Annotated in this window: 114 protein-coding genes (2 of these 114 running past the window's edge); 64 read left to right on the plus strand and 50 right to left on the minus strand. The window is 61.7% G+C overall.

From position 1 onward, the window contains the following. Window positions 1–241, plus strand: the 3' portion of a protein-coding gene (locus tag NGJ21_RS23065) for a BCCT family transporter (protein WP_115274773.1). It extends 1,508 nt beyond the left edge of the window; the window shows 241 of its 1,749 coding nt (coding positions 1,509–1,749); its start codon lies off the left edge, out of view; it ends in the stop codon at window positions 239–241. 23 nt (window positions 242–264) lie between these two features. Here the strand turns inward: NGJ21_RS23065 and NGJ21_RS23070 are convergent, their stop codons facing one another. The 3 genes from NGJ21_RS23070 to NGJ21_RS23080 all read right to left on the minus strand — a co-directional run bounded on the left by NGJ21_RS23070 (window position 265) and on the right by NGJ21_RS23080 (window position 2,880). Further along, a complete protein-coding gene (locus NGJ21_RS23070; RefSeq protein ID WP_251962725.1) occupies window positions 265–1,215 on the minus strand; it encodes an ornithine cyclodeaminase family protein in 951 nt (316 codons plus the stop codon). Further along, window positions 1,212–2,189 (minus strand): threonine/serine dehydratase, encoded by a 978-nt coding sequence (locus NGJ21_RS23075; RefSeq protein ID WP_204920615.1) that lies wholly within the window; start codon window positions 2,187–2,189, stop codon window positions 1,212–1,214. Before NGJ21_RS23075 ends, NGJ21_RS23070 begins: the two co-directional genes overlap by 4 nt. Before the next feature lie 76 nt (window positions 2,190–2,265). Next, the gene (locus tag NGJ21_RS23080; protein ID WP_251962726.1) at window positions 2,266–2,880 is read right to left on the minus strand and encodes a helix-turn-helix transcriptional regulator; all 615 of its coding nucleotides are present in this window, start codon (window positions 2,878–2,880) and stop codon (window positions 2,266–2,268) included. Between the two features lie 279 nt (window positions 2,881–3,159). On the opposite strand from NGJ21_RS23080, the gene NGJ21_RS23085 reads away from it, so the two are divergent. Further along, entirely contained in the window at window positions 3,160–4,140 is a 981-nt protein-coding gene (locus tag NGJ21_RS23085) for a DNA-binding protein (RefSeq protein ID WP_046786186.1), read from the plus strand. Between the two features lie 78 nt (window positions 4,141–4,218). Here the strand turns inward: NGJ21_RS23085 and NGJ21_RS23090 are convergent, their stop codons facing one another. Continuing rightward, the gene (locus NGJ21_RS23090; protein WP_046786187.1) at window positions 4,219–4,470 is read right to left on the minus strand and encodes a hypothetical protein; all 252 of its coding nucleotides are present in this window, start codon (window positions 4,468–4,470) and stop codon (window positions 4,219–4,221) included. Between the two features lie 13 nt (window positions 4,471–4,483). After that, window positions 4,484–4,984: a DUF4142 domain-containing protein gene (locus tag NGJ21_RS23095; protein ID WP_115274776.1), complete on the minus strand. Its 501-nt coding sequence runs from the start codon at window positions 4,982–4,984 to the stop codon at window positions 4,484–4,486. A 183-nt stretch (window positions 4,985–5,167) separates the two neighbouring features. Between NGJ21_RS23095 and NGJ21_RS23100 the strand changes: the two genes are divergently transcribed. From NGJ21_RS23100 to NGJ21_RS23110, 3 genes are read left to right on the plus strand one after another with little or no spacing between them, the layout of a single operon-like run. Further along, complete coding sequence (locus tag NGJ21_RS23100) at window positions 5,168–5,410, plus strand: hypothetical protein (RefSeq protein ID WP_115274777.1); 243 nt, start codon at window positions 5,168–5,170, stop codon at window positions 5,408–5,410. Then, window positions 5,407–6,201: an exodeoxyribonuclease III gene (gene xth, locus NGJ21_RS23105; RefSeq protein WP_251962727.1), complete on the plus strand. Its 795-nt coding sequence runs from the start codon at window positions 5,407–5,409 to the stop codon at window positions 6,199–6,201. Before NGJ21_RS23100 ends, xth begins: the two co-directional genes overlap by 4 nt. A 42-nt stretch (window positions 6,202–6,243) precedes the next feature. After that, complete coding sequence (locus tag NGJ21_RS23110) at window positions 6,244–7,812, plus strand: sensor domain-containing diguanylate cyclase (RefSeq protein ID WP_251962728.1); 1,569 nt, start codon at window positions 6,244–6,246, stop codon at window positions 7,810–7,812. A 12-nt stretch (window positions 7,813–7,824) separates the two neighbouring features. Here NGJ21_RS23110 and NGJ21_RS23115 read toward each other — a convergent pair whose 3' ends face one another. Continuing rightward, on the minus strand, window positions 7,825–8,538 hold the full coding sequence (locus NGJ21_RS23115; RefSeq protein WP_119687037.1) for an MgtC/SapB family protein: 714 nt from the start codon (window positions 8,536–8,538) through the stop codon (window positions 7,825–7,827). A gap of 406 nt (window positions 8,539–8,944) precedes the next feature. Here NGJ21_RS23115 and NGJ21_RS23120 point away from each other — a divergent pair, with 406 nt between their 5' ends. Continuing rightward, a complete protein-coding gene (locus NGJ21_RS23120) occupies window positions 8,945–9,412 on the plus strand; it encodes a sterol desaturase family protein (protein ID WP_115274780.1) in 468 nt (155 codons plus the stop codon). A gap of 5 nt (window positions 9,413–9,417) precedes the next feature. Here NGJ21_RS23120 and NGJ21_RS23125 read toward each other — a convergent pair whose 3' ends face one another. After that, window positions 9,418–10,305, minus strand: a complete 888-nt coding sequence (locus NGJ21_RS23125; protein ID WP_046786194.1) for a bile acid:sodium symporter family protein — start codon at window positions 10,303–10,305, stop codon at window positions 9,418–9,420. Between the two features lie 192 nt (window positions 10,306–10,497). On the opposite strand from NGJ21_RS23125, the gene NGJ21_RS23130 reads away from it, so the two are divergent. From NGJ21_RS23130 to ku, 10 genes are all read left to right on the plus strand, one after another. Further along, window positions 10,498–11,379 carry a Dyp-type peroxidase gene (locus NGJ21_RS23130; protein WP_251962729.1) on the plus strand — a complete coding sequence of 294 codons (882 nt, stop codon included), beginning with the start codon at window positions 10,498–10,500 and terminating at the stop codon, window positions 11,377–11,379. An 89-nt stretch (window positions 11,380–11,468) separates the two neighbouring features. Continuing rightward, complete coding sequence (locus NGJ21_RS23135; RefSeq protein ID WP_251962730.1) at window positions 11,469–12,377, plus strand: aldo/keto reductase; 909 nt, start codon at window positions 11,469–11,471, stop codon at window positions 12,375–12,377. Window positions 12,378–12,381: 4 nt separating this feature from the next. Continuing rightward, the gene (locus NGJ21_RS23140; protein ID WP_251962731.1) at window positions 12,382–13,701 is read left to right on the plus strand and encodes an NTP/NDP exchange transporter; all 1,320 of its coding nucleotides are present in this window, start codon (window positions 12,382–12,384) and stop codon (window positions 13,699–13,701) included. Between the two features lie 110 nt (window positions 13,702–13,811). Next, complete coding sequence (locus NGJ21_RS23145) at window positions 13,812–14,030, plus strand: con-10 family general stress protein (RefSeq protein WP_251962732.1); 219 nt, start codon at window positions 13,812–13,814, stop codon at window positions 14,028–14,030. A gap of 65 nt (window positions 14,031–14,095) precedes the next feature. Then, window positions 14,096–14,293 carry a hypothetical protein gene (locus tag NGJ21_RS23150; protein WP_115274784.1) on the plus strand — a complete coding sequence of 66 codons (198 nt, stop codon included), beginning with the start codon at window positions 14,096–14,098 and terminating at the stop codon, window positions 14,291–14,293. 18 nt (window positions 14,294–14,311) lie between these two features. Then, on the plus strand, window positions 14,312–15,646 hold the full coding sequence (locus tag NGJ21_RS23155; protein ID WP_414157209.1) for an iron-containing redox enzyme family protein: 1,335 nt from the start codon (window positions 14,312–14,314) through the stop codon (window positions 15,644–15,646). Next, window positions 15,646–16,599, plus strand: a complete 954-nt coding sequence (locus tag NGJ21_RS23160; RefSeq protein WP_119687033.1) for a methyltransferase — start codon at window positions 15,646–15,648, stop codon at window positions 16,597–16,599. The genes NGJ21_RS23155 and NGJ21_RS23160 overlap by 1 nt, the downstream gene beginning before the upstream one ends. Before the next feature lie 99 nt (window positions 16,600–16,698). Then, complete coding sequence (locus NGJ21_RS23165; protein ID WP_251962733.1) at window positions 16,699–17,289, plus strand: 5'-methylthioadenosine/S-adenosylhomocysteine nucleosidase family protein; 591 nt, start codon at window positions 16,699–16,701, stop codon at window positions 17,287–17,289. A 122-nt stretch (window positions 17,290–17,411) separates the two neighbouring features. After that, complete coding sequence (locus tag NGJ21_RS23170; RefSeq protein ID WP_168216574.1) at window positions 17,412–17,549, plus strand: PSPA7_2676 family Cys-rich small protein; 138 nt, start codon at window positions 17,412–17,414, stop codon at window positions 17,547–17,549. Window positions 17,550–17,559: 10 nt separating this feature from the next. Beyond that, on the plus strand, window positions 17,560–18,408 hold the full coding sequence (ku, locus tag NGJ21_RS23175) for a non-homologous end joining protein Ku (protein WP_046786202.1): 849 nt from the start codon (window positions 17,560–17,562) through the stop codon (window positions 18,406–18,408). Window positions 18,409–18,508: 100 nt separating this feature from the next. Here the strand turns inward: ku and NGJ21_RS23180 are convergent, their stop codons facing one another. From NGJ21_RS23180 to ligD, 5 genes are read right to left on the minus strand one after another with little or no spacing between them, the layout of a single operon-like run. After that, complete coding sequence (locus tag NGJ21_RS23180) at window positions 18,509–19,174, minus strand: glycosyltransferase family 2 protein (RefSeq protein ID WP_119689044.1); 666 nt, start codon at window positions 19,172–19,174, stop codon at window positions 18,509–18,511. After that, window positions 19,171–19,770: a class I SAM-dependent methyltransferase gene (locus NGJ21_RS23185; protein ID WP_125924140.1), complete on the minus strand. Its 600-nt coding sequence runs from the start codon at window positions 19,768–19,770 to the stop codon at window positions 19,171–19,173. The genes NGJ21_RS23180 and NGJ21_RS23185 overlap by 4 nt, the downstream gene beginning before the upstream one ends. A gap of 10 nt (window positions 19,771–19,780) precedes the next feature. Next, window positions 19,781–20,536, minus strand: a complete 756-nt coding sequence (locus NGJ21_RS23190) for a PIG-L deacetylase family protein (RefSeq protein ID WP_251962734.1) — start codon at window positions 20,534–20,536, stop codon at window positions 19,781–19,783. Continuing rightward, window positions 20,533–21,576 (minus strand): acyl-CoA dehydrogenase family protein, encoded by a 1,044-nt coding sequence (locus tag NGJ21_RS23195; RefSeq protein ID WP_174141194.1) that lies wholly within the window; start codon window positions 21,574–21,576, stop codon window positions 20,533–20,535. The genes NGJ21_RS23190 and NGJ21_RS23195 overlap by 4 nt, the downstream gene beginning before the upstream one ends. Next, complete coding sequence (gene ligD / locus NGJ21_RS23200) at window positions 21,573–24,068, minus strand: DNA ligase D (protein WP_251962785.1); 2,496 nt, start codon at window positions 24,066–24,068, stop codon at window positions 21,573–21,575. Before ligD ends, NGJ21_RS23195 begins: the two co-directional genes overlap by 4 nt. Window positions 24,069–24,222: 154 nt before the next feature. Between ligD and NGJ21_RS23205 the strand changes: the two genes are divergently transcribed. Further along, on the plus strand, window positions 24,223–24,675 hold the full coding sequence (locus NGJ21_RS23205; protein ID WP_115274791.1) for a phosphotransferase system, HPr-related protein: 453 nt from the start codon (window positions 24,223–24,225) through the stop codon (window positions 24,673–24,675). A 2-nt stretch (window positions 24,676–24,677) separates the two neighbouring features. After that, window positions 24,678–24,908 (plus strand): metallothionein, encoded by a 231-nt coding sequence (locus NGJ21_RS23210; protein ID WP_046786207.1) that lies wholly within the window; start codon window positions 24,678–24,680, stop codon window positions 24,906–24,908. An 83-nt stretch (window positions 24,909–24,991) separates the two neighbouring features. Here the strand turns inward: NGJ21_RS23210 and NGJ21_RS23215 are convergent, their stop codons facing one another. The 5 genes from NGJ21_RS23215 to NGJ21_RS23235 are packed head-to-tail and all read right to left on the minus strand — an operon-like array spanning window position 24,992 to window position 29,307. Then, on the minus strand, window positions 24,992–25,402 hold the full coding sequence (locus NGJ21_RS23215) for a hypothetical protein (RefSeq protein ID WP_472979970.1): 411 nt from the start codon (window positions 25,400–25,402) through the stop codon (window positions 24,992–24,994). Window positions 25,403–25,449: 47 nt separating this feature from the next. Continuing rightward, window positions 25,450–26,409, minus strand: a complete 960-nt coding sequence (locus NGJ21_RS23220; protein ID WP_046786209.1) for a lysylphosphatidylglycerol synthase domain-containing protein — start codon at window positions 26,407–26,409, stop codon at window positions 25,450–25,452. Next, complete coding sequence (gene clsB / locus NGJ21_RS23225; protein ID WP_115274793.1) at window positions 26,409–27,611, minus strand: cardiolipin synthase ClsB; 1,203 nt, start codon at window positions 27,609–27,611, stop codon at window positions 26,409–26,411. The genes NGJ21_RS23220 and clsB overlap by 1 nt, the downstream gene beginning before the upstream one ends. After that, entirely contained in the window at window positions 27,608–28,393 is a 786-nt protein-coding gene (locus tag NGJ21_RS23230; RefSeq protein ID WP_251962735.1) for an endonuclease/exonuclease/phosphatase family protein, read from the minus strand. The genes clsB and NGJ21_RS23230 overlap by 4 nt, the downstream gene beginning before the upstream one ends. Further along, complete coding sequence (locus NGJ21_RS23235) at window positions 28,390–29,307, minus strand: DUF72 domain-containing protein (RefSeq protein WP_251962736.1); 918 nt, start codon at window positions 29,305–29,307, stop codon at window positions 28,390–28,392. Before NGJ21_RS23235 ends, NGJ21_RS23230 begins: the two co-directional genes overlap by 4 nt. A gap of 208 nt (window positions 29,308–29,515) precedes the next feature. Here NGJ21_RS23235 and NGJ21_RS23240 point away from each other — a divergent pair, with 208 nt between their 5' ends. From NGJ21_RS23240 to NGJ21_RS23255, 4 genes are all read left to right on the plus strand, one after another. Then, a complete protein-coding gene (locus NGJ21_RS23240) occupies window positions 29,516–30,067 on the plus strand; it encodes an ATP-dependent Clp protease proteolytic subunit (RefSeq protein WP_046786213.1) in 552 nt (183 codons plus the stop codon). Between the two features lie 83 nt (window positions 30,068–30,150). Beyond that, window positions 30,151–30,450, plus strand: a complete 300-nt coding sequence (locus tag NGJ21_RS23245; RefSeq protein WP_376778920.1) for a con-10 family general stress protein — start codon at window positions 30,151–30,153, stop codon at window positions 30,448–30,450. Window positions 30,451–30,510: 60 nt separating this feature from the next. Beyond that, a complete protein-coding gene (locus tag NGJ21_RS23250; RefSeq protein ID WP_251962737.1) occupies window positions 30,511–31,701 on the plus strand; it encodes a zinc-dependent alcohol dehydrogenase in 1,191 nt (396 codons plus the stop codon). Between the two features lie 102 nt (window positions 31,702–31,803). Beyond that, a complete protein-coding gene (locus tag NGJ21_RS23255) occupies window positions 31,804–32,073 on the plus strand; it encodes a DUF6555 family protein (RefSeq protein WP_046786216.1) in 270 nt (89 codons plus the stop codon). Between the two features lie 35 nt (window positions 32,074–32,108). Here NGJ21_RS23255 and NGJ21_RS23260 read toward each other — a convergent pair whose 3' ends face one another. Beyond that, window positions 32,109–32,279, minus strand: a complete 171-nt coding sequence (locus tag NGJ21_RS23260; protein ID WP_158621136.1) for a hypothetical protein — start codon at window positions 32,277–32,279, stop codon at window positions 32,109–32,111. A 260-nt stretch (window positions 32,280–32,539) separates the two neighbouring features. Continuing rightward, on the minus strand, window positions 32,540–32,872 hold the full coding sequence (locus tag NGJ21_RS23265; RefSeq protein ID WP_204917966.1) for a potassium channel family protein: 333 nt from the start codon (window positions 32,870–32,872) through the stop codon (window positions 32,540–32,542). Window positions 32,873–33,227: 355 nt separating this feature from the next. Here NGJ21_RS23265 and NGJ21_RS23270 point away from each other — a divergent pair, with 355 nt between their 5' ends. Beyond that, window positions 33,228–33,572, plus strand: coding sequence for a hypothetical protein (locus NGJ21_RS23270; RefSeq protein ID WP_115274799.1), 345 nt, complete (start codon window positions 33,228–33,230; stop codon window positions 33,570–33,572). A 338-nt stretch (window positions 33,573–33,910) separates the two neighbouring features. On the opposite strand, the gene NGJ21_RS23275 is transcribed toward NGJ21_RS23270, so the two are convergent. Beyond that, entirely contained in the window at window positions 33,911–34,795 is an 885-nt protein-coding gene (locus NGJ21_RS23275; protein WP_125923166.1) for a LysR substrate-binding domain-containing protein, read from the minus strand. 150 nt (window positions 34,796–34,945) lie between these two features. Here NGJ21_RS23275 and NGJ21_RS23280 point away from each other — a divergent pair, with 150 nt between their 5' ends. The 8 genes from NGJ21_RS23280 to NGJ21_RS23315 are packed head-to-tail and all read left to right on the plus strand — an operon-like array spanning window position 34,946 to window position 42,537. Beyond that, window positions 34,946–35,803, plus strand: coding sequence for a transketolase (locus NGJ21_RS23280; RefSeq protein ID WP_251962738.1), 858 nt, complete (start codon window positions 34,946–34,948; stop codon window positions 35,801–35,803). After that, window positions 35,800–36,801, plus strand: coding sequence for a transketolase family protein (locus tag NGJ21_RS23285; protein WP_237858989.1), 1,002 nt, complete (start codon window positions 35,800–35,802; stop codon window positions 36,799–36,801). Before NGJ21_RS23280 ends, NGJ21_RS23285 begins: the two co-directional genes overlap by 4 nt. Before the next feature lie 58 nt (window positions 36,802–36,859). Beyond that, window positions 36,860–38,233, plus strand: coding sequence for an MFS transporter (locus NGJ21_RS23290; protein ID WP_251962739.1), 1,374 nt, complete (start codon window positions 36,860–36,862; stop codon window positions 38,231–38,233). A 31-nt stretch (window positions 38,234–38,264) separates the two neighbouring features. After that, on the plus strand, window positions 38,265–38,672 hold the full coding sequence (locus NGJ21_RS23295; protein ID WP_251962740.1) for a glucose dehydrogenase: 408 nt from the start codon (window positions 38,265–38,267) through the stop codon (window positions 38,670–38,672). A gap of 11 nt (window positions 38,673–38,683) precedes the next feature. Continuing rightward, complete coding sequence (locus NGJ21_RS23300) at window positions 38,684–40,714, plus strand: pyrroloquinoline quinone-dependent dehydrogenase (protein ID WP_251962741.1); 2,031 nt, start codon at window positions 38,684–38,686, stop codon at window positions 40,712–40,714. Window positions 40,715–40,773: 59 nt separating this feature from the next. After that, complete coding sequence (locus tag NGJ21_RS23305; protein ID WP_125923143.1) at window positions 40,774–41,526, plus strand: SDR family NAD(P)-dependent oxidoreductase; 753 nt, start codon at window positions 40,774–40,776, stop codon at window positions 41,524–41,526. Between the two features lie 42 nt (window positions 41,527–41,568). Beyond that, window positions 41,569–42,201 carry a glutaredoxin 2 gene (gene grxB / locus NGJ21_RS23310; RefSeq protein WP_251962742.1) on the plus strand — a complete coding sequence of 211 codons (633 nt, stop codon included), beginning with the start codon at window positions 41,569–41,571 and terminating at the stop codon, window positions 42,199–42,201. Window positions 42,202–42,240: 39 nt separating this feature from the next. After that, entirely contained in the window at window positions 42,241–42,537 is a 297-nt protein-coding gene (locus tag NGJ21_RS23315; RefSeq protein WP_125923141.1) for a winged helix-turn-helix domain-containing protein, read from the plus strand. Window positions 42,538–42,912: 375 nt separating this feature from the next. Here NGJ21_RS23315 and NGJ21_RS23320 read toward each other — a convergent pair whose 3' ends face one another. Next, window positions 42,913–43,146: a PLDc N-terminal domain-containing protein gene (locus NGJ21_RS23320; RefSeq protein ID WP_046786310.1), complete on the minus strand. Its 234-nt coding sequence runs from the start codon at window positions 43,144–43,146 to the stop codon at window positions 42,913–42,915. Window positions 43,147–43,336: 190 nt separating this feature from the next. Between NGJ21_RS23320 and NGJ21_RS23325 the strand changes: the two genes are divergently transcribed. The 3 genes from NGJ21_RS23325 to NGJ21_RS23335 are packed head-to-tail and all read left to right on the plus strand — an operon-like array spanning window position 43,337 to window position 44,809. Beyond that, window positions 43,337–43,840: a CinA family protein gene (locus NGJ21_RS23325; RefSeq protein WP_046786311.1), complete on the plus strand. Its 504-nt coding sequence runs from the start codon at window positions 43,337–43,339 to the stop codon at window positions 43,838–43,840. A 10-nt stretch (window positions 43,841–43,850) separates the two neighbouring features. Then, window positions 43,851–44,357 (plus strand): hypothetical protein, encoded by a 507-nt coding sequence (locus tag NGJ21_RS23330; RefSeq protein ID WP_125923140.1) that lies wholly within the window; start codon window positions 43,851–43,853, stop codon window positions 44,355–44,357. 8 nt (window positions 44,358–44,365) lie between these two features. Beyond that, a complete protein-coding gene (locus tag NGJ21_RS23335) occupies window positions 44,366–44,809 on the plus strand; it encodes a DUF421 domain-containing protein (RefSeq protein ID WP_115274900.1) in 444 nt (147 codons plus the stop codon). 79 nt (window positions 44,810–44,888) lie between these two features. Here NGJ21_RS23335 and NGJ21_RS23340 read toward each other — a convergent pair whose 3' ends face one another. Together NGJ21_RS23340 and NGJ21_RS23345 are read right to left on the minus strand one after the other, a co-directional pair. Next, entirely contained in the window at window positions 44,889–45,107 is a 219-nt protein-coding gene (locus NGJ21_RS23340; RefSeq protein ID WP_046786312.1) for a hypothetical protein, read from the minus strand. Window positions 45,108–45,150: 43 nt separating this feature from the next. Then, complete coding sequence (locus NGJ21_RS23345; RefSeq protein ID WP_251962743.1) at window positions 45,151–47,706, minus strand: bifunctional diguanylate cyclase/phosphodiesterase; 2,556 nt, start codon at window positions 47,704–47,706, stop codon at window positions 45,151–45,153. Between the two features lie 178 nt (window positions 47,707–47,884). On the opposite strand from NGJ21_RS23345, the gene NGJ21_RS23350 reads away from it, so the two are divergent. Both NGJ21_RS23350 and NGJ21_RS23355 read left to right on the plus strand, forming a co-directional pair. Then, window positions 47,885–48,028, plus strand: coding sequence for a hypothetical protein (locus NGJ21_RS23350; RefSeq protein ID WP_158621126.1), 144 nt, complete (start codon window positions 47,885–47,887; stop codon window positions 48,026–48,028). 25 nt (window positions 48,029–48,053) lie between these two features. Next, entirely contained in the window at window positions 48,054–48,857 is an 804-nt protein-coding gene (locus NGJ21_RS23355) for an OBAP family protein (RefSeq protein WP_251962786.1), read from the plus strand. Between the two features lie 6 nt (window positions 48,858–48,863). Here NGJ21_RS23355 and NGJ21_RS23360 read toward each other — a convergent pair whose 3' ends face one another. Next, a complete protein-coding gene (locus NGJ21_RS23360; RefSeq protein ID WP_119689022.1) occupies window positions 48,864–49,250 on the minus strand; it encodes an NUDIX domain-containing protein in 387 nt (128 codons plus the stop codon). Window positions 49,251–49,415: 165 nt separating this feature from the next. Next, window positions 49,416–49,721 carry a hypothetical protein gene (locus NGJ21_RS23365; protein WP_080952115.1) on the minus strand — a complete coding sequence of 102 codons (306 nt, stop codon included), beginning with the start codon at window positions 49,719–49,721 and terminating at the stop codon, window positions 49,416–49,418. A 287-nt stretch (window positions 49,722–50,008) separates the two neighbouring features. On the opposite strand from NGJ21_RS23365, the gene NGJ21_RS23370 reads away from it, so the two are divergent. The 4 genes from NGJ21_RS23370 to NGJ21_RS23385 all read left to right on the plus strand — a co-directional run bounded on the left by NGJ21_RS23370 (window position 50,009) and on the right by NGJ21_RS23385 (window position 53,083). Further along, window positions 50,009–50,701, plus strand: coding sequence for a DUF421 domain-containing protein (locus NGJ21_RS23370; protein WP_115274904.1), 693 nt, complete (start codon window positions 50,009–50,011; stop codon window positions 50,699–50,701). Between the two features lie 103 nt (window positions 50,702–50,804). Continuing rightward, on the plus strand, window positions 50,805–52,133 hold the full coding sequence (locus NGJ21_RS23375; RefSeq protein ID WP_251962744.1) for an SDR family oxidoreductase: 1,329 nt from the start codon (window positions 50,805–50,807) through the stop codon (window positions 52,131–52,133). Window positions 52,134–52,214: 81 nt separating this feature from the next. Beyond that, entirely contained in the window at window positions 52,215–52,754 is a 540-nt protein-coding gene (locus tag NGJ21_RS23380; RefSeq protein ID WP_046786317.1) for a type 1 glutamine amidotransferase domain-containing protein, read from the plus strand. Between the two features lie 56 nt (window positions 52,755–52,810). Continuing rightward, a complete protein-coding gene (locus tag NGJ21_RS23385) occupies window positions 52,811–53,083 on the plus strand; it encodes a hypothetical protein (RefSeq protein WP_046786318.1) in 273 nt (90 codons plus the stop codon). A gap of 49 nt (window positions 53,084–53,132) precedes the next feature. Here the strand turns inward: NGJ21_RS23385 and NGJ21_RS23390 are convergent, their stop codons facing one another. Continuing rightward, window positions 53,133–54,347 (minus strand): MFS transporter, encoded by a 1,215-nt coding sequence (locus tag NGJ21_RS23390; RefSeq protein ID WP_115274907.1) that lies wholly within the window; start codon window positions 54,345–54,347, stop codon window positions 53,133–53,135. Between the two features lie 78 nt (window positions 54,348–54,425). Continuing rightward, entirely contained in the window at window positions 54,426–55,454 is a 1,029-nt protein-coding gene (locus tag NGJ21_RS23395) for an alpha/beta hydrolase (RefSeq protein ID WP_115274908.1), read from the minus strand. 220 nt (window positions 55,455–55,674) lie between these two features. Between NGJ21_RS23395 and NGJ21_RS23400 the strand changes: the two genes are divergently transcribed. From NGJ21_RS23400 to NGJ21_RS23410, 3 genes are all read left to right on the plus strand, one after another. Continuing rightward, window positions 55,675–56,622, plus strand: coding sequence for an AraC family transcriptional regulator (locus NGJ21_RS23400; RefSeq protein ID WP_119689017.1), 948 nt, complete (start codon window positions 55,675–55,677; stop codon window positions 56,620–56,622). A gap of 229 nt (window positions 56,623–56,851) precedes the next feature. After that, window positions 56,852–57,547 carry a 3-oxoacid CoA-transferase subunit A gene (locus tag NGJ21_RS23405; protein ID WP_039601534.1) on the plus strand — a complete coding sequence of 232 codons (696 nt, stop codon included), beginning with the start codon at window positions 56,852–56,854 and terminating at the stop codon, window positions 57,545–57,547. 8 nt (window positions 57,548–57,555) lie between these two features. Next, a complete protein-coding gene (locus NGJ21_RS23410) occupies window positions 57,556–58,197 on the plus strand; it encodes a 3-oxoacid CoA-transferase subunit B (protein ID WP_012314450.1) in 642 nt (213 codons plus the stop codon). Window positions 58,198–58,371: 174 nt separating this feature from the next. Here NGJ21_RS23410 and NGJ21_RS23415 read toward each other — a convergent pair whose 3' ends face one another. Beyond that, on the minus strand, window positions 58,372–58,749 hold the full coding sequence (locus NGJ21_RS23415; RefSeq protein ID WP_119689016.1) for a VOC family protein: 378 nt from the start codon (window positions 58,747–58,749) through the stop codon (window positions 58,372–58,374). Window positions 58,750–58,946: 197 nt separating this feature from the next. On the opposite strand from NGJ21_RS23415, the gene NGJ21_RS23420 reads away from it, so the two are divergent. Further along, complete coding sequence (locus tag NGJ21_RS23420) at window positions 58,947–59,138, plus strand: hypothetical protein (protein ID WP_196996291.1); 192 nt, start codon at window positions 58,947–58,949, stop codon at window positions 59,136–59,138. Window positions 59,139–59,171: 33 nt separating this feature from the next. Here NGJ21_RS23420 and NGJ21_RS23425 read toward each other — a convergent pair whose 3' ends face one another. From NGJ21_RS23425 to NGJ21_RS23435, 3 genes are all read right to left on the minus strand, one after another. Next, window positions 59,172–59,405, minus strand: coding sequence for a hypothetical protein (locus NGJ21_RS23425; protein WP_251962745.1), 234 nt, complete (start codon window positions 59,403–59,405; stop codon window positions 59,172–59,174). A gap of 87 nt (window positions 59,406–59,492) precedes the next feature. Beyond that, window positions 59,493–61,115, minus strand: coding sequence for a methyl-accepting chemotaxis protein (locus NGJ21_RS23430; protein ID WP_046786323.1), 1,623 nt, complete (start codon window positions 61,113–61,115; stop codon window positions 59,493–59,495). Window positions 61,116–61,319: 204 nt separating this feature from the next. Continuing rightward, window positions 61,320–62,126 carry an outer membrane protein OmpK gene (locus NGJ21_RS23435; protein WP_080952116.1) on the minus strand — a complete coding sequence of 269 codons (807 nt, stop codon included), beginning with the start codon at window positions 62,124–62,126 and terminating at the stop codon, window positions 61,320–61,322. Between the two features lie 645 nt (window positions 62,127–62,771). Between NGJ21_RS23435 and NGJ21_RS23440 the strand changes: the two genes are divergently transcribed. The 6 genes from NGJ21_RS23440 to NGJ21_RS23465 all read left to right on the plus strand — a co-directional run bounded on the left by NGJ21_RS23440 (window position 62,772) and on the right by NGJ21_RS23465 (window position 68,999). Next, the gene (locus NGJ21_RS23440) at window positions 62,772–63,785 is read left to right on the plus strand and encodes an ABC transporter substrate-binding protein (RefSeq protein WP_046786325.1); all 1,014 of its coding nucleotides are present in this window, start codon (window positions 62,772–62,774) and stop codon (window positions 63,783–63,785) included. Window positions 63,786–63,824: 39 nt separating this feature from the next. After that, window positions 63,825–64,850: an aromatic ring-hydroxylating dioxygenase subunit alpha gene (locus NGJ21_RS23445; protein WP_115274915.1), complete on the plus strand. Its 1,026-nt coding sequence runs from the start codon at window positions 63,825–63,827 to the stop codon at window positions 64,848–64,850. 66 nt (window positions 64,851–64,916) lie between these two features. Then, entirely contained in the window at window positions 64,917–65,771 is an 855-nt protein-coding gene (locus NGJ21_RS23450) for an ABC transporter ATP-binding protein (RefSeq protein WP_161872641.1), read from the plus strand. Between the two features lie 111 nt (window positions 65,772–65,882). Beyond that, window positions 65,883–66,611 (plus strand): ABC transporter permease, encoded by a 729-nt coding sequence (locus NGJ21_RS23455; protein ID WP_172655317.1) that lies wholly within the window; start codon window positions 65,883–65,885, stop codon window positions 66,609–66,611. A 16-nt stretch (window positions 66,612–66,627) separates the two neighbouring features. Beyond that, window positions 66,628–68,058, plus strand: a complete 1,431-nt coding sequence (locus tag NGJ21_RS23460) for an amidohydrolase family protein (RefSeq protein ID WP_251962746.1) — start codon at window positions 66,628–66,630, stop codon at window positions 68,056–68,058. Continuing rightward, window positions 68,055–68,999 carry a PDR/VanB family oxidoreductase gene (locus NGJ21_RS23465; protein ID WP_251962747.1) on the plus strand — a complete coding sequence of 315 codons (945 nt, stop codon included), beginning with the start codon at window positions 68,055–68,057 and terminating at the stop codon, window positions 68,997–68,999. Before NGJ21_RS23460 ends, NGJ21_RS23465 begins: the two co-directional genes overlap by 4 nt. A 13-nt stretch (window positions 69,000–69,012) precedes the next feature. Here NGJ21_RS23465 and NGJ21_RS23470 read toward each other — a convergent pair whose 3' ends face one another. Then, window positions 69,013–69,630: a dTMP kinase gene (locus tag NGJ21_RS23470; protein ID WP_204917937.1), complete on the minus strand. Its 618-nt coding sequence runs from the start codon at window positions 69,628–69,630 to the stop codon at window positions 69,013–69,015. A 207-nt stretch (window positions 69,631–69,837) separates the two neighbouring features. Between NGJ21_RS23470 and NGJ21_RS23475 the strand changes: the two genes are divergently transcribed. Then, on the plus strand, window positions 69,838–71,490 hold the full coding sequence (locus tag NGJ21_RS23475) for a mechanosensitive ion channel family protein (protein WP_174141344.1): 1,653 nt from the start codon (window positions 69,838–69,840) through the stop codon (window positions 71,488–71,490). On the opposite strand, the gene aspT is transcribed toward NGJ21_RS23475, so the two are convergent. Next, on the minus strand, window positions 71,483–73,171 hold the full coding sequence (aspT, locus tag NGJ21_RS23480; protein ID WP_174141345.1) for an aspartate-alanine antiporter: 1,689 nt from the start codon (window positions 73,169–73,171) through the stop codon (window positions 71,483–71,485). The genes NGJ21_RS23475 and aspT overlap by 8 nt on opposite strands. 90 nt (window positions 73,172–73,261) lie before the next feature. After that, window positions 73,262–73,939 carry a DUF3313 domain-containing protein gene (locus tag NGJ21_RS23485; protein WP_119689004.1) on the minus strand — a complete coding sequence of 226 codons (678 nt, stop codon included), beginning with the start codon at window positions 73,937–73,939 and terminating at the stop codon, window positions 73,262–73,264. A gap of 230 nt (window positions 73,940–74,169) precedes the next feature. Between NGJ21_RS23485 and NGJ21_RS23490 the strand changes: the two genes are divergently transcribed. Genes NGJ21_RS23490 through NGJ21_RS23505 form a run of 4 tightly spaced genes read left to right on the plus strand, consistent with a single transcriptional unit; the run spans window position 74,170 to window position 77,615 of the window. Continuing rightward, window positions 74,170–74,766: a paraquat-inducible protein A gene (locus tag NGJ21_RS23490; protein ID WP_251962748.1), complete on the plus strand. Its 597-nt coding sequence runs from the start codon at window positions 74,170–74,172 to the stop codon at window positions 74,764–74,766. Then, a complete protein-coding gene (locus NGJ21_RS23495) occupies window positions 74,763–75,407 on the plus strand; it encodes a paraquat-inducible protein A (protein WP_115274925.1) in 645 nt (214 codons plus the stop codon). Before NGJ21_RS23490 ends, NGJ21_RS23495 begins: the two co-directional genes overlap by 4 nt. Then, the gene (locus NGJ21_RS23500) at window positions 75,388–77,043 is read left to right on the plus strand and encodes a PqiB family protein (RefSeq protein WP_251962749.1); all 1,656 of its coding nucleotides are present in this window, start codon (window positions 75,388–75,390) and stop codon (window positions 77,041–77,043) included. Before NGJ21_RS23495 ends, NGJ21_RS23500 begins: the two co-directional genes overlap by 20 nt. Window positions 77,044–77,060: 17 nt before the next feature. Further along, the gene (locus tag NGJ21_RS23505) at window positions 77,061–77,615 is read left to right on the plus strand and encodes a PqiC family protein (RefSeq protein WP_196998176.1); all 555 of its coding nucleotides are present in this window, start codon (window positions 77,061–77,063) and stop codon (window positions 77,613–77,615) included. A gap of 25 nt (window positions 77,616–77,640) precedes the next feature. On the opposite strand, the gene NGJ21_RS23510 is transcribed toward NGJ21_RS23505, so the two are convergent. From NGJ21_RS23510 to NGJ21_RS23560, 11 genes are all read right to left on the minus strand, one after another. Further along, a complete protein-coding gene (locus NGJ21_RS23510) occupies window positions 77,641–80,169 on the minus strand; it encodes a fused MFS/spermidine synthase (RefSeq protein ID WP_376778916.1) in 2,529 nt (842 codons plus the stop codon). Between the two features lie 84 nt (window positions 80,170–80,253). Next, complete coding sequence (locus NGJ21_RS23515; RefSeq protein WP_115274929.1) at window positions 80,254–81,819, minus strand: arylsulfatase; 1,566 nt, start codon at window positions 81,817–81,819, stop codon at window positions 80,254–80,256. A gap of 99 nt (window positions 81,820–81,918) precedes the next feature. Next, window positions 81,919–82,920 (minus strand): HAD family hydrolase, encoded by a 1,002-nt coding sequence (locus NGJ21_RS23520; protein ID WP_251962750.1) that lies wholly within the window; start codon window positions 82,918–82,920, stop codon window positions 81,919–81,921. Window positions 82,921–82,965: 45 nt separating this feature from the next. Beyond that, window positions 82,966–84,270, minus strand: a complete 1,305-nt coding sequence (locus NGJ21_RS23525; protein ID WP_251962751.1) for a hypothetical protein — start codon at window positions 84,268–84,270, stop codon at window positions 82,966–82,968. Then, window positions 84,267–85,865, minus strand: coding sequence for a VWA domain-containing protein (locus NGJ21_RS23530; RefSeq protein ID WP_161870907.1), 1,599 nt, complete (start codon window positions 85,863–85,865; stop codon window positions 84,267–84,269). The genes NGJ21_RS23525 and NGJ21_RS23530 overlap by 4 nt, the downstream gene beginning before the upstream one ends. 1 nt (window position 85,866) lies before the next feature. Next, on the minus strand, window positions 85,867–86,859 hold the full coding sequence (locus tag NGJ21_RS23535; RefSeq protein ID WP_237858380.1) for a vWA domain-containing protein: 993 nt from the start codon (window positions 86,857–86,859) through the stop codon (window positions 85,867–85,869). Next, complete coding sequence (locus NGJ21_RS23540) at window positions 86,846–87,355, minus strand: DUF4381 domain-containing protein (protein ID WP_174141352.1); 510 nt, start codon at window positions 87,353–87,355, stop codon at window positions 86,846–86,848. Before NGJ21_RS23540 ends, NGJ21_RS23535 begins: the two co-directional genes overlap by 14 nt. Beyond that, window positions 87,352–88,293, minus strand: coding sequence for a DUF58 domain-containing protein (locus NGJ21_RS23545; RefSeq protein ID WP_251962752.1), 942 nt, complete (start codon window positions 88,291–88,293; stop codon window positions 87,352–87,354). Before NGJ21_RS23545 ends, NGJ21_RS23540 begins: the two co-directional genes overlap by 4 nt. Before the next feature lie 13 nt (window positions 88,294–88,306). After that, on the minus strand, window positions 88,307–89,281 hold the full coding sequence (locus NGJ21_RS23550) for an AAA family ATPase (protein WP_251962753.1): 975 nt from the start codon (window positions 89,279–89,281) through the stop codon (window positions 88,307–88,309). A 104-nt stretch (window positions 89,282–89,385) separates the two neighbouring features. Next, entirely contained in the window at window positions 89,386–91,740 is a 2,355-nt protein-coding gene (locus NGJ21_RS23555) for a tetratricopeptide repeat protein (RefSeq protein WP_251962754.1), read from the minus strand. A gap of 327 nt (window positions 91,741–92,067) precedes the next feature. Then, window positions 92,068–94,137, minus strand: a complete 2,070-nt coding sequence (locus NGJ21_RS23560) for a hybrid sensor histidine kinase/response regulator (protein ID WP_115274938.1) — start codon at window positions 94,135–94,137, stop codon at window positions 92,068–92,070. 169 nt (window positions 94,138–94,306) lie between these two features. On the opposite strand from NGJ21_RS23560, the gene NGJ21_RS23565 reads away from it, so the two are divergent. From NGJ21_RS23565 to NGJ21_RS23605, 9 genes are all read left to right on the plus strand, one after another. Further along, the gene (locus NGJ21_RS23565) at window positions 94,307–95,227 is read left to right on the plus strand and encodes a bestrophin family protein (protein ID WP_204917919.1); all 921 of its coding nucleotides are present in this window, start codon (window positions 94,307–94,309) and stop codon (window positions 95,225–95,227) included. Window positions 95,228–95,364: 137 nt separating this feature from the next. Continuing rightward, window positions 95,365–96,372, plus strand: coding sequence for a zinc-binding alcohol dehydrogenase family protein (locus NGJ21_RS23570; RefSeq protein WP_251962755.1), 1,008 nt, complete (start codon window positions 95,365–95,367; stop codon window positions 96,370–96,372). A gap of 224 nt (window positions 96,373–96,596) precedes the next feature. Further along, on the plus strand, window positions 96,597–96,767 hold the full coding sequence (locus NGJ21_RS23575; RefSeq protein ID WP_174141356.1) for a hypothetical protein: 171 nt from the start codon (window positions 96,597–96,599) through the stop codon (window positions 96,765–96,767). A 228-nt stretch (window positions 96,768–96,995) separates the two neighbouring features. Beyond that, the gene (locus NGJ21_RS23580) at window positions 96,996–99,530 is read left to right on the plus strand and encodes an HWE histidine kinase domain-containing protein (RefSeq protein ID WP_251962756.1); all 2,535 of its coding nucleotides are present in this window, start codon (window positions 96,996–96,998) and stop codon (window positions 99,528–99,530) included. Window positions 99,531–99,708: 178 nt separating this feature from the next. Beyond that, window positions 99,709–101,082, plus strand: a complete 1,374-nt coding sequence (locus NGJ21_RS23585; protein WP_115274942.1) for an APC family permease — start codon at window positions 99,709–99,711, stop codon at window positions 101,080–101,082. A gap of 88 nt (window positions 101,083–101,170) precedes the next feature. Further along, window positions 101,171–102,358 carry an MFS transporter gene (locus NGJ21_RS23590; protein WP_182445295.1) on the plus strand — a complete coding sequence of 396 codons (1,188 nt, stop codon included), beginning with the start codon at window positions 101,171–101,173 and terminating at the stop codon, window positions 102,356–102,358. 223 nt (window positions 102,359–102,581) lie between these two features. Next, window positions 102,582–103,589, plus strand: coding sequence for a catalase family protein (locus NGJ21_RS23595; protein ID WP_119688990.1), 1,008 nt, complete (start codon window positions 102,582–102,584; stop codon window positions 103,587–103,589). A gap of 27 nt (window positions 103,590–103,616) precedes the next feature. Further along, a complete protein-coding gene (locus NGJ21_RS23600) occupies window positions 103,617–105,563 on the plus strand; it encodes a LodA/GoxA family CTQ-dependent oxidase (RefSeq protein ID WP_251962757.1) in 1,947 nt (648 codons plus the stop codon). Beyond that, complete coding sequence (locus tag NGJ21_RS23605) at window positions 105,560–106,627, plus strand: NAD(P)/FAD-dependent oxidoreductase (protein ID WP_251962758.1); 1,068 nt, start codon at window positions 105,560–105,562, stop codon at window positions 106,625–106,627. The genes NGJ21_RS23600 and NGJ21_RS23605 overlap by 4 nt, the downstream gene beginning before the upstream one ends. A gap of 61 nt (window positions 106,628–106,688) precedes the next feature. On the opposite strand, the gene NGJ21_RS23610 is transcribed toward NGJ21_RS23605, so the two are convergent. The 5 genes from NGJ21_RS23610 to NGJ21_RS23630 form a co-directional block, all read right to left on the minus strand. Beyond that, window positions 106,689–107,690, minus strand: a complete 1,002-nt coding sequence (locus NGJ21_RS23610) for a 2-hydroxyacid dehydrogenase (protein WP_196998161.1) — start codon at window positions 107,688–107,690, stop codon at window positions 106,689–106,691. 9 nt (window positions 107,691–107,699) lie between these two features. Continuing rightward, window positions 107,700–108,992, minus strand: a complete 1,293-nt coding sequence (locus NGJ21_RS23615; RefSeq protein ID WP_046786434.1) for an MFS transporter — start codon at window positions 108,990–108,992, stop codon at window positions 107,700–107,702. A 61-nt stretch (window positions 108,993–109,053) separates the two neighbouring features. Next, a complete protein-coding gene (locus NGJ21_RS23620; protein WP_046786342.1) occupies window positions 109,054–110,004 on the minus strand; it encodes a sugar kinase in 951 nt (316 codons plus the stop codon). Then, window positions 109,997–110,776, minus strand: coding sequence for a sugar phosphate isomerase/epimerase family protein (locus NGJ21_RS23625; RefSeq protein ID WP_119688986.1), 780 nt, complete (start codon window positions 110,774–110,776; stop codon window positions 109,997–109,999). Before NGJ21_RS23625 ends, NGJ21_RS23620 begins: the two co-directional genes overlap by 8 nt. 72 nt (window positions 110,777–110,848) lie before the next feature. Then, window positions 110,849–111,846, minus strand: the 3' portion of a protein-coding gene (locus NGJ21_RS23630) for a LacI family DNA-binding transcriptional regulator (RefSeq protein WP_046786344.1). 25 nt of this gene lie beyond the right edge of the window; only the last 998 of its 1,023 coding nucleotides appear in the window; its start codon lies off the right edge, out of view; the stop codon is at window positions 110,849–110,851.

A 111,846-nucleotide genomic window follows, 5' to 3' on the forward strand; every position in this document is an offset into this window, starting at 1 on the left:
GAACCTGACCATCGTCGTGGCCTTGCCGTTTGTGGTGATCATGGTGCTGCTGTGCCTGGCGCTGTACCGTGACCTGCGCAAGGACCCTATGATGCTACGCCACCTGCGCGGCAGCGAGCTGATCGAAAAGGCGGTGCTGTATGGCGCAGTCAAGCACGGCGAGGAGTTCTACATCGTGGTGCAAGAGAAGAAATCCTCGCTCAAGCCGGCCTCCAGGAAGGCCCAGGTGACGGAGCCATGATTGACCGGGCTCGGCTACGTACGTCAACCCGCGGTGAGGGACGCCAACACGCAGCTTGAGATCTGTGCGTCCTGCACGGCGACCCCGGTCAGGTCGGCCAGCGTGACCTGTTCGTCATGCTCACGGCCGGTGGCGCGGCCCTCAAGCAGGGCACCAAGCTCGGCCAGTTGCTGCTCCTTGATCAGGCCGGCCTTCAGCGCATGGGAGACTTCGCCGTACTGGCTGCACTGGTAGAGGGAGTCGACGATGATAAGGTCGGCCCGTGCAACCAGCGCGGGGTCGAGCTCCTGCTTGCCAGGCGCATCGGCGCCAACGGCGGTGATATGGGTGCCAGGTTGCAGCCATTCACGCTGCAACAGCGGCTCACGTGAAGGTGTTGCGCAGACGATCAGGTTGGCGGCATGTGCAACCTCTGCGGCGTTACGCGTTACCCGCACCTCATAACCCAGGCCGTTGGCGAAGGCTTTGTAGGCAGCCAGTTCAGCATCACCGCGCCCCCACACCACCACGCTGCGGCAGGGGGTGACTGCACCCAGTTGCTCCAGCTGCATGCGCGCCTGGGTGCCGGTGCCCAGAATACCAATCGCTTTCACGGTTGCAGGGGCCAGCAGGCGGGCGGCGATGCGCCCGGCCAGCGCGGTGCGGATGCAGGTCAGCCAGCCCTCATCCTGCAACAAGGCAAGGGGTTGCCCGGTACTGGCCGAGGCCACCAGCATCAAGCCATCGTTGCTTGGCAGCCCCTTTGAAGGATTGTCGTAAAAGCCGGTCGACAGCTTCACCGTGAACGTGGCGCTACCCTCGACATGCGCTGACTTGATACAGCAGTCACCGTTGGCCTGGGGGAAAGCGAATGCCTGTACCGGTGGCACCTGGACCTTGCCTTGGGAGAACGCGATGAAACCTTGCTCCAGGCATTGCACCGCCAGCTCCATATCGAGCCGGGCGGTGATCTGTTGCTTGCTGAACACTTTCATTGAACAGCCTCGAGGAATTTATCGAGCACGATGTTGCGACCGCAAATGACGACCGCGACGCGCTTGCCGCGGTATGCCTTGGCCATCTTCTGCATGCCGGCCACCGCCACACCGGCAGCACCCTCGATGATCCAGCGCTCATGGTTGGCGACATCGCGCATCGCCGCCTTTATCTCTTCTTCGCTGACCAGCACGGTGCGCGACAGCAGCGTCTGGCAAAGGGGGAAGGTGATGCAGCCTGGCTCGACCCCACCGGCTGTACCGTCGGAGATCGTGTCTTGCTCTTGCATGTCGATGATTTGCCCGGCTTCGAGCGAGCGCTGCAGGGTAGGGGCATTCGCCGGCCAGCAGCCAATGATCTCGATGCCCGGGTTGAGAGCCCGCAGTGCCGCGCCGATACCCGAAATCATGCCGCCGCCGCCGACCGCCACGAACACTGCGTCCAGGTCCGGTGCCTGTTCAAAGAGCTCCATCCCGATGGTGCCTTGGCCGGCGATCACTTCAAGGTCGTTGTAAGGCGATACAAAAGGCTTGCCTTGGAGGGCAGCCTGACGCGCCGCTTCCAGTTCCACACCCAAAGGGTCCAGGTCGAGGCTTACCACTTCGGCGCCGAGCGCGCGAATTGCACCCAGCTTGTAGGCAGACGCCGAAGTGGTGGTGTAAACGGTGACTGGCACTCCCATCACCTTGCCAGCAAGCGCAAGCGCTTGCCCATGGTTGCCGGAGGAGGCCGTGATGACGCCCAGTTTGCGCTGCTCGGCTGGCAGCAGGCGAAGCTTGTTACTGGCACCGCGGAATTTGAACGAACCTGTGTGTTGCAGGTGCTCGCATTTCAGATACACGCTGCATTCGGTCATTGCCGAAAGCCCGACGCTGAAATTGAGCGGGGTGACATTCACCTCAGGGCGCAGTGCCTGGTGTGCATCAGCGATAGCTTGGTAGAGGGAAGACAGGTTCGTGGCATCGGCAGGCATCGTGGCAGTGTCCATTCGTGGATTTGCGTTCCACAATAGACTCAATATCCATAAGCGACAAGCGCTGACCATTCATTCAGGCGGGGTGGTCCCTCAGTTCCTTGAGGTACTTGTAAACAGTCGCTCGGCCCATGCTCAGCACATTGGCGACATAGTCCGCCCCGCTGCGCCCCTCGAATGCCCCTTCGGTATGCAGCGCCTCCACCAGCGCGCGCTTTTCTTTCATCTTCAACGTACGCAGTGACAAATTGCGCTCCTTGAGCCAGGCGTGCAGGAAGGTATTGATGCGTTCCTGCCAGTCATCCTTGAACAGCGCATCGGGCTGCGGCACCAGGCGGCTTATCTGGAAAAACGCATCCAGCGCCTCGCGTGCCTGTTCCAGTACCGAGAAATTCAGGTTGATGCAAAGCAGGTGTTCGGCTTCACCGTTCTGGTTGTAAAGCACCGTGGTAATGGAGCGGATCTTTTGGCCGTTCCAGTTGAGCTTTTCGTAAGGGCCGAGCTTGGCGGCGTTGCGAAGATCGCCCAGCTCCAGGTCCAGTGCCGAGTCATCGCCAATCTTGCGTTTGGAAAAATTATTGGCGATGTGCACGACCGTCTGACTTTGTACCTCGTGGACGATCACTTCGGCGTGGGGGAAGAGCAGCAGCGCGATGCTGTCGGCGATTGCCTTGTAGTTCTCGATGTTCATCTTGAGCCGGGCGTGGGTACTTGATTTGGCAGATAGCCGTTTTGTCCATGGTGGACTCAAGCGCTATCCAACTTCAAGGCACCTTCAGGAATCACTTTTCAGCACCTTTCGTACTGCCAGTCCAGCGCCAGCCCATCCAAAACCCGCTTTGCACACCCTCTCATGCGATAAGCCGTGATTATTACGCCTTAGAAATACCTTGAGTCAGCGTCTTAAAAAAGACAAAATTCATACGTAAATACATGGTACGTACCATGATACGAAATAGTAGGAGCAATCATGGCCCGGGGCGGCATAAACAAGGCGGTAGTGCAGCAGGCAAGGCAAGTGCTGATAGCCCGGGGCGAGTACCCCAGCATCGATGCTGTACGTATCGAACTGGGCAATACGGGCTCCAAAACCACCATTCATCGTTACCTGAAAGAGCTGGAAGGCCAAAAGCCTGCGGCGCTTCAAGGCGCGCCGGCACTGAGCGATACACTGGCCAAGCTGGTCGCGCAGCTGGCAGAGCAGCTTCAGGAAGAGGCCGATGCGCGTATCGAGCAAATTGAAGCGACCTTCAAAGAGCAACAGGAGCAGCTCCAGAGCCAGCTGCAACTGGCTCAGCAGGCGTTGGCCGCAGCGCATCAGCAACAACAGATCCAGGCCGCAGCGCTGGCCGCCGAGTCGGAGCGGCTCAGTGCCACCCAGAGCACGCTGCAAGCCGAGCAATTGCGTGGCGCCAGCCTGAACCAGTCGCTGGGTGAACTGCAGCTGCGTTTGGCCGACAAGGACGAACAGGTGCGCTCGCTGGAAGAAAAACATCAGCATGCAAGGGATGCTCTGGAACATTACCGAAGCGCCAGCCGCGAGCAGCGCGAGCAGGACCTGCGTCGCCATGAGGCACAGGTGCAACAGTTGCAGCTCGAACTGCGCCAGCTTCAACAAGGCATGATCGTCAAGCAGGATGAACTGACGCGCCTGCATCGGGACAACGAACGATTGCTTGGCGAGCACCGCCAGGCCAGCAGCGAGCGCAAGGCGCTGGACGAATTGCTGGAGCAGCGTGATACGCAGATCCAGGGCTTGCGCACGATCCTGGCGCAAGCGCAGGGGGCCAGTGACGAAATGCGCAGGCAATTGCAGGCGCAGGGCCAAAGCCTGGAAGACAAACGTGCGCTTTGTGCAGAGCAGGGCAGGCAATTGCAGTTTCTGGAAGAGGAACTGCTCAGGCGCGATGAAGCGCTGAAGGTGCTTCGGGAGGGTCAAACCACACGCTAAAAGAAGCGTTGCGGGTTTCGGCAAGCCGGCTCCCGCAACGCACGCTCAAAGGATCGAAAGATGGGGCGCTAGAGTTGGTTAGCCTTCCACCCGCTTGGCAGCCTCGACACCCGCAGCTGAAAGCTTGATCGGATAGCTGACGCTGAACTGCTGGTTACTGTCGACCGTTACGCTGCCATCGTGGATCAGGCCATGTTCCTGCAGCGTCTTGAGTGCATCGGCAACGGCATTTTCACCGCGGTAATTGTCCAGCACTTCCTTGCCCAAGCCCTGTGGGTGGGCGTGCAGCAGACGCGTCAGTATTTCGCTACGCAAAGTATCGTTAGTCATGTGTGTCCTCCGATCACTTGCCATGCTTGGCCTGGAGCGCTTTGGCCTGTTCCAGGTGCTTCTCGAGCGTTGGCAGGGTTTCACTGGCGAAAGCCTTCAGTTCCGGCTTGTCAGACGATGCCGCTTCCTTCTTGAACAGCTCCACGGTTTTTTCGTGGGCATCGACCTGGTTGTTGACATAGGACTTGTCGAACGACTCCTCGCGCCATTCGAGGATCATCTTCTTGACCTTGTCGGTCAGCGCCGCTTCATCGGGCACGCTGATGTCCAGCTTGCGGGCGATGTCGCCGAGTTGCTGGTTGGCTTTGGTGTGATCGGTGACCATATGCTGGGCGAAGGTCTTGATGTCGGCGTTCTGGCTCTTTTCCAGGGCCAGATTGCCGGTGACCACCTCGGCGATACCAGCCTCTGTGGCTGCATCGACGAAGTCATCGGAGGAAGCCGCCAGTGCCTGCAGCGATGCCATGCCCAGCACCAGCGACAGACCTGCGCGTTTTATGAACAGATTGCTCATGTTTCACTCCTTGCTATCGGTGGCGCGACCTCAGTGTCGCGTACGGTTGAGCCTGGGGCGTGGGTATAGGTTTAATTTTTTTCAGGCCTTTTTGTCAGGCAAGGTGGCCACCGCGACCCCAAGGTTGAACGATGCGCAGCAGTTGCGCTCACACATTCAAAGGTTGCCGCGAAGGAGCAGGGCATGAGCATCGAACGCAGCATTCCCGAACTTGAGGCCTGGTACGCGCAATATGACGATGGCAGCTACCGCCGCGAGTCCCCGGATGCCTATCATCACGAACTGCTGCGCACCGCCCAAGCGCTGCGCGATGACGGGGCCATCGACTGGGATGACTGGCTGGCCCTCAAGGCTCTGGCAGACGAGGCCCATGTGGGGGCGCTGCAGGAGGCGGTACAAAGCCATGTGGATGACCCTGGCACATGAAGCCATTGCGCATCGCCACGTTCAACATCAACGGCATCGGCAGCCGGCTGCCGGCGCTGCTCGCCTGGCTGGAGCGGGAAAAGCCCGATGTCGCCTGCCTTCAGGAGCTCAAGGCAGCCGACACGAAGTTTCCCCGTGAGGCCATCGAAGCGGCAGGCTATGGCTGCCTGTACATGGGGCAGCCCTCGTGGAACGGGGTGGCCATCCTGGCGCGCGACTGCCAGCCGCTGGAAGTCCGGCGCGGCCTGCCAGGCATGGAAGGTGACAGCCAGAGCCGCTATCTGGAAGCCGCGGTACAAGGCGTGCTGGTAGGTTGCCTGTACCTGCCTAATGGCAACCCGCAACCGGGGCCGAAATTCGAGTACAAACTGCGCTGGTTCGAATGCCTGGTAGCGCATGCGCGCGACGTGCTGGGCAGTGGCCATCCTACTGTGCTGGCCGGTGATTTCAATGTCGTGCCGACTGACTTCGACATCTACAACCCCAAATCCTGGCTCAAGGATGCTTTGCTTCAACCCGAGTCCCGCAACTGCTACCAGGCCTTGCTCAAGCAGGGCTGGACCGATGCCATTCGCCAGCTGTATCCCGATGAGCGCATCTACACCTTTTGGGACTACTTCCGTAATCACTGGGCACGCAATGCCGGATTGCGTATCGACCACCTGTTGCTCAGCCCGGACATCGCTTCGCACCTCAAGGCCGGCGGCGTAGACGCGTGGGTGCGCAACGAGCCCAAGCCCAGCGACCATGCACCGGCATGGATCGAACTGGGTACGCGAAAGCAGCAGTGATCTATAGTGACAGGCGGCAAACGCTTGAGGGCAAGGACTTCCATGGGTGCGGCCGGTAAGCACGACGAAGACGGGCTATTCACCGTAACCGGTGAGGGGCGCGCCGTGGCGCTGTTTCGCCTGGTGCTGTCGTTCATGGCGGTTGTGCTGCTGACCTTCGTGTCTATCGAAGGGTGGCGGATCTGGCGCGACTACAGGCAAGCTTTCACCAATGCCGAAAACATGGTCAGCAACCTGGCCAGGGCTACGGCGCAGCACGCCGAAGATGCCATTCGCCAAGTGGACGCGATTACCGCTGTGCTGGCGGAGCGCCTTGAAGGCGATGGTTTCGATCATCTCGATCGCACACGCTTGCACACCCTGTTGGCACAACAGAAAACGATCATGCCGCAACTGCACGGTTTGTTCGTGTACGGGCCCGATGGCAGCTGGATCGTCACCGACCAGGCTTCCATCCCGGCAAAGGCCAACAATGCCGACCGTGACTACTTCGCTTACCACCAGGCCCACACTGACCGTGAGGTGCGTATCGGTTCGGTGGTACGCAGCCGCTCCACCGGTGACCTGATCATTCCAATCTCGCGCAGGCTGGAGAATCGCGATGGCAGCTTTGCCGGGGTGTTGCTTGGCACCATCAAGGTGGACTGGTTCGTGCGCTATTACGGTGATTTCAAGATCGACGAGCGAGGCGCCCTGGTGCTGGCCAAGCGAGACGGCACCATCCTGGTACGCCGGCCGTTCGTGGAACACGTAGTCGGCCACAGCCTGGCAAACAGCGAAGTCTTCCGACATCACCTGCCTCATGCGAGCGAAGGGCTGGTTGAAGCGGTGGCGGTCGTTGATGGTACGCCCCGCCTGTACGCCTATCGCGCCCTGGCGCGATATCCATTGGTGGTAGAGGCGGGCTTGTCGCGTGAGTCGATCATTGCGCCCTGGCGGCACGATGTCATCAAGTCAGCCGCGATCCTGCTGCTTTTGCTGGTTGGATTGAGTGGCTTCGGCTGGGTGGTGTTGCGCCAGTTGCGTGAGCGGATCGCTATCGAAAGGGCGCTGCACCAGGCCCACCAGACCCTCAGGTCGCTGGCCCTGACCGACAGCCTGACCGGGCTGGGCAACCGCCGCAGGCTGGATGCGGTGCTGGATGCGGAAATCCGCCGGGCTCGGCGGCTGGGGCATGCGGTGGCGCTGGTGATGGTCGATCTTGATTTCTTCAAGCTGTACAACGACCGCTATGGCCACCCTGCGGGGGATCAATGCTTGCGCCGCTTTGCCGAATTGCTGCAGCAGGTGTTGAAGCGCCCGGCGGATCTGGCGGTGCGGTACGGTGGCGAGGAGTTCACGGTTTTACTTCCTGACACTGACGTACAGGGCGCCGAACAGGTGGTCGCAGAAATTCTGCAACTGTTGCGCCGCCTGATGATCGAGCATGCCGGCAGCCCGCTAGGCCGTGTATCTGCCAGTGCCGGGATTGCTGTGGGGCATCCGGCAGTGGACGCAAGCAGCCCCGAAAGCCTGATGTCTGCGGCTGACGGGGCGTTGTACCAGGCCAAGCGCCAAGGGCGCGATGGCTATGCCGTTGCCGGTGGCATGGCGATGAGTGCCGGGAACTAAGCCAGGACGCGCTCAATCGGTGGCCATGACTTGTGCCTGTAGCTGCCAGCGTACCGAACTGACGCCTTTTTCCAGGCTTACCCGGCTGACCAGGCGCTCCAGTTGTGCCGGTGCCTGTGGGTTACCGAGCAACTCTGCACGTACTTCCAGGCGCGCGGGGTTGGGCAAGTCTTCGCTGTGCAGCGACTGCAGGCGCAGTTCCGGGTCGCCCAGGCTGTGCAGCATCAGGCTGCGTACCTGAATTTCATCTTCGGCACGGCAAACCACGCGCACCTCGAAGCGTTGTTCGGCCTCGCTGGCCGGCACCACGCCCTGGCGGTCCAGGCGTTGGGCGATATCGCGCAGCAGTATGTTGGCACACAGCACCACCAGGCTACCCAGCGTGGCCTCCAGCAGCAGGCCAAGGCTGCACAGCACACCAACAGCCGCCGTGCACCACAGTGTGGCTGCAGTGTTCAGGCCGCGCACCGTGAAACCGTCGCGCATGATCACACCGCCCCCCAGAAAGCCGATCCCCGATACCACATAGGCGGCAACCCTTGAGGCATCGGTGGGGGCCATACCCGGTACCGCCTGGGTCATCAGCACGAACAGGCAGGCGCCAGTGCTGACCAGCGCATTGGTGCGCAGCCCGGTCATGCGTTGGCGCAGCTGGCGCTCGGCACCGATCAGGGCGCCAAGCAGCAAGGCGATGCTGACACGCAGCAGAAATACTTTCCAATCCATAGCGAACCTCTTGCGCGGGCACATGCCCGCTCTGACGCCATCGAAAATGGCGCGGCTTAAAAACCAGAAATGCGCAGGACCACAAGAGGAGGAACGAGGAGGGCTCAAGCCGCAGGGGCTGAGAAATCCACCGTCTGGCCAATAGCGAGACAGTGGCAGGAAGCTGCCGGACTAGCTCGCCGTGTGGGCCTGTCGCAAGCGACTGGGGCTACTGTCCAATGCAGGACTCCTGTTCAGGGATGCGAAATTGCGGGTGGACCATACGCCGCAGCTTGTACAGGGTCAAGGGCGAAAACATGACAATGGCTTCATAAGGAAATGCCCTACAGCAAGTCACGGCCGCATGGAAAAAAACACCGGTACTCGTTACCCTTGCGCCACTTTTAATCATCCCCCGGACCGTTACATGCTGCTCAATTTTGTTGTGCTGATCGGCACTCTGGTGGCCATGGAAAGTGTCGGTACGCTGGCACACAAGTACATCATGCATGGCTGGGGCTGGTGGCTGCACCGTTCGCACCATGAGCCTCAGCTGGGCATGCTGGAAACCAACGACCTCTATCTGCTGGCCCTGGGCATCATCGCTGCGGTACTGGTGGCCCTGGGCAAGGCCGGGCACGCACCGTTGCAGTGGGTGGGCGGCGGTGTGGCGAGTTACGGAATATTGTACGTGCTGGCCCACGACGGGTTTTTCCATCGGCATTGGCCGCGCAAGCCGCGGCCGATCAACCGCTACCTCAAGCACCTGCATCGTGCCCATCGCCTGCACCATGCGGTCAAGGGGCGCACGGGCAGCGTGTCGTTCGGCTTTTTCTACGCACCTCCCCTCAAGGTGCTCAAACGCCAGTTACAGGCCCGGCGCAATCGCCGCTGAAGGCGTCAATTCACAGTTTCGCCCTGCACTGTGCCATGGCCACGGCTGACCCACCAGCCAAACCCCGCCGCCGTGAAAAACATGATCAGACTATAGAGCGCCGCTGGCACCGCCATGGTGGCGTTGTTCAGCAGCGATGGGCTCAAGGCGACGGCGATCGCCAGTGTGCCATTGTGGATACCGATCTCCATGCCGATGGCAATGGCCTGGCGCTTGGGAATGCTCAACAGGCGCGGCACCCAGTAGCCGACGGCCAGGCTGATCACGTTGAACAGCAATGCAGCCAGGCCAACCACCGGGGCGTACGCAACCACGGTCTGCCAATCCTTGGCCAGGGCCAGCACAATGGTGAATGCCAGAAACAGCGCCGCCACCAGTTTCATGGGCTTTTCCATGCGTGAGGCAAAGCCTGGCGCCCAGCGGCGGATCATCATGCCCAGGGCAACCGGCAGCAGGACGATGGCGAACACCTGCATGACCTTGGCAAATTGCAGCGGGATGGCCTGGTCTGACGCCATGAACCACATCAGCGACAGGTTGACCAGCAACGGCATGGTCAGGATGGCGATCAGGGAGTTGACCGCGGTGAGGGTAATATTCAAGGCCACGTCACCATGGGCCAGGTGGCTGAACAGGTTGGCGGTGGTGCCGCCCGGGGACGCGGCCAGCAGCATCAGGCCGACCGCCAGGGCCGCTTCCAGCCCAAGACCGTTGGCGATCAGGAAACACACCAGCGGCAGTAGAAGAATCTGGCAGGCCAGGCCGATGACCACCGGCTTTGGGTACTTCACCACGCGAGCGAAGTCGGCCAATGTGAGCGACAAACCCAGGCCAAGCATGATGATGCCCAGGGCCAAAGGCAGGAAGGCGGTAAGCAAGGGCGAGGCGGTCATGGCGGCTACTCGGGCAAGGGATCAAGCCAGTCTAGGCTCGGCCTGAACGATCGCTAATTGCAATGAGCCACCACTTGGTAACCTTTTGTTACGGCAGCGTCACGATGCCAGCTGGCAAAGTGACTGCATCGCGCGTTGCGACGGGCCGCTGCGCGCAGTAGCATTCGCGCTTTTACCGAGGATTCGCCTGTCATGCCGTTCCAGCAAGGTCTGCTTGCCACCCCGGTGCCGGCCCAAGCCCGCCACCTGTTCTTCACGCTACAATCGCCCGAGGCACTGCCAGCAGCCCTGGATGCGCTGCTGCCCCATGTGGATGGCCAGCGCGTGATCGTGGGGGTAGGCGCGCCTCTGGCAAAGGCCTTGGGCCGTGAAGTGCCTGGCCTGTGCGCATTCCCTCAGTTGGATGCAGCGGTGGAAAACCCGAGCACCCAGCATGCCTTGTGGCTGTGGCTGCGTGGCAACGAGCGTGGTGACCTGCTGCTGCAGGCCCAGGCGTTGGAGCAGGCCTTGGCACCGGCACTGCGCCTGACCGACAGCATCGACGGCTTCCTGCACCGTGGCGGCCATGACCTGACTGGTTACGAGGACGGTACTGAAAACCCGGTTGATCAGGATGCCGTCGACGCGGCCATTGTCGCGGGCGAGCAGCCGGGCCTGGCAGGCTCCAGTTTTGCCGCTTTCCAGTTGTGGAAGCATGACCTGGGGTACTTCAAGTCGCTGCCCCAGGCAGACCAGGACAACATCATGGGCCGCCGCCTGAGCGATAACGAAGAGCTCGACGATGCGCCAGCCTCAGCCCACGTCAAGCGCACTGCCCAGGAAAGCTTCGCACCTGAGGCATTCATGGTGCGTCGCTCCGTGTCCTGGGCCGACCACCGTGGCGCAGGCCTGGCGTTTGTCGCTTTGGGCCGAAGCTTCGATGCCTTCGAAGTGCAACTGCGGCGTATGAGCGGGCTGGAAGACGGCATTATCGATGGCCTGTACCGCTTCAGCCGGCCGCTGACGGGTGGTTACTACTGGTGCCCACCGATGACCGACGTCGGCCTGGACCTGAGCCTTCTGCTGAAGGCCTGAACACTAAACATCCAGAAACAGAATCACCTGCAAGCGGGGGGTAGGGCGACTAGCCTTGAAAGTTTCCGACTTATGACGGGAGCTTTGCCATGTATGCACGTCGCGATGTCCTACGCGCCAGCGCGGCTTTGGGGCTGTTGGCCTGCAGCCCTTGGTTGCGGGCTGCGCCCAGCACTGGCTTGCTGACCCGCAAGGTGCCGTCCACAGGCGAGGCCTTGCCGGTCATTGGCGCAGGTACCTCCGGCAGTTTCGAAGTCGAGGCCGGCTCGGCCGATTACCAGCAGCTGAAGGCCGTACTGAAGGCGTTTTTCGAGGGCGGCGGCAAAGTCATCGACACCTCGCCCAACTATGGCGGGGCAGACCGTATTCTTGGCCAGTTGCTGGAGGAGGGGGGCTGGCACCAGCAGTGCTTCATCGCCACCAAAATCGCGGCCGACAGCCGGGCCGACGCCGAGGCACAATGGGCGGGTACCCTGAAAAGCCTGCGCACTGACAAGGTCGACCTGCTGCAGATCCACAACCTGCGAGACTGGAAGACACAGTTGCCCTATGCCCGCGAACTCAAGCAGCAGGGCAAGACCCGCTACATAGGCATTACCCATTACCTGAACAGCGGTCATGACGAAGTCGCCCGGCTGGTGCGCAGCGAACCGCTGGACTTCATCCAGATCAACTATTCGGTCAACGCGCCGCAAGCGGCAAGTGAGTTGTTGCCGTTGTGCCAGGACAAGGGCGTGGCGGTGCTGATCAACCGCGCATTCGATGACGGCCGTCTGTTCGCCAAGGTCAAGGACCAGCCACTGCCTGCCTGGGCCGCAGAAGCGGGAGTCAGCAGTTGGGCCCAGGTGTTCCTCAAGTTCGCCTTCAGCCATCCGGCTGTTACAACGGTCATCCCGGCAACCGGCCGTCCTGACCGCCAACTCGATCAGCTGAAGGCCGGCCACGAGCCTTTGTTCACCCAGGCGCAGCAGAAAGCGCTGATCGAGCAGTTCGCCTGACACCATGGCCAGCTGGCGCAAGGGGCTGGACCAAGGGTTGAACATCCAGCCCGGCGAGGGGCCGGCTGTGGCCGGCGGCCTGGCGTTGTTCTACCTGCTGTTCACCGGTTACTTCATGCTGCGCCCGGTGCGCGAGACCATGGGCGTGGCAGGGGGCGTGGACAACCTGCAATGGCTGTTCACCGGCACCTTCATCGCTACGCTGACCTGCCTGCCGCTGTTCGGCTGGCTGGCCTCCAAGGTGCGCCGGCGGCATATCCTGCCTTGGACCTATGGTTTTTTTGCCAGCAACCTGCTGCTGTTTGCACTGCTGTTTGCCAGCAAACCAGACGACTTGTGGAATGCGCGGGCGTTTTACATCTGGTTGTCGGTGTTCAACCTGCTGACCATCTCACTGGCCTGGAGCGTCCTGACCGACCTGTTCTCCACCGAGCAAGGCAAGCGCCTGTTCGGGCTGTTGGCAGCCGGGGCCAGCCTGGGCGGCTTGAGCGGGCCGTTACTGGGTACGCTGTTGGTCGCCCCGCTGGGGCACGCCGGGCTGGTTTCGCTGGCCGCCATGTTTTTACTGGGCAGCATTGCCGCTGCCGCGTACCTGCAGCGCTGGCGTGATTGCCACCCAATGCCTGCGCTGAGCGAGCAGCCAGCGTCGCGGCCATTGGGGGGTAACCCGTTCGCGGGCGCAACCGCTGTAATGCGTTCGCCGTACCTTTTGGGTATTGCCCTGTTCGTGGTGCTGTTGGCCAGTGTCAGTACCTTTCTGTATTTCGAGCAGGCGCGCATCGTCAGCGAAACGTTCACCGACCGTACTCGTCAGACTCAGGTATTTGGCCTGATCGATACGGTCGTTCAGGCCCTGGCCATCCTCACCCAGGTGTTCATCACCGGTCGGCTGGCCAAACGCATGGGGGTAGGGGTGTTGCTGGTGGCAGTGCCGCTGGTGATGGCAGCCGGCTTCGTCTGGCTGGCCCTGGCCCCGGTATTTGCGGTGTTCGTGGTGGTGATGGTAGTGCGCCGCGCAGGCGAATATGCCTTGGTGCGGCCGGGTCGGGAAATGTTGTTCACCGTATTGCCCGCCGAAGACAAATACAAAGCCAAGAACTTCATCGATACCGTGGTTTACCGTGGCGGCGACGCCTTGAGCGGGTGGGTCAAAAGAGCCCTGGATGTGCTGGGTGACCATCCGCAACTGGCGATGTTGCTAGGGGCCGCGATCGCTCTGGGCTGGGCCCTGACGGGTGGTTGGCTGGGGCGCCGGCAGCGGCTGCTGGATAGCCGCGTCACGCAATCGGCTAGCGCACAAAATACATCGCCTCCGGTTATTTAACGCCGCCGGTCCGAACGCCTGGCGATAAAACGAATCCCTCGATATCACCGAACTCCGAACCTATGTACGGCGCTTGCCGTGCATCCAGCAGTCATATGAGGTTTCAGACCATGGCTAACAAAGATAACAGCCGCACCGGCAGCCAGGGCGGCCAGGGTGGCACCAAGAACCCCGGCAACTTCGCCAACGACCGGCAAAAAGCTTCCGAAGCTGGCCGCAAGGGCGGGCAGTCCTCTGGCGGCGGCATGGCTCAAGACCGTGAGTCGGGCCGCAAGGATGCCGATATGCACAAGGACCGCGAGTCGGGCCAGAAAAGCGGCCGCTCGTAACTGACGAGAACGCGGTGCCGGGTCCTTCGGCACCGCGATTACTAAGCGGGTAAAGAGGACGTCCCATGCGCACTACAGCCATCATCGTTCTGTTGAGCAGCCTGACGCTGCTCGGCGGTTGTTTCGATCGTGACGCCGAGCATCCGGCCAAGGATGCAGACCAGAGCAAACCTTCGCTGCAAATGCAGCAACCCGACGAAAAGCCTGCGCCACAGCCTGCACCTGACCCTGAGCCCATGCCACGGGAAGGCCAGAGCCAATAGTCAAGAGAGGAGCGAGGCATGACGGTTCTGATGCGCAACAACCCATCCAGGACGCCGGCGCCGACTGTGCATCGGCCATTGAGCAGCCGCTACCACGCGATGTTGTCCGGCGACTACACCACTGCGCGCCAGTGGCTCGCCGAGCAGTTCGCGAAGGCGAACGCCATGACCGATGACCTGCCGGACACGCCTGATCAACTACAGGACTGGAGTGCACGACACGCCGCACAGGTTGCCGCCGAGCACGCCGCCTATCTGGCCCAGCGCCGTCAAGGCGCGCCTCGCCGTTATTTTGCCAACCGCGCCCACGCCTTGTGGTTCCTGCAACAGGTGGCGCCGACCAAGGTCGTTGATGGTGCCTGGCTTCACGGTGCCCTGCGCCGCTGGCAAGACCCTCGCTACCACGGCCTGATCCGGACCTACCTTGAGGAGCTGGGTGACGGCGATCCGCATTGCAACCACGTGCTTATCTACCAGAGGTTGCTGGGCAGGCTGGGTTGTTTGGATTGCATGCCTCTGGATGATGAGCGCTACCTGCAAGGGGCAGTACAACTGGCGCTGGGCAGCTGCGCGGAGTGGTTTCTGCCTGAGGTCATTGGTTACAACCTGGGTTACGAGCAGCCACCGTTACACCTGCTGATCACCACCCACGAGCTGGCCGAGCTCGGCATCGACGGTCATTATTTCCAGCTTCACGTGACGATCGACAATGCTGCCAGCGGCCATGCCAGCAAGGCCATCCAGGCGGTGCAGCAACTGTGCCCGGCGCAGGACGCCGAGGTGTTCTACCGTCGGGTCAGGCATGGCTACCGCCTCAATGATCTTGGCATTGACACGCCCACGCTAATCGGCGGCTTCGACCTTGAGGCCCAATTGCTGGCTGCCCTGGAGCGCAAGCGCGTGTTCGGGCAGTTCATGCACGCTGACCGCTGCCGATTGCAGCAGCGCACGGTCAACCAATGGCTGTCCGAACCCGCTGCGCTACCGGCATTTTTGCAGGCGCTTGTGGCCCAGGGCTGGATCAAGCGCGGGCAGAATCCGGCCGACAGCCGCTGGTGGTCGCTGATCGATGGGCCTGGCGCCCCCATGTTCGGCGTCTTCAATGCCTACGAGAAGCAGCTGTGGCACGACTGGATCGCCGGCGACTGGCAGGGCGCAGTGCGTCGCTTGCCGCCAGGCAGTTGGGAAGCTGCCCTGCACCAGCAACCACGTATTGAAGAAAGCCATGAAAGCGCTGATATCGAAACGTTGATCGAGCGCATGGCGGGCAATCAGCACGCCTTGCCGCAGGGTTTGTCCGCCACTCGGGCGTACCTGCATGCCACAGGTCTTGGCGAGGAGGGGCCGCACTGATGATACTCAACCCGCAACGAACCCAGGCCGATGAAGCCTTGCTGCAACTTGGCCGGCGCCTGCGTGCTGACGGTTACCAGTTCACCTGCGTGACGCCCGCCACCCATGCACGCAACAACGCCCGCCAGGGTGCAGAGCGGGCCGGCAACCTGCGCGACGTATTCGGCTGGAGCCGCCCGTTCCCGGCGTCATTGATCAGCGCCGACGAACTGGACCAGCTCAGCACCGCGCAGGTGCTGTACGAGGACGGCGCACTGCTGCGCAGCCAGGTACGCTGGTCCAGCCTCGACGATTTGCTGCTGGTGCATTCCGCCTACCCGACCGAGGCTGCTGATGCGGTGTTCTTCGGCCCCGACAGCTATCGCTTTGCCCAGGTCATCCATGACCATCTACAACGCAGCCCGGTACGGGTCGAACACGCTGTGGACATTGGTTGCGGCAGCGGCGTCGGTGCCTTGCTGATCGCCCGCGCGGCGCAACATGCCCAGGTCAGCGCCGTGGACATCAACCCTCTGGCACTGCGCTATACCGCGATCAATGCTGCGCTGGCGGGGGTGAGCAATGTGTCCATTGCGCACAGTGACTTGCTTGCCGGGGTCAGTGGCAATTTCGACCTCATCGTGGCCAACCCACCCTACATGCTCGATCATGGCCAGCGCACGTATCGCCACGGTGGCGATACTTTGGGCGCCGATCTGTCGTTGCGCATCATCGAACAGGCGCGCGAGCGTCTGAGCCCAGGCGGGTCACTGCTGCTGTACACCGGCGTGGCGATTGTCGAAGGTCGTGATCCATTGCTCGAGGCCATTCGCCTGCGCCTGGCGGGGCCTGAATGGGCCTGGGTGTACCGCGAGGTCGACCCGGACGTATTCGGTGAACAATTGCTGCAGCCAGGTTATGAACAAGTCGAGCGTATTGCCGCAGTGGCGCTGACTGTCAACCGCAGTGCATGACGCGCTATTGCAACTTGCCACCACGGTGGGGCTTGCAATCAGTTAGCGTTCACCGACAATGGCAGCGCCCTTTGCAAGCCATTTGGAACGCCCTGCGCCATGATGCTGACCCAGCAATTCCCCGACATTACGCTGGCCGATACCCTGTTCGTATTCGCCCTCGAGGCTGAAGCCGGTACTGTGTTCGCTGATCTCAATACGGTTTTCACCGGCATCGGCAAAGTCAATGCTGCCATCGCCCTGACCAAGGCGGTTCAGCGCCAGCGCCCCAAACTGATCGTTAACCTCGGTTCGGCAGGCAGCCAGCGATACGGCAAGGGTGAGGTGGTGTGCTGCACGCGCTTCGTGCAACGCGACATGGATGTCACTGCGCTGGGCTTCGCCCGCTATGAGACGCCGCTGTCGGATATTCCGGTGTTGCTCGAGCATGGCCAGCCGATAGATGGGCTGCCGCTGGGCATCTGCGGCAGCGGCGACAGCTTTGAGGTCAGCCACGGCGATGCTCCATACGACATCGTCGACATGGAAGCGTACGTTCTGGCGCTGATCGCCCGTAATGAAGGTATTCCGTTCGTTTGCCTGAAATACATTTCCGATGATGCCGGCAGCGATGCGGCCCAGGACTGGTCTGTGCAGGTACATCTGGCCGCCGAGGCGTTCAAGCGCGTGCTTTTCGCCATCGAACCCTGATCAGCCATGACGATCAAGCCACTGTAGTTTCGACAGCCGTAGGGCATTTGGGCTAAACCTTCAGCGCGCCGTGCAGTCATTTCAGGTAAGCGCCCGATATTTCCGGGCCAAGGAGGTGGCTGATGACCTTTGTCTGTCTGCTGCGTGGCTGCCACTGGCGCGCCATGACCCAAACCGAAGTGCCCGGGCTGCAATGCCAGCTTTGCGAACGCTGTGGCGCCTTGCGCTACTGCCAGCCGGGCCATTCCCTGCAACCATAGGAGGCACGCCATGGCCAGGGCAATCTGGAAAGGCGCGATCAGTTTCGGCCTGGTGCATATCCCGGTCTCGCTCAACACGGCAGTGCGCACCGAGCGTGTGGATTTCGACTGGCTGGACAAACGCAGCATGGAGCCGGTGGGTTATAAACGGATCAACAAGGTGACCGGCAAGGAAATCGACAAGGACAACATCGTCAAAGGTGTGGAGCATGAGAAAGGTCGTTATGTGGTGATCAGCGAGGAAGAGATCCGCAAGGCCCGGCCCGAAGCGACCCAGACCATCGATATCTTCTCGTTCGTCGCTGCCAGCGAGATCCCCTTGCAGCACTTCGATACACCGTATTACCTGAGCCCGGATCGTCGCGGCGGCAAAGTTTATGCGTTGCTGCGTGAAACACTGGAGAGCACTGGCAAGGTGGCGTTGGCCACGGTGGTGCTGCATACACGCCAGCACCTGGCATTGTTGCGGCCGCTGGACGACGCGTTGGTGATGATCACCTTGCGCTGGCCGGAAGAGGTGCGCGGGCTGGAGACGCTGGAGCTGGACAAGAGCGTGACCGACACCAAGCTCGACAAGCGCGAACTGGACATGGCCAAGCGGCTGGTCGAAGACATGAGCGGCTCGTGGGCTCCGGATGAGTACCATGATGCGTTCCGCCAGACCATCATGGACCTGGTGGAAGAAAAGGCCAGCAAAGGCAAGATCAGCGTGGTGGACAAGGGCGAAGGGGGCGAAGCCGAAAAAAGCGCCGATATCATCGACCTCACCGAACTGCTCAAGCGCAGCCTGGGCGGCAAGGCTGCGAAGAAAGCGCCTGCCGAGAAGAAGCCTGGCAAGCGTACGCGTAAGGCTTCATGACTGTAGGGGGCGGGGCGCTTGCCTAGAATATTGTGGCGTCGTTGAGATCGAGCGCCGCCGGCGCGGTACTCGATCTCGATAACACTGATACACCATGCCATCACCCGTCCAGACGAACCTGCAGACCCGCCAGAAAATCCCCAAACCCTTCCCGAGCCCGGCTGTCGCGTCGACTGCTGGTTGCCACACTGTGTTTGGCTGTCCATACGATCTGTGCGCCGCTAGCCTCCAGGTCACGCACCAGTTGCACGTCCTCATGCGCCGCCAGCGGTTGAAAGCCCCCCACACGCTCATAAGCGCGGGCACAGACACCCAGGTTGGCACCATGAATATGCCGATGGCCCTCACATGTCTGATAACCGCTGCGGTACAGCTTGCGTAGCGCAGCGCGTTGCCAGGGCTGCCAGTGCTCGATATGCACCGTGCCACAGACCACCTCTGCACTGCAGGCCAGTTGCCAGAGCAGCCAGTGCGAGGGCACCTGGCTATCGGCATCGGTACAGGCCAGCCAGCGGGCGCCACGGTCCAGCATCAGCGCCGCGCCTAGGCGGCGGGCCATGCCGACACTGCCAGCCTCCACCGCCAGCGTGCGCACACCGAAACGCTTGGCCACAGCGGCACTGGCATCACGACAACGGTCCAGCACCACCAATACCTCGACCTGATGGCCTGCCTGCCTGGCCAAGGCCACCGCCGCTGCCATGGCCTTGAGGCAGCGGCCCAGGCGACGCGCTTCGTTATGGGCGGGAATGACGACAGCAATCATGGGCATGTCTCGTCCAGGTCGACCACGCTGGGCTGGCATGACCAGTATTCCAACAGGAAATCCGCCTCTTCATGGCGAAACACCGGGTATAACGGCACGTGCTTGGCCAACAACTGATGCACTTCACGTCCATCCTGTGGGCACCCAGCAATCGGGTGGCGCCAGTGGCAGGCCAACAGCCCGCCGTCATAGGTCAGGCTCGCTACCGACTGCTCGATCACCTGCAACCAGTCGGTAGCGTTCAGGTAGTAACCCACTTCACTGAGCACGATCAGGTCGAAGCTGCCACCAGGCCAGTCCGCCGGCAAGCGCCCAGCGACGACGGTAGCATTGGGCAACCCCGCCAGGCGCTGGCGAGCCAGTGCCACTGCCTTAGGGTCAAGGTCATGGCACAGCAACTCGGCACAGCGCTCCGCCAACGCGGCGCTCAGCTCGCCATTGGCGCAGGCGGGTTCGAACACCCGCTGGTAGCACTGGCGTGGCAGGCTGGCCATCAGCAGGTCGCGCTTGCGGCGCTCGTACCAACGGGTGCGAAACGCCCAGGGGTCGTCATTGTTGGCATACAGGTCGGCGAAATATTGCGCATCGGGGCTCATGACAACTCCTTTACAGGAACACCAGTTCGAAGGGTTGCAGCAGGCAATCGAGCAGGTCGGCGGGCAGTACCGGCGCACGCCCCTGGTCGGGCTCCAGCTGGCTGTGATACGCCGCCAAGGCCTGACGCTTGCGCGCAACCCGTGCTTCATCCAGCGCAATGCGATGCGCCCGCGACCAAGGCAGGCGCGGGTCGTCAGGCTGAGCCCAATGCCAGGCCCACACGGGCACTTCCACCAATTGCACCTGGCGCGCCAGGGCGGCTTGCGCTGCCGCCCGGCCAAGCGCTTCGTGGTCGCAGTGGCCGTCGCCGCGCCAGGTCGTCATCAGCACGTCATCCGGCTCGAGCAGTTGGTTAAGGTGATTAACCAGAAACGCTTCGTCTCGTGGCAGCGCACCGTCTTTGAGGTGCAGGCGCCGCCAGTCCAGCCGGTTGAGGTCCAGGTCCAGCTGTTGCAGGGCGTGCCGGCTTTCAAGTGGCCGTTGGCGGCGCAGGCGGTGTTCGGTCCAGGTCGCGGAATCAGGGTGGCTCCCTTCACCGTCGGTGGCGGAGATCAGCAGCACGTCCTGCTCGCGGCCGTGCAGCCCTGCCAACAGTCCACCGGCCATAAGAATCTCGTCATCGGGGTGCGGCGCCAGCAGTACCAGGCGTCGACCTGCGGGTAGCAATTGGTCCGGGGTGATCCAAGTCGCCCGCGCCAAGTGTGCGGACTGCTGCCACGCAGCCCATGGCCTGCCTTCACTGGCCTCGATCAGGTTCTCGCTCATAGTTGCCAGGCTCCTGCCGGCACCTGGGCCAGCTGTTGGCCGAGTGCGGCCAGGTCGCGTTCGGCATGGCTCTGGCGCAGAAAGACCGGGAGGTCGGCGCTTAGCCGTGCAAAATGGCTGCTGCGGCAGAACGGCGTTGCACCCAACGCACGCCCCACATGGTGGATCACCTGCTCTACAGCGTGCTCTACCTGGGCACGCACGCGGCGTACCTCGAAGCTGGCGTCGGCGCTGGGCTGGCGATCTATCCACGCAGCACATTCACGCAGTGCTGCACGGGCACCGTACAACGCCGCATCCACTGCCCCCAGGTGCGCCTGGGCGTGCGGATCGGGGCGTGGTTTGCGGCAACGTTCACGCAAATAATCGGCCAGCGCCTCTGCGGCGCCGTACCAGCAGGCAGCGATCCCCGCACCGCCGTGCCAGAAACCGGGGCGTGAAAGGTACTGCCCTGGCTGGCCTACGGCGATCCCAGGCGAACCCTCAAAGGTGATTTCAATGCTGGCGGTCGTGGCCATACCCACTGCTTGCCAGTGATCGACCTGCAACCCCTGGGTGGGGTGGGCCAGTTCGATCGCCACCAGTTGCGGCTGGTCATCTTCAGCCCAGGCGGTGATCAGCGCACGGTCGATCTGCAAGGCACCTGAGCACCAGGCCTTGCTACCGGCAAGGCGCAACTTATCGCCGTCACGGGCAATGATCCGCGCCCGCGCTTCAGGGGGCTCTGCGGCCCACACGCCCCATACAGCATCCCCCACCAGGTGAGCAGCGCCGCATTCAGCCAGAATCGCCAGCGCGTCGGTATGGCCTTCGTACACTTTGGCCAGTGCCAGGTCGCAGCCGGCAATGCGCGCCAAGGTCTGCCAACGCTGCAAGGTATGCCCTTGGCCCGGCAGCGGGAGCAGGTCGAGATGGTCCGCCAACAGCGCCTGCATCAGTTGCGAAAGCTTGGTGTCCAAGCTCAAAGGCTGCGCGCGCTCGCTGAACGTACGCAGCAGGCTGTCGAGGGTGTTCAGGTCAAAATCCTGAATGATACTCATGTCACCCCCATCTGTTTGCGCATGCGCGCTGTGATCGACTGTCGGGTTTTGCCCATGTCCGCCCACGGGTCATCGACCTCGGCCAGGCGTTCGTGCAGGTTGCCGATGTGCCACTGGTTGGCGCCCTTGAGCTGGCCGAGTTCTTCGCGCCAGACCGGCACCGACACCGGCAGGCCTTCCCGGGCACGCAGGGAGTAAGCGCAGGCAGTGGTCGCACCTTTACCGTTGCGCAGGTAATCGATGAAGATCCGCCCAACCCGGTTCTTTGGCCCGGACACCGCGCTGAGCCGGTCGGGGAACAGCTTGGCCAGGTAATTGACTACGGCATGGCTGAAGTCTTTCACCTCGTCCCACCCCGCACGGCGGGTCAATGGCACCACCAGGTGCATGCCTTTGCCGCCGCTGGTTTTGAGGAACACTTTGAGGCCCAGTTCGTCGAGCAGCGTGAGGGCGAGCTGAGTGGCTTCGAGCATGGCCTTCCAGGGCAGTGCCGGGTCCGGGTCAAGGTCGAGCACAAAACGGTCGGGCTTGTCGAAGTCCTTGTCGGTGGCATTCCAGGTGTGCAGCTCGAGCATGTTCATCTGCACGGCACCGAGCAACGTGTCAGGGCGATTGATGACCATCGCCGCCTGACCGGCTTCGGCCTTGTCGTAACTGAGCACATTGGCGATATGCAACTGGCCGGCGTTCTTCTGGAAGAACAGCTCGCCATCGAGGCCCTCCGGCGCCCGTACCAGCGCCACCGGGCGGTCCTTGAGTTGCGGCAGGATCCACTGACTGACGCCTGCGTAGTATTCGGCAATCTGGCGCTTGGTGGCGCCAATGCTGGCGTCGATGATGCGCTCCGGATGCGTCAGGCGCAGGTCGCCCAGGCCTTCTGTCGCTTTGGCACGCTTGGCTTTGGGCACGGTCTTGGCAGGCATGGCACGCTCCAGGTCGATGGCGCTGGCAGGTTTATCGTCGCGCAGCCCATGGAAGACCGAATGGCGAACCACGCCGTCCCGGGTCATTTGCGCATACGCAACTTCTGCCATCAGTTTCGGCTTGAGCCAATGAACTCCTCGGGCTTCAGCCCCGGTGGGAGGCCGGGGCAGGGCGGGTTTGCCGATTTCCAGGGGTTTGAGGCGCGCGTGGATGCTGTCGAGCGTGGTGGCGCTGAAGCCGGTCCCGACCTTGCCGGCATAACGGAGCTCACCGCTGTCCGGGTCATGCAGGGCGAGCAGCAGCGCACCGAAGCCGCTTCGGCTTCCCTTGGGGTCGGTGAACCCGACGATGACGAACTCCTGGCGCTGTTTGCACTTGAGCTTGATCCAGTCCGCGCTGCGCCGGCCCGTATAGGGACTACCGGCGCGCTTGCCGATCAACCCTTCGAGCTGCAGGCGGCAGGCGCTGTCGAGCAGCGACTCCACCGGTTGCTCGAAGTCGGCAGAAAACTCCAGAACCTCGGACTGGTCATGCTCAAGCAGTTCACCCAATGCTTTGCGCCGGTCTTCCAGGGGCCGCTCGCGCAGGTCCTGGCCACCCAGGAAAAGAAGGTCAAACAGGTAATAGACGATCCGCTCGTCGTGGGCGGTGTCGAAGGCATTCTGTAACGCCTGGAAGTCGGCCACCCCGTTCTCGCCGTTGACGACCATCTCGCCATCAAGCCAGGCGCTGTCCAGGCCTAAAGCGCGAAGCGCAGCCACTTGCCTTGGCATTTTGTGACTCCAGTCATGGCCGTTGCGGGTGAACAGCCGCACGTCGTCGCCTTCAATACGAGCGAGCACGCGATAACCGTCGAACTTGACTTCATAGCGCCAGTCGCCAGCGGGGGGTGAATCGACCAGGGTCGCAAGCTGCGGCTGCAGTTGTCCGGGCAAGGCCGCTTTCTTACCCGCGCCGGCCCGCTTGCGCTTGGGCGGCTGCACAGGTTTGGCGCTGGCACTGCTTCGCGGCACCAGCGTGCGATCGCTGATCACGCTGTCAGGCTGCGCTTCAACGATGCTGTAGTCGGCCTCGCTGCGTGCCTGAGCATCGTGGGACTTGACCAGCATCCACTGCTCTTTCTTGCCTGCCATGCGGGTGCGGAACAGGTTCCACACGCCGCTCAGCTTCTCTCCTTGCAAGCGAAAGCGCAGCTTGCCCTTGGCATAGGCCTGGTTTGCGTCACCCTCTGGCTCCCAGATGCCACGGTCCCAGACGATCACATCGCCGGCGCCATAGTGACCCTGCGGGATACTGCCTTCGAAATCGGCGTAGTCGAGCGGGTGATCCTCTACGTGCACCGCCAGGCGTCGCACCTTGGGGTCCAGGGAGGGCCCTTTGGGGATGGCCCAGCTTTTCAGCGTACCGTTCAGTTCCAGACGGAAGTCGTAATGCAGGTGGCTGGCGTCGTGCTTCTGAATGCAGAACTGCAGGGCATGGCTACGTTTGGCACGGCTGCGCTTGCCACTGGGCTCGGGTGTGGCATTGAAGTCGCGCTTGCGCTCATATTCCTGCAGGGGCTTGGCCATCATCTAAGGCTCCCGGGGGGCTCGGTCTCTCATTTGGGAGGCAGCAGGCCGGGCGGTAGTTCAAAAAAATCGATTGCATGCTGGGGGTAAAAAAACTCTGAATTTTCCAGGCCCACTCACAGTCGACCGGACACACCCCTGATGGAGAGCCCAAATGAGCCGACCCGATGATCGCCAGCCCTATACCCCCAGCGAAATCGATGACACCGAGGACCGCATGGGCAGCGTGCACGAGCTGGACTTCAACGACCGCCCCGAGGGGCGCATAGGGGATGAACGCCCGGCGGCTGAAGTAGCGAAGGAGTTCCCTGCGCGGCGCGTCGCAGAAGGCGGCATGACCGGCGGTGAGACACTGACGGACAGCGTGCAGGAAGACAACGTCACCGACGATGACCTGAGCCCCGGCACCCTGCTGGATGAAACTGGCGCGCGCGACCCTTACGAACCGGGCGATGACGACGGCCCAGCGGACGAGAGCCTGCGTGAGGTCGATGAGCAGGAGATCGGTGGTGGCATTGGCCTGGACGAAGCTGAGCTGGCACGGTCCGCTCCGCTGGACGGTGAACCCTGGACTGATGAAGTGGTTGATAACGAGCCGAGGAAATGACCATGAATGAGCGACGATGTGCGTGTGCGAACTGTTCTTGCACGGTGGACGAGAATGCCCGCATGCAGAATGACAAAGCCTATTGCTGTGAGGCTTGTGCATCAGGGCACCGCAATGGTGAGCCGTGCCGCATGACTGATTGCAAGTGCGGTGAAGCGGCTCAGCCCGATGAAAACAAGGTCGACAATGCCCTGGATGAAACCTTCCCGGCCAGCGACCCGATTTCCCCCTGACCCTTTGAACAGCTTGATATCTGCTGCAGCACGCGCCCCGGGAGCTGGCAATGCCGGCTCCCGGGGCGCGGCAGGCCTGGGCCTCAATGCGTCTGCCAGATCCCGTTATTGCGCTCGCAGTCGGTACGGGCCTGGCCGAGGCTGGGAGTGTCGTAGTAATACGTGATTACCTGAGCGTCCTTGGGCAGCGTCGGGCGTGTGGAGGGCTCGTCGCGCCCTGTCGATTTCGGGTTGGCAAGGGTCTCTTGGGTCAACGGCGCGATGCAGCTGCCCACACTGCCATCGGCGCAGCGCGGGACCTTGTGCTTCTCGGTGCTGAGCATCTCCTTGCTCTCATTGCTGCACGACCAATTGATCGCTTCAGCCGGCATGTTGCTGTAGCTGTAACAGGTCCGTCCTTCAACTGGCTTGACCGCTTCACTGGCGGAGCGGGTCATCACCTCGCACGCGTCGGCCAGTACCTGCGTGCTGGCCAGGCTGCCCAGCACCACCATCAGCAGAGATAAACGCATGTGCCACCTCCCGGGCCTTGGGCCCGTGTTCAGGTCTTGCGTAATGTCGCTTCACCGCGTTGGCGCATAGCGCGGGCGCGTTTTTCCAGTATCAGGTAGGTAATCACCGCCAGCAGCAACGGGATCAGGTAGTAAAGGGTGCGGTAGCCCAGCAGCGCCGCCACCAGGCTGCCCTGGCCCAGTTGGCCGTGCAGCAGCGCAAGAAACACGGCTTCGAGCACACCCAGCCCGGCGGGAATGTGGGCGACGACTCCAGCCACGCAACTGATCAGCAAGATGCCGAGAATAGAGGGGTAGAACAGGTCTCCGGGCAGCAGCCAGTAAATCAGTGCTGCCATCAATGCCCAGTTGCTGGCCCCCAGCGCCACCTGGCACAGCGCCAGGCGCAGCGAGGGCAGGGTGATTTCATGCTCGCGCACCCGCCATGTACGACGCTTGGCAAAACCGCAGGCCAGCAGATAGGCCAGTGCCACACCCAGCAGCAGAAAACCGATCATCTGCAGCCCGGTTACGCCCACTGCCCAGTTTTCCGGCAACTTGACCAGGCGCAGGGCGAACACCGTACCGGCAAGCAGCATGTAGCCCATCCAGTTGGTCAGCAGCCCCAGGGTCAGGATCTTGGTGATGGTCCCCGTGTCCAGGCCCAGCCGTCCGTATAACCGGTAACGCAAGGCAACGCCGCCGACCCAGGTGGTGAAATTCAGGTTGAAGGCATAGCAGACGAAGGCCACCGGCAGCACTTGCCGCGCTGGCAGGTGGTGGCCGGTATAGGCCCGGGCCAGCAGGTCGTAGCCGGCGAATGTCAGGTAGCTGCACAGCGCCAGGCCCAAGCCGATGATCAGGGTGCTTGGCTTGTAGGCGACCAGTGACTGGCGTACCTCATTCCAGTCAAGGTTGCGCGCCAGCATGTACAGCAGCGCCGGTATCAGCACGATGAACAGCAGGGTCAGCAGGCGCTTGCCCCAGGTATGCCAGGCTTTGTGCTTCATCAGGTATTGCCCTCGTGAAGGTCGCCCTGGGCCTGCGCTTCAGGCTGGACAGATTTCAGGCGTTGGCGGTGCGCCGGGAACCAGCCGGCAATGCGCGGAAAGTAGCGGGTCAGGTGAAAGCCGATGAAAATCAGCGGCGCCCGCCACCAGTAGCCGCGGATCATCCGCTCCAGCGTCACCGCCTTGCATTGGTCACTGGCGAGCGAGGCCAAGTGTTGGTACAGGTGCTGGTTGAACGCCCGATCACGTATCAGCAGGTTGGCCTCAAGGTTGAACGACAGGCTCAGCGGGTCGAGGTTGCTGGAGCCCACTGTCGACCATTCATCGTCCACCAACGCCACTTTGCCGTGCAGAGGGCGCTGGCAGTATTCGTGAATATGCACGCCGTCGCGCAACAGGTAGTTGTACAACAGTCTGGACAGCGCACGTACCCAGCGCATGTCCGGCTGGCCCTGCAGGATCAGGGTTACCTGCACACCACGGCGCGCTGCATTGCGTAACTCGCGCAACAGGCGGTAACCGGGGAAGAAATAAGCATTGGCAACTACGATGCGCTGACGGGCAGCACGCACGGCCTGCAGGTAACAGGCCTCGATATCGCTACGGTGGCGCGTGTTGTCCCGCTCGACCAGCACGGCGCTTACTTGGCCTGCGGGCTGGGTGAGCGGCTGTACCTGACTGGGCGGTTCGAGGACCGGGGCCATCAGCCGTCGGCTGGAAGCGTGCACCTGCGCGACCACCGGGCCACGAACCTCCACCGCGTAGTCCTGCTTGGCCATCGGGCCATAATCGCCCAGGTGATCGGCGCTGTAGTTGATCCCGCCAACGAATGCCCGTTCGCCATCCACCACCACGATCTTGCGGTGCAGGCGGCGGAACAGGTTGGTCCGCATGCCGGCTACCCGTGGTTGCGGGTCGAAGGCGTGAAACCGCACACCCGCTTCGGTCATCGCCGAAATGAAGGCATCCGGCAGATCGGCTGTGCCGTAACCATCCACCGCCAGTTCCACCCGCACGCCGCGGCGCGCCGCATCGATCAGCACCCGTTGCAGCTGCTGGCCGACCTTGTCGTCGAAGATGATGAACGTTTCAAGCAGGATTTCTTCGCGCGCCTGAGCCATGGCCTCGAACACGCGGGGGTAAAAGCCTTCGCCATTGATCAACAGCTCGACACTGTTGCCATCCACCCAAGGTTTGTTCACAGGTTGATCTCCGCAGCCAATGGGGCATGGTCAGACAAATGCGACCAGGGATAATGGGACAACACTTGCGCCTTGCCCGGTTTGGCATTGCGCAAGTAGATACGGTCCAGCCGCAGCAGCGGCAGGCGCGCGGGGAAACTGCGGGCCGGGCTACCAAAGTGCTCACCGAACGCTTCTACCAGGCGTTGCGAGAGCACAGCGTCGGCCTTCAAGCGCCAGTCGTTGAAGTCCCCGGCGACAATCACCGGTGCATCGGCGGGCAAGCTGTCGAGCAAGTCGAACAGCAGGCTTACCTGGCGCTGCCGATGGGCTTCACGCAACCCCAGATGCACGCAGACTGCATGAACCGATTCGTGGCCCGGCACCTCCAGACGGCAGTGCAGCAAGCCGCGCTGTTCGTTGCCATGGATCGATACATCGAGGTTGCGGTGCTCGGCAATGGGGAATTTCGACAGCAGCGCGTTGCCATGATCGCCATGCGGGTAAATGGCATTACGGCCGTAGGCGAACTGCGGCCACATGCTGTCGGCGAGAAATTCATACTGCGGGGTTTCGGGCCACGCGGGATGGCGCACGGCATGGTGCTCATGGCTGCCGTGCACCTCCTGCAGGAACACAAGATCGGCATCAGTGGCTCGAACCGCCTCGCGCAATTCGGGCAGGATGAAACGCCGGTTCAGCGCGGTGAAGCCTTTGTGCACGTTGATCGTCAATACATTGAGACGATGTACCGTGGTGGCCTGGTCGATGATGCTGGCGGGTGTTTGCAGTGTCTTGTTCACAATTGCACCTGCGGTGTCACACCCGGTTCTGTCACCAAGTGGCTGTTCAGATCCAGTTTGTCCAGAAGACGGCGTGCGTCGTAAGGTGCATGTACCTTCTGGTCGTTGTCGAAATAGCAATACACATCCCGTGACGCACGCCGGGGTGGCGGCTGATCGACTATCAGGTGGGCATCGTCCGGCTGGTCGCCGCGACTCCAGCATTCGATCCGCTGCTTCCAGCGGCGCAAGGCGCGGGCGGTATACCCGCTGCTGTAAAGCTCGACATCCCCGTGCAGACGCAGGTAGACGAAATCAGCGGTCACATCCTCGACAGAGGGCCACTTTCCCGCGCTGTCGGCGACTACTAGCGCCACCCGGTACTTGCGCAGCATGCGCACGAACGCCTCGCACAAAAAGCTCTCATTACGAATCTCTACTGCGTGGCGCATACGTGCATTGCCTTCGATGGCAGTGCCGCCATTACCCCGTAAACGCTCAGCGCAGTTGCGGGCACAGGCGTGCGCCGCCTCGCGGTCGTGAGGTAATAGCGCGAGGAACCGCTCGAAACGATCCTCATCGAATTTCATGTTCGGCGGGAACTGCCACAGAATCGGCCCCAGCTTGTCCCCCAGCAACAAAAGGCCCGATGCAAAGAAATTCGCCAGCGGCTCTTCGATGTCATTGAGGCGCCGGCCATGCGTGATATAGCGGGGCCCTTTGACTGAAAAGACGAAGTCTTCCGGCGTATCGTCCCGCCAGCGCTCATAGCGTTCCGGTGTCTGCAGGCTGTAGAACGACCCGTTTATTTCTATGCTGTTGACGGCGCGCGAGGCAAATGCCAATTCATCGTCCTGCCGCAGGCCCTTGGGGTAGAAGTCCTTGCGCCAGGGGCCATAGCGCCATCCGGATATGCCGATGCGGATCTCGCTCACACTGTGGTCCTCATTGCTGTCCCTTCACTAGCGACCCGCAGCGACCACAAACGGTTCAGGATGGTTGACCAGTGGTGGCTGGCTGTGTCCTGGGAACTTTGCACCCGCGCACGTTTCCACCGAAAAGCAGACCTGACGAATACGTTGCGATGGCGCAATGGGAGGCTTGTTCGGCACACGGGAATGACCCGCTAACCTGGAGGCAAACATGGCCCGACACATCATTCACTTCACCGGCCCGATCAACTCATCCACCTGCGGCAACCTGATCAGTACCTGCTCCAAGGTGATGCAGCAGGGGGGCGATGTGCTTCAGTTGAACATCGCCACGATGGGCGGCGAATGCAGCTATGGGTTTACCTTGTACAACTTCCTGCGTGCCTTGCCTGTACCTGTGCACACGCACAACCTCGGCACCGTCGAATCGATGGGCAACATCCTGTTTCTGGCGGGCGAGCACCGTACCGCCTGCGCCATGAGCAAGTTCCTGTTTCACCCGTTTCACTGGACCCTGCATGGCGCAGTGGACCATGCGCGCATGGCCGAGTATGCGATGAGCCTGGATTATGATTTGCGGCTGTATGCCCAGATCGTCACTGAAAGAACCGCTGGCAGCGCCGAAGCACTGGACGTTCAACGCTACCTGATGGCTTATCCGCGAATACTGGATCCTCAGGAGGCACTGAAGAGCGGCCTGATCCATGCCATCGATGAAATGCCGATCGAGGCGCAAGTGACACAGTGGAGTGTGCATGCGTAAGGCTCGCAGCACCGGCAAGAAGGGAGCGCGCAAACATTTCTCCGGGCGGTGTTTCGTGCCACCGGTCGCCTGCCCGCGATTGAATTGAGCAATCCTGCGCATCGGCGGTTCGGAAAAAGGGCATGGCAAAGATTCATGCGTCCAACCATTCCATCGCAAGGAGAAACGACATGGCTCGTGATCAAGAGCGGACTGGACAACGTGGCGGCACCAAGGAAACCAACCCCGGCAATTTTGCCAATGACCGTGAACGGGCCTCCCGTGCAGGCCAGAAGGGCGGGCAGGCGTCGGGCGGCAACTTTGCCAATGATAGAGAGCGCGCCTCGCAAGCTGGCCGCAAGGGCGGGCAGAACAGCCATGGTGGAGGCCGCCAGCCGAATTGAACAGTCGCGTTAGCCGAGGCCTGTCGGCCTCGTCCGATGTCCTCTTAGGGAGACTCAAGCATGCGCGCATTGACCTATCACGGCGCTGGCGATGTCCGTGTCGACAACGTGCCAGAACCGGACCTGCAGGAAGATGACGATATCCTTCTGCGGGTGACCGCCACGGCCATCTGCGGCTCGGACTTGCACCTGTATCGTGGCAAGATCCCTTTGGTCGAGACGGGCGATATCCTCGGCCACGAGTTCATGGGGATCGTCGAAGACGTTGGTAGCGCAGTGACAGCCGTACGCCCCGGTGACCGGGTGGTGATCCCGTTCGTGATCGCGTGCGGCGGCTGCTTCTTCTGCCAGCACCAGCTGTTCGCGGCCTGTGAAACCACCAATACGGGCCACGGGGCGATTCTCAACAAGAAAGTCATCCCGCCGGGTGCAGCCTTGTTCGGCTACAGCCACCTGTATGGTGGGGTGCCAGGTGGCCAGGCCGACTACGTACGGGTTCCCAAAGGCAACACCGGGCCGTTCAAGGTACCAGGGCACCTGGCCGATGATCAGCTGCTGTTCCTTTCCGATATCCTGCCCACCGCCTGGCAGGCGGTGCTCAACGCAGAGGTCGGACAGGGCGCTTCGCTGGCCATCTATGGCGCAGGGCCGGTCGGGCTGCTGTCGGCGGCCTGTGCAAGAATGCTGGGGGTAGAGCAGATTTTCATGGTCGATGAGTGCGGCTATCGCCTAAATTATGCTCATCAGGCCTACGGCGTAATTCCTATCGACTTTGCCCACGACGACGATCCTGCCGACACCATCATTCGCCAGACGCGCGGCATGCGGGGCGTCGATGCAGTGATCGATGCCGTGGGCTTCGAAGCCAAAGGCAGCACCACCGAAACCGTGCTGACGGCCCTGAAACTCGAAGGTAGCAGCGGCAAGGCGTTACGCCAGAGCATCGCTGCGGTTCGCCGTGGTGGCGTGGTAAGCGTGCCGGGGGTCTATGCCGGTTTCATTCACGGCTTCCTGTTCGGCGACGCCTTCGACAAGGGCCTGACTTTCCGCATGGGCCAGACGCATGTCCATCGCTTCCTGCCGGAGTTGCTCGAACACATCGAGGCAGGCCGGCTCAACCCGCAAGCGATCATCACTCACCGGCTGGCGCTGGAAGATGCCGCGCGAGGCTACGAACTGTTCGATGAGCAGCAGGAGCGCTGCCGCAAGGTGATCCTGGTACCTGGCGCTGCACTCGAACCGTTGCCTTGAGGGGAGTGGTGTGGGGTGAATTGTTGGACAATTATTTTGAATCTTTCCTGGCGGGCATCACTCAATGAATGAGTCATCCATGGAGAAGAGGAGGGCCCCGTGATGCCTAACCCCCAGCTGTACATCATTGACTACCAACTGCGTGGCGAACCACGCAGTTTCATCATCCGCATGGAGCGGATGGACAACACCGAAGCCTGGCACTGGGCCAGTTGTGATGCGGGTATTGGCATCATTCCCAAGTTCGGTCGCGAAAAAATCAAGAAAGTCAGCAGGCCAATGGCTGAGCGCTATGGGATTACCGCAGTGAGTTGGCGGCTGTCCGGGGGAAAACCCAACCAGCCGGTCAGTGACTCTGCGATTAGCAGTTGAGGGAAAAGGAGCGGGCTTTTGCCCGCTCCCTAAGGTCAAGCGCCTGACTCGGGATCGCTTGCTGGTACGCCTGGACGATTTTCCTCATCGTCGGTGACATTCGGGTCAGCATCCGGGTCGTCCACCCGATCGTCAGGCTGGCCCGGATCCAGCTCAGGCCAGTCATCCTGGACGTTACCGCCACCCATTTTCATTAGTTGGTTCATCACGGTTCTCCTTGGCGTCAGATACAGTTTGGAGTGTGATCGAGCTACGGATGATCAGCCTGCGTCCTGAAAATACCGACCAATGGGTCATTGCCCATGGGCGCGACCTGGCTTGTTGGCTGCGGCGCAATTGCCGGTGCAATCAAAACCATGCTGTTGGGGGGATCGCGGCTTGAGGGCCAAAGGCGAGGAGGGCGCTTGAGCCTGCCGGACCAAGAGCGGCTGGCTGACTGCTGTGAAAGTCGGCCGGGCAACGGCCGTTAGTGAATGCCTTGATCTTCCAGTGCTTTGCGCAACGCATGGACGCCCACCGCAACGATTAATCCAGTCATTACGATGCCAGCCATTCCGATCACAACAGCCAGGCTACGAGCCAACCCATCTTTAGGTACCAAGTCACCATACCCAATCGTCAAACCTGTCACGAAGGAAAAATACAGGCCATCTCCCAAGGGCCAGCCTTCCCGCATCCCAACAACCCAGCCGAGCAGGGCCATGAATATCAGTAACAGCGAGACGATTGGCCAGACGATGGCCAGTCCGCGCCAGAACTCACGGACGAAGTTGCGCCTAAGGTCCTTCATTGCTCGCATGGCATAAGTTCCTTGGAGAGTGCAGGCGGATGCTTGACAGGGAGTTTGGCACAACTTTCATCGCGCACTGGAGCAAACAGGTCGGGCAGGCGCTTTACAATCCTCCCTCAGCCCCCCTTTATAACTAAACTAAATGAATATTTAGTGTAGTTATAACTTTAAAGAATATCGTAAAGGGTAGGCGCCGTGCAAATCAGGCCTGGCCACCACCTGATTAAGGTCAATCAGTTGGGCGATCTACTCCGACTATGCAATGATTGATGGTTATCACACACCCAAGGTAATTGAAACAACGCCCATTAGGTAAATGGAAGTTGATGGCCCGGGAAAGCGGCCACCTTATGGAGATCAAGGAATGAGCACCACCGCACATCGATTAACACACCTCGGGCAGCGTTGCCTGCTGGTGGCCGCTGGGATAGCTATCTGGTTGCCGCTCGGTGTAGCCAGCTTATTTACTATTTTGCTGGGCCACGAAAAATCGTTATCAGCGGGTATGGCGTTTGCGAATGTATGGTTCATGACTGCGCAAGCTGAACTGATCGCGATCGTCCTTTTGCTGGTTTATGCCGGATGGGCCAGGCCGTGGAAATCCAAGGGGCCTACATACGACACCTTCATTGTGCATAGCTGCGCTGCGGGGCTGATTGTGTTGGGCGGATCTATGTTCTTTCTATCATTGATTGGTGGTGGTAGATAACGCCGTGACGTGCACGATCAGTTGAAGCGCTTCATGCCGTGCCGCACGGATGTTGCAAACATTGGTCGTGGATTTCGTCCAGGTTTACGGGAATTTGGTTACCAGCGGCGAGCCGGGGCCGTGCACCTGGCTACAATTCTGGCCACCACGGGCCCGGAAGCTCCATACGAAGATGCGCATAATGCATATTATGTTAAATCGTGTATGTTCGCTCTTCGCTTGCTGACCCCTCACCGAAAGTTTCATTACCACTCACGGTGCACACCCGCTTAGCATTGGCGCGGACAGCAGATGCTCACCGCAAGATCGATGAAGAAGACTTCGCCTGCTCCTCCTCTTCACTGCACAGCCAACTCCTTGAACAGCCATTGCTTGAACTGAGTCACTGCATGCGGTTGTCGATGCCGCCGAGGATGCACGAGATAATGGCCAACGTAGCGAACGCTGTTGCTGACATGCCGAAGCGGGCTGACCAGCTGACCGCTGGCCAGCTCCTGCTCAGCTAACAAGTCAGATTCGAGCACCACCCCCAGGCCGCCAGCCGCCGCTGAAATACTCATGGAGCTTCGATCGAACGCCAAGCCGTAGCTTTTCGGTGGCTGCATGCCGTTGGCCGCGAACCAGCCTTTCCATTGCACTGACTGCCCGTCGCTCTGGATCAGGAACAGCGAATACAAGTCCTGCGGTGAACGAAGATGCCTGGCAACCTCAGGGCTGCACAGCGGCGTCAGCTCTTCGATCCGCAGTGGGGTCTTTTCGTGTGACGAAGGCCTGGGCTCGCCGTAAACGATGTCCAGGTCGAAATCATCGTTGTCGAACCGCGCGTAGTCAGTACTGGCGGAGATGCGCAGGTCGATGCCGGGATGACCGTGCAGGAAGCCCGCCAGGCGAGGCACCAACCACTGACTGGCGAACGTCGGCGCAACGTGAAGGCGCAACGGCACTGCGGGCTCATTGGTCGCAATCGCCAACCCACGGCTCATCTCCTCGAAACCCCGTTGAACATGATCCAGCAGCATGGAGCCCTCAGACGTCAGCGCCGTGTGACGCGTACTGCGGGTGAACAGCGATACCCCTGCTGCAACTTCCAGTTTGCGTATTGCATGGCTGACTGCGCTTGAGGAGAGATCCAGCTCTTTCGCTGCTTCCACGAAAGAGCAGGTACGCCCCGCCGCTTCGAAAACCCTCAGGGTAGAAAGAGGTACCTTTTTAAAGATCTTCATTAATGAATCCAATTCATTGACTGGCGAATTTAAACCTTTTGTCGAGCCTGTATTTTTACATGATCATCTCGGGGTAACTCAATTCGGCTGGTTACTGATGAATTCGCTGCGTCAGTAGCCCCGGATCGCTGGTCACCAATGGAGAATAATATGACCGAGAGTCGCAATGAGCACTTTGCCCGGATGTCGACCCATGCCTGGCGAATCCGACGTTTCGCCCTGCGCATGGGTGAAGTACAGGGCCAAGGTTATGTCGGCCAGGCGCTGGGCTGGGCCGACGTACTGGCTGTTGCCTACTGCCACGCCATGAACATCCGCGCAGATCAACCTGAATGGGAAGGCCGTGACCGTTTCCTGCTTTCCCATGGGCACTACGCCATCGCGCTTTATGCCGCCCTGCTGGAAGCCGGGGTTCTGCCGGAAGATGAGCTGGAAACCTATGGCTGCGACGACAGCCGCTTGCCAATGTCCGGCATGGCCACCTACACACCCGGCATGGAAATTTCTGGCGGCTCCCTCGGCCAGGGGTTGGCCATTGCCGTCGGCCAGGCGCTGGGCCTGCGCTTAAAGGGCAACGCTGCGTTCGTCTACAACTCAATGTCCGATGGCGAACTGGATGAGGGTGCGGTATGGGAGGCGGCCATGTCGGCCTCGCATCACAAGCTGGGCAACCTCATAAACCTGGTGGACATCAACCGCCAGCAAGCGGATGGCCCGTCCCACGACATCCTCCAGTTCGAGCCGCTTATCGACAAATGGGCGGCGTTCGGTTGGCACGTGCAACGTGTCGACGGTAATGACTTGCGGGCCGTGATCTCTGCCTTCGATATCGCACGGGCGGTACCCGGTGCTAAACCTCGGGTGATTCTCTTCGACACCCTGATGGGTAAGGGCGTGCCCTTCCTGGAGCAGCGTGACAAGAACCACTTCATCCGGGTCGAGCCCGAAGAGTGGCAGCAAGCACTTGCCAACCTCGACGAGATCTACGCGACCCGGAGCCCACAATGACCAACGCTTGCGCTGCAAAACCGAAACTCACCACCTCGTCCATGATCGCCTCCATCGCCACTGAAGGGCAGCGTACTACCCCTGCCCCGTTCGGCCATGCTTTGGTGAAGGCAGGCCAGAAGAATCCACGCGTCGTGGGCATGACAGCAGATCTTGCCAAATACACTGACATGCATATCTTTGCGCAGCGCTACCCGGAGCGCTTCCTGCAGATGGGTATGGCTGAACAGCTGCTCATGGCTGCTGCGGGCGGTATGGCCAAGGAGGGCTTTGTACCCTTCGCCACCACTTATGCGGTGTTTGCCACCCGTCGCGCCTATGACTTCATCCACCAGGTGATCGCAGAAGAAAATCTGAACGTGAAGATCTGCGCGGCCCTGCCGGGGCTCACGACTGGTTATGGCCCAAGTCACCAGGCCACGGAAGACCTGGCGATGATGCGAGCCATTCCTCAGATGATGGTTATTGACCCATGTGATGCGCTGGAAACTGAACAGTGCGTTGCCGCAATAGCCGAACACGATGGCCCTGTCTACATGCGCCTCCCCCGCGGGCGCGTACCGCTGATCCTCGACGAATACGACTACAAATTTGAGCTCGGCAAAGCCCGCTTGCTACGAGACGGCAATGATGTGCTGATCATTTCCTCGGGCCTTATGACCATGCGTGCCCTGGAAGTCGCTGATGAACTGATCAAGAGCAAGATCGGCACAGCTGTCCTGCACGTGCCGACAATCAAGCCACTCGATGTCCAGGCCATCATTGAACAATGCCGTCGTGAAGGCCGGTTGGTGGTGATTGCGGAAAACCACACGCAGATTGGCGGCCTGGGTGAAGCCATCGCCATGGCCTTGCTGCAAGCCCGTGTGCAACCGGAGGTTCGCCATGTGGCGCTGCCAGATCAGTTCCTCGATGCCGGGGCGTTGCCGACGCTGCACGACCGTTACGGCATCTCCAAAGACGTCATGGTTGCAAACATTCAGCGTTGGCTGGCCTGACGGCACGCTCGTGTAGTGCGACCCCCGCTCACTTCGCGATAGACGCTGCCCGAGTGAAGTGAGTGGCCCTTCGAGCTGGAAACCACTCTTTTCTTCCCTGGATCGTCCCAATAACTACAAGGCGATGACGATGCAAAAAGACAACCATTTTCTTAAGAAAAAACGCGTATGGATCTACGCGTTTCTCTTCACTTTGACATTGATCAACTATGTCGACCGCGTTTCGCTCTCGGTGGCGTCCAAAGTTCTCAAGGAAGAATTCGATATCTCGCCGGTCGCAATGGGCTATCTGTTCTCGTCCTTCGTCTGGCTGTACTTTCTTGCACTCATTCCCATGGGGTATCTCGTAGGCAGGTTCGGCCCGAAAAAGGTCAATGGCTACGGCATCGGCGTCTGGTCGGTGGCCACAGCCTGCACGGCATTGTCGACGGGTTTCATCTCGTTACTCAGTTGCCGGCTCATCATGGGTATGGGCGAAGCGACTACCTACCCCGCTGGCGCCCGGGTCATTCGTGAATGGATGCCGCTCAATGAACGTGGTTTGGCCACCGCTGTATTCCATAGCGGTAGCCTGGTCGGCCCTGCCATCGGCGCCATCGGTTTTGGCTGGTTGATCAGTGCCTTCGGATGGCGCATCGCCTTCGTCGTTGCCGGTGCATTGGGCTTCATCTGGTTGGCGGCTTGGTTGAAATGGTACAGCCACCCGTCAAAAGCGCCTTGGTTGGACGATGTCGAGCGCGCTGAAATCGCCGAGGGTGGCACGCGATCCGCTGATGGTCCGGAAAAATCGGTATCGCTGGGCCTCAAGGGCTTAGCCCGTTCGAGCAGCATGTGGGCAATCGCGCTCTCGCACGGCTGTGCCGTCTACGCGACCTACTTCTTTCTCACCTGGCTGCCGAGCTACCTGCAGGCCGAGAAAGGCCTGACGGTTATGTCGAGTGGCCTTTATACCGCCATCCCATACCTGGGCGCGGCCATCCTTGCCATCGTCATTGGCCGCCTGAGTGACAAGGCCATGCGCCCCGGCGCTGCCGAGACGGGCCAACGCCGCCTGGTAGTGGCCAGCGTGTTGCTCGCATCCTCGGTGATCTTCCTGGTACCGGCAATCGACAGCACCTGGGCCATTCTTTTTGTGATCACGCTCTCATTGGCGACGTGCGCATCGGCGATCTCGTTGAACCTCTCACTGGTGAATGACCTGGTGCGCTCGGAAGACGATGTTGGCACCGCCGCAGGCTTTATCACTGCCGTCGGCAATCTCTTTGGCCTGCTGGCTCCGATCGTGACCGGCTACGTGGTGGCTGGTTCGGGGAGCTTTGCCCTGGCTTTCGTAGTGGTAGGCGCGCTGTTGGTTGTTGGCGCCGTCCTGTCGATGTTCTGTACCCGTCGCCCGATCGGGATAGCCACGCCTGGTCGACAGGCGATGGCTTGAATTACTTGTAAATGAAGGAAGCAGTAGCGTCATGAATCAACGTAGTAGCGTGTCCCCCAGCAAGCTCCAGGCGCAGCCTGACTCACGTACCTGCAGTAATAAATGGCGCCTGGCAATTGCTCTGCTGGCGTTGACCCTTGGAGTATTTGGCCTGGCTCTGTTCGGGGGTGGGGTCTGGCTGATCGCGCTAGGTGGCAGCTGGTATTACGGCCTGACAGGTGCAGGTTGTGTACTGAGCGCCATCCTTATATGGCGTCAACGCCGCAGCGCCCTTTACCTGTTTGCTCTCATATGGGTACTGACGGTGATCTGGGCGCTTTGGGAAGTCGGCCTCAACTGGTGGGGCCTGGTGCCACGCCTGGTGGCCATGACCGTCATCCTGTTTTTGATCCTGATCGTATCTCCGGCGCTACGCCGCACTACCCGCACTGCTGCGTAACGAGGTTAGTAATGTTCACATCCGTCAAATACGGGGGCGCCCTCGCCCTCGCGATTTCTTGCGCGCTCCAGATGCAGTTCGCGAAGGCTCAGGAAATTTCCCAGGTCGGAAGCGACTGGCCATTCTACGGGGGCGATCATAACGCCCAGCGCTTCAGCCCCCTCAAGCAGATCACTCCTGAGAACGTCGGTCGCCTGGAGCGTGCGTTCGTGTACCACACCCGGGATCTACCGAACCCTGGGAGTCGTTATTCTCCGGAGACCACGCCAGTTAAGGTCGGCAACGATCTGCTGATGTGCTCTGCCAAAAACATCCTGATTTCGATCAATGCGGCAACTGGCACAGAGAATTGGCGTCACGATCCGGGCGTACCGGATCAGGCCATTCCTCACGCGGCAGCCTGCCGGGGCGTGGCGGTGTATACCGCACCGCAGCTACCCGAAACGGCTCAGTGCCGCAGCCGAGTGGTTGAGGCCACCCTGGATGCCCGGCTGGTAGCAGTCGACCTCGGCACCGGTGAGCCCTGCAAGGACTTTGGCCAGAACGGCACTGTCGATCTCTGGGAAGGTTTGGGCAAAAAGGTTCCTGGCTGGTACGCGGTGACCGCGCCGCCGACCATCGTGAACGGTGTTGTGGTCACCGGCGCGCAGATCCGTGATGGTCAGGATGAGGATGCTCCATCGGGCGTGATTCGTGGCTACGATGCGGTCACCGGCAAAATGGCTTGGGCGTGGGACCTGGGTAACCCGGACAATGTCCATGGCCCTGCCGAAGGCAGCACTTACACCCGGGGCACGCCGAACATGTGGACGGCGGCGGTGGGCGATGAGCAGCTCGGTTATGTCTATCTGCCGATCAGCAACTCCTCGATCGATTATTACGGCTCCAACCGCAGTGAGGCCGAGAACAAATATTCGACCTCGCTCGTGGCCGTGGACGTGAAGACCGGCAAGGACGTCTGGCACTTCCAGACCATCCGGCACGATGTGTGGGATTACGATCTGGGCAGCCAGCCGACGATGCTTGATTACCCGGGCAAAGACGGTAAGCCGGTACCCGCGGTGTTGCTGCCGACCAAGCAAGGTGACATCTACATCCTGGATCGTGCCACCGGCGAGCCGCTGATTCCGATCGGTGAGGTCAAGGCGCCTAAAGGGGGATCAGTGGAGCCGGCGTTTTTGGCTGATACCCAGCCTACCTCCGAATGGCACACCCTGCGCAAGGCACCGAAAACAGAAGCGGACATGTGGGGCTTCTCGCCGCTTGACCAACTGATGTGCCGTATCCAGTTCCGTCAGGCCAACTACGAGGGCTACCTGACCCCACCGTCAGTGGATCGTCCCTGGATTCAGTACCCCGGCTACAACGGGGGGTCGGATTGGGGGTCGGTAGCCATTGACCCGGTACGCCGACTGCTGATTGCCAACTACAACGACATTCCTAACCTGAACCAGCTGATACCGCGCGAGCAGGCCGACAAGATGGGGCTCAAACCCATCTACGCGCCGAAGCCCGATGAAACCGCCTTGAACAAAGCAGGCAGCAAGTCAGGCAAAGGCGAAGGCGGTGCCTCGACCTACCCGCAAGTCAACGCCCCATACGCGATCAGCGTGAATGCGGGTTGGCGCAACTGGGGTACCGGCGTCCCATGCTCGGCACCGCCCTATGGTGGAATCCGCGCAATCAGCCTCGACACAGGCAAGACCGTTTGGGACGAGCCGCTGGGTACCGCGCGCCGCAACGGGCCATTCGGCATCCCATCGCATTTGCCGCTGAACATCGGCTTGCCGAACAACGGCGGAACTGTGGTGACTGCGGGTGGATTGACGTTCGTCGGGGCGGCAACCGATAACCTGTTCCGTGCCATTGATACTACGACCGGTGAGGTGCTGTGGGAGGATGTGCTGACGGTGGGTGCCCAGGCAAACCCGATTTCCTATGAAGTCGACGGTGAGCAGTATGTCCTTGTCTCTGCTTCCGGGCATGCCTTCATGGAAACCGGAACCAGCGACGAAATCATCGCATACAAGCTGCGCAAGTAATCGCCAAGGCGGGGCCTGTTCAGGCCCCGCTTCGCCAAAATCGTTAAAGGAGATTGAACATGGATTTAGGCTTGCAGGGTAAGCGGGTGCTGGTCAGCGGCGCCTCCCGAGGCATTGGCCGAGCTATCGTGAAGTTGTTTCTCGAGGAAGGCGCCCAAGTGGCATTCTGTGCTCGGGGGCAAACAGGCGTTCAGAGCGCGCAGCTCGAGTTTGGCGAGCGCGCTTGGGGCACTGCGGTGGATGTTACCCAGCCCGAGCATGTTCGGGCCTGGGTCAATGAAGCAGCGCAGCATATGGGCGGGCTGGATATCGTCGTGCCCAACGTCAGTGCTTTGGCTGGGGGTGATGACCTGGAGACCTGGCGGCGAGCCTTCGACACCGACCTGTTGGGCAGTGCAACGATGGTCAAAGCCGCCCTGCCCGCTCTTCGTCAATCACAAGCGGCAGCGGTCGTGCTCATCTCGAGCGTCTCGGGCCGCGAGGTCGATATGTTCGCAGAACCCTATGGCGTTCTGAAGGCAGCCTTGCTTCACTACGGCAAGACCCTCTCGGTGCGCCATGCCCATGAGGGCATCCGCGTTAACTCCGTTTCTCCAGGCAATGTGTATTTCCCGGAAGGCGTGTGGGGAGATATCGAACGAGAACAACCCGATACCTTCGCCAAATGCCTGGCCGAAAACCCGATGGGGCGTATGGCTACTCCGGAAGAGGTCGCTAAAGCGGTGGTGTTCCTGGCCAGTCCCGCGGCAAGTTTCACAACCGGTACCAACCTTCTGGTCGATGGCGGCCTGACGCGCTCAGTGCAGTTCTGAGTGCCCGCCTCGGTATTGGCTCTAGGAGCGAGGATCGACGTGATGAAACTTTATATCTACGAACACTGCCCCTTCTGTACGCGCGCCCGCATGATCGTTGGGCTCAAGCGTCTTCCGGTAAGGCTTGAAGTCATCATGGAGGGTGATGCTGAGACACCTACCCGCCTGATCGGCAAGAAAGCCGTGCCGATCCTGCAGAAGGAGGATGGCAGTCACATCGGCGAGAGCCTGGACATTGTTCGGTATCTCGACGGCATCGGCCCTCCCGCCCTGGTCGCACCCCAAGATCGCGCACTCGACGCATGGGTCAAGGAAGCTTGGCCGACAGCGCTCAAACTTTTTATTCCACGGTTCGTAAACGGGCAGTTTGCGGAGATCGCCACGCCAACCGCGAGGGAGGCTTACCGCCGGCGGGAAGAGCAAGCCTTCGGTGACTTGGAGGTGCTACGGGAGCAAACGCCGAAACTGGCCGCTGAAATGCAACCCCTGTTTGATGCCCTGGCGCCATTGGTAGCAGATAGAGCGAAACTCGGAATCAACGACATTACCCTCTGGCCAGTGTTGCGATCGCTGTCCATCGTCCAACAGATAGCATTTCCGGCACAGGTACTCGGTTACATGCAGCGGCTGAGTGCGTCATGTAATGTTCCCCTGCTGTTCGGGCAAGAAGCGTGATTTGCCGATGGTCTGCCAATCTTTACGGCGCCAGCTAAGATGCTGACGGTGGACGTCAGCCGCCGTGTGGTGAGCTTCAATCAGCTTCACTTCCCCGTCAAAGCTACGCCCAGCCGGATTTTGACATTGCTCTTGCGCAACCAAGGGCATGTCGTGAGCAGACCGACGATTTACAGAGAAATCTGGGGGTACCAGTTCGATCCTGGTACCAAGATCATCGACGTACAGATTTGCTATCTGAGAAAGCTTCTGAAGACATTGGACGCGCCGGTCGAGATCAAAACCTTTCGGGGCAAAGGCCTTTGCCTGCAGTTGACTGTAAGAAGAGCAGCGTGACAGTGGTGTTTGGCGTGCCGGATGAGGTTTTCAGTGATTTGATCGCCTCCCCCATCAGCTGCCCTGCGAACCGAACCGTTGTTTATCGGGCATCACATTGCGGGGACTTTTCTTTCACTTAATTTTCACGGGGCTTGAGCGAGCCTGAAGCTACCCCTACGTGTGATAGACCTTGCCCGCCTAGCAGCGGGCTTTCTTTTGTGCGCAAATAACCATCCGCTCAAGCCATTCTTCCGCTGAACTGCCTGCATCTTACGAAGGCCGTCTTGAGTAGCTCTAAGCGCTCGGCAGTTTCTACCCAGCGGGTAATGAAATGCGAGTGCAGTTCGTTACGTGAAAAATCCAAGTACCTGGATGAGTTTGGAATGCTTGGTGCTATCCCTTGCTGTGTTCAGGTGACGATGGCCCCGTACCGCGCTTGATGCCCCGCGGCCCAAGTACACCCCAGATAGCCAGGCCGATAATTGGCAGCGCCAGCAGCAGCAACGCCCACATTGCCTTCGTCACATCGGGCTTGTCGCTACGAAACACGCTGACGATCGCCCATAGATCAACCAGCAGGATGATCGCCGCCACCGCAATCCAGAAATATGTCACAGGCTCGGTCATGATCGCCTCTCCTCTGCTTGGGGAACAGGCCGCACCGTCTTCGCGTACATCACGGCCCTTACTCAAAAGAAGTCATCGCGCGTGGCAAAGTTCAGACGATGTTGAGCGGTCGGGATAAGCGGAGGCCATCGGCAATGAACCAACATCGCATCCAGCACGTCCACCGAAAAACAGCAACGAGAGCTGCGCAGTGGCTACCGCTCCCCTGTCCGAAACGCTTGAATACCTCAAGTCGCACAAATTGCTGCTGACTACCGCCGAATCCTGTACGGCTGGCACGATGATCGCCCTGCTGGCCACGTTACCGGGGACCGGAGAGGTGCTGGAAAGCGGCTATGTAGTCTACTCACCCAGTGCCAAGCAGCGCCTGCTCGGCGTGAGCCCGAAAACCATCGAGCGCTACGGATTGACCAGCGAAGCGGTCGCTCGGGAAATGGCCTTGGGCGCGCTCGGGCACAGCGACGCGACCGTTGCTATCGCCACCACCGGCATCAGCGGGCCGGAACCTCATGACGGTATCGCGCCTGGCACCCTTTGTTTCGCCTGGGCATTTGCGGGTGAGCCATTGGCGGTGTTCACCCGCAGCCAACGGTTTTTTGGTGAGCGCGCCGATGTCATGCGTGAGGGGGCGCTCTACGGGTTGACGCGTCTGGCGCATTATCACCAGCGCTGGCTTCGCGGTGAGCGCGCGTGAGGGCACCACCATGAACGACGATGAGCGCGTTTCCAGGCGTCATCCCGTCGAGGAAGACATGCCTATGCAGCAACGCGTGTGGCGCTTCGAACGGGTCGGCTGGTATGCGCTGGTGTTGATCGTGCTGATGGCGCTTGCGGGGCTGTTCGGCAATGGCCCGCTCAGTGATGCCCAACTCGTGAGTACAGATGGGCGAGTGGCAGTGGCGTATCAGCGGCTCAGCCGCAGCGGTACATCTGAAAACGTGCGCATCACTGTTCACGGGATTGCTGGGCAGCCGGTGATGATACTGCTCGGGGGCGACTTGCTGCGCCAAGCGAGTATCGAAATGCTGCAACCACAACCGCAGAAGTCGCTCTCGCACGGCGAGTCGCTGCTGCTGCAGTTGGGCACCAGCAAGGATGGAGTGGCCACGCTCTACCTCACCTTGCGCAGCGAACACGTCGGCCCCCTTGAAGGGATCGTCAGCGCCGGCCCGCAAAGCGCGGTGCATTTCTCTACCTTCGTTTATCCGTAGGAGCGACCATGGACTCCATTCTTCGCGCGGCAGGCATGTACCTCGCTCTGATGTTGCTGTTTCGCGTGGCTGGCCGGCGTTCACTGGCGGACTTGACCACTTTTGACTTCGTGTTGCTGCTGATAATTGGCGAAGCGACTCAGCAGGCTTTACTGGGCGATGACTTCTCCTTCACCAACGCCATGCTGGTCATCGCCACCTTGATCGCGCTAGATGTCGGCTTGTCGCTGGCCAAGCTCAATTCCAAACGGCTGGCGCGACTGCTAGACGGGCACGCTACGCTGGTGGTCGAACAAGGACGCTTTCTTCATCACCGCATGCGTAAAGCGCGGCTGACAGAAGACGACATACTTGAGTCTGCTCGCGACAGCCAGGGCATAGAAACTGTAGCCAAGATCAAATTTGCCATCGTCGAACGCAACGGCAAGATTTCGATAATCCCTCAGGACTGATCGGGCCGCAGCAGATACTCCAGCAGGCGTGCTGGTGCACGCGCTGATGCCTGGGCCTGCTGCGGGAAGCTGGTTCGGTTCAAGGCTGTTGGTAATGGCCCGGCGACGTGCCGGGCTCATGGTCATGCTCCAGGCGCTGTACCTGCACATCAGAGAACGAAGACGCTTCGTTGCGATGAAGCCCCTGCAGGTACTCACGGGCGGCCTCCCTGCTCAGGTCTTCTTCGTCGCTGCGACACTCGCAAGTGCCAGGCTGGTTGTCGAGGATATAGCTGATCAAATAAAGGTACTTGGCCATCGCTTCAATTCTCCGAGGTTACGGGTGAAGAAGGAGTGGGTATCTAAGCATTAGATTGACTTGCAACCATGAGCCGCACCAGCACTTCGTGGTCGACCGGTCTGCTGAGCAAGAAACCTTGCACTTCATGGCACCGGTCATCACTGAGCAGCGCCAGTTGCTCAGCGGTCTCAACGCCCTCGGCGGTGACCGTCATGCCCATCGCATTGCCCAGGTTGATGATCGCCTGAACCACACTGCGGTCACTTGCGCTCTTGCCCAAAGATTGAACGAAACGTTTGTCTATCTTGATGCTGTCGAACGGATAAGTTCGCAGGTAGCCCAAGGAAGAATAACCGGTACCAAAGTCATCCATGTTCAAGCGAACCCCCAGTTCCTTTAACGCGTTCATGGTCTGCAGGGCACCTTCGACGTCATTGAGCATCACATTTTCGGTGATCTCCAATTCCAGGCGATGGGCAGGTAACCCTGTATGTCGCAACGCCTCGGCAACATCACGCACTACGTCACTGCGGCTGAACTGGGCCGGCGACATGTTGACCGAGACCATGATCTCCATTGGCCACGTCTTGGCCTTGGCACATGCTTCGTGGAGGACCCAGTTACCCAACTGCACGATCAGATCGGATTCCTCGGCCAAGGCAATGAATCGATCCGGGCGCAGCAAGCCCTTGCGCGGATGCTGCCAACGCACCAGCGCTTCCGCCGAGGCAACCGTCGTACCGTCGACCTTGTAGCGCGGCTGGAAATGCAGCACGAGCTCGTCACGGCCGATGCCTTCGCGCAGCTCCCGTTCGAGCATGCGTTTCTCCAGCAGCGCTTCGTTCATCTGCGCAGAAAAGTAGCGCCAGGTATGCTTGCCAGCAGACTTTGCGCCGTATAGCGCGATGTCTGCATATCGGATCAAGTCACTTGCAGTGCCAGGATAATCAGCTGAAAGAGCTACGCCGAGGCTGACACCGACCTGAACGCAATGGCCCTCCGCCAGAATAGGTCGTTGCAGTGACTCCACCACTCGGGCACAGAAGCCATCCACTTCTGTTCGCTGTCCGGGACGTGAGAGCACGATGATGAATTCGTCCCCTCCAAGACGGGCCACCAGGTCACTTTCTCGCGTTATTTCATCAAGGCGCCTCGCCACCTCAATGAGCACCGCGTCGCCGGTCGGGTGGCCAAGGCTGTCATTGATGGGCTTGAAGTTATCAAGGTCCAGCAAAATCAGCGCTACGGCCTGTGGCGAAGCGCCCTGTGCAGCCTGTTCCAGAAATCGGAAAAGTTTGTTGCGGTTGGGCAGCCCTGTAAGGGCGTCGTGCAGCGACAGGTGCTGGATCTGGGCATGAGCGGCGACTTCGTCGGTGATATCGCTGCAGGTTCCACGAAACCCTTTACAGTGGCCATGATCGATACTTGCCCGTGCCGCAATGCGACAAATACGCTGCTGCCCGAGGTGGTCATGGTATTGGCAGCGCAAGCTGCCCGTAGCGTGGCTGGCGGCCAAGCCGTGCAGCCAATGTTCCAGGTGCGCGGTATCGCAATCGAGCAGTTCGGTAATCGGTCGATGCAGCCAAGCGCCTGCCGGGTGCCCGGTTAGCTCGGCAAATCGAGCCGACAGGTAGATCAGATGCAAATCGGCATCGGTCTCCCATATCCAGTCGGATGAAGCTTCGGCCACAGCCCTGAACCGCTCCTCGCTGGTTTCCAGCGCCGCTTTGGAGGCGGCAAGCTGCTGGTGGCTGCGGTCGATACCCGTGCTGGCGCGCATGGCATAACGGGCGAACAGCGTCACCAATACGCCAATGAGCACGACTGCTAACGCTAGCGCTGGCACCACCGTAGAAATCAGCTCACTGCCCGGCCGTACGATGTTCCACGTCAGAATATGAGCGCTGCCTTCCAGTGGCAGGGCTCCCCTCGCCTCGTCACCGGTGTTCAGATCGGTGACGGCGAGGCCAGACAGACCAGCAGCACGGCCCAAAGGTTCGAGCACGCTGGCATCGAGCACCCTGACAAACACCATAACTGCGCTGGGAGCGGGTAGATGATGCGGCATAGAAGGCGGCTGAATGACCGCAGCGGCGAAAATCGCTGGTTGCTCACCGAACCGGAAGTAACCTGAGGCGGCTTGTTGCTTGGCAGCAACCTGCCGCGCCTGGCTGATGATCCTGTCTGCCTGAAGGCTGTAGCGAGCGAAGCCTTCACCGCTCAATTGGCCATTGACCATGGCATAAGGGGTGCCATTGCCATCTAATACGAACACGGCCGTATAACCATCCGCGGTATACAGCGTGGGGCCCACGTTGTCCTCATCAAAAGCCCACTGCACATCGGCTTCGCGACCCAGGTGATCAAATGCCGATTGCCAGATCGCATGGGTAAGTACATAGCTGCGCTCATTTTTTTGTAGCTGGTTCATTGCAGATTCAGCATGAAAACGGCTTTGCGCCCTTTCGCGATGATCCAGTGACCCCGCGATTCGATAGAGGGACACCAACCCTACGATCAGCACTAGCATCAGCAGCCCGGAAAACACCAATATCAACTGTCGAACCACATGGCTGCGCGTCGACAGATCATTGCTATTGCTATTGATTGCGTCCATTCAGTCACCGAATGCCTGGGATTTTTACGATTGACTGAACGGACACCGGAAATGATCGCTAAAAGTGACAACCGGTGGCCTGCGCGTCGGTCGCCCTGGATCTACCGGCAATCAAATGGAACAGGCCTGGGGTATCGCTGCCTAACCAGAGGCAACCCCACCGCACAGGAGCCACGACATGGCAGCTTCCAACCAACCCGACCCGTATGTCGATGAAGTCCCTCAGAACCCGGGGGAGCCAGCTCCCAAGCCTGGCCCGGACGATGAGGCGCCTGATTGGCCTGATGATCAGGTACCACCTGAAGAGCAGTCTGATGGCTGATCACCTTTCCCCTGGGAAATGTTCCATGCGCGCACTCAGAGCCTTTTACGCTGTGTTACCGGTTGCTTGCGGCCTTGGTTTATGGGGCTGCAGCGCTGCCACTACCAAATCCCCCGTAGAGGCACCTGGTAGGCCTGCAACGACTGGCACTCAATTGCTCGAAGCAGGCGCTGCGGTGCTTCAGGCCAAGCCCCCGATTGATGCGCTCAACGCCTACCTCAACGGGTTTCATTTTTATAACGGTCAGCCAGACGCCCAAATGGAGGCTCATCACTACTGCGCGATTCTCAACGAAGACGTCATTCAATGCGTGATTTACGACGGCAATACCCAGGCTGCCAAGATCATGGGCGTCGAATACATCATTGACGCCAGCCTGTTCGCCAAACTGCCTGCCGCTGAAAAGCCCATGTGGCACAGCCATGGCTATGAGGTCTCCTCCGGCCAGTTGAGCGCACCGGCGATACCCGCGAGCGCCGAGCATGCCTTGATGAAGCGCTTGGCCCATACCTATGGCAAGACGTGGCATACCTGGCACACCGATCAGGGCAAGCGGCTGCCCCTTGGTGTGCCGCAGTTGATGATGGGGTTCACTGCAGATGGGCAGGCCGATCCGTCCATGGTTCGCCAACGCAATCAACGATTGCAGCTGGATATGCGCAAAAGCAAGGCCCTACGCGCCGACATCCCCATCCCTCCAGCCGATCCCGCAGCCGATGGCTGGCAGCATGGCAATATCATCCAGATCACCGACCCGACCGGCCAGCACGATCATGCCCCGGCTGCCCTCCCGACAGCCAACGATTCGAACAGTCGTTCAAGCCCATGAATCGGGTCAGGCGATCAATGCCGGAAGCTGGCGTGCGAGCAGTTCGGCAGCTGAAGGCTTGAGGCGGGACGGTGCCAACTTGTCGCGCGGCACCCACTTGCACGCCACGATTTCGTTTCCCGGCACAGGGTGGTCTTGTTCATCGATCTGCAATGTGAAGATGTGATGGACAATACGACCCGCACGGACAGTGCACAGTGCTACCAGACGCCGGCGGCGAATACCTGTTTCCTCCTGGAGTTCGCGTATGGCCGCATTGTGGGGAGGCTCGTGCGGTTTGACGCCGCCCCCCGGGAAATTCCATTTGCGCGATTTGCGGCGCACCAGCAATAGCCTGCCGCTGCGAAAGCAAAGCACTGTAGCTCTTGCTCGAAGCTCGCCTTGTTTAGGCATGGTCACCTCCTTTACCCATTCTTGAGTAACGGTGGACTACCTGAATATTCGGTACGTTCAAAACTCTGTCCGTATCATGGCCGGCACTACAGTCAGACCTGCAAAAGGAAATCGCGCGCCAGCAATTGAATCGACAATCCCGCGCGTGGATTGGCAGCGCGTAGTTCATCTTCCACTCGCCGAAGCTGACTCAGGTTTGAGGAGCGATGGTTCGCAAGCAAATTTGCGGGCACGTCCCACACCCCAGGCCAATGCCCGGGTCATCGACTCTCCAGGCCGAGAGTCGAAAGCTTCTTCGTGCAGCGCGGCCCCAGAGGGTGCGTAGACGCCTATGAACATCTGCGTGTTTCCGGTGCGGGATAACCGGACTTGCACGTCGATGTGAGTTCCATCGTCAAGAATTTCGTCATGGCTGCGATTGTGAAGACTGGGGTCTGCCCAGTCCCAGTACACATGTCCTCGAGTTCTCATAAAGCCTCCCTCGGTATTCGGCCTGCCCTTCTTACTAGATACTTAAAATAGCGAACCTGTTCAGGCAGACAATCGAAAGTCCGTGAATTGAGAACTGAATCTGACTATCGGCAGAAAAGCTATACAGTCTCAATATTTTGTATAGTTTCCGAGGGTTCTACAGTTCTTCGCTGGAGTCCCGGTGGGGATCTCAATCCTCATTAACGTTGTCTCAGGTAGGGATGGGTGATGATGGCCTCAAGGTACCGTCAACCTTTGACCCACCAACCTGCAGGAGAGGAACTCGAATGGTACCGTTCGACCTTCAACGGATGCTCCTCGGCGAGCTGCCTCTCGCCTTTCTTCTGGAAGTCGCCTTCAGGGTCTTGGCGGCTTTTACAGCTGTATTCTTCTTTCTCAAATTCAGTGGCCGACGCGGGATCAAACAGCTCTCCCGCTTCGAGCTGGTCGTCATTCTGACCCTTGGCTCCGCTGCCGGCGATGTGACCTTCTACGAGGATGTTCCCCTGCTCCCGGTGGGACTGGTGTTCCTGACGCTCCTGCTGCTGTATCGGGGTATCGTCTTCCTCATGAAACGAAGCAAGGCTTGCGAAGCCTTGATTGATGGATTGCCAATAACAGTAGTGAAGGACGGCATGTACGAAATCCACTCGCTGCGCAATATGAACATTTCGTCGAACGAGCTCTTCATGGAGCTACGCCAGCGAGGTGTCGAGCACTTGGGCCAGGTACGTTTAGGTCTGCTGGAAACCGACGGAGAACTCAGCGTGTATTTCTATGGGCCGGAGGACACCAGGGCCGGCCTGTCAGTACTTCCATTCGAGCATCGGCCGGAATACACAACACCGCCCCAGGCTGGCCTCTATTGTTGTGTGGGCTGTGGCTTTCCTGCCTACCATCAGTCGCACGATTCGATCGCGTGTGAACGCTGCAGCCATGCTGTCTGGTCTCCAGCACTGCACACGCTGCGCAACCGTTAGCTGATACCGCCTGCCCTCTCCTCTGAACTTTGCTGCCTCTGCAGCATTCAGCTGCCTTAGTCACGCAACACATTGCAGGCATTCATGAGAAGGGGTTTCTACCATGATCGATCAAGCGACAGGCATGAAACCAGGCGAACGCTACTGCGTGGAGAACGTCGAGCGCGCTCATCAGTTCCCTGGCTTCTTTCAAGACGGCAAGTACTACCTTGGCCCCGAGCTGCTCACGGCAGTCGGCTGGCTCGAAGGGACGAAGTTCATCTATGACAGTCTGGATGCGCAAGGTGAACCGGTCTTCCCGGAGCGGGTGGCGGGCACCATTGAGGGCATGAAGCTGGTGCTGGTCGACGGCACTGCACTGCAGCTCTCGAAGATAGCAGCCAGTGATACCCTCCTACCTACGGCTGGCAACATCGAGCAAGCCTCACAACCTGACGAACCTGAAGCTCCAGCACCGGTAAAGGGCCCGTTGCGCGGCAAGGTCGTGGTCATCACTGGCGCATCGAGTGGTATAGGCAGGGCTGCCGCGCATGCCTTCGCTTGCAAAGGCGCGCGGCTGGTGCTCGCCGCACGCGATGAGCAGGCGTTGTTCGACGTGCTGGACGAATGCACCGACTGTGGAACAGACGCCGTGGCAATCATTACCGACGTCACCCGTAGCGACCAGGTGCAAGCGCTGGCCACCCAGGCGGCCGAATTTGGCCATGGCCGGATCGATATCTGGGTCAACAACGCAGGCGTTGGCGCGGTGGGCAACTTCGAGCAAACGCCCCTGGAGGCACATGAACAGGTCATTCAGACCGACCTGATCGGTTACCTGCGCGGCGCCCACGTGGCCCTGCCCTATTTCAAGGCCCAACGCAGCGGCATCCTCATCAACACACTGTCACTGGGAAGCTGGGTTGCCCAGCCCTACGCGGCCGCCTATTCGGCGAGCAAGTTCGGCCTGCGCGGCCTGACCGAGGCGCTGCGCGGAGAACTGACGGAGTTCCCCGACATCCACGTCTGCGACATTTATCCAGCGGTCATGGACACCCCAGGCTTCAGGGATGGCGGCAATTACACCGGCCATGCGCTCACACCACCCGGGCCGATCTACGATGCGGAGCGGGTAGCCAAGGCCATGGTAGCCAGCGCTATCTCCCCACGCGCCAACACCACGGTGGGCGCTGCCGCTCGCCTTGCCCACCTGGCAAGCTACGTCGTCCCGCGCCTGGCGCTGGTTTCAGGGTGGCTCACACGCAAGGCCTTGAGCCGCAGCCCCAACGCAGAGATTTCTTCCGGCAACCTGTTCGAGCCACCGAGTGGCCGACGCAGCGTGGACGGTGGCTGGAAATCCAGCAAAGGCAACATGCCGTTGTGGGTCGTGGCGGCAGCCCTCGGGGTCATCGCCGGGCTGGCCGTCACCCGCTCGCAACGCAGGCGCCGTTAAGCGCACCACCGAGCAACGAGCAGGAACTTTGCTCGCCATTGCGGGCCCCTATTTAAGGTCTATCGGTAAAGGAGATGAATGATGAGTGCACAACTGAACGGTAAGCGCGTGGCCTTTCTGGTCACCGACGGCTTCGAGCAGGTGGAACTGACCGGCCCTCGTGAGGCGTTGGAAAACAGCGGTGCGGTGGTCGACATCCTGGGGGATAAGGAAGGTACGGTCCGTGGCTGGAACCATGACAAGCCCGCCGACGAATTCGCCGTGGACGCGACTTTCGAGGGTGCCCATCTCGATCTTTACGATGCCCTGGTGCTGCCCGGCGGCGTTCAGAACTCCGACACGATTCGCTTGATTCCCGGCGCGCAAAAGCTGGTTAAAAGCCACGACGCAGCAGGCAGACCGCTGGCTGTCATCTGCCACGGTGCCTGGCTGCTGGTATCGAGCGGGTTGGCCAAAGGCAAGCGGATGACCAGCTACAAGACCTTGCAGGATGATATTCGCAACGCCGGCGGCACGTGGGTGGATGAACAGGTAGTGGTGGATGGCAACCTGATCAGCAGCCGCCAGCCGGACGATATCCCCGCCTTCAATGAACAGTTGATCAAAGCGTTGGCAGGCTGAGTTTCGCGTACCTGCGCAGAGTGTGAACAGCAGCGAAACGATTGGGATTGTGCCTGATGGAAGACTGGATCGATTTGTTGGAATGGCCTGCCATGGCTGTCACGGTATTGGCAGCCTGGTGTATAGGCTCGCGCCGTCCCGGCCGGCGTAAAGTGGGGTTCTGCTGCTTCATCGCCAGCAACCTGCTGTGGTCGGTCTGGGGCTTGCACGCTCAAGCGTGGGCTTTGATCGTGCTGCAGGTCGTGCTGTGCCTCATGAACCTTAGGGGCTGGCGGAAGAACAAAATTGCGTCAAAGAGGACGCAGGGAGCCCACTCTCGGCCTGCTTGATCAGCTGACAGGGTTTACCCAATGCACATGCCGTCTGCCGGGGGGCGTCTCACTGGCTTGTGCCATTGGGTATACGGCTTGTACCAGGCAACGCTCGATTAGTAACAGCACTTAGCGCGGTTGCCGCCAGCAAAAATACACCGCTGGCCAGGAATGTGGCTTGATGGCCGAATCCGTCGTACAGCACCCCGCCCGCAGTTGCGCCCGCCGTGATGGCCAACTGAATCACGGCGACCATCAAGCCACCTCCAGCCTCTGCCTGGTGCGGCAATGCCTTGGCCAACCAGGTGAACCAGCCCACGGGAGCACAGGTGGAGACCAGCCCCCAGATACCGAGCAAAACAGCGACTGGAACGACCCAGCTACCGACCGTGATCACGGCGAAAGCGATGGCAGTCATTATCAACGGTACTCCCAGAAGAACGCGGTTCAGGTGTCGACCAACGAGCGTGCCAACTACCATCGTACCGACCAGCCCTGCGGCGCCGATTATCAGCAGCAGAAGCGAGAGCGTGGGCACGTCCACATGCGTGACCGTTTCCAGGAAGGGCCGCAGATAGGTGAACAGTGTGAACTGCCCCATGAACAGGAATGCAACTGCCGCCATGCCGAGGGCGACCCTGGAGTCTGCCAGCAAACGCAGGGATCCGGTTGCTGACGCCGCGTTGCGCTCGCTTGGCATCGCTGGCAGCGTGAAGGCTTGCCACATCAACGCCAAGGCGGCTAGCGGCAGAACGCAAAAGAACGCCCCTCTCCAGCCAATCATGCCGCCCAGGTAGCTTCCGACCGGTGCCGCGATTGCCGTAGCCAACGCGGTACCGCCCTGCATCAGGGCAATAGCCTTGGGAACGAGCGGTTCGGGGGCGATGCGCATCATCACCGCGGTGGACATCGACCAGTAGCCACCGATGGCGACTCCTAGCACGGCGCGCCCCACCATCAATGTCAGGTAATTCGGGGCGAATGCCACCATCCCCCCGGAAATCAGCATCAGCGCGGTCGTGGCCAGCAGGACAGGCTTGCGGTCGATCCCCTGGGTCATGGGGGCCAGCATCAGGCTAGTGATGACGGCAAAGAAACCCGAGATGGATATGGCCTGCCCAGCCTGGCCTTCGGTCAGTGACAAATCGGACGCAATCGGAGTGAGCAAGCTCACTGGCAGGAACTCCGAAGCCACCAGGGCGAAGGCACAGAGCGACATCGCCAGGACAGCGCTCCAGACCTGACGGCTTGTATGTTGAAGGTGTATTGCAGGGCTGCTCATAACGGATCTCGGTTTAACAATTTCAAAGACGCAGGTGCCCAGGCCCAGGGCAGAGGCTGGGCCTGGCGATGGCGTCAGTTACTTGAGGTGTTCGCCAAAGAACGACGTCAGCTTGCCGAAGGGAATCAATGCGACGCGGTCATAGAGATCGACGTGGCCAGCGCCCGGTACGATCACCAGTTCCTTGGGTTCGCCGGCAAGGCGATACGCCTCTTCACTGAACTCACGGGAGTGTGCGTCTTCTCCCGCGATGAACAGCATTGGGCGTGGCGAGATCGTCTCGATGTCATTGAACGGGTAGAAGTTCATGAAACGGACATTACTGGTCAGCGTGGGATGCGTCGTCAGAAGCGGCGACAACCCTTTGGGGGTGAACTCCCCCCGGGGCGTGCGGTAGAAGTCGTAAAACTCGCGTTCGATGGCATTGGAGTGCTCGGTCAGCTTGTCGACCGTGCCACTGGTGTACAGGGTGTCACCGCCGGCAAACTCGACATCACGCTGAGCTGCTGCTTCAGCAATGGCTTTCTTGCGTTGCTCGACTGTTACCGCGTGCTTGAGGCCGTTGCGATTGGCGGCGCCCATGTCGTACATGCTGACCGTGGCAATGGCTTTCATTCGAGGATCAATCTTCGCCGCACTGATGGCAAAGCTGCCACTGCCGCAGATGCCCAACACGCCGATGCGGTTGCGATCAACGAAACCCTGAGCGCCGAGATAGTCGACCGCGGCACTGAAGTCTTCGGCATAGATGTCCGGCGATACCAGGTTACGCGGACGCCCGTCACTTTCCCCCCAGAACGATAGATCGATTGCCAGGGTAACGAAGCCCTGCTCTGCCAGCTTCTGGGCGTAGAGGTTCGCGCTTTGTTCCTTAACCGCGCCCATCGGATGGCCGACGATGATGGCGGGATAACGGGTATTGGGTTTCAGGTTTTCAGGAACGAACAGGTTCCCGACCGTATTCATCTGAAACTGGTTTTTGAAGGAAACCCGTTCGAGTGATACCAGGTCACTCTTATAGAAATTGTCGGCTCCATGGGACATATCGGCGGCTCCTGCAGTGAGTGAACTGGCCATCAAGGCAAACGCTACGAACAAAGACTTCATGCACTCATTCCTGTCTGCTCGAAATGGAAATGGTGCGAGGGGCATGCTCTGCTGAGCACACTGGCCACCTCGCCTATAGCCATCTTCGTCGCACAAACCGCTTCATCAGTAGAGCAAACGGGTAGTTTTATTGCCTAAATCTCCAGCTCGTACCGGCTGGGCATGGACAGATGACGCAACGCGACCGTAATGTTTTCCACAAGATGATCGGAAGCTTCCTATGCCTGCCACCACACAACCGCGCCCCCCTGCGAACCCGCTGGCCACGCTGTGCGAGGTAATAGGCGCACACGCGCCCACAGCTGGCGACTTCACGACACACATCGCAGATCTCAGCGTCTACCGACGTAACGCACCGGCCCCACCGATTACCTGTATCGTCGAGCCGAGTGTCGTGCTGGTGGTACAGGGCGCCAAGGAAATGGTCATCGGTAGCGAGGTCTTCCCCTACGACACGAGCCGCTTTCTAGTCACCTCGCTGAACATCCCCGCTAACTCGGCGGTGACGATGGCCAGCGAGCAAGCCCCTTGCCTCGGCTTGGTGTTCAAGCTCGACCTGCGCACACTGGCGGAATTGATCGCACAAGATGGTCGTTTGGCGGTGAGTGGTCAGTCCTTTCACACCAGCGCTGGAGTGGGTGAATTAGGCCCGAAGTTACTGGAGAGCTTCAGCCGCCTGATCGAGCTGCTCGAGGAGCCTGACGCGATACCTGTGCTCTGGCCGCTCATTCAGCGGGAAATCCACTATCGTTTGCTGCTGAGTGACCAGGCCCCCCTCCTGCGCTACATCGCCTCCGTGGGCAGCAAGGGCCACCGGATCGCCAAGGCCATCGACTGGATGAAGCTGAACTACGCCGCGCCGCTGCGGGTGGACGAGCTGGCTTCCCAGGTGCAGATGGGACTCTCGACCTTCCACCAGCATTTTCGTCAGCTGACCGCTATGAGCCCCCTGCAGTACCAGAAGTGGCTGAGGTTGAACGAAGCGAAACGGTTGATGCTCAACGAGCATCTGGATGCCGCCACCGCGGCCTTCAAGGTCGGCTATGAAAGCCCCTCGCAGTTCAGCCGCGAGTACGGGCGCCAGTTCGGCACACCGCCAAAGCGCGATATCGCAGAACTGCGCCTGAGCGCGGAAAGATCAGCTGCCTCCACACCCAGCGTGCCCTGAGCCCAGCGCTCAGGAAACCGTCCACTACGCGATGCAAACAACCGCTCGTAGATCGCACAATAGTTCGATAATCGCACACCATCCGCTTCCCCCCTCTCTACTTGTGCCCGATCTTGCGGCACGCTTAGCACAGTCAGCAAACATTTCCCAAGCGCTGACTGGCCCCCACGTCAAAGGGCGCGCCAGGCAGGCCCACAACCCATACTCCAGGAACAACCAGGAGCTCGCTTTGATCAATAAAACCTATGAGTCCATCGCCAGCGCGGTGGAAGGCATCACCGACGGGTCGACCATCATGGTCGGTGGTTTTGGCACTGCCGGCATGCCGTCCGAGCTGATCGATGCTCTGATCGATACCGGTACCCGCGACCTGACCATCATCAGCAACAACGCTGGCAATGGCGAGATTGGCCTGGCCGCCCTGCTCAAGGCAGGCAGCGTGCGCAAGGTGGTCTGCTCCTTCCCGCGCCAGTCCGACTCCTACGTCTTCGACGAACTGTACCGGGCCGGCAAAATCGAGCTGGAAGTGGTGCCGCAAGGCAACCTGGCCGAACGCATCCGCGCAGCGGGCTCGGGTATCGGTGCATTCTTCTCGCCGACCGGCTACGGCACTCTGCTCTCCGAAGGCAAGGAAACCCGTGAGATCGATGGCCGCCAGTACGTGCTGGAAATGCCGCTGCACGCCGACTTCGCGCTGATCAAGGCGTACAAGGGTGACCGCTGGGGCAACCTGATCTACCGCAAGGCCGCGCGTAACTTCGGCCCGATCATGGCCATGGCCGCCAAGACCGCCATCGCTCAGGTCGACCAGATCGTCGAACTCGGCGAACTGGACCCGGAACACATCATCACCCCGGGCATCTTCGTGCAGCGCGTGGTCGCCGTTACCGGCGCTGCTGCTTCTTCGATCGCCAACGCTGTCTGAGGCCTGCCATGACCATTACCACAAAACTTTCCCGCACCCAGATGGCCCAGCGCGTGGCCGCAGACATCCAGGAAGGCGCATACGTGAACCTGGGCATCGGCGCGCCTACGTTGGTGGCCAATTTCCTGGGTGACAAGGAAGTGTTTCTGCACAGCGAAAACGGCTTGCTGGGCATGGGTCCGAGCCCCGCGCCGGGCGAGGAAGACGATGACCTGATCAACGCCGGCAAGCAGCACGTGACCCTGCTCACCGGTGGTGCTTTCTTCCACCACGCCGACTCCTTCTCGATGATGCGTGGCGGCCATCTGGACATCGCCGTACTGGGCGCCTTCCAGGTGTCGGTCAAGGGCGACCTCGCCAACTGGCACACCGGCGCCGAAGGTTCGATCCCGGCCGTAGGCGGCGCGATGGACCTGGCCACCGGCGCGCGCCAGGTGTTCGTGATGATGGACCACCTGACCAAGTCCGGCGAAAGCAAGATCGTGCCTGAGTGCACCTACCCGCTGACCGGCATCGGCTGCGTCAGCCGCATCTATACCGACCTGGCCGTGCTGGAAGTGACGTCCGACGGCCTGAAAGTGGTAGAGATCTGCGCTGACATCGACTTCGACGAGTTGCAAAAGCTCAGTGGTGTGCCGCTGATCAAGTAAGCCACGCAAACTGTCTGCATCCGCCTGGCGGCGAAGGGGCCGAAAATGCCCATGGCCGCCAAAGCGGTTTCCTACTGCGCTATTCCAGCGACCCTTTTCAACCGCTTCAAACCCTTGCCGGGCGTTGGTCTCGTCACGCTTGCTGAGGCCGTCCTCAACCACTGCCACGTCCAGTCACAACTGCTCGGAAATCTCGATCAGGTTGAGATCCGGGTCGCGTACGTACACGGAACGGATAGGGCCTGTCGCACCGGTTCGCTGAATCGGACCCTCAATAATTGGCCAATGCTGACCCTCAAGGTGCTCGATAACCTCTTCGAGGCTGACACTGGCGATGAAGCACAAATCCAATGCTCCAGGAACAGGCAGATGGGCTTTTGGCTCGAACTCATGCCCCCGCACATGAACATTGATCTTCTGATTGCCGTAACAGAACGCGAGACGTCCTTGGCCGAAGGTCTCCAGGCGCATGCCCAGCACGCGGATATAGAAGTCTTTACAAGCGTCGACATCGACAGTGGTCAGCACCAGGTGGTCCAGATGGTCAATCACTTCGCGATCTCCGATTCTGTAGGGGCTTGGGGACGTGCAAGGCGTTCGCTGACAACCTTTGAAGACCCCGCCCTGTTTTAGTTGCCCCCGGAATGAACGTTTTACCCACTTGACCACTCCATGTACCGCGCCATCATTGCCGGCCGACTCAAAAGCGCGATGAAGGATCCTGCGCGTGTTCCATGGAGAGGAAGATCATGAGTGTCACCCTGAAATGCCTCGAGTGCGATGGGCAAGATCTGGTAAAGCCGGGCAGGCTCCACAGAAAGTCGATTATCACCTGCAGGGAGTGCAATGCCATCGCCCAGTATGGTGACCTGTTGGAAGCAGCGGGTCGACGGTTGCTGGCCGAGCTACAGCAGCAGCTGGCCGGGTTGAAGGCAGGCTGACCACCCTGCTCTCCCGTAACCCGCTCACAAGGCCTACTTGCCAGGATGTACTTCGACCTTGGTAATTTCCAGCGCCTTGGCCTGCTGCAGAATCTCCGTCGGGGAGGCGTGCGCGGCAGGCATCACGAGGCTATTCTCACCATCCCCGTAATGCAGCACGATCAAGTGCAACGCTGCTTCGTGAACGGGGAGCCCGCTCTGCTTGAGCTCGAGCGAGTGGTTACGCGGTTCGCCCTTGAAAAGGTACGTCAGGTTGTACGTGTGCATGCTGACCTCAATGATGCTGGATAGGTAAGCATCCTGACCAGAGGGTCAGCATATGGTTCGACTCAGGCCGACATCATTGCGCAGTAGTCACAGCCGAAACCGCTTCATCATCCCGTTCAAGCCAATCGACAAGCTGGCCAACTCCTGGCTCGCCGTGCTGATCTGGCCCGCACCCTCGGAGGTCTGCACCGCAAGATCCCGAATATTCAACAGGTTACGATCGACTTCTCGAGCCACTTGTGCCTGTTCTTCAGTGGCACTGGCCACCACCAGGTTGCGCTCGTGAATCGTTGTCGCACCATCGGTGATCTCATCCAGTGCCTGCCCGGCCAACTCAGCTACCTGCAGGGTATGCCCCACCTGCTGGCTATTGCTGTGCATCGACTCCACCACCCGCGCCGTACCGCTGCGAATGGCATTGATCATTTCCTCGATCTCCAGCGTCGAGCTCTGGGTACGCGCCGCCAGCGCGCGGACTTCATCCGCCACCACAGCAAAGCCGCGGCCCGCTTCACCTGCCCTCGCCGCCTCGATCGCTGCGTTGAGCGCCAGCAGGTTGGTCTGCCCGGCAATTGCACCGATCACATCGAGTACCTTGCCCACTTCCTGCGACTGCACCGATAGTGCTTCGATCTGCCGCGACGCCTCATGCACATCCTGGCTCATCTTGCCGATCGAACTGATCGCCTCACCCACCCGCTGACGACCGCGGCGCGCCGCGTCTTCGGACTGACGCGAGATTTCGGAGGTGCTGACGGTGTTGCGCGCCACCTCTTCCACCGCGACGCTCATCTGCGTGACGGCGGTAGCGGCTTGCTGGATCTCGTCGTTCTGGCGGTTGAGGTCGCGGGAGGTTTGCTGGGTAATCGCCGACATCTGTTCGCTGGCCGCTGCCAGCTGATGAGAAGAATCGCCGATCAGCCGCAGGGCATCCTTGAGGCTGGCCTGCATGGCCGCCAGGGCATGCATCAACTGGGTCGCCTCGTCGCGGCCGGTGGCATTTACGGTATGGGATAGATCGCCGTCGGCAATGTTCTGCGCCACTCCAATGGCTTCACGCAGCGGGCTGACGATGCTGCGGGTCAGCAACCAGGCAAGGCCGATGGTCAGCACCAGCACCAGGCCGATCACACTGAAGGTCAGGTACAGGGCACGCTGGTACTCGGCGCGGGCATGCGCGGTGTGCTGTTCTGCGGTGTCGCTGCTGAACTTGACCAGGTTGTCGTACAGCTCACCGATTCGGTTGGAGATGTCCTGCATGGCGCCGCTGAGCATCGCCTGCATCTGCGGTACCTGGTTTTGCTCGGACAACCCCTTGTACTGGTCGAGCAGCACACGGTACTGGTCGATCAACCGCTGCATCTCGGCAAAGGCCGGCTTGCCCGCCGCCGGCACTACCGCACCGTAGCCCTCGACGCCCTTGTCGAGCAGGCCTTTGAGCACCTCCAGGCGCGCCAGGGTAGGCGTCAACTGCGCGGGCTCGCGGGCAATGGCCATGCGCAGGGTGATGATGCGCAGGCCCAGCATGTGGCTGCGGACTTCACCCAGGTAGCGGGTGCCGACGTTGGTCACCTGCTCGGTGTACACCACGGCTTCGCGCATGCTGGAGATCTTGTTGATGGAAAACAGCCCGAGCACCACGACCAGGGCGGCGATCAGGCTGAAACTCAGGTAAGAGCGGGTAGCGATGTTGAGATGGCGCAAGCGCATGAGGACATATCCGGGTGGCAGTGGGATGTACTACCCATTACGTTCGGCATGCAGAGGCCAATGTTGAGTGCTTGAAGGGAGTTAGCGCCCGATAATCGAACATTATTGGTTTTGCGGTGGCAGGCATCGAGCGCCGCACGGACGACGCTCGATCTTCATATCCTATAAAAACATGGAGATACAGTAATATTCTGATGTAATTGCTTAGAAATGCGCCTTGACCAACACACTCACCGCATTCTGATCCGTCGGGAATCCGTGGCTATCCTCGATCCCGTACTTGTCCGACCAATAATCCCACTCCAGCCCCGCATAAAGCCGCTTCGGCGTGTGCCCGAGGGCCTTGCCCACGTCGTACTTGAACTGCGGATTGAAGTGGAAACTCTTGGCCACGTAATCCGACGTGCCCTTGCTGCCAACGTCATTCACATACCACTCCAGGTACCCGTCAAACAGGATGTCCGATCGCCCTAGCGGTAGGGTCATTGCCCAGGTCGGGTTGATCTGCCATTGCCCCGATGCCTTGCCGGTAATTCCGTCAGGCTTGCGGTAATAGGTATTGAGCGAGAAGCGATCGAACCCCGGGATAGTCAAGTCCACGGCAGGCCCCAACAGGTATCTGCGAGTGCGCCCCTCGCCGCGCTCGTAGGTAGCGGCAATCAGTACATCCTTGACGATGCCAAAGCGCAGGTTCTGCCCGCTGACCTTACCCAGCGACAACCGCGGGGAGAACTCACCGTAGTAGCTGTGCCCGTCATTGCCCGACAAGCCGTTGGACCACTTGTTGTCGACGAACAGAAATACATCCCCCCAAGTCCAGCCGCTGGCGTGTTCGAAGGTGACGGTTTGCTGAATGTCGTTGCCGGTGCCGTCGACTTTGTAGTTGTGGCCGTACAGGTAGCTCAGGCTGTTGTCGTACCACATCAGCGGGCCGGCCTGCGCGCCGGAACTGGCCAGGGCGCAGAGGGGCAGGAAGCAGTAGCTTAGGCAGGCAAGAGGGTTGAGTTTCATGTGCATCCCTTGGGTCGAGGTCGGTGAGGTTCACCAGCAAGGGATTCAGCGGACAGACCTCTCCTCTGGCCACGTTGCAAACCGTGGCGCCACCCTTGCCGGGTGTGCGGCGTGATGCCGCCAGAGCAATGTCCCATGCCATTTCGGCACTGACCGCTTCTACTCGACTGTGCCCTAGCAGGGGGCGTGCCAACTGATCGAATACAGTCTAGCTCAGTGATTGTGGCCAATTTAATGAATTAGTGAGCACCAAGCCGGCTCAGCATTGCGCACTTTAATGGCGCCGAGCGCTCCTGCCTTGCACCTTCCCGGATCACTGCTCTGCCCTTGCAATACCCGCCCGGCCCTGAACAGCCCGGCTTTGGCGGTTTGCGTACATTGGCACGCTTCTCGCTTCATCTGCCTTCGAGTAGAAGCGGTCAGTGCCAGAAATGGCATGGGGCATTGCTCTTGCGCCTTGAATTGGGCGTACATCCGAGCGGATGATTTGCGCGCGGCCTCACGGCCTTGGGCAAGTAGAGAAATGTCGGCCGTGGCTGCTGCATGCTGTGTGCACCCTCCTCTTGCTGCGTTCTCTCTCCGCTCGGTTTTCGCTGGCGTGTTCCCCAACACCTGGCGCATTTCGAATCGAGGTGGAGAACAATCATGAAAAACCGCTTTGCTTTGACTTACCCGCTTCGCTCGCTGCTTGGCGCAGCAGTGTTGAGCAGCGCCTCCCTGGCCATGGCCAACGACAAAGTCGTGTTGCTCACCTCCTGGTACGCCCAGGCAGAACAGGGCGGCTTTTACCAGGCCGTGGCCGATGGCTTGTATGAGAAAGAAGGCCTGGATGTGTCCATCCGCATGGGCGGCCCGCAGGTCAATGGCATGCAGTTGCTGGTCAGCAAGCAAGCCGACTTCATCGTCAACTACGACCTGCAGATCCTCAAGAGCGTGGAGCAAGGGCTGCCGGTGGTCGCGGTGGCTGCGCCCTTCCAGGGCGACCCGCAGGGCTTGATGACGCACGCCGATGTCAACGGCCTGGACGGCCTGCAAAACAAGCAGGTGCTGGTGTCCACGTCCGGCCAGCAAACCTGGTGGCCCTGGCTCAAAGGCAAGTACCAGCTTCAGGACAGCCAGGCACGGCCTTACACCTTCAACCTGCAGCCCTTCCTCGCCGGCGCCGACACCACCCAGCAAGCCTACGCCAGTTCGGAACTGTTCCAGGCCATCAAGGCAGGCCAGAAACCCAACTTCTTCCTGTTCGCCGATGCAGGTTACCCGCCCTACGGCTCCACCGTGGTCACCCGCCAGGACGTCATCGACCAGCATCCCGAGCGCGTCGCCGGGTTTGTCCGCGCCTCGCTCGAGGGCTGGAAACGTTACCTGGACAACCCCGCAGCGGGCAATGCGCTGATCAAGCGCGACAACCCCAACATGAGCGATGAGCTGCTGGCTTGGGGCGTCTCGACGCTCAAGCAATACCAGCTGGTCACAGGGGGCGACGCTGCCAGCCACGGCATCGGCACGATGAACGACGCCCGCTGGCAGGCCACCCGCGACTTCATGGTCCAGGCCGGCCTGCTCGGCGCCGCCGCCCCTTGGCAAAAGGCCTATACCACCCGCTTCGTGCAAGGCCTGAACGTGCAGCCCGACACCGTCCAGGCCGCCAGCCGCTGAGCCTTATAACAACACTTAATACCGTGAGGAAACTGGATCATGCTGGTCACCAAACAACCTGTATTGCGACGCTTCTGGTACGCCCTGCTGCCCATGACAGCCCTGGACGACGGGCCAAAACCCTTCACCTTGCTCGGTGAAGCCCTGGTCCTTTGGAAGCGCCCCGATGGCACCCCGGTAGCGATGCGCGACCGTTGCTGCCACCGCACCGCCAAATTGTCCAAGGGCTTTGTCAGCGAAGACGGCAATATCGCCTGCGGCTACCACGGCTGGGAATACGACTGCAGCGGCACCTGCGTGAAGATCCCGCAGAACCCGACGGGGGCGATACCGCCGGGCGCGGCCGTCAAGGCCTACCATTGCCAGGAAAAGTATGGCTATGCCTGGGTCGCGCTGGACGATCCGCTGCAGCCGATCCCCGACTTCCCGGAAGACGGCGCCCCCGGCTACCGGCGCATCTTCCAGTTCTACGAAGAGTGGAAAACCAGCCCGCTGCGGGTGATGGAAAACTCTTTCGACAACTCGCATTTCTCCTTCGTGCACAAGGCCAACTTCGGCCTGTTCGACCAGCCGCAACCGGCCAGCTATGAGTTTCGCGAAACCGATTATGGCTTTGAAGCCGAAACCCGCGTCCCCATCCGCAACCCTGAAGAAAGCTTCGCCATTACCGGCACCCGTGCGCCGATCACCGAGCGTCACCTGGTCAATCGCTACTACCTGCCGTTCTCCCGACGCTTTGGCTGCATGTACCCGGACAGCGGCATCCACCACATCATCTACAACTGCGCCACACCGATCGATGACGGCCGGTTGATGCTGGTGCAGTGGCTCTATCGCAACGACAGCGAAGCAGACTGCCCGACCCAGGCACTGATCGACTGGGACGCGGCGATCACCGCCGAAGACCGTGACATCCTCGAGGCCACCGACCCGGACGCCTGCGTCGATACCCGGCGGCGTGTCGAGCTGCACATGCCCTCGGACAAGCCAGGCCTGGTAATCCGCCGGCAGCTGCTGGGCCTGCTCGAAGCCCATGGCGAAAGCGAAGTGTTCGCCAGCCACTGACCGCCTGTTCGGCGCCCCGGTGTACCGGGGCATACACAACCGCTCATGACCTTTGGGGAGAGCGCCATGTTGATGCAGACCCTGTCCGAAACCTGCGCCCAGCTGCAGGCACCACCCAACGCCGACGCCTTGGGTAGCGACACGCCACTGTTCGCCAACCAGGTCGAGAAGACCTACAGCAACGGCACCGTCGCCTTGCACCGCGTCAAGCTGGCGATCCAGCGCGGCGAGTTCGTGTCGTTGCTGGGCCCCTCCGGCTGCGGCAAAAGCACCTTGTTGAAAATGTTCGCCGGCCTCGAACAACCCTCGGCCGGCCATGTGCGCTGGTGGGGCAAGGATGCCCCAGGCAGCGATCCACAGGCCAGCGGTGCTGGCCGCAGCCTGGCGATGGTGTTCCAGGAGGCGACCTTGATGCCCTGGGCCAGGGTGCAGGACAACGTGCGCCTGCCGCTGGACCTGGCGGGCACGCCCAAAGCCCACAGCCAGCCCAAGGTACAGGCTGCGCTGGAACTGGTAGGCCTGGGCGCGTTCGGCCGGGCCTACCCGCGCGAGTTGTCTGGCGGCATGCAGATGCGCGCATCGATCGCCCGGGCGCTGGCCACCGAACCTAACCTGCTGCTGATGGACGAGCCGTTCGGCGCCCTGGACGAGTTCACCCGCAACAAGCTCGACAGCGACCTGCGCCAGCTCTGGGCCCAACGCGACCTGACCGTGGTGTTCGTCACCCACAGCATCTTCGAGGCGGTGTATCTGTCGTCGCGGGTGGTGGTGATGGGCGCGCGGCCCGGGCGGGTGATCGCCGATGTGCCCATCGACGGCCCGCTGGAGCGGGACGAGGCCTACCGCACCTCCCCGGCCTTCATCGCGCAGTGCGCCCACCTGTCCCGGCTGCTGGCCCAGGCCAACGGCGAACCTGCTTGAGCGCCCAACTTCAGAGCACAACCTGAGAGCCCTGACATGAGTCGACCTTCTACCCCCTGGCTACACAACCCCACGGTACTGCGCATCGCTTCGCCGCTGCTGGTCGGCGCGGTGCTGCTGGGCCTCTGGCAGCTGGCCTGCATCGCCTGGCAAGTACCGGTCTACCTGGTGCCGTCACCCGCCGACATTGGCCGCACGCTGATCAGCGACGGCCCCATGTTGCTCGGTGCACTGTGGATGACCCTGAAGATCACCTTCCTCTCGTTCGCCCTCGCAGTCGTCATCGGCACACTGGCCGCATTCGTGTTCGTGCAGAGCCGGCTGGTGGAAGCCAGCCTGTTCCCCTACGCGATACTGCTGCAGGTGACGCCCGTGGTGGCGATCGCACCGCTGATCATCATCTGGTGCAGCGACACCACCCTGGCGCTGGTGATCTGCGCCACCCTGGTCGCGGTATTTCCGATCATCGCCAACACCGTGCTGGGCCTGCGCAGCGTCAACCCGGGGCTGCTCAACCTGTTCCGCCTCAATCGCGCAAGCCGCTGGCAGGTACTGCTGCGCCTGCGTATTCCCAGTGCCTTGCCGTGCTTCTTCGCCGGCCTGCGGATCGCCAGTGGCCTGGCCTTGATCGGCGCCGTGGTGGCCGAGTTCGTGGCCGGCACCGGGGGCACCGGCGCCGGGCTGGCGTACCAGATCCTGCAAGCGGGCTTTCAGCTCAACATTCCGCGGCTGTTCGCCGCCCTGGTGCTGATCGCCCTGACCGGCGTCGCATTGTTCAGCCTGATGGCCCTGCTGGCACGTTTGAGCCTGCGCCACTGGCACGAAAGTGAACTGGGTTAAGCCCTTGGAGCCCCCTATGAAGCATTCCGACAGCTGGCTGATCCGCAATGCCAGTGCCATCCTCACCGGCCTGCGCGGGCCAGCCGCCCGCCACGCCGGGCCGGACATCCGTATCAGCCAAGGGCGCATCGCTGCCCTCGGTGCCCTGCAACCGCTGGCGGGTGAGCAGGTGCTCGACGCCACCGACTGCGTGGTCTACCCAGGTTGGGTGAATACTCACCACCACCTGTTCCAGTCGCTGCTCAAGGGGATCCCGGCGGGCATCGATCAAAGCCTTGGAGCGTGGTTGGGCGCGGTACCCTATCGCTACCGTGGCCTGTTCGATGAGCACAGTTTCCGCCTGGCCGCGCGTATCGGCCTGGTAGAGCTTGCCCGCTCCGGCTGCAGCACGGTCGCCGACCACCATTACCTGTACCTGCCAGGCATGGCCTTCGACAGTGCGCAGATTCTGTTCGAGGAGGCAGAACGGCTGGGCCTGCGCTTCGTGCTCTGCCGGGGCGGCGCAACCCAGGTGCGCCAGGCCGAAGGCGCCGCCAGTGCCGGCCCAGAAACCCTCGAACAATACCTTGATGACGTCGGGCGGCTGGTGCGCAGTTACCACGACCCCGCCCCCGACGCCTGGCGCCGGGTGGTGATGGCGCCCACCAGCCCGCCTTACTCGATGCCGCCAGAGCACCTGCGCGAAACCGCCCGCGCCGCACGCAAGCTGGGCATCCGCCTGCACAGCCACCTGAGCGAAACGGTGGAGTACCAGAACGAAATCCAGCGCCGCTACAACCTGTCACCTGTGGCGTTCTGCGCGGAGCACGAGTGGCTCGGCGCAGACGTGTGGTTCGCCCATCTGGTCAAGCTCAGCCCCGAGGAAATCCGGCTACTGGGCGCCACCGGCACCGGCATTGCCCACTGCCCGCAGAGCAACGGGCGCTTGGGCAGCGGCATTGCCGATATCCTGGCCATGGAAGCGGCAGGCATGCCGATCTCGATCGGTGTGGACGGCGCAGCCTCCAACGAAGCCTGCGACATGATCAGCGAAACCCACGCCGCCTGGCTGATGCAACGGGCCAAGGCCGGCGAGCGGGCTTTGCCCGACTATGCAGGCGGCGAACTGGAAGGCGGCGCCCATGCCGCCAGCGTGGAAGACGTGGTGCGTTGGGGAACCGCCGGTGGCGCGCAGGTGCTGGGGCTGAACGCGCTTGGCACGCTGGAGGTTGGCATGGCAGCGGACCTGGCAGTGTACCGCCTGGACCAGCCCCGCTACTTCGGCTTGCACGACCTGGGAGTTGCGCCAGTAATGGGCGGTGGCCGGCCGACCTTGCGCGCCTTGTTGGTAGGTGGGCGCCTGAGCGTGGACAACGACACGATCCCTGGCCTGGACCTCGCCGAACTGGGTAGCCAGGCCCGTGAAGCCGTGCTGCGCCTGCAGCGGGCTGCGGGGGTACGCGCATGAGCTGGACCTCCTTGCAGGTACGCGCCTTGCGCCTGGAAGCTGACGACGTACTGGGTGTCGAACTTGGCACACCGGGCGGCGCACCGTTGCCGCTGAGCTGGGCGGCCGGCGCCCATGTCGACCTGCGCCTGGGCAACGGCCTGGTCCGCCAATACTCCGTGGTCAGCCTGCCCGAAGAGGGCCATCTGTACCTGGGCATCAAGCGTGAGCCTGCCTCGCGCGGCGGTTCACAGTGGTTGCACGAGCACCTGCGTCTGGGCGCACGGATCGAGGTCGGCACCCCGCGCAACCTGTTTGCCCTGCAACCGGGGGCGGGCCCAGTGACATTGCTGGCGGCCGGGATAGGCATCACGCCCCTGCTGCCGATGTACCGCGAATGCCTGGCGCAAGGGCGCGCGGTGCGCCTGCTGTATTTCACCAAGGACGCGCGACAGCTGCCGCTGATCCAGCGCCAGAACCTGCCGATCGAAGTGTTCAGCGGCTTGCGCGCCGCGCAGGTCAAGCAAGCCTTGAGCGGGCTTTTGCCCGTTTGGCAGCCCCAAGCCAGCCTGTATTGCTGTGGGCCCGCAGGGTTCATGGACAGTGTGGAGCAGGCCGCTTTCGCCCATGGCTGGCCAGCGTCGGCCTTGTACCGCGAGCACTTCAAGCCTGCCGAACCTGCAGCCCAGGCCGACTCCAGCTGCACACTGGTGTTGCAGCGCAGCGGGCGTGAGGTCCAGGTGCAAGCCGGCGAAAGCCTGCTGCAGGCCGCTGCGCGGGTCGGGGTGGACCTGCCCATCTCGTGCGGCATGGGCATTTGCGGTGCGTGCATGTGCCGGGTTATCGAGGGCGAGCCAGAGCACCGTGACGAGTGTCTGACTGAAGCTCAACGCAGCAGCGGCGAATGGATCACGCCGTGCGTCTCGGCGTCGCGCAGTGCGCGCCTGGTGCTGGACGCCTGAAAGCAGGCACGCTCTAAGGGCATCGAAGCACGCCTTGAATCGCTGAAACCACCTGCAGCGTAGCGTCTTCGATCGTCCCTTCATTGCGGCACAACAGCCAGCCGTTCTCTGCGACGGCTCGCTCGAAGGCCTGGGTACAGGCCACATGCTCTTCGAACCTGTGCATCACCGTGCTGCTCAACCCGCGCGTGCGTGCCGTCGCCCTCGCCCATGAAATATCCGGGGCGGTGACGACCCCCACACTCAGGTCGGGTACACGCACATTACTGGCGATGTTGAGGCGCAGGATCTCAGGGAACGGGATCAGCCGGCGAAACGCGGCTTCCGACGGGTACCAGCGGTCGATCAGGATGATGCTGCCCGGCGGTTGTCTGGGCAGCACCTGCTGGGATATCCAGGCACGGCTCTGGGCAAAGCGCTCACAAACCGCCAGCTCAAGGTCCGGGCTGGGGCTTCTGACGAACTGGTTGACCAGGGCCATGGTTTGCGCCCTGAAGGGATCGCTCTTGCGCTCACAGATACGGATGACTTTCAGGCCGTCAGCCCGTAGTGCTTGGGTGACGGCCTCCAACAGTGTGGTTTTGCCGGTGCCCTTGGGGCCGTCCATGGAAATGAACAGCGAGCGGCTCATGCTTCGCACAACGCGTGACAAGCAGCGCTTGCAGGGGGCATATCGTGCAACGGCATCTTGATTCCTTCACGTAAGACAGTGATGAACATTCTATAGCGTGGTGACGTCCGCATCAGTCAATAAAACCGCCCCTTTGCAACACCACTGAAGGTTGCGTGAATCCGGCTATGCTGGAAGCAATTCGCACGCAGGCGCCGGGAGTGGAGCATGGGGATCAAGCGTTGTTCAGGATGGGCGGCTTGGCTGATTCTGGGGTTGCACATGATGGTTTCTCCCCTCCTCCATGCGGACAGCGCTCAGCCCGCCACAGGCGTCGAGGGCGTCATCGCCGAACCAGCCGCACTCACGGTCATCAACCGCACGGTGTTCGTCTTTCGGTCTACCTTGCTGGGTGAAACTCCCAAGGCACGCGCCCAGCGCGCAAAGAGCCTGATCGAAGAAACCCTGCAGGAGAACGACGATCTCAAGGTCAGGACCGACCCTATCCTGAACAGCTATCTGGTGCTGCTGGGCGGCCGTCGGGCATTCATCGTTACTCCGCTCGATGCCGCTGCCGACGACATCACGCCAAGGGAGGCTGCCGAACGTGCTGCCGAGAACCTGCGCCTGGTGGTCGAGGAAACGCGCCAGGCACGCAGCCTCAGGTTTCTGTTGACGGCCCTTGGCTACTCGGCGGCCGCCACCCTGGTGTTTTTCCTGTTGCTCAAGGCCGCAGGGCTCAGCCGCCGCAAGCTTCTGGGGCTGTTGCCCAAGCTGATGGGCAAGCACTCCGAACGCCTCAAGGTCGGCCATACCCAGCTGTTCGACATGCAGAATCTCTACTACCTGATCGACCGCTCACTGTGGCTGTTGTACTGGTTGGTCGTGCTGTTGCTCTGCTACCAGTGGCTGGGTTTCGTGCTGTCGCAGTTCCCGTACACCCGTTCCTGGGGCGAAAGCCTCAATGTCCATTTGATGGAGCTGTTCAATTATCTGGTCAGCGGCATTCTGCGCGCCATGCCGGGCCTTGCCGTGGCCGTCTCGATCTTCTTCATCGCCCGCGGCATCAGCGCCTTCTCCAAGCGCGTACTACGGCGCATGGCCCGCCCGGGTACCTTGTCGTGGCTCACAGCCGAAACTCTACAACCCACCATGCGCCTGACCTCGCTGGCCATCTGGCTGTTCGCGCTGGTGATGGCCTACCCGTATTTGCCCGGCTCGGGCACCGATGCCTTCAAAGGGCTGTCTGTGTTGATCGGTTTGATGATTTCACTGGGTGCAACCAGCGTCATCGGCCAGGGTGCAGCCGGTTTGATCCTTACCTACACCCGTACGCTTCGGGTCGGCGAGTTCGTCCGGGTGGGCGAATACGAAGGGACAGTGACCGAAGTGGGGATGTTCACCACAACGATCAGAACCGGGCTTGGTGAGGTCCTGACGCTGCCCAATTCCATGATTACTGGGGCGGTGACCAAGAACTACTCGCGTATCGTGCAAGGGCAAGGTTATGTCGTGGACACGGTTGTCACCATCGGCTACGACACGCCTTGGCGCCAAGTAGAAGCCATGCTGCTGGAAGCCGCACGGCGCACCGAAGGCGTACTACAGGAGCCCAAACCACAGGTGTTCCAGACGGCCCTGTCGGATTTTTACCCCGAGTACCGCCTGGTCGCGCAGGCCATTCCCTCTGAACCCCGGCCACGCGCCCTGTTGCTGAGCCTGTTGCACGCCAACATCCAGGACGTGTTCAACGAATATGGCGTGCAGATCATGTCGCCGCATTACCTGGGCGACCCGGAACAGGCCAAATGGGTACCCAAAGAGCAGTGGCATACCGCCCCGGCCAATCCCCAAATCCCTGGGCAAGGCCCGGTCAGCTGACCGTCAGCGCAATGATTACCGGCCCGCAGACCGCGAGCAACACATTGGAAATGGCATAGCACACAGTAAACCCGATGACGGGTGTGTTGCTGCCAGACTGCTCAAGGATCTTGTTCATCGACGCCGCTTCGGTTTGCGCCCCGGCCAAGGCCCCAAACAGGATCAGCGGGTGCAAACGAAGCACGTAATAACCGAAGTACAAGGTCACCAGGGGCGGGATCAAGGTTACTGCCGCGCCCGAAACCAGCAACGCAAGGCCTTGCGTTTCGATCGCGGCCAGTGCGGCCGGGCCGGCCAGCAACCCTACCACAGCGCCGAACGCGGTCAGGCCGAACTCCGAAAATGCCCATTGCGCCGCCGGCGGTAACGCACCGAAGTCAGGGTGGCGCGAGTTGTACCAGCCGATCAGCAGGCCAACCAGCAATACCCCGCCACCCACACCGAGTTCGACAGGGATGATACCGATGTGCGTGGACAGCATGCCGAGCAATGACCCCACGACCAGACCAAGCGCATGAATGGCGATATCGCTCTTGTAAAGGTTCTGGCGCACCCGGCCTACCTGCCCCGCCAGGGCCTCGACACTGCTCGTGCGCCCGGTCAGGGTAATCACATCGCCACGGCGCAGCACCGTCTCGGGCAACAGCGGCAGCTCCAGGCCCTGGCGCGTGATGTCGACGATGTAACAGCCCATTCGCGTGGCGCCGACCAGTTCTTGCTTGATCTGGCGGAGGGTTTTGCCGGCAAAGGTGCGCGAAGTGAGCACAATCTGCGCCGTACGGGTAGCGAAGGACATCGATAGCGGGTCATCCACCTCCGGGCCTATCCACTGACTGAGCGCTGGCACGGCTTCACGTAATGCATAAACGCCCAGCACATCGCCACGCTGCAGGCGCACGTGTGCTTCGCGCTCAAGCACCCGACCGTCGCGCACCACCCGCTCGACACTGAGGTTGCGGTGCAAGGCCTCGATATCGGCAATGCTCATGCCCTCCGCCTCAGCCACCGCCAGTTTGTGGGCCCGCACCACGATCCGCGTGTAGGGCACGCCCAAAGCAGCGTCCTCCTGTTCGATACCCAGCGAGCGCTCAAGCTCACGGGCAGAGGCGGCAAGGTCTACGCGAAGCAGGCGCGGTGCGATGCTGCCCACGAATACCACCAACCCAATCGTGCCGAATACATAGGTGATGGCATACGCCACCGCCATGTGGCTGTTCAGTTGTGCCTTGGCGGCTTCGTCGAGCGCGAGCTGGGCAATGGCGCTGCTGGCCGTGCCCATGATCGCCGTGTCGGTCAGCGCGCCAGCGCCAAGCCCGGCAGTAAAGCCGGCATCGAAACCATAAAGACTGTGCGCAGCAAGGATGGTGGCCAACGCCGTGCCGCACAACACCACAGACAGCAGCACCAGCTTCAAGGTGCCGCGGTTGAGGCTGCCGAAGAATTCCGGGCCGCTCTTGAAACCCACCGCGTAGATGAACAACGCAAAGAATACCGATTTGAGCTCATGCGGAACGTCCAGTCCGATCTGCCCAATGGCCAGGCCCATGAGCAAAGCGCCGGCCACCGAGCCCAGGTGGAAGCTGCCAAGGCGTATCCGGCCTATCAGCACACCCAGTGCAATGGCCAGGAACACGGCAATTTCCGGGTTTGCACGCAAGGCGTGAAGTATGAATTCGATCATTGCCGCACCTCCCTGGAAGCGCAAAGGCCTGCACTCCAACACCCATTGACGGCGTCCAAGTACAGGCCTGGGTACACTGCAAACAGCGGGCTATTTGGCCTTGGCTTTCATCTGCAGATAGTACTGATGGACGTCGGATGCCCAGCTGTCCAGCACTTTCTTGGCATCCGAGGCCTGCATGACCTGGCTGCTGTTGTCCAGTTGCTGCCCAGCCCCCTTGCGCACCCCTTGGGCGATGACCTTGTTGGTCTGGGCGTCAATGAAAGCCACCTCCGTGGCAATGGTCGTGTCCTGGTCGCGAATACCGGTAGCGGCGCTGACCCCCGCCGCCACAAGGGCGATCGGAATCACTTCGTAAGGCCGCAAACCCTTGGTCTTGCTGCTTACCCCGGTAATGGCCGGGCGCACGATAATGGTGCCGGCACCCGGGGAGGTGGCCAGCGGCAATGACTTGCCCAGTTCACGTTTGAGCGCCGTGTCGTAGTAGCTGGTGATGCCTTGCAGCGTGCTCTGGGGGATTTTCTCGGTTGGTTGCGGTTTGGGATACAGCTGGCTGGGCTCGACATAGAAGGCGGTGTATTTGTTGATATCAAGCTGGGGATCGACCCAGCGCATCACCGGCGCGCCTGAAGGTGATTCGGCTTCTTTCAAGCGACTGTAGTCCTTTAGAAAACCTGAATATTCATCCGGCTGGGTCAACTTGCTGGTGCACCCCACAAGCGTAAGCGAAGCGACACACAGCGTACTTGCCAAAAACGCTAATCTCATTCCCGAAACTCCTGTATGGCCGCACGTACGCAAGCCGTGACAGACATGAAAATGTAACGTGGCACTGGCCACTTCCTACCACTGATGCAGTGCAATCAGGCAAGGGTAGTTATAGACCCGGCGCAATGAACTGGCCGACAGATTTACAGATTGTTCGCTGAACATTTGCCTAATACAGGAGCGCTTCTATATTCACAAAGGCCTGATTTCAAGTTGACCAGAGCGTCTTGATGCCCCCACCAGAGCAATTGATCATCTGCGAGCACTGCGATTGTGTGTATGAGAAAGCCTTGCTCGCCAAGCATCAGAAGACCTTGTGTTCGCGCTGTGGCGGTGTGCTGCAGCGGCACAACGGCCTGACGGTGGAGCAACGCCTGGCGCTCACGCTCACGGCCGCGGTGCTGTGGCTGTTCGCCAACTTCTACCCGGTGATGAGCATCAGCCTGAAGGGGCTGAAGAACAGCGCCACGTTGTGGGATTCGGTACTGGCACTGAGCCAGGGGCCCATTACCTTCATGGCCATGGTCGCGGCGATCTCGATCATCATCGCCCCGGCATTCCAACTGCTTTTGCTCATCTGGGTCCTGGGTTACGCCCTCACGGCCCGCCGCTCACCGGCCTTCAAGCTGTGCATGCGCTGGCTGGAAACGCTGCGCCCATGGAGCATGCTCGAAGTCTGCCTGCTGGGCGCGATGGTGGCCGTGTTCAAGCTCGCCGGCATGCTCGATGTGCTGCCGGGCATCGGCCTGCTTGCACTGGCCGCACTGAGCCTGCTGATGATCCGCATTGCCGGGCGTGACATACGCGACCTGTGGGACATGCCATGAACCGGCCGCCAACCGCTACCGAGCTCAACCTGTGCCTGTGTCACAGCTGCGGGCTGGCCTGCGACATGCGCGACGAACCGCATCAGTGCCCACGCTGCGAAGCCCCGTTGCATCGGCGCAAGACCAACTCCCTGGGCCGTACCTGGGCCTACCTGTTTGCTGCGCTGGCCTTCTACATACCGGCCAACGTGCTGCCGGTGATGAACACCACGATGCTCGGCAGCGGTGCCGACAGCACCATCATGAGCGGCGTGATCGAGTTCTGGGAGCACGGCGCCTGGGATATCGCGCTGATCATTTTCATCGCCAGTATCGCCGTGCCAGGCGTGAAGTTCATGGCATTGACGATGTTGTTGATCACGGTCCAGCGTGGCAGCACCTGGGCGCAACAGCAGCGCTCCAAGCTCTACCGGTTCGTTGAACTGATCGGCTATTGGTCGATGCTCGATGTGCTGGTGGTTGCACTGGTTGCGGCGCTGGTGAAGTTCCAGGCGCTTGGTGACATCGAGCCGCGCCCCGGCATTCTGTTCTTTGGCCTGGTGGTGGTGTTCACCATGCTTTCTGCGATGAGTTTCGACCCCCGCCTGATCTGGGATACGCCACCTGACAAGGAGCTCATGGATGAATCCATCCAGCAATGACAGCCCAGCAGTGCCGGGCAAGGCACCTGTTAAAACCCGTCGGTTCAGCTTCTCACTGGTGTGGATCGTGCCGATCGTGGCGGTACTTGTCGGCCTCTCGCTGGTGGTGCACAACCTTATGCAGGAAGGCCCGACCATCACCCTCACCTTCAAGACCGGTGCCGGGCTTGCAGCCAACAAAACCGAAGTGCGCTATCGCAACGTCGTGATCGGCCATGTTACCGAGGTGGCGCTCAGTAACGACCAGAAGAACGTCAACGCCACCGTAAAACTCGACAAGCAGGCTGAAGGCTTCACCCGTGAAGACTCGAAGTTCTGGGTGGTCCGGCCGCGCATCGGTGCCGGTGGTGTGTCGGGCATAGACACCCTGCTCTCGGGCGATTACATCGGTGCCGACATTGGCCAGTCGAACACGCGCGTCAAACATTTCACCGGGCTTGAAAACCCACCCGCCATCACCTACGGCGAGCCCGGCAAGCATTTCACCCTGCACACCCAGGACCTGGGCTCGCTGGACATCGGCTCCCCTGTGTATTTCCGCAAGATCCCGGTCGGCCAGGTGGTCGCCTACGCCCTGGACAAGGATGGCAGAGGGGTTGATGTAGAGGTCTTCATCCACGCACCCAACGATGCCTTCGTGACTGCCAACACCCGCTTCTGGAACGCAAGTGGCATTGACGTAGAGGTCGGCGCCAATGGCTTCGCGCTCAAGACCGAATCGCTGTCTTCCATTCTGGTCGGCGGCATCGCCTTCCGTGCACCGGACTTCAACCCCAACGACACCGTCGCCAGCGAAGACCAGCGCTTCGAGCTGTTTGCCGACCAGACCAGCGCGCTGGCACCGCCTGCCGGCAAGGCGCAGTACCTGGCACTGCGTTTCGACCAGGCGATGCGCGGCCTGAAAGTGGATGCACCGGTAGAATTTTTGGGCGTGGAGATTGGCCGCGTAGTCTCAGTGAACCTGGACTTCGATGAGAAACAGCGCAGTTTCCCGGTCAATGTCGGCATCGTGATCTACCCCCAGCGCCTGGGCCGTGCGCACGAGAAGATGCTCAAGACCCTGCAGCACGATCCTGATGACGAAGCGTCCTCCGCCAAACTGATGGGGACGTTCATCGACAACGGCCTGCGAGCCCAGGCACGCAGTGGCAACCTGCTCACGGGCCAGCTGTACATTGCCCTGGACTTCTTCCCCAAAGCGGAGAAAGTGGCCTTCGACCCGACTGCGCGACCTGTGATGATCCCTACCGTTCCAGGCAGCCTGGAGCTGCTGCAGGAGCAGTTGCAGACCATGGTCGACAAGGTCAACCGGCTGCCACTGGAACGTATCGCCAGCAACCTGGACGCCAACCTGGTCGAGCTGCGCAAGAGCCTGACACAGTTCAATGGCAAGACATTGCCGGGGGTACAGAGCACCTTGGCCGAAGTCAGCACTACCCTCAAATCGGCCAACTCGACCCTGGCAGAAGATTCGCCGCAACGGGAGCAACTGACGCAAACCCTCGACGAGCTCGGCCGTATGTCGCGCTCGCTGCGCGAACTCGCCGACTACCTGGGCCGCAACCCCGAGTCGCTGATCCGTGGCCGCCCGGACAACGCCGCGCCAATGGACCTGCAAGGGCCGCCACGCAAATGACCACAGGAGTGTTGAGCATGACCCCGTTGCCAAGGATTACCCTGCTGGTCGCGCTGATGGCGCTGGGCGCCTGCCGCAGTGACCCTATCCAGTTCCACACCCTCACGCCGGCACAGCCGGCACCCTCCTCTCACACGGCCCCAGACGAGATCCTCATCGAAGGTGTCAGCGTACCGCCGCAGGTTGACCGGCCCCAACTGGTCATCCGTCAAGGCGACAGCAGCCTGGCCATCCTGGAAACCCAATGGTGGGGCGCCACCCTGGTGGATGAGTTGCGCAGCGCCCTGGTCGACCAGCTGAGCACTGTGCGCGCCGCACACAAGCTGTCCTTGCGCGTGGATGTACAGCGCTTCGATTCGGTGCCTGGGCAGTATGCGCTGCTGGACGCCCGGTGGCGCCTGCGGGCCCGGGAGGCCAATATTCAGCTGACCTGTCGCAGCACCCTGCAAACCGCATCTGGCGGCAGCATCGATGAGGTGGTGATCGCCCAGCAGGCCAACGTGAAGCGCTTGGTGGCCATGATCAGCCAGGCGGCCATGTCGCCAAACGCTGGCTGCCCCGCCTCACGCTGATAGCCATTGAGGCACCGGCGGTGCGTTAACGCTCACCGCCGGTGAACCAGCGCATGTAGGGGTTCTGCGCGGTCATCGGCGCCAATGCCCGCGCCTCACGCATCCAGGCCTGGCGGTTACCGTTGTAGGCCAGCAATGACAAACCATAGAACCGCCGAAGCAGCTGCCACTCATCTTCCACCGCACCCTGCTGGGCGCGGCCGGCATTTTCCAGCGGCGGCGGTACGCGCAGTGCAAGCAACGCCGGGAGCACCCGCGTGATCTCCCGCGGACGGACCCACGGTGCATATTCGATGCGCGGCCGGTCATCGGTAACCGGCTGGGCATCACCCGCGTAGCGTTCCAGGCCCTCTCGGTTGGTCACCCAGGTGGCCAGCAACGCATCGACCGAGCCCACGCCGACCTGCGCCAGTGCAGCGGCAACCTCAGGCTGTTCGAAACGCTGGCGGATGCGCGGCACATCCAGTGCCATCGGCGATGCCGAGCCAATCAGCAGCATTTCGTGAAACTCGGTGGTCCACAACGACGCATGGGGGAAAACATCAAGGAAACTGCGCACCAGCGAGCGGCTATCCTCGTCGTTCTGGGTAGGCAACGGCAACCATTGGGCAACCAGGCCGTACTGCTCCAGGCGCGATGCCGCCAACTGATAAAAATCACGCGAGTACAGGTTCACCACCCCGGCTGCGGACGGCGGTGGCGGCTCCAGGGTGATCAGGTCGTAGCGCTGTGCGCTGCGCAGCAGTTCGCGGCGCCCATCGCGCAGGCGGATGTCCAGGCGCGGGTCGTTGACCGCATCGTAATTGCCGGAAAACAACGGCGCCGCTGCCAGCACCTGCGGCAACAGTTCGGCCACCACCGGGTGCTCCAGGCCGGGGTAGCGCAACATTGCCCCGGCAGTGATGCCAGTGCCAAAACCGATCACCAGCGCCGAGCGGGGTTCGCCGCGGTGTATCAGCAGCGGCAGCAATGCCTGCAGGCGCATGTAGCGCAGTGAAGGCATGGCATCACCGGTATTGGATACCCCCTGGATGTACAAACGGTTGAAGGCCTGGCCCTGGCGCTGCTGGTTGACCACCGCCACCGTGCCTCCCCGGCCCTCTTCGTAGAACACCAACTCGCCACTGCGGGCTCCGGGCAACAGGTGCGCCAAACGCTGGGGCGGGGTCAGCACGCCAGTGAGCACGGTTGCTGCACCGACCACCAGCACCGCTACCCGCATTCCCTTGCCCACGGCCTGGCCACGCCACACCGCCACCATACCGACGGCTGCGGCCACGACGGCGAGCACGAACAGCGTGCGTACCAGCCCAACTTCAGGCACCAGTACAAAGCCGGTGAGCATGACCCCGGCGATACCGCCCAGCGTGTTAAGCGCCACGACCGCCCCCACGTCTCGGCCCACTTGGCCACTGTCCACGGCCAGGCGCAAGGCCAGGGGGAATGCCGCACCAAGCAGCGTGGTAGGCACGAACACCACACACAGAGCCGCCGCGGCGAAGCGCGCGCACATGCCTGCAAGTTGGTTGCCAGTCAGTTGCACGACCTGTGCTTCCAGGGTGGTCTGCAGCACGATCAGCCAACGCCCGAGCCCGGCGATCTGCAGCAACGCCAGCAGGCCTGCGGCGGCGATCAGCAGCCCGAACAACCCCCAAGGGTCGCGAATACGGTCCGCTCGCCGGGCGTACACGGCGCTTCCCAGTACCAGCCCGGTCAGGTAGGTGGCCAGCACCACGGAAAATGCAAAAGCGCGGGTACTCATGAACTGCACGATCGATTGCGTCCACACCACCTCGTACCCCAGTGCCACGCCGCCTGCCACGCAGTACAGGGCGATGGCCAGCCTGGCCTTGGACGTGCGCGGTTGCAATGCCGCTGCGCCAGGGGCCAGGGCACGCTCATCCTTCGCGCGCCCAAGCCAGGCGCCCAGTGCGGCCAACAGGTTCAGCACGGCGGCCACGCACGCCGCCCCGGAAACCCCCAGCAGCGGCAGTAGGACGAACGCTGCCAACAGGGTGCCGCAGATTGCCCCGGCGGTATTGGCGGCGTACAGCCAACCGCCCGCCTCGCCCATCTGCCCCTCGGTGGGCGTCAGCGCACGCACCAGCACCGGCAAGGTGCCGCCCATCAAGAAGGCCGGCAGCCCTACCAAGGTGAAGGGCAACAACCAGGCCAGCAGGCCTGCGCTTGCCTCCAGGCGGGCAAACGTCGCGGCGCTGTGCGCCAGGGCCAGGGTTGCCCCTACTCCCAGCACTGCCACCGCCAGTTCAAGGCCAGCATAGAGCTTGACCGGGCGACGCAACCGGTCGGCCCAGCGCCCGAACACCAGGCCGCCCAGGGCCAGCCCGGCGAAAAATGCACTGATACCAGCGGTGATGGCATACACCTCAACGCCCACCACCAGTGACAGCTGCTTGACCCACAGTACCTGGTAGATAAGCGCCGCGCCGCCAGAGACGAACAACAGCGCCGCTGGCAGCATCAGCTGTAGCGGCGTCTGTTTTACCGTGGTTTCAGGGGCATGAGCGCGAGCGGAGTTCACAGCTGCTGGCATCGATAAGCCTTAGCGGACCTGAAACCCGGTCCGCAATGGATAGGAAAGAATGCGCCCGCCAAGGGCGGGCGCGGGGCATTGCCGTTACTTCTTCATTTTCTCTTCGATTTTCTTGTCCACGTCAGCACGGATCTGGTCGATGCTGAAGCTCGCCGGACGCTGGCTAGGCGGGTATTCCACGAACGTCTGCAGGAACGCTGCAGCCTTGCGGGTACCTTGGAAGATCAGATAGTCGTTCTTGGTCAGCCAATCGTAGTACTGGTCCGAGACGATATCAGCACGCTCGTAAGGGTCCATACGCAGGTTGAACATCTTGGGCACACGCAGGCAGGTAAACGGTTCGCTCCAGACCTGCAGCCCACCGGGTGCCCGCTGCTCGCAGAACACCAGTTTCCAGTCTGCAAAGCGCATGGAAACCAGTACACCGTCATCGTTGAAGTAGTAGAACTCTTTACGCGCGCTCTTGTCGGTTTTGCCCGTCAGGTAATCGAGCTGGTTGTAGCCGTCGAGGTGAACCTTGAAGTTCTTGCCTCCCACATCGGTGCCCTTGAGCAGGCGGTCCTTGATGCCTGTATCGCCTGCTGCTGCCAGCAGTGTCGGGAACCAGTCCAGCCCGGAGAACATCTGGGTGGAGATCGTCCCGGGTTGGACCTTGCCTGGCCAGCGAATCATCGCCGGCACGCGATAGGCGCCCTCCCAGTTGGAGTTCTTCTCGTTGCGGAACGGCGTGGTTGCCGCGTCCGGCCACGACCACTGGTTTGGCCCGTTGTCGGTGGTGTAGACCACGATGGTGTTGTCGGTAACCTTCAGGTCGTCCAGGGTCTTCAACAGTTTGCCCACATCGCCATCGTGCTCGAGCATGCCGTCGGCGTATTCATTGCCGATCATCCCGCTCTGGCCTTTCATCGATTCACGCACATGGGTGAAGGCATGCATGCGTGTGGTGTTCATCCAGACAAAGAACGGTTTGTCGGCCTTGACCTGCTTGTCGATGAAATTGATCGCCGCCTGGGTGGTTTCATCGTCGATGGTCTCCATGCGTTTGCGGGTCAAGGCACCGGTGTCCTCGATCTTGCCGTCCGCACTGGACTTGATCACCCCACGTGGTGAGGCGGCCTTGACGAAGTCCGGGTCATCCTTGGGCCAGAATGGCCGCTCTGGCTCCTCTTCGGCATTGAGGTGGTAGAGGTTGCCGAAAAACTCATCGAAACCGTGGTTGGTAGGCAAGTATTCGTCGCGGTCACCCAGGTGGTTCTTGCCGAACTGGCCGGTGGCATAACCTTGCGCCTTCAACGCCTGAGCGATAGTCACATCACGGTCCTGCAGGCCCACCGGCACGCCCGGCATGCCCACCTTGGACAGCCCGGTGCGCAAAGGCGTCTGGCCGGTAATGAAGCTCGACCGGCCGGCGGTGCAGCTGTTCTCTGCGTAATAGTCGGTAAACATCATGCCTTCTTTACCGATGCGGTCGATGTTCGGCGTCTGGTAACCGACTACCCCTTTGCCATAGGCGCTGATGTTGGTCTGGCCGATGTCGTCACCGAATATCACCAGGATGTTGGGTTTTTCCGCGGCATTGGCCGTACACACGCCCATCGCCGCTGTGGCGGCTAGTGCGAATGTGGTTATCCATCTTCTGCTGGACTTCATTAGGCGATCTCTCCGTATCACGTTTGCTGGCATGTGCCACGACTACGTGCACGTTCGACCTACTGCTCGGCTGGTCCCTGTGCCCCTGCGGTTTCTTTGTCACTGAGCCTGGTTGCTATCGAATGGGTAAATGCGCTGCCATTCCCGGGCCATGTCGACCACGGTCCAGTTACCGGCCCTGGCAGCGTCAAGGGCCTTGTCCAGGCGCCCTATCTGGCTGTCACGGTCATAGGCCCATTCGCGTGTTGCGTCGGTGTGGTGAACCAGGCCGGCAAAGCGCTTGCCGTCACCGGCCATGGTCCACTGCAGCATCTGCAGGTCGCCGTCGGAATTGCCGAAGGCAAATATCGGGCGGCGACCGATGCGGGCGTCGATGCTCACCGGTTTGCCCGGGCCATCGTCGTTGTGCAGCAGCTTGGGCAGCCGTTCAATGGCCAGCTTGCCGTTGTCATCGATGAAGCGGGCATCGAGTGTGGTGCCGATCACCTGCTCGGGCGGCACGCCGTAGACCTCTTGAGCGAAAGCACGCATGAAGGCCACTTCACCGCCCGACACGATATACGTCCTGAAGCCATTCGCCCGCAGGTACTGCAGAAGTTCGAGCATGGGCTGGAAGACCATTTCGGTGTACGGCTTGTGGTTGCGAGGGTGCACGGCCGTTGCCAGCCAACGCCGGGAGTTGGCGATGAAGTTTTCGGTACTGACCCCGGCATGGGTAGCAGCAACGATCTTCAGAATGCCATCCATACCGCTGTCAGTGAGGGCCTTCTGGTTGCCCTCCAGCACCGCCTTGAACGGTTGTTGGGTGGCCCACTCCGGGTGTTGCGGGGCTAGCCTTTTGACCTCATCGAGGGCGAACAGCACTTCGAAATACAGCGGCTGTTCGCTCCACAGGGTGCCGTCATTGTCGAACACGGCAATGCGCTCGGCCTCAGGCACATAATCCTTGCTGCCCTCGGTGGTCACGGCGGTGACGAAGGCTTCGATGGCCTGGCGTGAAGTGCCTTCGCGCCAGGACGGCAACGGGTTCGCGGCCTGCACCGCCAGGGGCAGCAGGAGCAACAGCGTAATCCACCAGCGTGTGCGTTGCAGGTCGAGCATGAAGTATCCCTCCTCTGTGCTACATACCCTGTTCAGCCCAAATGCTCATGGGTTGAGTGGTTTCAAACCCTTGCGATGACGGACTTGCCGTTCACTCACTGGCACTCGCCGCAGCGCTGGCAGAATCGGGCTCAGCGACGGTGTGGCCTGCTGGCCTTCGCGACCTTTGCCGTAGCGGTTCTGGAGCCAGTCTAGTAGACGTATTCGCAATGAGGACGGCAAAGTTGAGGAAAATTCTGATATTGTGCGCAGGCCCGTAACGCGCCGGATCCACAAGTACAGGGCGCCGAGCTGAGGTGGATTTTCCGCAAGCTGCTCGCGGGCCAGTTGCCAGGCGTAATCCGCCGACTGCAACCGCGCCTCGCGCCGCGCGGCTTGCCAGCCCTTGAAATACCGCCATGCCGCCTGCAGCCAAGGCCGTGCGAAATAGCTCAGCCCTACGCCAAGTACCAGCAAACCCGCCGCCCACAGCCAGTGGCCGGGCAGGCGCAACTGTGCCTCGCGGCCGAACGCGCGCAGGTCCTGGTCGATGGAAAACGGTGCCTTGTAGCCGCCGTCAATGGCGGTGACATCGATCGCGGGCAGCGTCGCTCGCCTGGGCTCACCGGTCGCAGCGTCCCACCATTGCAGCTCGATCGCGGGCAGCTGGTAGTCACCTGCGGCGGCTACCACATAGCTCACGCTGTCTTCACGCTGGCCACCGTTCGAGCCCCCTCTGCCATCACTGAGCGGCGCAATACGGGGGGGTTGCACATAGCGTTTGAGGCCTTCGATCTCCACCAGTGGCGGCGGCGGTATCAGCATCGCCTGGGCGCCCTCGGCACGCGTCAGCACCCGGCGGGTAATGCTGTCACCTGCACGCAACGGTGAATGCGACAGCTGCGTCTGTTGCTCAAGGCTGACCTTGCGCGCGACCAGGCGGTGCACGGTAGCGTCACCGGACAAGGCCTTGGCAACGAATGCCAGCGGCTCGCTGGTGAGCGTGACCGGCGTGTCCGACTGGCCCGGGAATACCTGAAAAGTTTGAGCAGGCAGTGTGAAGGCTTGGGCCGTTTGCGGGGTGATCTGGTAGGTATAACGCAGGCCGAAGAAGGTCTTGCCATCGAGTTGTTCGTTCAAATGCTGCGCTTCGCCGCTGGGCGCGCTCACCGCGGCACCCGGCAACCCAATGGCCGGCAGCACCGCCGGCTGGGTGAACCAGGTGTCGACCAGCAGGTCGACCTGCAACTCGAGCGTCGCACCCACCACCGTGTCGCCGGCCGGCACCAGGCGAGCCTGCACCCGCGCTTCGGGTGCAGCCACCGCGAGCAATGGCAGGCAGAGTGTGAACAGCAATAGCAAGCGCCTCATGGTGTGCCCTCCGCGGTTTGCCGTGAAGCATCCTGAAGCAGGAACTTGCGTCGCAGGAACTGTGCCGGCGAGGTGGTCAGGTTATTAAGCCAAACCTGATCTGACGCCGCCTGCGGGGTAAGTTGCTGCTTCTGCTTGGCGCCTGTGGAGGGTGTCTGGTCCTCCACCACCTTGTCGGCTTTTTCGTCCGGCGTGCCCGCCTTTTGCTGATCTTCGTAGTCCTTGAGCAGCGCCTGTGCCAACGCAAGATTGGCACTGGCCTCGGCAAACGTCGGCTGCCGTTTCAATGCCTGCTCATACGCCTGGACCGCCTGGGGAAACTTGAACTGGCGCACGTAGATGTTGCCCCGGTAGAAAAACGCCTGTGCGGTGTCGAGCTTGCCCAGGCTGGCCAAGGCAACGTCATAGTCGGCGGCGCTGTAGGCGGCCAGGCCTTTCCAGTAAGGGTCGCTGAAGTGCGCGGCAGCCTGCGGGTAATGACCATGCTCAAAGGCCCAGCGCCCCTGCTGGTCAGGGGTGAAGAACGCATCGGCAACAGGCCCGGCCCGCGCCGTTTGCGGCTGAGTGCCCAACAGCAGCGCCAGCAGCACAGTGGCCATCCAGTGCACCTGCCAGCCACGGCGCAGGCACAACAGTGCAATCAGTGCAAGTGGCCAGCACAGCCAGTACCCGGCGTCCTTCCAGTGCACCTGCTGCGGGTCGCCCTGGGCCGCCTGAAAATGCTGCTGCGCATGCAGTTCGATCCAGTCCAGGTCATCGTCATTCAAGGTCAGGCTACCCAACGGGGCGCTGACAGCCTTGGCTAACTGGCGCAAGCCATCCTGGTCGAAATCGGCCTGCAGCGGGCGCCCGTCGGCGGCAATTCGGGCACGGCCCTGGGCGTCGTGCAGCACACCGCTGTCGTGGCTGCCGACTGCCAACACCATCACCTGCAGGTCGCTGCCCTTGAGCGCGTCCGCAAGCACTGGCAATTGCCCTGCATCAGCGCCATCGGTGAGCAATACCAGCGTGCCGGGTACCTGCTCGGCCGCCAGCAAGCGTTTGGCTACCTCGATCACCCCCGCCACGTCCTTGCCGGGCTTGGCAATCAAATCAGTGCTCAGCGCCTGCAAGAACGTGTCGAGCAAGTGCGGGTCTTCGGTAGCCGGCAGTACCAGGTGCGCGCTGCCGGCATAGGCGATCAGCGCCGTGCGCGCACCCGCCCTGCGCATCACCAGGTCGTGCAGGGTGTGCTTGGCCGCTTGCAGGCGGCTCGGTGGGACATCGTCGGCGTCCATCGACGGCGACAGGTCCAGCGCAAGAATCAACGGCGCACGGTTGTCGACGAACGCCGGGATATCCCGCTGCCATGTCGGCCCGGCAGCGGCCAAGGCGCCCAGGCCAAGCAGTGTTGCCAGCAAATGCACAGGCCGCACGCGCTGGCGTTGTTCAGGCGTGATGATCAAATGCTGCACCAGGTGCGGGGCGATGACGCCTTGCAATTGCCGTTTCAGGTCATGGCGCCGCTGCCAGGCCCAGGGCAACAGCGCCGCCGGAATCCACAGCAACAACCAGTATGGCCGCAGCAGATGCAATGCACTGAGGTCGATGTCCATGTCACGGCCTCCCCTGCGCAGGCCGCGCCCGCACAGTGCTGGCTATCGCAGCCAGGCTGTGGCTCAGGGCCAGCAACAGCAGGGCGGCGCCCAGCGGCCACCAGAACAGGTCACGCTTGGGCTGATGGCTGAAGGTCTTGACCGTGTGCGGGGTGATCCGGTCGAGCGTGGCATATACCTGGGCCAGCGCGCCCCGGTCATCGGCCCGGAAGAACCTGCCACCGGTGGTGCGTGCGATGCCTTCAAGCGCTTGCAGGTCGACTTTGTCCTCACCGCTAGCCTGGGGATCGCCGATACCGATGGTATGTACCATGATATCCCGCTCTCGGGCCAAGGCCGCCGCGTGCTCGGGCGTGATCGCGCTGCCGGTGTCATTGCCATCGCTGAGCAGCACCATCACCTTTTCCTGCTCCTTGGCCTGGTCGAGCAGCTTGATGGCAAGGCCAATGGCGTCACCGATCGCGGTATTCGGCCCGGCCATGCCGACCCCGACCTCATCCAGCAGCAGCGACAGGCTGGCGTGGTCCAGGGTCAAGGGTGCCTGCGGGTAGGCACCGGTGCCAAAGACGATCAGGCCAATGCGGTCTTGCTTGCGCTGGGTGATGAAGTCGCGCACCACCGCTTTGACTGCCGTCAACCGGTCCACCTGCCGGCCATTGGCATCGGTGAAGTCCTTGGCCTGCATGGATTGAGAAATATCGATCGCCAGCAGCATGTCGCGGATCGGCTGATTATGCTCGATAGCCTTCTCCACCAGCACCGGCCGCGCGCAGGCCGCCACCAGAAGGCCCCATACCAGCAGGTTCATGAGCGCCTGCCAGCGCCCGCCCGACCTTCGCGAAGTGCCCGGCAACTGGTTCACGGCACGGCTCATGGCGAAGAAAAACGGCACCCGCAGTGCGCTGTGCGCTTCGCGATAAGGCCGCATGAAACGGTAGGCCAGCCAGGGCAAGGGCAGCAGCAAAAACACCCAGAGGTAGTCAAACTGCCACATGATGCACCTCGATCCAGCGCCTGCAGGTGTGCACCAAGGTGCTGAGTTCTTGATCGTCAATCGCTTGCACCTGCAGGTCAGGTGCATAGGCCAAGGTGTGCAGTTGCGCGGCAAACTGCACCGGCAAGGCAAAACGTGCCCTGTGCTGAAGAAAGCCCTGCCAATGCTGGCCTGACAGGCTTTGCACCGGCGGCGCATCAGGCATGGAAAGCGCAACCCGCTTGAGCAGTTCCGGCAACTCACGCAGGGCCGGCAAGCGCTGCTCGGGGGTGTTGAGTGCCGCCACGAGTGCGTCCAGCCGCAGCAACGCTTCACGCCGATAACGGTTGCGCTGCCAACGGCGCCAGGCATAGGCGGCACAGACCAGCCCGGCCACCAACACGATCGCCAGCACTACCGCCCAGCCCCAGGTTTGCGGGGTATAACTGAACGGCGGCACCGGCAGTGGCAGCTCCTTGAGCTGGTCGATGGCGGGAGGCGGCGGCCGAACACTCATCGGGCACCTCCGGACAGCCGCCCCAGTTCGCGTCGCACCTGGCCCAGCACCTCTTCGCCGGTACTGATCATCATCAGGGGGATCTGGCTGCGGCGCAGCAACTGGGCCACTGCCTGCAGGCGCCCGGAGAGGAAATCGCCCAATGGCCGGTGCACCTGGCGGCGCCCGACTTCAAGCTCGACTTGCATTTCACCCTGGGTCACGCTCAACCGCCCCTTGTCCGGCACATCAAGCGCGATAGGGTCGTACACCTGCATGGCGATCACATCATTGTGCGCACTCAACTGTCGCAGCAGCTTCAAGGTCTGCTCCGACACCCCAGCAAAGTCACTGATGATGCAGATCAGGGCATCATGCCCGGCAATGCCGATGGCCGTGCGCAGCATGTTGTCGAGTTGCCCCTCATGCTCGCTGTCCGGGCCATCTGCGCTAAGGCGGTTGTTGCTGCGCACCACGGCCGCGCAAAGTGCTTGCACCCGTGCGCGGCTGCGCAACGGCTTGATGTGCACCACCTGTTGGTCATCGAACACCAGCCCGCCTACCCGGTCACCGGCCTGCAGGGCAATCCATGCCGACAACGCCGCAAGCTCTGCGGCGGTGACCGATTTGAAGCTGCGCTGTGAACCGAAATACATGCTCATGCGTTGATCTACCAGCAGCAGCGTTGGCCGATCGCGCTCTTCGGTGAAGGTGCGCACGAACGGCTTGCCGTAACGCAACGACGCACGCCAGTCCAGATGGCGCAGGTCGTCACCCGGGATATACCGGCGCAGCTCGTCGAAGCTCAAGCCCCGGCCACGCAGGCGCGAAGCATGGTTGCCCGCGAGGATGCTTGCCAGCGGTTGGCGGGCAACGAAACTCAAGCCGCGCGCGTGGTGTTCGAACGCCATCAACTGGCTGAGCGAGGCATGGACGAAGCCGTCCTGGGTCGATTGCATCGGCTTGCTCCGTTCAGGCCGGGATCGCCACTGTGTCCAGCAACCGGTCGATCACTTGGTCGGGGCCAATACCATCGGCCACCGCGTCGTAAGAAAGTTGCAGGCGGTGGCGCAACACCGGGTGCACCACTGCACGCACGTCGTCGGGGGTGACGAAGTCCTGCCCTGCCAGCCAGGCATGGGCGCGGGCTACGCGGTCCAGGCTGATGCCGCCACGCGGGCTGGCGCCGATCTTGATCCAGCGCGCCAGGTCAGGGTCATGCTCAGCGGGGTGGCGTGTGGCATTGATCAGGTCGATCAGGTAACGGTCGAGCGCAGGCGCTACCTGTATGCCAGCAATAGCGCTGCGCGCCGCGAACACCACCTCCTGGGCCAGGCGCTCAGGCGCCTGATGCGGGCGGCCGGCCTGCTGTTCCTCGTTGCGCACCAGGCGCAGCACCTGGGTCTCGTCCTCGACTTTGGGATAGTCCAGCTGCAGTTTCATCAGAAACCGGTCCATCTGCGCCTCGGGCAACGGGTACGTGCCCTCCTGCTCGATCGGGTTCTGGGTTGCCAGCACCATGAACAGCCCGGACATCGGGTAGCTCTTCCCGGCCACGGTGATCTGGCGTTCTTCCATGGCCTCCAGCAAGGCAGCCTGGACCTTGGCCGGTGCGCGGTTGATTTCGTCGGCAAGAATCACGTTGCCGAACAACGGCCCGGGCTGAAACTTGATTTCGTTGCCCTGCGCGGTCTGCTGCAGAATCTCGCCACCGGTGATGTCCGATGGCAGCAGGTCGGGGGTGAACTGGATGCGCCGCATGCTGGCTTCCAGATGCGTGGCCAAGGCCTTGACCGTGCGCGTCTTGGCCAGCCCCGGCAGGCTCTCCAGCAATACGTGACCGTTGGCCAGCAAGCCGAGGATCACATGGCGGATGGTATCTGCCTGGCCCAGTACGCTTTGCGCCACACTGGCTTCAAGCGCTGCTATCTGCTCGCGTATATCCACTGATCCGATCCTAGTCAGTCGAGGCCTCGGCAGGAGGCCCCTGGATGTTCGCAACTGCTGTAGGCGACGAGGTAAATCTAGACGCTCGCCTCGCCAACGCCAGCTCAGTTGGTAGTTTCGTACTTCTGCCAATAGGGCTCGATGCCTTGCAGGCGCGGGTCATCGGGGGCCACTTTGCGCATGCGCTGCACATAGGCGTAGGCCTCACTGCGCTCACCGGCCAAGGCATGCAGGTAGATCAGCGAGTACAGCAGGTCGGCGTTGTCCGGTGCCTGCTCAAGGCCACGTTCCAAGGCCACCAACGCTTCATCCCGACGGTTCATGCGTGACAGCAATAGGCCTTGGTTGTAGCGAATGCGCGTGTTGCCTGGCAGCGCGACAGCCGCGGTTTCCATCCAGCCCAGCGCCTCTTCGGGCTGGCGTCGCTCCACCAGCAGCAAGGCCAGCATGTAAGCCAGGTTGCCCCGATCGGTGGCCGGCATCTTGTCCAGTGCCACGCCTGCGCGCAGGACCTTTTCCGCTTCATCCAGCTGATTTTCGCCCGTTGCAAGGTTGGCCAGGTTGACGCGCGCAGGCACAAAGTACGGGTCCAGCCTCAAAGCCTGCCGGTATTGGTCCATGGCTTCGCCCTGCCGCCCCTGCCTGCTCAGCAGCACCGCCAGGTTCAAGCGCCCGCCGGGCAGGTCCGCATTGCCACGCAGGCGCGTCTCATAGTCGGCCAGAGCAGTGCTGAACGCATCCAGAGACTGGGCAGGCACCTGCGCCTTAGGCACATCGGCCAACGCCCGGACGGCCTCATCGCGTACCGCCAGGGCGGGGTCTTCAAGCAATGGCAACAGCGGCTTGAGGCGCTGCTCCGCAGGCACGCTGACAAACCCCGACACCGCGTAGGCACGCACCAGCGGGCTCGGGTCTTTCAACGCCCAGCCCAGACTGATGAGAGCCTGTGGGCCGAGGTCGGCCATCTGTTCGGCAGCAGTGGCGCGCACGATGGCTGGCTTGCCCTTGTCGGCCAGCACCGTGCCCAACAGGCTCAACGGGATGCCGTCGCCATTACGTACCGCCTGGAAAGCCTCGCCAAAAAGCACCGGCCGACGCGGCTCGCCAAACCACCCCTCGATGGCCTTGGCTGCCCAGGCCGGTTGCTGGTCCGTGTGGCAGGCGGTGCAGGCATCGGGGCTGTCGACCTTGCTTGCCAGGTCCGGCCGCGGGATGCGCAGGCTGTGGTCGCGCCGTGGGTCGACCACCATGTAGGTCTTGGTCGGCATGTGGCAGCTCACGCACTGTGCGCCAGGGCTGCCCGGCGCGTGATGATGGTGAGCCGGCGTGTCGTAATCCTTGGCTTGCAGGGAGGCGAAGCGCGCAACCGGTGGATTGCCGTTGTGGCATTGCAGGCACAGGCCGTTGCCTTCGACCTTCACCTTGTTGGTGTGCGGGTTGTGGCAATCGGTGCACCCCACCCCGGCGGCGTACATCTTGCTTTGGGTGAACGAGCCGAACTCGTATACCTCACCGTCAATCTGCCCATCGGCATGATAGAGGCCGGTGCGCAAGGTGGCCGGCAAACTCTGGTCAAGCTGCGGGTGGCCGGGCAGCTGGCCAACGCCCAGCGTTTGCCGGCGGCTATGGCAGAATGCGCACTGTTCGACCTGGCCCTGGCTGCCCAATGCCTTGTAGTCCACCGCAAGGCCCATGTCCTTGGCCGACGCTTGAGCATGGTCGCCCGGCGCGGCCTGCTTCGCCCAGTCGACATGCGCCTGCCCCGGCCCGTGACAGCTCTGGCAGCCGACATTCTGCTCTTTCCAGGTGGTGGCGAAGCTGTCCTGACGATCGTCGTATTGCTTGAGCAGCCGCGTGGAATGGCAATCAGCGCACATGCCGTTCCAGTTCTGATAGCGGCCGGTCCAGTGCAAGGGGTCGTCGGGGGCAAAACGTTGCCCTGGATACAGTGAGAACCAGCGCTGCCCGCCCTCGCCCTGTGCCCGGCTGTCCCAGGCGATGGTCAGAGCCTGCAGGCGCCCTCTGGGCAGCGCCACAAGGTACTGTTGCAACGGGTAGTGGCCGAAGGTGTAGAGGATCTGGAAGTCTGCCGGCTGCCCATCCTCACCCTCGGTATTGACGAAAAAACCGTCTGCGTTGCGAAAGAAGCGGGCCTTTACTCCAGCCTCATCGAAGGCGGCGTCCTTGAAATTGCCCAGCACGTTGGCCTCGGTAGCCTCGCGCATGGCCCAGCCGTGGTCCGAATCTTTCCAGGCCTGGGCCTGCGTGGTGTGGCAGCCAAGGCAAGTAGCGGTCGCCACATAGCCTTCGGTTTCCTTTGCAGGCCCCGGCAACTGGCCAGGGCTTTCAGCGGCAAACGCTATCGCGTTCGGGCCGAGCAACAACGTGATCAGAACAGCCAGGGACCAGCCAATACCAAAATGCCAAAACGCGCCTTTCCCTTCGTTGCAACGCCCCATCCTTAAGCTCCACGGTCAATGCTCAAAACGGCCCGTTGGGCGCAATGCCAGTCAGTCAGGGTTATCAGGGCTGCTACGCAGCCCATCGCTGGCAAGCCAGCTCCCACCCGGAGCGCGCAGTTCTTGAGGCCTGCGTTATACATGTAGGAGCTGGCTTGCCGGCGATGGGCCGCAGAGCGGCCCCAAATCGTTTGGCTGACTGGTGTTACCCCTTGAACTCTTGTGACATCCCATTCACCTACATCTGCGTGATCAGACTAGCGCACAACCCGGGCAAGAAAAGTCGGCATGGGAAAATAACTCAGCCTGGTTTGCCCGAGTGCAGAACTACCGGCCTGTCTGTTTCAGCAAAACATTCACGTTCAGTGTCAGCGCGTCGAGCGCGAACGGTTTTGTGAGCACTGCCGTATTCGCCTCCATCGGCGTGTCGCTCAGCACATTCGGCTGCGCATACCCGGTCATGAACAACACCGGCAACCCAGGCCTGCAAAGGCGGCCGGTCTGCGCCATCTGCCGACCGTCAATACCGCCCGGCAAGCCAATGTCCGTAACCAAAAGGTCGATACGGGTATCCGAGCGCAGCAGTTGCAGGCCCGCCAAGCTGTCAGCGGCTTCAATCACTACGTAACCACAGCTGCCCAGGGTTTCGCTGACAAACATGCGCACCGAGGGCTCGTCGTCGACCACCAATACCGTTTCACCGGACAACGCTGTTGGCACCTTGACCGGTGTTTGCTCACACACCTCCCTGTCGACCTGGGCGGCGTGGCTGGGTAACTGAAGGAAGACGCGTGTGCCGGCGCCCTCCTGCGATTCAATCTTGACCTGGCCCCCGGACTGCTTGGCGAACCCATAGATCATCGACAAGCCCAGCCCGGTGCCTGCGCCAACTGGTTTGGTCGTGAAAAAGGGCTCGAATGCGCGGCTGAGTGTCTCGGCATTCATGCCGATACCATCGTCGGCCACGCAAATGGTCAGGAACATTCCGGCGTTGAGCTCTGGATCCAGCCCAGGCCCCTGCGGCAGAAACTGGTTTGAAGTAGTGACGGCTATCTCGCTGCCACCGGCATCACGGGCATTGATACAAAGATTGAGCAGCGCATTTTCGACTTGCGCCGGGTCAACCAGGCAGGTGCTTGCCTGGGCACCCAATTCCACCTGAAGGTGAATCGAAGGGCCGACCGTCCGACGAATCAGCTCTTCCATGTCGCTGATCAACGTATTCACATCTGTATGCTCGGGCAGCAACGTCTGCCGACGAGAGAAGGCCAGCAACCTGTGCGTGAGCGAGGCAGCCCGCTGCGCCGCCCCCTGCGCCACCGACAAGTAGCGCTCCACATCGGCGACTCGACCCTGTTTCAGGCGCAGCTTGATCAGGTCGAGGCTGCCGGTTATACCTGCCAGGAGGTTGTTGAAGTCGTGGGCAATCCCCCCGGTCAGCTGGCCGACCGCTTCCATCTTTTGTGACTGACGAAGTGCCGCCTGCGCCGCTTCACGTTCGGCAACGGCTTGCTCGATGCGTGCTTCCAGCGTGCGGTTGAGCTCAAGTAACTTGGATTCAGCATTTTTCCGGGCCGTTACATCGATAGAGGACCCGATCAGCCCCATGACTTCTCCGGTGTCGCTCAACAGCGGGGCCTTGATGGAAAGCCAGTAAGTTGCCGAGCCATCGGGCATGTCCACCTGCTCTTCGATCTGCTCGGCTACCCCACCATGCATGATGCGCTGATCTGTTTCCATCACCTGGCGAGCCTGGGCTTTGTCCTCCAGGAACTCGATATCGGTCTTTCCCAGGTAGAACTCCGGCGGCTTGCCGATCAGTTGCGTGGCACCATGATTGGCCACCAGCATGCGTCCTGCCAGGTCCTTGGCATAGACAACCCCTGGCACCGCTGCCGTGAATGTTCGCAGCAGGGCCGACATCCTGTCGCGCTCAGCCTCTGCCGAGCGGCGCGATTCGATATCCATGAGTATGCCAGGGAACCTCACTGCCACACCTTGTGGGTCGAGCTGTGCACGGCCATTGGCCTCGACCCATCGATAGCCGCCATCATCGTGTCTAACCCGGTATTCGCACCTGAACGCACCACCGCGGCCCATCGCTTGCTGGATGTCGGCCCAGACACGCTCTTGGTCGTGCGGGTGAATCGAGGCAAACGCTTCTTCGATCGGTATGCCCGCCATGCACCTGTCGGCGGGCAGCCCGAAGGATCGGGAGAAGCGTTCATCGGCTGTGACCTGGTTATTGGGGATATCCCATAACCAGGTGCCGATGATCGCGCCTGCATCGAGCGCCAGCTGCAATCGCTCGGCAGTATTGGTTGGAAACGCATGTTCCTGGCTCTGCGCTGCAGATGCGCCAGTAGGGCTGTAAATGCCAGGACGTTCGCGATCCATAACCTGTCTCTTAATGGCAACTGTCGGCCATGGTCGCATACCTGCGCCAAGCGCCGGAAGGCTCACCATACTTAGGCTCAAGATTAAGCTGCGATTAAGTCTGGCACCTTAACCTGTCCCCAGCAAAGGCGCTTTCCCCCGCCTTTTTGGGCTTACAAGGAGTTCTGCCATGACCCATGCACTGGATATGAAATGGAAATGCCTGGCCAGGACGGTGACATACGTCGGCTGGTCGCTGCTCTGGTTATTGCTGTGGGACGTAGTTGTTACGTTTGATGCCATGCTGGTCACAGGCTACGGGCTTGAGCTGCCCCTGATGCCCCTGACGCTCTTGTGTTCCGCGCTGGTGGTGCTTATCAGCTTTCGCAACTCCAGTGCGTACAATCGCTGGTGGGAGGCCAGGACACTGTGGGGCTCGATGGTCAACAGCTCCCGCAGCCTGGGCAGGCAGGTACTTACCCTCATCGACGATACCCATGACCTGAACCCGGTAAAAGCCCAACTCATGCGGCGGCATGTGGCTTACCTGCATGCCCTGCGCATGCACCTTGGCGGCGACAGGAACCCTGAAGCGCTGGCCGCTTTGCTCACTGAAAGTGAACGGGCCCGCCTGGCGGGAACCAGCAATTTGCCCAACGACATTCTCAGCGGTTCGGCAGAACTGATCACGCGCGAGTTCAACGAAGGCCGGCTGGACAGCATCAGGCTGGCGCGCATCGAGTCGACGCTGGTAGACCTTTCGAACTGGCAAGGTGGCATGGAGCGTATCGCCAATACACCGCTGCCCTACCCTTATGTGTATTTCCCAAGACTATTTGGCACGCTGTTCTGCATCATCATGCCGCTGAGCCTAGTCCCGTCCCTGGGCTGGTTCACACCGGTGGTGTCGACGGTCGTGGGCTGCATGCTGCTGGCCATGGAGCGCATCGGCACGGACCTTCAGGCGCCTTTCGGCAACAGCCAGCACCGCATCCGCACCGAAGACTTTTGCCGCAATATCGAAAGCAACCTCAAGTCGATGTTCAACTCGCCAGAACGAGGGGTGCTGTCACTCTGCGGTGAGCCAACGCCGGCACTGCAGAGGCTTTGATCCGCACCAAGCGAAACATGCGGGGCCCGCCTGACTTTCACTGCAAAAGTGAAAGTCTTATCCAATTCCCCCTGTTTTTGACTCAACACAATGCAGATAGCCTGACCAGCACTCCTTCCACTATCGAGGTAATGGCAATGAAGGCCATTGTTTTCACCCAACCCGGTTTGCCGATTCAAGACCCGCAATCGCTGTATGAGGCAGACCTGCCCAACCCAACTCCGGGTGCCCGTGATCTGTTGGTCGAAATCAAGGCCATTGCGGTAAACCCGGTCGATACCAAAGTGCGCGCGTCACGCAGCGCCGACCAACCCCAGGTGCTGGGCTGGGATGCGGTAGGTATCGTGCGCGAGGTGGGCAATGCCGTGACACTGTTCCAGCCAGGTGACGAGGTGTTCTATGCCGGTGCCATCGACCGCCCTGGCAGCTACAGCGAGTATCATCTGGTGGATGAGCGCATCGTCGGGCGCAAACCCCGCAGCCTGGACAATGCCAGCGCTGCAGCCTTGCCGCTGACGTCCATCACCGCCTGGGAACTGCTGTTCGACCGGTTGGGCGTCGAGCAGCACGGTGGCAAGGGGCAAAGCCTGCTGATCATTGGCGCCGCTGGCGGCGTCGGCTCGATCCTGGTGCAACTGGCCAGGCAGCTCACCCAACTGACCGTGATCGGCACGGCCTCCCGCCCGCAAACCCAGCAATGGGTCAGCGAACTAGGCGCCCACCACGTCATCGATCACACGGTTTCGATTCCACAACAGCTGGCGGAACTCAAGCTGGAGCCAGTGGATTACGTGATCAGCCTGACGCACACCGACACTTACCTGGCGCAATTGGTGGAAGTGCTGCGGCCGCAAGGCAAGCTTGCGCTGATCGATGACCCCGTACAGCTTGACGTCGTGCCGCTCAAACGCAAGTCACTGTCCCTGCACTGGGAGCTGATGTTCACGCGTTCGCTTTACACGACTGAAGACATGATCAAACAGCATCAGTTGCTCGAGCGCGTATCGGCCCTGGTCGACGAGGGTGTGCTCAAAACCACCGTAGGCGAGCACTTCGGTGCAATAAACGCTGACAACCTCAGGCGCGCCCATGCCCTGCTCGAAAGTGGTAAGGCCCGCGGCAAGGTCGTGCTGGAAGGTTTCTGAACCAAAGGTTCATGGCAAAACTGCAGCACCCGGTGATGATGTGCATCGGCGTGTTGGCCACCCGGATACCGGATCACATGGGAGCATCACTGCTGTGCCCCGAAGGCGCTCATTCTGCCAAAGCAGGCGCAAGGAGTGCCACGGCAGCCAGGCCAGGCTGCATCCCTGAGCCCTGGGCGGTAAGGTACGGGGCATTGCGCAACCCAACTGCCAAGGAGATGGCCATGGCGCTGTTCTGTAGGCTGAGTTTGTTGACCCTGCTCGCTGGCATGTTGCTGGGTGACATCGTGATCGCCACGGTAGGCCTGGTCGGCGTATGTGGAGCTGCCGTATACCTCGACATCCGCCAGGATGCACACAATGATGCGCCCAACGAACCGCACTTTCTGGCATAAGTAGGCCCGCCCCGGCGTCCTGGCTCAAGCCTGAGCATCCACGCCAATGCACCGGTGCCCACTGATGGCAATTTGGGCAAAAGCTCGCGAAACCTCTACGACGCCAAGGTGACTAAGCCATAGGCGCAGGCTAGACTCGCCCATGAATACGACTGTAAACACTGCGTTTGCTTGAACATGCTCGGCGGTCACACAGGCAGCCGGCCTATGCACTGCCGGCGGGAACCCATGACCTTGCAACCTCACGTCAACTTGACCAATTGTGATCGCGAACCGATCCAGATACCGGGGAGCATTCAGCCACACGGCTGCCTGCTCGCTTGCGACGCCTCAGCCAGCCTGGTCCTGCGCCACTCCGCAAATACGCCCCACATGCTCGGCGTGGCAGGCGGCGTCAATGGTCAACGACTGGAGGCGATCATCGGTATCGAGGCAGCCCACACGGTTCGCAACTCCCTGGCACGTGTGAAGGAAGCTTCCAGGCCAGCGCTGTCGTTCGGCGTGCCGCTGGCTTCAGGCCAGGCGTTCGATGTGTCTGCCCACCTGTTCAAGGGCACTGTCATCCTCGAGTTCGAGCCCGCCAGCCAGAGCATCGCCGAACCGATCGAACTGGTGCGCACGGTCATCGCCCAGTTGCGCGAGATCGACCGCTCCGACAGGCTTGTGGCCGATACCGCCAAGCGTGTTCGTGCACTGCTGGGTTACGACCGCGTGATGATCTATCAGCTCGGCGCCGACGGCGCGGGCAAGGTTGTAGCCGAAGCCCGGCGCAGTGGGCTTGAAAGCTTTCTGGGGCAATACTTTCCGGCATCGGATATTCCCCAGCAGGCCCGTGCACTGTATTTGCGCAACCCTGTGAGGGTGATTGCCGACGCCAACTTCAAGACCGTGCCGCTCGAGCCGGTGCTGGATTTGTCTGGCGAGCCGCTCGACCTGTCCTACGCGCACCTGCGCAGCGTTTCACCGATTCACTGCGAATACCTGAACAACATGGGCGTGGGCGCATCCATGTCCATTTCAGTGATCGTCGACGGTGCCCTTTGGGGGCTGATCGCCTGCCACCATTACGCACCACGCACGCTGAGCATGGGCCAACGGGTGGCCGCAGAAATGTTCGGCGAGTTCTTTTCCCTGCATATCCAGACACTGCAGGCCAGGCAAACCCTGGAGGCCGCTGCCCACGCCCGGCAGGTGCTGGACAACCTGCTGCACGATGCTCACCGCACAACGGCCATCGATGAACTGCTGCGCGCTCGCCTGAGCGACTTCCAGGCCCTCATCCCCTGCGATGGCATTGGCATGTCGTTGCAAGGCCAATGGACCGTAGCCGGGCTGACGCCGCCAAGGCAGGCGGTGCCCGGGCTGCTCAGCTTCGCCGAGGGTGTCGCCGAAGGCCGCACTTGGGCGTCGAACTGCCTGTCGCTGGCGCACCCTGCAGCCCAGGACTATGCCACGGAGGTCTCGGGGGTACTGATCATCCCGATGTCGCAGCACCCACGGGACTACCTCATGCTGTTTCGCAAGGAGGTGATCGAAACCCTGGATTGGGCCGGCGACCCCAACAAGACCTACGAGAACGGCCCCCTGGGTGACCGCCTCACCCCCCGCAAGAGCTTCGCCGTGTGGAAGCAGACAGTCCACCACCACTGCCTGCCCTGGTCCGAGCAAGACCGCCAGTTTGGCGAAGCCATCCGTGCGGCGGTGGTCGAGGTCGCGCTGCATAACAGTGAGCTGCTGGCCGATGAGCGTTCCAGGGCGGATGTTCGCCAGCGGATGCTCAACGAGGAGCTCAACCACCGGGTGAAGAACATTCTTGCGCTCATCGGTGCGCTGGTCGCCCACCCCACCTCGGAAAACCAGACGCTCAGTGGTTATGTGGCGACGCTCAAGGGGCGTATCCAGGCGTTGTCCCTGGCACATGATCAGGTGGTCCGGGGTGACGGTGGCGGCCGTTTTGCCAGCTTGCTGGAGGCCGAGCTGTCGCCGTACCGCACCAGCGCCGATGCACTGGTGCTCAAGGGCCCCGGGCTACTGCTCGATGCCCGCGCCTATTCGGTGATGGCTCTGGTGCTTCATGAGCTGGCGACCAATGCGGCAAAGTACGGCGCCCTGTCCAGGGCGGGCGGCAAGTTGACCGTCAACTGGGTTGTCGACACGGGCGGGGCCTGCGACATCACATGGCGCGAAAGCGGCGGGCCAACCGTACGGGCACCGACGCGCAGCGGCTTCGGCTCGGTTCTGATCGAACGAAGCATCCCGTTCGACCTCGGTGGCAGCAGCACCCTTGAATACCGACCAGAGGGCCTGCAAGGGTTCTTCCGGATTCCGGCAAAGCACCTGACGCTGGCCGAAGAGCTCGCCAGCGATACCCCGGCGGTTGCACAGCAGCCACAGGTAGACTGCAGCAGCCTGGTCAGCGCGCGTGTGCTCATACTCGAAGACCAGTTGGTGATTGCGGTTGGCCTTGAGCAGATTCTGGCCGATGCACAGGCGCAGGATGTGCTTACCGCAAGCTCCGAAGCCGAAGCCCTGAAGCTGATTGCCAGCCACACGCCGGATGTCGCAGTACTGGACATCAACCTGGGCACCGGCACCTCCATTGCCGTGGCCGAAGCGCTCACAAGCCTGGGCATCCCCTTCCTGTTCGCCACCGGCTATGGCGACAGCATGAACATCCCCGACCATTTGAAGCATGTGCCGGTGGTGCGCAAGCCCTACGACGCAGCCTCGATCCTGCACAACCTGGAAAGCCTGCTGGCCTAGCGCGTCACCTGCGTGTGGGTACCGTACAGGCTCCCCCCAAAGGGTGATTTCGGGTGCGCCGCGAGTGTGGGAGCATTCCCACGTCCCACCTCAAGCTCTGCCCCTGATCCAACGCCATCAACAGTATCGAGCCTGCTCGCATATTGCGGCGTCCTGCATCCAGAACCAGGAGTCAGCAATGCATACAACAACAAATACAGCCCATCCGCCCCACCCTGCGTCGCACCCCACCGCTTCAGGCCGCTTCAGAAAATCCATGGGCATGACCGCGCTGGTGCTGTTCGGCCTCGCCTACATGGTCCCCCTGGCCGTGTTCACCACCTACGGGCTGGTCACCCAGATGACCAAAGGGCACCTGCCCACCGCCTACCTGCTGACCCTCGCCGCCATGTTGCTCACCGCCTACAGTTACGGCCGCATGGTCCAGGCCCACCCCTACTCCGGCTCGGTCTACACCTACACCCGCAAAGCCTTCGGCAGCCACTTTGGTTTCATCGCCGGCTGGACCCTGCTGCTCGACTACATCTTCCTGCCCTTGCTCAGCTACCTGCTGATCGGCATCTACATGTCCGAGTACTTCCCGGCGGTGCCTGCCTGGGTGTGGGTGCTCGGCTCGATCGCCCTGGTCACCTTCCTCAACCTGATAGGCATCGAATCGATCACACGGGTCAACTGGATACTGGTGGTAGCGCAACTGGTGTTCATCGTCGTCTTCGTCGCGCTGTCGGTGCGCAACCTCAGCGACCAGAGCGCGCCGGTGTCATTGCTGGCACCGTTCCACCATGAGGGCTTCAGCGTTGCGCTGGTCATGGCCGGCGCTGCGGTGCTGTGCCTGTCGTTTCTGGGTTTCGACGCAGTGTCGACCATGGCCGAGGAAACCAGCGACCCGACCCGGCGTATCCCGCAGGCCATCATGGCAGTGTCGGTGATCGGTGGCCTGCTGTTTCTGCTGGTGTCGTACTGCGCCCAGATGGTCTTCCCCGATTGGACATCTTTCGCTGACCCGGACTCCGCCTCGGTGGATGTGATGCGCCATGTCGGTGGCGAACTGCTGGTGACCGGCTTTACCGCCACCTACGTGGCCGGCTGCTTCGCCTCGGCCATGGTGTCCCAGGCCAGCGTGTCCCGCGTGCTGTTCGCCATGGGCCGCGACGGTGCATTGCCGCGGGCCTTTGGCCGCCTGGTGACGAAAAAGCGCGTGCCGGCCACGGCGATCATGCTGGTCAGCACCCTGTCGCTGGTCGCCCTGTTCATCACCCTGGACACCGTCGCCAACATGATCAGCTTCGGCGCGCTGTTCGCCTTCTCGGCAGTCAACCTGGCGGTGGTCAAGCATTACCTGGTCGACCAGAAGCTGCGTGGCACACGCAACTGCCTGCTATATGGCGCGCTGCCGGCGCTGGGCTTTTTGAGCACACTGTGGCTGTGGAGCAGCCTGTCGAGCATGTCGTTCACCATCGGCCTGTGCTGGATGGCCGCAGGCTTCGTCTGCCTGCTGGGGCTGACCCGCGCCTTCCGGGTGAAGCTGCCCGACCTGCAGATGACAGACTGATCCGACAAGCCGTCATCCTCGACGCTCAGGGCGCGAATTGACTATGATCCCGACTTGAACGTTTCAGCATGTTTCAATAGGGACCCTAATGTCAGTTCAGGAAATACCGCCGCTCGCCCTCTCCAAAGGCGAAATCGGCAAGATGGAAGCCGCCATGGCCTTGGGCAGTTTTGCCATTGGCACCGGCGAATTCGCGATCATGGGGCTGATGCCGGACATCGCCGGCAACCTGCAACTGAGCGAACCGCAGGTAGGCCATGCGATCAGCGCCTACGCGCTGGGCGTGGTGGTGGGTGCACCGGCGCTGGCCATTCTCGGCGCCAAGCTGCTGCGCAAGCACATGCTGCTTTTGTTGATGGCGCTGTATGCCGTCGGCAACCTGGCTACCGCGTTCGCCCCGTCATTCGCAGGCCTGGTGGCCTTCCGCTTCATCAGCGGCTTGCCCCATGGGGCGTACTTCGGCATCGCCGCGGTGGTTGCCTCGAGCATGGTGCCGAGCAACCAGCGCGCCGGTGCCGTGGCCCGGGTAATGATGGGCCTCACGCTGGCCATGTTGCTGGGCAACCCTGTGGCGACCTTGCTGGGGCAGTACTTCGGCTGGCGCTCGGCGTTTTTGCTGGTGGGCCTGATCGCTGTGTGCACCATCGCGCTGGTCTGGCAGTACGTGCCGCAGCGGCGCGATGAAACACGCAGCGACCCACGCAAGGAGCTGCAAGCGTTCACCCTGCCGCAGGTGTGGATGGCGCTGGCCATCGCCTCGATCGGTTTCGCCGGCATGTTCTGTGTGTTCAGCTACCTGGCGCCGACCATGCTGGAGGTGACTCAGGTCGCTCCCCAGTGGATCCCCTTTGGCCTGGCCGCCTTCGGTATTGGCGGCATCATCGGCAACATTGCCGGCGGCAAGCTGTTCGACCGGCTGCAGTTCCGCGCCGTGGGCATCGTGCTGGTGTGGTCGACCGCCGTGCTGTTGTTCTTCACCATCGCTGCCCATTCGCTGTGGACACTGCTGCTGGGCATCGGCCTGGTCGGCACCATGATCGCCCTGGCCGCCCCCTTGCAGATCCGCCTGATGGACATTGCCCACGAAGCCCCGAGCCTGGCAGCGGCTTCCAACCATGCAGCCTTCAACCTGGCCAATGCCCTGGGGCCTTGGTTTGGCGGCATGGCCATCAGTGCCGGGCTGGGCTGGACCAGCACCGGCTATATCGGCGCCGCTGCGGCGCTGGTCGGGCTAGGGATTTACCTGCTAGCACGGCGCATGAAGGGCGGCCACTAAGCCCCTTGGTCGCAGCCCCCGCCAAACCGGGCTACTGGCGCGCAATGCCCGGTAGCCCTTGGTAATGCCCCCTTCCCAACAAGCCTTCGGCAGCACTGCCGACGACCGGTGCTTGCCAACCGCCCCGCTCGGCTAGACTCCAAATCTCAAGTGAAAGGCCTCCCCCGGGCAGCACTTGCGGGCCCAGGATGCAGCCCCCGAAAACAAGACAAGGAATGTTGCCATGAACCGTACCGACTGTGATTCGGCCATAGCCTGCATCGAAAACGTTTTCATCGACCAGGTGCAGAAAAAACGCATCGCTGCCGGCCAGTGCCCGGCACGCCGCCCCGTCTTCCTTCGGCTGCATGGCGTGGCGCATGCCACGCTTGAAGTGTTGCCTACCCCTGCAGGCGTGACGCCCGCAGGGCTGTTCGCCAGGCCCGCCAGCTACCCGGCATGGGTGCGTTTCTCCAGTGATATCCCTGATGACCGCCCCGACCTCAAAAGCACCGTAGGCGTCTCGTTCAAGCTGTTCGACGTGCCCGGTGAAAAAAGCCTCGAACCCGACGGTCAGGCACCGACACTGGACTTTCTGTTCCAGAATTTCCCGGTGTTCTTCGTCGATGACGCCGCCGGTTTCTGCAGTTTCCTGCAAGACTCCGAGGCCTACATCGCCAAACATCCGCTGACCGGCCAACTGCTAGACGAGATGGAAAAGACCGTCCCCACCGCCCTGGGCGAAAAAGTCTGGAGCGTGATTCCCTTCAAGTACAGCGATACCTGGTGCAAATACATCCTTGAACCGGAGCAGGCGCCCACACCCGGCAACCCCGACTACAACGACCCCAACTACCTGGCCAAGGACCTTGAGCAACGCCTCGCCGCTCAGCCGTTCCGCTACCGGCTGCTCATGCAACGCCGCGTGGGCGGCGATGACATGCCGCTGGACCGCGCCACCGCACGTTGGGACGAGCAGCTTTCCGTGCCCTTGCACGTGGCTACCCTGGTGATTCCAGCCCAGGACATCACCACCCATACCCAGGCCGATTACGGTGAAGCACTGGCGTTCAACCCGGCCCGCACGCTCAAAGGGTTTGAAGCAGTGGGCAGCATCGCTGAAGCACGCCGGCACATCTACCGCGTCTCGGCGGACCTGCGCCGCAACGTCAACGGCCAGACTGTCGGCGAGCCTCAGGTCCCGCGCCCTACCGAACTACCGGTCACCCCCCCTGTGCCGAGCGCACGCTGACACCCACCCACCGCAAGGAGCGCACACATGACCGACACCTACCACGCTGCCGCCCTCGACAGCATCGTGCGAGCCGCCATTCACCCGGCCATCGGCATCGCCCGGTTGGGCAACAGCCAACGCCCCGACGGCTATTTCATCGGCCCCGAAACCACCGGGCCCACAGCCATCGACGCGCAGTCGATGCGCGACCAAAACGGTGCTATCAAGCGCCAGGCCGCACGTTTCAGGGTGTATGGCTACAATGCCGCAGGCGAGGTGGTGGCCGAACTCACGGCAGAAAACGCCACCATCAAGTGGAATGTGCATCTGGCCAACCGCAAGGCGCAGTGGTACGCCTTCGTGCTGGCCCTGGACGTGCCCGCCGCCCGCGACCTGCAAGTGCCCTTGCGCAACCCGCAAGTGCTCGGCGAACAGCGCGAGCAACTCGCCATCGACCCCGGCCCGCGCAGTATCAGCGGTTTCGAGCAGCAGGGTGAACAGTACCACTTCGACTCCGGGCGGTTCCTCGGCACCCCCGTGCCGCTCGGTGAACTGCGCACCGACGAAGCCGGGCGCCTGCTGGTGCTGGGCGGCTTTGGCAGCTCAGGGTCGCCGCAAGGTACGCCCATCTTCGACCCGGCAAACCCCTCGACCTTTGCCAACGCGCCGGGCTGGCACGACGACACAGCGGACGGTCCGGTGACCGCAACGGTCAGCATCAATGGCAGCGAGCTGCAAGTCGAAGGCGCCTGGGTGGTCTGCGCGCAGCCCAACTACTCGCCCAACACCCTTAGCTGGCGGACCATGTACGACCTGCTGTTCGATACCTATGTGCAGTACGGCTGGCTCCAGGCACCGGAACAGGTGTCGTTCCGCAAGCACGTGCTGCCTGTATTACTGCGCATGAGTGGCCTGCAGTGGGTCAACAAGGGCTTCGCGGCGATGTTCGGCAGTGGCGGCCCTTTCGATTTCAACGACCCGGCGTTGCTCGGCAAACTGGCCGCCGTCCCCGACAGTGAAACCCAGGATGCCTACGGGCAACTGCGCCGTACGGTGTACAACGCCTTTCGTGCCAGCGACAACCCTGTGTACGACCCGCGTACCTGGCCATGGATCTACGGCGACACCTTTGGCGAGGAGGTCCCTTCGCCCACCGATATGCTCAGCGCTTCCGGCGTGCGCGACCAGGTGCTCGCGCGCTGGGTGGCAGGCGATTTCGTCGACGACTGGGACCGCAAGCTGCCCTCGCACCTGCCGTTCGATAAGGTAAAGGTCAGCGAGCAGCCCGCGATGCTCGACCAGGCTGCGCTGGACCATTGTGTGGCCGATGCCTTCCACCCGGGTATCGAGATGAGCTGGCCCATGCGCAACCTGTCGTTGTACAGCGCGCCCTGGCGGATCAAGCATGACGATGGGGAGGCTGGCGAACCCGATTACGGCCCGCACCTGTCCCAGGCCCAGGTGCTTTCCCCTACGGGGCCGCTGAACGGCCAGCGCCCTGGCGGCATCAGCCGCTGGATGGCATTGCCGTGGCAGGTCGATGCCGCCGGTTGCCGGTCGGGCTACGACCATCAGTACGACCCTTACTTACCAACGTTCTGGCCAGCGCGGGTACCGAACCAGGTGCTGACCGAAGAGGACTATCGTATCGCCATCGACAGCAGCCAGCCCCGCGAAGAACGGCTGGCCGCATTCAACCGCCGCGCGCATTGGGACCGCAACCTCGCAGGCGATACCTTTGCCGACAAGGCCCAGTGCATGGCCGAGCATTTCGGCGACATCGGCATTGTCGGCGAGCGTCCCGGCGTACTCGACGACCCTGAACTGCCCGCGCTGATGCAAGTGGAAACCCGCAACGCGGCATTGACCCGCACCCCGCGCCTGCGCGCAGCGGTTTCCACCGGCAACCCGGCGCTGGACCGCTCGCTGCGCGAAGCAGGCTGGGAAAGCCTGGAGCACTATCGCCAGGCCCTGAGCCGGTTCCGGCATTGAGGGTCGATGTGCTGGTGATCGGCGCCGGTACTGCCGGCGCCGTCATCGCGCGGCAACTGCACCGCGCCGGCCTGGCTACGCTGCTGGTGGGCCGACCAGGGGCAGGCTTGCGGCCTGGCGAAAGCCTGCCTGGCGCGGCCCGCCCGCTGTTGCGCGACCTGGGCCTGCTGAGCGTCCTGGACCACAGCGCACCGCTGCCCAATCTGGGCAACCTGGTGAGCTGGGACAACGACACCCTGCAGCCCACCGATTTCATTCAAGACCCCCACGGCCTGGGTTGGCACCTGGACCGGCCACGTTTCGACGCCTGTTTGCTTGAGGCGGCGCGCAGTGATGGCGTGCTGCATATAGACGCCCAGGTCAACCGCGTGCAGCGTCTGCCCGAAGGCTGGCGCGTTGGCACTCAAGCGGGCGACTTCAGCGCAGGCTTCGTCGTCGATGCCAGTGGCCGACACGGTGTATTGCGTCGCCGGCTGGGGCTTGCACGCATCTGCGATACGCCGCTGGTGGCGGTGTATGCCAGCGCGCGCGACGCCCATGAGGATCACCGTACGGTATTGGAAGCCACGCCCGAGGGCTGGTGGTACAGCGCCTGCCTGCCTGGCGGCCGGCGTATTGCCGTGTTGCATACCGATGCCGGGAACGCCTCGCGACTGATTCACACGCCGTCGCTATGGCATCAGGGGCTTGCCGGTACCCGGTACCTGCAGCACTGGTGCCGGGCCAGCGAGGGCTGGAGCCCGCTGAGCGCTACCGGTGCAGGCGGTGGCGCATTGTGCACGGCGCAAGGCTCTGACTGGCTGGCGGTGGGCGATGCGGCGCTGGCCTTCGACCCGCTGTCTTCGCAGGGTATTTTCAACGCGCTGTACACAGCGCTGCGCGGTGCGCAAGCCGTGGTGGCTCACCATCGCGGCGATCAACTGGGCGCGCAAGCGTATTCTGGCCAACTGCACCAGGTGCGCGAGCATTACCTGCGCCGTGTGCGTTACTACTACCAGGCCCAGACACGCTGGCCGCAGGCGCACTTCTGGCGCCTGCGTCGCAATGAGGCACTGCGCGCCTGACCTGGGGCGTTGCAGTGCACGGCACCGGCCTTGCCGCTGAACCGCTGCTACAGCGATTGCGTCAGGGTTGCGACCTAGAGGGGCTTGGCGCTCGCCACGCGCCCTCATTCACCAGGTTCGCCGGCCGCTCGCCCGCCAACGCGCTCAACAGATTCTCTACCGCACAGCGCGCCATGGCCTCACGGGTTTCGTGGGTCGCCGAGCCGATGTGCGGCGTGGCCACCACGTTGTCCAGTTGCAACAGCGGCGAATGGGCCGGCAGTGGTTCCTGTACGAACACATCCAGCCCGGCGCCGCGGATGCGCTTGGCCTGCAACGCCGCAAGCAGTGCCTGTTCATCCACCACACGCCCGCGGGCAATGTTCACCAGGATCGCCTCGGGCTTCATCAGCGAAAGCTCCCGTGCGCCGATCAGGCCTTCGGTGCTGGCGCTCAAGGGCACCGTCAAACAGACAAAATCCGCCTCGCTCAGCAGCTCGTCCAGGGTGCGATACCGGGCACCATAGCGGGCCTCCACCTCTGGCTTGGCTCGCGAACTGTGGTACAGCACGCGCATGCCGAACCCGGCCGCACCACGGCGGGCCAAGGCCTCACCAATGCGCCCCATGCCGACGATGCCCAAGGTCTTGCCATGCACATCACTGCCAAAATGCGCCGGCCCAAGGTTGGCCTGCCAGTGGCCGTCACGTACCCAGCCGGCCAGCTCCACCACCCGCCGGGCAGTGGCCAGGATCAAGGCAAAGCCGGTGTCGGCGGTGGTCTCGGTCAATACATCAGGGGTGTTGGTCAGCATCACGCCACGGCGGGTCAGCTCGGCAATGTCGTAGTTGTCGACGCCAACCGACACACTGGCCACCACTTCAAGCTGTGGCGCCAGGTCCAGCAGGCTGCTGTCCAGCCGCAAACTGGCGCCCAGCAGGCCATGGGCACCGGGCAAGGCATCGCGCAGCCGGGCCAGGCCATCACTGCCGGAGGTATCCACCCAGGTCACCTCGACCTGCTGTTGCAGGCGCGCCAGCAGGGCCTCGGGCAGGCGCTTGTAAAGGACGATTCGCTTTTTCATAGCCGTTTCCTATTGGCTCATTGCCAGGCGCTGGCTGCGGGGCTTGGCCTGGCCGGAGGTTTGTGATGTTTTCAGCGCAGCCGTGAGCGCCACTGCCGTCAGCAGCGCACCGCACATGAACAGGTAAGAAGCGCCAGGGCCACCGGTGGCGCCATTGAGATAGCCGACCAGCCACGAGCCACCGAACGAACCCAGCGCGCCCATGCTGTTGATCAGGGCCATGGCCCCACCGGCCACGTTGCTGGGCAGGATCTCCGGCACGATGGCGAAGAACGGGCCATAGGGGGCGTACATGCAAGCCCCGGCAAGCACCAGCAGCGCATAGGACGCCCAGAAATGCTCGGTGCCCAAGGCGTAGGAGCCATAGAAGGCCAACGCGGCGATCAGCAAGGGTGGCCAGACGAAACGCTTGCGCTTCTGCAGTTTGTCAGAGGCCCACGACACCCCGACCATGGCCACGACCGCCGCCAGGTAGGGCACCGAGGCCAGCCAACCGGCCTCGACGATGTCGACGTTCGCCGCCTGCTTGAGGATCGAGGGCAGCCACAGCACGAAGCCGTACACCCCGATGCTCCAGCAGAAGTACTGCAGTGAGAGCACGATGACCTGCGGCGAGCGAAACGCCTCACGGTAGTTCTTCACCGGTTTGATACCTTGCTGCTCAGCGGCCAGGGCCTGTTCGAGCGCCGCTTTTTCCTGCTCGCTCAGCCAGCCCACCTGGGCTGGCCGGTCGTCCACCAGGCGCCACCAGATGAACGCCCAGAGCACCGCTGGCAGGCCCTCGATGATGAACATCCAGCGCCAGTCGAAATGCTTGATCAGGTACCCCGAGACCACCGACATCCACAGGATGGTCACCGGGTTGCCCAGCATCAGGAAGGTATTGGCGCGCGAGCGTTCGGCGCGGGTGAACCAGTGGCACAGGTACACCAGCATCGCCGGCATCACCGCCGCCTCGACCACCCCGAGCAGGAAGCGGATGCCGATCAGCAGGTAGACATTGCTGACCATGCCGGTCAGGGTCGCCAGGCTGCCCCAGAGGATCAGGCTGACGAAAATCAGCTTTTTGACGCTGCGTTTTTGCGCGTAGATGGCACCAGGCACCTGGAAGAAGAAGTACCCGAGGAAAAACAGCGCCCCCAGCAGGGACGACAGCGCCGGGGTGATCTTCAGGTCATCGGCCATGCCCGAGGCGGCGGCGAAGCCGTAGTTGGCGCGGTCGAGGTAGGCCAGGCTGTAAGTGACGAAGACGATCGGGATGATGTACCACCAACGGCGTGGGGCGAGGCTTGTCGATTGCATGATGCGGCTCCTGAGCTTGTTGTTTTTGTAGCAACCGGCCGGCGTACCGGCGATCAAAGTTTCAGGCACTCTTGGGTAATGCGTACGCTTCCAGCTCCCGGCGCAGTGGCAAGCCTTCCATGTCGCCGCGCGATTGCACGGCGCGGCTGCCGCACCAGTTGCCGCGAGCCACCGCCTCGGCGAGCGGGCGGCCTTCGAGCAGGCCGCTGACCACGCCAACGGCAAAGGCGTCGCCGGCACCGACGGTGTCCACCACCTTGGCCACCGGCACAGGGGCGACCTGCCCTTGGCACTGGGCATTGCGGTAGTAGGCACCCTCACCGCCCAACTTGATGACTACGTGCTCGACACCACGGTCGAGGTAGAACGCGGCGATGTCCGCCGGGGTTTGCAGGCCGGTCAACAACCGCCCTTCCTCGAGCCCTGGCAGCAGCCAGTGCGCCTTTATCGCCAGCGCGTTGACTTCACGGACCATGCTGGCGCGGTCAGGCCACAGCGACGGGCGCAGGTTGGGGTCGAAGGAAATGCTGCGCCCCTCGCTGCGCATGCGCTCGACCAGCTCATGGGCCAGCGCCCTGCAGCCGGCCGACAGCGCCAGCGGAATACCGGTGGCGTGCAGGTGGCGGGCCTGCAGCAACGCCGGGCTGAACTGCGCCAGCGATAGGTGGCTGGCCGCGGAGTTGCGGCGAAAATACTCCACCACAGGGTCGCTGCCATCGTCGCAACGGCCCTTGAGCTGGAAGCCTGTCGGGTGGTGGTCATCGACCTCCACGTGGCTGCAGTCCAGGCCCTCCTGCTGCAGGGTGTCGAGCACGAAGCGGCCCAGCGAGTCGTTGCCCACCCGGCTCAGCCAGCGCACCCGGAAACCCAACCGGGCCAGGCCGATGGCCACATTGCTGTCGGCGCCGGCAATGCGCTTGGTAAACGCCCCCACAGCCGCCAGGTCACCGGCCTGCTCGGCAACGAACATGGCCATGGTTTCGCCAAAACACAGCACGTCATGCTCAGGCATGGCTCACCTCCTCGCTCATGCCGATGCGGGCCAGGTTGTTGACCTGGGCGCGGGTCAAAGCCAGTAAGTCAGCGCCGGCCAGCGGGTACTCCACGGCGCGCATCAGCCCGGGGGTGAACTCGGCGAACATTGCCTCCCAGGCCATCAGGTCCCGGGCCTGCGGCACAACGGCCACCAGGCGCCCGCTGGCCTCGCGCTGCACTGCCTTGCAATGCACGTAACGCACCCAGCGGCCGAGCAACCGCGCTGCCTGCGCGGCGGATTCGCCCTGCCATTGCCAGTTACCGATATCGAAGGTCATGCCCAGCGCCAGCCCCTGGGCCTCGCAGCGCTCAAAGAACTGCAGCAGCGGCGCGATGCGCCCGCCCTGCGTGGTCTGGTCGTTCTCCACCAGCAACAGTGGGTCACCAGGGCGCAGTTGCGCTTGCAAGGCCGCCAGGTCGCATGCGCAAGCGTAATGCCCCAACGACACCTTCAGCGCCACGGCGCCGAGTGCGCGGGCCAGCGCCAGCTTGGCAGGCAAGCGCGCGTCCAGCTGCCCTTCAGGGGTCCACAGCTCCAGTGGCGAGGAATACAGGCACTGCAACTGCAGCGCGTTGATTGCCGCCGACAGCGCGGCGGCATCCGGGGCCGCGTCGAACAACTCTTCGCGCAGTTCGACACGTGTCACGCCGGCAGCGGCCAGCAGTTCAAGGAAACTCTCCTGCCCACGCTCCCGGACCAAGCTGGCACCGTAGCTGGAGAGGCTGATGGAAACGGGGTTCTCGTGCATTGTTCTTGTCCTTATGAAACCGGTTTCATTTTTTGGCTGCAGCAATGGCCGGCGTCGTTGCCAGCCGTTTCTTCATTCGCGTAGTTGAGTGGAACCTCGGACGATCAACTCTGCCTTGAAGTCCAGGCGCCGTGGCGCCCCGCTCTCGCCGCGCAGGCGGTCGTGCAGGCAGTCGAAGGCGGCCACACCGATGCGTTCGGTGGGTTGGGCGAGCGCGGTAATGCCGCTACCGACCAGCGGGTACCAGTCCAGTTCGTCCAGCGCAATCAGGCCGACGTCCTGGAACAGGTTGCAACCCGCGTCGTGCAATACACGGGTCACCGTCAGGGTGGCCACGCCGTTGAAGGTAAAAATAGCCTGGGGCCCGTGCCCATTACTGCCGAGGAAGGCATCAAGCCGGGCGTGCAGGTTGCTGTCGATCTCCACCAGTTGCTGACGCATGCCGGCGCGACGGCTGATCGAGGCGGTGAACGCCAGCGTGCGTTCGAGCCGGGAGCTGGTGCCGTCCAGTGGTTCGGTGACCGCCAGGATGTCGCGGTAGCCACGCGCCTGCAGGTGGTCCAGGGCCTGCTCGATGGCCTGGGCGTTATCCAGCCCTACCAGGTCCACGTTCAGCTCCGGCAGTTGCCGGTCTACCAGGACCATGGGCATGTCGCGCTGCAGGTTGAGAAGTTCGCCGGGGTGATGGCCAAGGGTATTCACGATCAGGCCCTCGACGTTGTAAGACTGCAGGGCCGCCAGGTGATGGCGCTCCTGCTCGTCGTCGCGGTTGGTGTTGCATACCACAAGGCTGTAGCCGTGCTGACGGCAGGCGGTTTCGACGCCGTGCATCACCGCGACTGAATAGGGGTTGAGGATGTCTGCTACCAGCATGCCGATCAAACGCGTCTGGCCACGCTTGAGGCCGCGGGCCATCTGGTTGGGCCGGTAGCCCAGGCGCTCGATGACTTCTTCAAGGCGCTTGGCGGTAGCTTCGGCCAGCAGTTGGCGATCGCCGCCAATGTAGCGCGACACGGTGGCCTTGGAGACGCCGGCAACGCGTGCGACCTCACTGATGGTCACGCGTTCGC

This window comes from Pseudomonas sp. Marseille-Q5299 (genome assembly GCF_943737035.1).
GTDB classification, from domain to species: Bacteria; Pseudomonadota; Gammaproteobacteria; order Pseudomonadales; family Pseudomonadaceae; genus Aquipseudomonas; species Aquipseudomonas putida_E.

Bases quoted from the DNA above. Each gene is read 5' to 3' on its own strand.
- NGJ21_RS23070 (WP_251962725.1), bottom strand. From the start codon at position 1,215: ATGAAAGTGTTCAGCAAGCAACAGATCACCGCCCGGCTCGATATGGAG.
- NGJ21_RS23075 (WP_204920615.1), bottom strand. From the start codon at position 2,189: ATGCCTGCCGATGCCACGAACCTGTCTTCCCTCTACCAAGCTATCGCT.
- NGJ21_RS23080 (WP_251962726.1), bottom strand. From the start codon at position 2,880: ATGAACATCGAGAACTACAAGGCAATCGCCGACAGCATCGCGCTGCTG.
- NGJ21_RS23085 (WP_046786186.1), top strand. From the start codon at position 3,160: ATGGCCCGGGGCGGCATAAACAAGGCGGTAGTGCAGCAGGCAAGGCAA.
- NGJ21_RS23090 (WP_046786187.1), bottom strand. From the start codon at position 4,470: ATGACTAACGATACTTTGCGTAGCGAAATACTGACGCGTCTGCTGCAC.
- NGJ21_RS23095 (WP_115274776.1), bottom strand. From the start codon at position 4,984: ATGAGCAATCTGTTCATAAAACGCGCAGGTCTGTCGCTGGTGCTGGGC.
- NGJ21_RS23100 (WP_115274777.1), top strand. From the start codon at position 5,168: ATGAGCATCGAACGCAGCATTCCCGAACTTGAGGCCTGGTACGCGCAA.
- xth (WP_251962727.1), top strand. From the start codon at position 5,407: ATGAAGCCATTGCGCATCGCCACGTTCAACATCAACGGCATCGGCAGC.
- NGJ21_RS23110 (WP_251962728.1), top strand. From the start codon at position 6,244: ATGGGTGCGGCCGGTAAGCACGACGAAGACGGGCTATTCACCGTAACC.
- NGJ21_RS23115 (WP_119687037.1), bottom strand. From the start codon at position 8,538: ATGGATTGGAAAGTATTTCTGCTGCGTGTCAGCATCGCCTTGCTGCTT.
- NGJ21_RS23120 (WP_115274780.1), top strand. From the start codon at position 8,945: ATGCTGCTCAATTTTGTTGTGCTGATCGGCACTCTGGTGGCCATGGAA.
- NGJ21_RS23125 (WP_046786194.1), bottom strand. From the start codon at position 10,305: ATGACCGCCTCGCCCTTGCTTACCGCCTTCCTGCCTTTGGCCCTGGGC.
- NGJ21_RS23130 (WP_251962729.1), top strand. From the start codon at position 10,498: ATGCCGTTCCAGCAAGGTCTGCTTGCCACCCCGGTGCCGGCCCAAGCC.
- NGJ21_RS23135 (WP_251962730.1), top strand. From the start codon at position 11,469: ATGTATGCACGTCGCGATGTCCTACGCGCCAGCGCGGCTTTGGGGCTG.
- NGJ21_RS23140 (WP_251962731.1), top strand. From the start codon at position 12,382: ATGGCCAGCTGGCGCAAGGGGCTGGACCAAGGGTTGAACATCCAGCCC.
- NGJ21_RS23145 (WP_251962732.1), top strand. From the start codon at position 13,812: ATGGCTAACAAAGATAACAGCCGCACCGGCAGCCAGGGCGGCCAGGGT.
- NGJ21_RS23150 (WP_115274784.1), top strand. From the start codon at position 14,096: ATGCGCACTACAGCCATCATCGTTCTGTTGAGCAGCCTGACGCTGCTC.
- NGJ21_RS23155 (WP_414157209.1), top strand. From the start codon at position 14,312: ATGACGGTTCTGATGCGCAACAACCCATCCAGGACGCCGGCGCCGACT.
- NGJ21_RS23160 (WP_119687033.1), top strand. From the start codon at position 15,646: ATGATACTCAACCCGCAACGAACCCAGGCCGATGAAGCCTTGCTGCAA.
- NGJ21_RS23165 (WP_251962733.1), top strand. From the start codon at position 16,699: ATGATGCTGACCCAGCAATTCCCCGACATTACGCTGGCCGATACCCTG.
- NGJ21_RS23170 (WP_168216574.1), top strand. From the start codon at position 17,412: ATGACCTTTGTCTGTCTGCTGCGTGGCTGCCACTGGCGCGCCATGACC.
- ku (WP_046786202.1), top strand. From the start codon at position 17,560: ATGGCCAGGGCAATCTGGAAAGGCGCGATCAGTTTCGGCCTGGTGCAT.
- NGJ21_RS23180 (WP_119689044.1), bottom strand. From the start codon at position 19,174: ATGATTGCTGTCGTCATTCCCGCCCATAACGAAGCGCGTCGCCTGGGC.
- NGJ21_RS23185 (WP_125924140.1), bottom strand. From the start codon at position 19,770: ATGAGCCCCGATGCGCAATATTTCGCCGACCTGTATGCCAACAATGAC.
- NGJ21_RS23190 (WP_251962734.1), bottom strand. From the start codon at position 20,536: ATGAGCGAGAACCTGATCGAGGCCAGTGAAGGCAGGCCATGGGCTGCG.
- NGJ21_RS23195 (WP_174141194.1), bottom strand. From the start codon at position 21,576: ATGAGTATCATTCAGGATTTTGACCTGAACACCCTCGACAGCCTGCTG.
- ligD (WP_251962785.1), bottom strand. From the start codon at position 24,068: ATGGCCAAGCCCCTGCAGGAATATGAGCGCAAGCGCGACTTCAATGCC.
- NGJ21_RS23205 (WP_115274791.1), top strand. From the start codon at position 24,223: ATGAGCCGACCCGATGATCGCCAGCCCTATACCCCCAGCGAAATCGAT.
- NGJ21_RS23210 (WP_046786207.1), top strand. From the start codon at position 24,678: ATGAATGAGCGACGATGTGCGTGTGCGAACTGTTCTTGCACGGTGGAC.
- NGJ21_RS23215 (WP_472979970.1), bottom strand. From the start codon at position 25,402: ATGGTGGTGCTGGGCAGCCTGGCCAGCACGCAGGTACTGGCCGACGCG.
- NGJ21_RS23220 (WP_046786209.1), bottom strand. From the start codon at position 26,409: ATGAAGCACAAAGCCTGGCATACCTGGGGCAAGCGCCTGCTGACCCTG.
- NGJ21_RS23240 (WP_046786213.1), top strand. From the start codon at position 29,516: ATGGCCCGACACATCATTCACTTCACCGGCCCGATCAACTCATCCACC.
- NGJ21_RS23250 (WP_251962737.1), top strand. From the start codon at position 30,511: ATGCGCGCATTGACCTATCACGGCGCTGGCGATGTCCGTGTCGACAAC.
- NGJ21_RS23255 (WP_046786216.1), top strand. From the start codon at position 31,804: ATGCCTAACCCCCAGCTGTACATCATTGACTACCAACTGCGTGGCGAA.
- NGJ21_RS23260 (WP_158621136.1), bottom strand. From the start codon at position 32,279: ATGAACCAACTAATGAAAATGGGTGGCGGTAACGTCCAGGATGACTGG.
- NGJ21_RS23265 (WP_204917966.1), bottom strand. From the start codon at position 32,872: ATGCGAGCAATGAAGGACCTTAGGCGCAACTTCGTCCGTGAGTTCTGG.
- NGJ21_RS23270 (WP_115274799.1), top strand. From the start codon at position 33,228: ATGAGCACCACCGCACATCGATTAACACACCTCGGGCAGCGTTGCCTG.
- NGJ21_RS23275 (WP_125923166.1), bottom strand. From the start codon at position 34,795: ATGAAGATCTTTAAAAAGGTACCTCTTTCTACCCTGAGGGTTTTCGAA.
- NGJ21_RS23280 (WP_251962738.1), top strand. From the start codon at position 34,946: ATGACCGAGAGTCGCAATGAGCACTTTGCCCGGATGTCGACCCATGCC.
- NGJ21_RS23285 (WP_237858989.1), top strand. From the start codon at position 35,800: ATGACCAACGCTTGCGCTGCAAAACCGAAACTCACCACCTCGTCCATG.
- NGJ21_RS23295 (WP_251962740.1), top strand. From the start codon at position 38,265: ATGAATCAACGTAGTAGCGTGTCCCCCAGCAAGCTCCAGGCGCAGCCT.
- NGJ21_RS23300 (WP_251962741.1), top strand. From the start codon at position 38,684: ATGTTCACATCCGTCAAATACGGGGGCGCCCTCGCCCTCGCGATTTCT.
- NGJ21_RS23305 (WP_125923143.1), top strand. From the start codon at position 40,774: ATGGATTTAGGCTTGCAGGGTAAGCGGGTGCTGGTCAGCGGCGCCTCC.
- grxB (WP_251962742.1), top strand. From the start codon at position 41,569: ATGAAACTTTATATCTACGAACACTGCCCCTTCTGTACGCGCGCCCGC.
- NGJ21_RS23315 (WP_125923141.1), top strand. From the start codon at position 42,241: ATGCTGACGGTGGACGTCAGCCGCCGTGTGGTGAGCTTCAATCAGCTT.
- NGJ21_RS23320 (WP_046786310.1), bottom strand. From the start codon at position 43,146: ATGACCGAGCCTGTGACATATTTCTGGATTGCGGTGGCGGCGATCATC.
- NGJ21_RS23330 (WP_125923140.1), top strand. From the start codon at position 43,851: ATGAACGACGATGAGCGCGTTTCCAGGCGTCATCCCGTCGAGGAAGAC.
- NGJ21_RS23335 (WP_115274900.1), top strand. From the start codon at position 44,366: ATGGACTCCATTCTTCGCGCGGCAGGCATGTACCTCGCTCTGATGTTG.
- NGJ21_RS23340 (WP_046786312.1), bottom strand. From the start codon at position 45,107: ATGGCCAAGTACCTTTATTTGATCAGCTATATCCTCGACAACCAGCCT.
- NGJ21_RS23345 (WP_251962743.1), bottom strand. From the start codon at position 47,706: ATGGACGCAATCAATAGCAATAGCAATGATCTGTCGACGCGCAGCCAT.
- NGJ21_RS23350 (WP_158621126.1), top strand. From the start codon at position 47,885: ATGGCAGCTTCCAACCAACCCGACCCGTATGTCGATGAAGTCCCTCAG.
- NGJ21_RS23355 (WP_251962786.1), top strand. From the start codon at position 48,054: ATGCGCGCACTCAGAGCCTTTTACGCTGTGTTACCGGTTGCTTGCGGC.
- NGJ21_RS23360 (WP_119689022.1), bottom strand. From the start codon at position 49,250: ATGCCTAAACAAGGCGAGCTTCGAGCAAGAGCTACAGTGCTTTGCTTT.
- NGJ21_RS23365 (WP_080952115.1), bottom strand. From the start codon at position 49,721: ATGAGAACTCGAGGACATGTGTACTGGGACTGGGCAGACCCCAGTCTT.
- NGJ21_RS23370 (WP_115274904.1), top strand. From the start codon at position 50,009: ATGGTACCGTTCGACCTTCAACGGATGCTCCTCGGCGAGCTGCCTCTC.
- NGJ21_RS23375 (WP_251962744.1), top strand. From the start codon at position 50,805: ATGATCGATCAAGCGACAGGCATGAAACCAGGCGAACGCTACTGCGTG.
- NGJ21_RS23380 (WP_046786317.1), top strand. From the start codon at position 52,215: ATGAGTGCACAACTGAACGGTAAGCGCGTGGCCTTTCTGGTCACCGAC.
- NGJ21_RS23385 (WP_046786318.1), top strand. From the start codon at position 52,811: ATGGAAGACTGGATCGATTTGTTGGAATGGCCTGCCATGGCTGTCACG.
- NGJ21_RS23390 (WP_115274907.1), bottom strand. From the start codon at position 54,347: ATGAGCAGCCCTGCAATACACCTTCAACATACAAGCCGTCAGGTCTGG.
- NGJ21_RS23395 (WP_115274908.1), bottom strand. From the start codon at position 55,454: ATGAAGTCTTTGTTCGTAGCGTTTGCCTTGATGGCCAGTTCACTCACT.
- NGJ21_RS23400 (WP_119689017.1), top strand. From the start codon at position 55,675: ATGCCTGCCACCACACAACCGCGCCCCCCTGCGAACCCGCTGGCCACG.
- NGJ21_RS23410 (WP_012314450.1), top strand. From the start codon at position 57,556: ATGACCATTACCACAAAACTTTCCCGCACCCAGATGGCCCAGCGCGTG.
- NGJ21_RS23420 (WP_196996291.1), top strand. From the start codon at position 58,947: ATGAGTGTCACCCTGAAATGCCTCGAGTGCGATGGGCAAGATCTGGTA.
- NGJ21_RS23425 (WP_251962745.1), bottom strand. From the start codon at position 59,405: ATGCACACGTACAACCTGACGTACCTTTTCAAGGGCGAACCGCGTAAC.
- NGJ21_RS23430 (WP_046786323.1), bottom strand. From the start codon at position 61,115: ATGCGCTTGCGCCATCTCAACATCGCTACCCGCTCTTACCTGAGTTTC.
- NGJ21_RS23435 (WP_080952116.1), bottom strand. From the start codon at position 62,126: ATGAAACTCAACCCTCTTGCCTGCCTAAGCTACTGCTTCCTGCCCCTC.
- NGJ21_RS23440 (WP_046786325.1), top strand. From the start codon at position 62,772: ATGAAAAACCGCTTTGCTTTGACTTACCCGCTTCGCTCGCTGCTTGGC.
- NGJ21_RS23445 (WP_115274915.1), top strand. From the start codon at position 63,825: ATGCTGGTCACCAAACAACCTGTATTGCGACGCTTCTGGTACGCCCTG.
- NGJ21_RS23450 (WP_161872641.1), top strand. From the start codon at position 64,917: ATGTTGATGCAGACCCTGTCCGAAACCTGCGCCCAGCTGCAGGCACCA.
- NGJ21_RS23460 (WP_251962746.1), top strand. From the start codon at position 66,628: ATGAAGCATTCCGACAGCTGGCTGATCCGCAATGCCAGTGCCATCCTC.
- NGJ21_RS23465 (WP_251962747.1), top strand. From the start codon at position 68,055: ATGAGCTGGACCTCCTTGCAGGTACGCGCCTTGCGCCTGGAAGCTGAC.
- NGJ21_RS23470 (WP_204917937.1), bottom strand. From the start codon at position 69,630: ATGAGCCGCTCGCTGTTCATTTCCATGGACGGCCCCAAGGGCACCGGC.
- NGJ21_RS23475 (WP_174141344.1), top strand. From the start codon at position 69,838: ATGGGGATCAAGCGTTGTTCAGGATGGGCGGCTTGGCTGATTCTGGGG.
- aspT (WP_174141345.1), bottom strand. From the start codon at position 73,171: ATGATCGAATTCATACTTCACGCCTTGCGTGCAAACCCGGAAATTGCC.
- NGJ21_RS23485 (WP_119689004.1), bottom strand. From the start codon at position 73,939: ATGAGATTAGCGTTTTTGGCAAGTACGCTGTGTGTCGCTTCGCTTACG.
- NGJ21_RS23490 (WP_251962748.1), top strand. From the start codon at position 74,170: ATGCCCCCACCAGAGCAATTGATCATCTGCGAGCACTGCGATTGTGTG.
- NGJ21_RS23495 (WP_115274925.1), top strand. From the start codon at position 74,763: ATGAACCGGCCGCCAACCGCTACCGAGCTCAACCTGTGCCTGTGTCAC.
- NGJ21_RS23500 (WP_251962749.1), top strand. From the start codon at position 75,388: ATGAATCCATCCAGCAATGACAGCCCAGCAGTGCCGGGCAAGGCACCT.
- NGJ21_RS23505 (WP_196998176.1), top strand. From the start codon at position 77,061: ATGACCCCGTTGCCAAGGATTACCCTGCTGGTCGCGCTGATGGCGCTG.
- NGJ21_RS23510 (WP_376778916.1), bottom strand. From the start codon at position 80,169: ATGCCAGCAGCTGTGAACTCCGCTCGCGCTCATGCCCCTGAAACCACG.
- NGJ21_RS23515 (WP_115274929.1), bottom strand. From the start codon at position 81,819: ATGAAGTCCAGCAGAAGATGGATAACCACATTCGCACTAGCCGCCACA.
- NGJ21_RS23520 (WP_251962750.1), bottom strand. From the start codon at position 82,920: ATGCTCGACCTGCAACGCACACGCTGGTGGATTACGCTGTTGCTCCTG.
- NGJ21_RS23525 (WP_251962751.1), bottom strand. From the start codon at position 84,270: ATGAGGCGCTTGCTATTGCTGTTCACACTCTGCCTGCCATTGCTCGCG.
- NGJ21_RS23530 (WP_161870907.1), bottom strand. From the start codon at position 85,865: ATGGACATCGACCTCAGTGCATTGCATCTGCTGCGGCCATACTGGTTG.
- NGJ21_RS23535 (WP_237858380.1), bottom strand. From the start codon at position 86,859: ATGTGGCAGTTTGACTACCTCTGGGTGTTTTTGCTGCTGCCCTTGCCC.
- NGJ21_RS23540 (WP_174141352.1), bottom strand. From the start codon at position 87,355: ATGAGTGTTCGGCCGCCGCCTCCCGCCATCGACCAGCTCAAGGAGCTG.
- NGJ21_RS23545 (WP_251962752.1), bottom strand. From the start codon at position 88,293: ATGCAATCGACCCAGGACGGCTTCGTCCATGCCTCGCTCAGCCAGTTG.
- NGJ21_RS23555 (WP_251962754.1), bottom strand. From the start codon at position 91,740: ATGGGGCGTTGCAACGAAGGGAAAGGCGCGTTTTGGCATTTTGGTATT.
- NGJ21_RS23560 (WP_115274938.1), bottom strand. From the start codon at position 94,137: ATGGATCGCGAACGTCCTGGCATTTACAGCCCTACTGGCGCATCTGCA.
- NGJ21_RS23565 (WP_204917919.1), top strand. From the start codon at position 94,307: ATGACCCATGCACTGGATATGAAATGGAAATGCCTGGCCAGGACGGTG.
- NGJ21_RS23570 (WP_251962755.1), top strand. From the start codon at position 95,365: ATGAAGGCCATTGTTTTCACCCAACCCGGTTTGCCGATTCAAGACCCG.
- NGJ21_RS23575 (WP_174141356.1), top strand. From the start codon at position 96,597: ATGGCGCTGTTCTGTAGGCTGAGTTTGTTGACCCTGCTCGCTGGCATG.
- NGJ21_RS23580 (WP_251962756.1), top strand. From the start codon at position 96,996: ATGACCTTGCAACCTCACGTCAACTTGACCAATTGTGATCGCGAACCG.
- NGJ21_RS23585 (WP_115274942.1), top strand. From the start codon at position 99,709: ATGCATACAACAACAAATACAGCCCATCCGCCCCACCCTGCGTCGCAC.
- NGJ21_RS23590 (WP_182445295.1), top strand. From the start codon at position 101,171: ATGTCAGTTCAGGAAATACCGCCGCTCGCCCTCTCCAAAGGCGAAATC.
- NGJ21_RS23595 (WP_119688990.1), top strand. From the start codon at position 102,582: ATGAACCGTACCGACTGTGATTCGGCCATAGCCTGCATCGAAAACGTT.
- NGJ21_RS23600 (WP_251962757.1), top strand. From the start codon at position 103,617: ATGACCGACACCTACCACGCTGCCGCCCTCGACAGCATCGTGCGAGCC.
- NGJ21_RS23610 (WP_196998161.1), bottom strand. From the start codon at position 107,690: ATGAAAAAGCGAATCGTCCTTTACAAGCGCCTGCCCGAGGCCCTGCTG.
- NGJ21_RS23615 (WP_046786434.1), bottom strand. From the start codon at position 108,992: ATGCAATCGACAAGCCTCGCCCCACGCCGTTGGTGGTACATCATCCCG.
- NGJ21_RS23620 (WP_046786342.1), bottom strand. From the start codon at position 110,004: ATGCCTGAGCATGACGTGCTGTGTTTTGGCGAAACCATGGCCATGTTC.
- NGJ21_RS23625 (WP_119688986.1), bottom strand. From the start codon at position 110,776: ATGCACGAGAACCCCGTTTCCATCAGCCTCTCCAGCTACGGTGCCAGC.